The organism is Citrobacter rodentium NBRC 105723 = DSM 16636 (assembly GCF_021278985.1).
GTDB classification, from domain to species: Bacteria; Pseudomonadota; Gammaproteobacteria; order Enterobacterales; family Enterobacteriaceae; genus Citrobacter_A; species Citrobacter_A rodentium.
Genome location: NZ_CP082833.1, coordinates 3,157,211 through 3,272,553, shown reverse-complemented (window position 1 = coordinate 3,272,553; position 115,343 = coordinate 3,157,211). Strand labels below are relative to the sequence as shown.

The window sequence follows — 115,343 nt, the reverse complement described above, 5'->3', positions numbered from 1 at the left end:
GTGAAATCCGCGGCGAGAATTTTCACTGGCAGGGCGACGCGCTGGTGATCGGCATCGGCAACGGTCGTCAGGCGGGCGGCGGGCAGCAGCTCTGCCCTGACGCGTTGATCAATGACGGTCTGCTGCAACTGCGGATTTTTACCGGCGAAGAGATCCTGCCTGCGCTGTTTTCCACCCTGAAGCCGCAGGAAGAAAACCCGAATATTATTGATGGCGCCTCATCCTGGTTTGAGATCCGCGCCCCTCATGACATCACTTTTAATCTGGACGGCGAACCGCTGAGCGGGCAGGCGTTTCATATTAAAATCCTTCCCGGCGCGCTACGCTGTCGGCTGCCGCCGGATTGTCCGCTGTTGCGTTAACGCCTGTCGCCCGATAACGCTACGCTTATCGGGCCTGCGCGCGACCGCACGGCATCACCAGGCCGCCACCTCCCGCGCCATGTCGCGTGAGTATCGCTGGCTGCCGTCGATCAACATTCGGGTGTAGTCGCTCTGTGCCTCACCGTTAACCAGCGCGTCGGTGGTCAACGTTTCGAGGATTTTCCCATGCTGCATCACCGCGACCTTCTGGCAGAGATGGGCGATCACGCCGAGGTCATGGGTCACCATCAGATAGGTCAGCTTTGCCTCCTGTTGGAGTTCCGCCAGCAGGTTAAGGATCTCCGCCTGTACCGACACGTCCAGCGCAGACGTTGGCTCATCAAGCAGCAGCACCTGTGGTTGCAGAATCAGCGCCCTGGCGATGGCCACACGCTGACGCTGACCACCGGAGAGCTGATGCGGATAGCGTTCACGAAACGCCCGGTTCAGCCCCACCTTATCCAGCAGGCCGTTCACTCGCCGATCGCGATCGGCAATGCCGTGGATCAGCAGCGGTTCTTCAAGAATATCGCCGATGGTATGACGCGGATGCAGCGAACCATACGGGTCCTGAAAGACCATCTGCACCCGTCGACAGCGCTCGCGGCCGATCCGGTGTTCCAGCGCGCTGCCATCGATCGTCAACGCCCCCTGCCAGTGGGTAAACAGCCCCGCCAGACACTTCAGCACCGTCGTTTTACCGGAGCCGGACTCGCCCACCAGTCCGTAAATCTCCCCAGGCTGCACGTGAAAGGTCACGTCATACAGCACCTGATTGCGCTTTTCACCCGCGCCAAAGGCCAGATTCAGGTTTTTTACGTCGATCATGTTGGGTTCCTTATTCGCTGAGCCAGCTTGCCTGACGTTGCAGCACCGGCAAAACCGGGCGGCGATGGTGGATATCCGGCAGCGCGCCGATCAGCCCCCGGGTATAAGGGTGCCGGGCATGATGAAGATCGGCTGCGGCGACAGACTCCACCACGCGCCCGGCGTACATCACCAGCACCCGGTCGCAGAAGCTGCGCACCAGGTTGATGTCGTGGCTGATAAAAATCAGCCCCAGCCCGCGCGATTGCACCAGATCGTCCAGCAGCCCCAGCACCTGCAAACGCACCGAGACGTCCAGCGCCGAAGTCGGTTCGTCGGCAATCACCAGCTCCGGGTCGGTGATCAGCATCATGGCGATCATGACGCGCTGCCCCTGTCCGCCGGAAATTTCGTGCGGATAAAGCTGATAAACCCGCTCCGGCTGGCGAATGCGCACCACCTCCAGCATCTCCAGCGTTTTCGCCTTCGCTTCCGCTTTGCGCCCCGGATGGTGCGTAAGCCACGCTTCCGCAATCTGATCGCCCACGCAAATCACCGGATTGAGGGAGTATTTCGGGTCCTGCATGATCATCGAAATACGCTTCCCGCGGATCTGCCGCATCTGCGCTTCGTTCACATTGAGCAGATCCACATCGGCAAACTGCATTTTGTCTGCGGTAATGCGGGTCTTTTTCGGATGCAGGTGCAGCAGCGCGCGCCCGACCGTCGATTTACCGGAGCCGGATTCGCCCACTATCGCCAGCTTTTCCCGGCCAAGCTGAAAGGAGACGCCGCGCACCGCGTGGGTCACCGCGCCGCCGTTGATAAAGTCGACGTGCAGATTACGCACGTCAAGCAGCGGCGCATTATTCGCTGCGAGGATCGAGGATGTCACGTAAGCCATCTCCTAAGAAGTTGAACGCCAGGCTGTTGATCAGAATCGCCAGCCCCGGAATAGTCACCACCCACCAGCACTCCATCATGTAAGTGCGCCCGCTGGAGATCATCGCCCCCCACTCCGGCTCCGGCGGCTGAGCGCCCAGCCCGAGAAAGCCCAGTCCGGCGGCGGTCAGAATGATCCCCGCCATATTCATGGTGATACGGATAATGACCGACGGCAGGCACAGCGGCACGATATGCCGCCACAGTATGCGCAGCGGCGAGGCTCCCTGCAGCCGCACGGCGGAGATAAAATCGGCCTGGCGCAGCGAGAGCGTCTCCGCCCGCGCCAGACGGGCGATGGGCGGCCAGGCGGTAAGCGTAATGGCGATAACCACGTGCTCAAGCCCCGGCCCAAGGGCGGCGACGAACGCCAGCGCCAGCACCAGCCCCGGAAAGGAGATAAAGATGTCGGTGACGCGCATCAGCACCATATCGACCCTGCCGCCAAAATAGCCTGCGCTCACGCCCAGCAGTAGCCCCAGCGGCCCCACGGTCACCGACACCAGCAGCACGATGTACAGCGTGATGCGCGCGCCGTAAACCAGACGACTGAAAATATCGCGGCCAAACTCGTCGGTGCCAAACCAGTGCTGCGCGTTCGGCGCGACCAGCGCGCTGTTCAGATCCTGCACCAGCGGGTTATAGGGCGCGATAAGCGGCGCGAAAATCGCCACCGCCAGCAGCAGGACGATAATTCCGCCGCCGATCGCCGTCAGCGGATTGCGCGCCATTTTGCCCACAAATCCGCCTGCGCGTTGCAGCGCGCGTTTAATCCGCCCCCGCCTTTCGCGGTCGCCGGGCAGCGTACCCAGAGAAACGGTCATGATGTAGTCCTCGGATCAAACAGTTGATAGAGCATGTCGGAGAGCAGATTAAGCATCACGAAAATGATGCCGACTAACAGCACGCAGCCCATGACCGCGTTCATATCGCCAAGCAGCAGACTGCCGGTGAGATAGGAGCCAAAGCCGGGCCAGGAGAAGACGGTTTCAATCAGTACCGCCCCTTCCAGCAGCGAACCGTAGGCCAGCGCCACCACCGTCAGCAGTTGCACGAGAATATTGCGAAAGGCGTGGTTCCAGATCACCTGCCGTTCGCTCAGCCCTTTAACGCGGGCGGTAATAATGAACTCCTGCGACAGCTGCGCCAGCATAAAGCTGCGGGTCATCCGGCTGATATAAGCCAGCGAATGGAAGCCGAGCAGCGACGCGGGCAGCACCAGATGGTTGAGCGCATTACAAAACACCGCTGCATTCCCGGCCAGTAGCGCGTCGATGGTGAGTAAACCGGTACGCCGCGGCACCAGCCCGTCCAGCCCGAGATCCAGCCGCCCGGCGCCGCCGACCCAGTTCAGCCAGGCATAGAACACCAGCAGCCCCATCATCCCGACCCAGAAAATCGGCGTTGAGTAACCGGCGAGGCTGATGATGCGTACCATGTAATCGGCGACGCTGTTGCGCCGCGCCGCGGCCAGCACGCCCAACGGAATACCCAGCCCGGCGCCGACGATTATCGCCATCGTCGCCAGCTCGATGGTCGCCGGAAAGACGCGAATAATATCGTCGATCACCGGTTTGCCGGTCAGTAGCGCATTGCCGAGATCGCCGTGCAGCAGATTGCCGAGGTAGATGGCAAACTGCGCCGCCAGCGATTTATCAAAGCCCAGCTGCTGATAGACCTGCTGGTAAGTGCTCTGATCGGCGTCGGGGCCGACAATCGCCAGCACCGGATCGATCGGCATCACCCGGCCAATAAAAAAGGTCAACAGCAGCAGGCCGAACAGGGTTATCGCCACCTGAATAAACCGACTGGCAACGCGACGGCCGCGGCTACCCGGAGCAAGTATCGTACCGCTCATTGTTCACCTCCGGTTTTGTAGACCTCACGCAGAAAAGTGGTCGCCGACGGATGCGGCTGATAGTTCCGCACCACTTTGCGCACCACCACTGAATCCACCATTTGCGACAGCGGGATCAGCGCCGGGATCAACCGGTCGTAGCGGGTCTGAATCGCCTGATACGCGGCGATCTGTTTTTGCGCATCGCGCTCCAGCAGCGCCTGATCAATCATCTCGTTAAGCTGTTGGTCGTAGAAACCGGTGCGCCAGCCCTGAAAATTGGTCAGCCGCGCCTCATCGCTATTGTCCGGGTTATAAACCAGCGCCCGCAGGCTGGAGTGCGGATGCGGCTCCATGCCGCTGCCGCCGCGCCCGACCAGCATGTCGAACTTCCGTTCGCGCATCGCGCCGTAGATCTGATTACCGGTGCCGGTGATAATTTTGGCGTTGATCCCCGCCTGCATCAGCGTCGACTGCACGGCGATGGCGATATTCTGGAATGGCTGGTCGGCCAGCGCCCGCAGCGTGGTATCGAACCCGTCCGGATAGCCCGCCTCCGCCAGCAGCTTTTTGGCGCGGGGAATATCGAGGCGGTAGCCCGGATCCGCCAGCGTGGCGGGCATACCGGCTTTGATGGGACGCTGATGCAGCACGCCGTAGCCCGGCATCAACGCCTTATTGATCCCCTGATAGTCAATCAGATAGCGCACCGCTTCCCGCACTTTCGGGTTGGCGAAATGCGGCTCCTTCATGCTCATCGCCACGTAGTAGACGGTACCGCGCTGGACCGCGTCCACCGTCAACGCCGGATCGCTGCGCAGCGCGTTGATATCCGATACCGCCATATTGCTGGCGATATCCAGATCGCCCCTGGCAATCATCAGGCGCAGGGTTTGCGACTCCTGAAAATGGCGCAGCACCACCCGGCTCATTTTCGCTTCACCGCGCCAGTAGTGCGGGTTGCGCTTCATCCGTAGAATGTCTTTCGCCTGCCAGGTTTCCAGCATGAAAGGGCCGGAACCGGCTTCGTTGGTGGTCAGCCAACGGTTACCCCAGTCACTGTTTACCGCATGTTGCGTTACGGTTTTACTGTCCAGCACGCCGAGATTGCCGAGCGCGCCCAGCGAATAAATCACCAGTTGCGGATCGTTGGCTTTGGGCAGCGTCAGTTGCACGGTGTGGTCATCCAGCGCGGCGATCTGTCGATCGATATTCTGCCTGCTGAAACCATAGGATTTCCATACCGACGCCTGCGCCAGATTGAGGTGCAGAATGCGCCGCATCGACCAGACGACATCATGCGCGGTGAGCGGATTGCCGGAGTGAAATTTCACGTCGTCGCGCAAATGGAAGGTCAGGGTTGCGCCGTCCGGGCTGATATCCCAGGATTTCGCCAGCGCTGGTTTAACATGGGTCAACTGGCTGGGGTCCAGCTCCACCAATGAGTCATACAGATTGACCACGATGCCGACCACTTCGTTACCGGTCATCGCCGCCGGGTCGAGGGTCAGCAGGTTGTTCATATTCATACCGATGATGAGCTGATCGGGCGGCGTTCTGGCCATCGTCGTCCCGCTCCCCATCATCATGGCAAGCGTGAGTAAACACGCGCCCAGAAAAGGAGTTCGTTTCATGGATATATCGCCTGTAGGGTACACTTTGCCCGACAGCGCCGCTTATCGGGCATGTCTTGTTTTTAGTCAGTCATGGCTGACGGTATGGGCTTCGATATAGGCAAAATTAATGTCCTCACCGAGACCCGGGCGCTGCGGCAGATGGACAAAGCCGTCGGCGTCCATCGGATCCACGATGCGGTTGAGATAAGCGGCCGGTTCATCGTAGTCGAGGAACGGATGCAACAGCCCGCGTTCGTACCAGCGGCAGTTTTTGATCGCGCCGATGACCGCAAGGCTTGCCGCGCCGTTACCGTGAACTTCGCAATCCATACCGAACGACTCCGCCAGATTCGCCACCTTCAGCGTCGGCGAAATACCGCCCACGCCGTTAGCCCCGGCGCGCAGAATGTCGCAGGCGCCCGCCTTCACCCAGTCGGCGCGGCTGTGGTGCTTACCGCCCAGACTTTCCGGACCGATAACCGGAATGGAGAGATTTGCCGCCAGCCAGGCGTAGGAGGCCATGCTCTCCTCCTCCATCGGCTCCTCAAACCAGGCGAAGTTCAGCTTCTCTAATTCCTTGCCGATGTACAGCGCATCGGTACGGCTGTACCAGTGATAGCCGTCAATCATTAGCTCAATATCCGGCCCCACCGCTTCACGCACCGCAGCGCAGGCTTTAACGTCCATTTTCGGGTTCGGCGCGAAAGACACCGGCGGCATCCAGGTATGCAGCTTGATCGCCTTATAGCCGCGCGCGACCAGCTTTTCGGCAAAGGCCGCATACTCCTCCGGCGTTGAAAGCCCACCGGGTAGATCGTCGCCGCACATCGTGCTGCCGTACGCCGGCACCTTGTCGCGATAGCCGCCGAGCAGCTTATACACCGGCATATTGAGCTTGCGGCCAATCAGATCCCACAGCGCCTGCTCAACAAACGACAGCGCCCGTTCGGTGAGCTGATGGGCGCTGCCCCGCTGCCAGTGAACCAGATCCTGCCAGATGCGTTCGCGGTTGAACGGGTCCTGCCCCGTCATCACTTTGCGGAAAAAGGTGTTCACCACGAACGGGCGCACCACTTCCGGCGGCGCGAAGGAATATCCCTGGCTGCCGTCGTCAGCGGTAATGGTGAGCATGGCCATTTTCGCCAGATTTTCGGGACCGGGATGGGAATGTCCGGCGCTGTCGGCGACCCGACGCGTTGGATACTGGAAAACGGTAACGTTGACAGATTCTATTTTCATTGAGAGTCCTTAGCGCAGCTTTGAAATGCTGTTTCGAAATTCAATGTATGTGCAAAAAAGCGTCTTCGCTTCGGACAATTCTCGCTAAGGGGCGGCTATTTTTTGGGCATATGCACGGCAGGAGGTGATACTTTTCACAAAAGAAGAAGGAAATGTGAAGCAGATCGGCAAGGGGGTGCGAATTTACTGAAATGGGGTTTCGAATGAAAATTAACGGCTGCGGCAGCGCGCCGCAGCCCGTTTTTTTACGCGATGGTGACCTTGTTGTCGAGATAAACATCCTGTACGGCGTTGATCAGCTTCACGCCATCGGCCATCGATTTTTTGAAGGCTTTGCGACCGAGAATCAGCCCCATGCCGCCGGCGCGTTTGTTAATCACCGCCGTGCGTACCGCATCGCTTAAATCGGTTTCGCCGCCCGCGGCGCCGCCGGAGTTGATCAGGCCCGCGCGCCCCATATAGCAGTTCGCCAGCTGATAACGCACCAGATCGATGGGATTATCACTGGTCAGCTTGCTGTACACGCGCTCATCGGTATAGCCGAAGTTCACCGCCTTATAGCCGCCGTTGTTTTCCGCCATTTTCTGCTTAACGATATCCGCGCCGATGGTTGCCGCCAGGTGGTTGGCCTGCCCGGTTAAATCGGCGGAGACATGGTAATCCGTGCCATCTTTCTTGAACGCGGAGTTACGCAGATAGGCCCACAGCACGGTGACCATTCCCAGTTCATGGGCGCGTTCAAAGGCGGCGGAAATCTCTTCAATCTGGCGACGTGACTGCTCTGAACCAAAGTAAATCGTGGCGCCTACGGCCACCGCGCCCATATTAAAGGCCTGCTCAACGCTGGCGTACAGCGTCTGGTCGTACTCGGTTGGGTAGCTCAGGGTTTCGTTATGGTTCAGCTTCACCAGGAAGGGAATGCGGTGGGCGTAGCGGCGCGAGACGGAGGCCAGCACGCCGTAAGTGGAGGCCACACAGTTGCAGCCCGCTTCAATCGCCAGCTCAACGATGTTCTTCGGATCGAAATAGAGCGGGTTGGCGGCGAAGGAGGCGCCAGCCGAGTGCTCCACGCCCTGGTCAACCGGCAGAATCGACAGATATCCGGTTCCGGCGAGACGTCCGGTATTATACAGCGTCTGCATATTACGCAGCACCGCTGGCGGACGGTTGTTATCTACCATGACGCGGTCAACGTAGTCGTGACCCGGCAGGTAGAGCTGATCGGATGGAATAGTCATACAACGATGCTGTAAAAGGCTGTCGGCGTCTTTGCCAAGCAACTGCGCAATATCGGTCATAGCTATGCTCCCGTAAGTTCCGAATAATTCGGAATGTGGATTATCCTGACCCGCTTTTGCGGGCAGCAATAAGCCTGGTACTGAGCGGCCATTTTTTCCATTTGCAGGGCATGTTTTCAGTGCTATCTGCTGGCACGATTCACTGACGAAAAAGTGTTACGCCGGTCAATATTTCACCTTAAAGGTATTTGAAAGGTATTATTAAATGGTACTGTCTTAGCGTACCTTACCTGTCATGAAGGATTTAAAGATGAAAACTACAGTGAAACTGTCGTTCATGATGTTCGTCGAGTGGTTTATCTGGGGAGCCTGGTTCGTTCCGCTGTGGCTCTGGCTGAGTAAAAGCGGCTTTACCGCCGGCGAGATCGGCTGGTCCTACGCCTGTACCGCCATTGCCGCTATTCTGTCGCCAATCCTTGTCGGATCGCTCACAGACCGCTTTTTCCCGGCGCAGAAAGTGCTGGCGGTGCTGATGTTCGCTGGCGCCGCGCTGATCTATTTTGCCGCTCAGCAAACCACCTTCGCCAGCTTCTTCCCGCTGCTGCTGGCCTACTCGCTCACCTATATGCCGACTATCGCGCTGACCAACAGTATCGCCTTCGCTAACGTACCGGACGTGGAGCGCGATTTTCCCCGCATCCGCGTGATGGGCATCCTCGGCTGGATCGCCTCCGGGCTCGTCTGCGGCTTCCTGCCGCAGATGCTGGGCTATAGCGACATCTCTCCAACCAATATTCCGCTGCTGATCACCGCCGCCAGCTCCGTCTTACTGGGCGTATTCGCCCTCTTCCTGCCGGATACGCCGCCGAAAAGCACCGGCAAGATGAACCTCAAAGTGATGCTCGGGCTGGACGCGCTGATCCTGCTGCGCGATAAAAACTTCCTCGTCTTTTTCTTCTGCTCGTTCCTGTTCGCCATGCCGCTGGCGTTTTATTACATCTTCGCCAACGGCTATCTGACGGAAGTCGGCATGAAAAACGCCACCGGCTGGATGACGCTCGGTCAGTTCTCCGAAATCTTCTTTATGCTGGCGCTGCCGTTTTTCACCAAACGTTTTGGTATTAAGAAGGTATTATTACTTGGTCTTATCACCGCGGCGATCCGCTACGCGTTCTTTATCTACGGCGGCGCAGAAGAATACTTCACTTATGCCCTGCTGTTCCTTGGCATTTTGCTGCACGGCGTAAGCTACGATTTCTACTACGTGACCGCCTATATCTACGTGGATAAAAAAGCGCCGGTGCATATGCGCACCGCGGCGCAGGGGCTTATCACGCTCTGCTGTCAGGGCTTTGGCAGCCTGCTCGGCTACCGCCTCGGCGGGGTAATGATGGAGAAAATGTTTGCGTATCCGCAGCCGGTCAATGGTCTCACCTTCAACTGGGCAGGGATGTGGACATTCGGCGCGGTAATGATTGCGGTGATTGCCGTGTTATTTATGATTTTCTTTCGCGAATCGGACAGAGAGATTACCGCTATTGAGGTTCGCGATACGGCGTTGACACAAGGGGAAGTAAAATGAAAGCAGAGCGTATTCTCGGTGCTCTTTACGGGCAGGCGTTAGGGGATGCGATGGGAATGCCATCCGAACTGTGGCCACGAAGCCGCGTCAAAGCGCACTTCGGCTGGATCGATCGCTTCCTGCCGGGCCCGCAAGAAAATAGCGCCGCCTGCTATTTTAAGCGGGCGGAGTTTACCGACGATACCTCAATGGCGCTCTGTCTGGCGGATGCACTGCTGGAGCGCGAGGGGGCGATCGACCCGGAACTGATAGGCCGCCATATTCTCGACTGGGCGCTGCGTTTTGACGCCTTCAATAAAAACGTCCTCGGCCCGACGTCGAAAATCGCGCTCAATGCCATACGCGACGGCAGGCCGGTGGCGGAGCTGGAGAACAACGGCGTCACCAACGGCGCGGCGATGCGCGTTTCGCCCTTAGGCTGTCTGCTTCCGGCGCGCGATCTTAACGCCTTTATCGACGACGTGGCGCTGGCCTCCAGCCCGACCCATAAGTCGGATCTCGCCATTGCCGGGGCGGTGGTGGTCGCATGGGCAATCTCACGCGCCGTCGACGGCGAAGCGTGGTCCGATATCGTGGTATCGCTACCGGCTATCGCCCGGCACGCACAGGAGAGACGGATCACCACCTTCAGCGCTTCGCTGGCCGCGCGGCTGGAGATGGCGCTGAAAATCGTGCACCAGGCCGAGGGCGTCGAAACGGCCAGCGAACAGCTGTATCAGGTCGTGGGAACCGGCACCAGCACCCTTGAATCGGTGGCCTGCGCCGTTGCGATGGTTGAACTGGCGCAGACCGATCCTGGCCGCTGCGCGGTGCTGTGCGCCAATCTCGGCGGCGATACCGATACTATCGGCGCGATGGCCACCGCTATTTGCGGCGCGCTGCACGGCATTGACGCCATCGATCCGACGCTGAAACGGGAGCTGGATGCGGCCAACCAGCTTGATTTCGCTCGCTACGCCACGGAACTTGCGCGCCTGCGCCAGCAGCGGGAGGAGGCATGAACGCTTCGCGACTGTACGAACGGCTTAGCGACCTGCACGCCCGTCGGCCAGTTATGGTGGTCGGGGCGGCGGTGATTGATGTGATTGCCGACGCCAGTGCCCTGCCCGGGCGCGGCTGTGATATTGAACTCAAACAGCAAAGCGTTAACGTCGGCGGCTGCGCGCTCAACGTCGCCGTCGCCCTGAAGAGGCTGGGAATAGAGGCCAGCCACGCCCTGCCGCTCGGTCAGGGCGTGTGGGCGGAGATTATCCGCAACCGGATGGCCAAAGAGGGGCTGCACAGCCTCATCGATAACGCCCACGGCGATAACGGCTGGTGTCTGGCGCTGGTTGAGCCGGACGGGGAACGCACCTTTATGTCTTTCAGCGGCGTCGAAAACCAGTGGAGCGCTGAGTGGCTGGCGCAGCTCGCGGTCGCCCGCGGCAGTCTGCTCTATCTTTCCGGCTATCAACTGGCTGCTCCGTGCGGCGAACGGCTGGTCGCCTGGCTGGAAGGGCTGGAGGGCGTTACGCCGTTTATCGATTTCGGCCCGCGTATCGCCGATATCCCTGAACAGCTGATGTCGCGCGTTCTGGCCTGCCGTCCGCTGGTGTCGCTCAACCGGCAGGAAGCTGAAATCGCCGGGGCGCGGTTAGCGCTGAGCAAGGATATGCAGGCGTTTGGCGCTGAGTGGGTGGCGCGGTTCGCCGCGCCGCTGGTGGTGCGTCACGATAAAGAGGGGGCGTGGTATTTTACTGAACGCGACGCGGGTTGCGTGCCCGCCTTCCCGACAACGGTTGTCGATACCATTGGCGCAGGCGACAGCCACGCCGGGGGTATGCTGGCTGGGCTGGCGTCCGGCTGGCCGCAGGCCGACGCGGTGCTGCTCGGCAACGCCGTGGCCTCGTGGGTCGTGGGACATCGCGGCGGCGACTGCGCGCCGTTTCGTGAGGAGCTGCGGGTGGCGCTTAACGCGCAATAGCCGCCTACTCTTCACAAACAAAAACATAGAGGTCGCTGCGGCAATAGCTGATGCTGTACTCAATCGGGCGCTGTTGCTGATCAAGAGCCACCTGTTTGATTACCAGTATCGGGACTTTGCTGTCCAGACGGATATGCGACTGGAACTCCGCATCGGGCATTTTTGCGCTCACCCGCGAACGGGTACGCTGCGGATGAATATGATGGCTGCGGAAATAATCGTACAGCGATACGCCAATCTCATCTGCATCATCAATAAGATGAGCCGGAACCCAGGACTCTTCAATCGAAACCGCGTCCTCGTCGACGTAACGGATGCGCTTCAGTAAAAAGACGTCGCTGCCTGCGGCAATCGCCAGCTGTTGCGCAACCTCATCCGGGCATTTAACGATCCGCTTGTTGACCCACAGGGTGTCCGGCTTTTTCCCACGCAGGACAACCTGCTGCGAAAAGCCGCGCGCCTCTTTCAAAGAGTATTCAAAGATGTTGTTAATCTGGGTGCCGTAACCGCGCGCGCGGGTGACCACCCCCTCGTCCTCCAGCGCCTGCATCGCTTTACGCACCGTGATGCGCGACACGCCGGTTAACTGACTGAGATCCCGCTCGCCGGGTAAAATATTGCCATGCTCCAGCACGCCGCTGCGTACGGCATTCTTTACCGTCTCGGCAAACTTAATATAAAGCGGCGTATTATCCGCCGCTGTGATACGTTCGTTCAGTTGAGCGATAAGCCGGGTATGCGCTTGTTCCATGGGCGTTTTTCCTGACAGCAACACTTTTGCCAGTATATACGCTACCACCACGCATGGAAATGATGTACCGGGCCGATGCCCGCGCCAACCTCCAGCGTGTCCGCCTGAGCCAGCGCCGCGGAGAGCCACGCTTTCGCCTCCTGCACCGTACCGGCCCAGTCGCCGTGCCGCGGGCGCAACGCCGCCAGCGCGGCAGACAGCGTGCAGCCGGTGCCGTGGGTATTTTTGGTATTCACGCGCACAGCGGTGAAGCGCTGTTCGCCTGCCGGGGTAAAGAGCCAGTCCGGGCTTTGGTCATCGTCGAGATGGCCGCCTTTCATCAGCACCGCGCCGCAGCCTGATGCCAGCAGCGCCCGCCCCTGCTCCAGCATCTCTCTCTCGGTACGGGCGTGTGGGCACTCCAGTAGCGCCGCCGCTTCCGGCAGGTTCGGCGTGATCAGCGACACCTGCGGCAGCAGACGCGTGCGCAGCGTGGCTACCGCCGAAGGCGACAACAGCGGATCGCCGCTTTTCGCCAGCATGACGGTGTCCAGCACGACATTCTGTACCTGGTGGCGCTGCAGCCTTTCGGCGACCGCTTCCACGATATCCGTTTCCGCCAGCATCCCAATCTTGGTGGTATCAATGCGGACGTCACTGAACACGGAGTCCAGCTGGGCGGCGACAAAATCCGGCGCAATACGATACACCGACTGTACGCCACGCGTATTCTGCGCCACCAGCGCGGTGATGACGGAGCAGCCGTATGCGCCGAGCGCCGAGAACGTTTTCAGATCGGCCTGAATACCTGCGCCGCCGCTGGGGTCGGTGCCGGCGATCGTTAACGCATTAATCCGTTTCATGCTTCACCTCCGTCCCCAGCAGATAAAGCGCATCAATGAACGCCGGAAGAAAACTGCCCGGCCCCTGACAGCTTTCCGTCGCACGCTGCCCCGCCAGCTTCATCCAGCAACAGGCGGAGGCGATATTCTCGATTTTGTTGCCTGGCAGCGCGCAGGCGGCAGCAACCACCGCCGAAAGCGCGCTGCCGGTGCCAACAACACGGGTCATAAGCGGATCACCGCCCGCTACGGTAAGAACGCGCTCGCCGTCCGTCACGTAGTCCACTTCCCCCGTAACGACGATGATAGCGTCGGTGCGGGCAGCCAGCTGCCGCGCCGCCGGTAACGCGGCTGCGGCGGCATCGGTGGTATCAACGCCCCGACCACCCGCCGTCACGCCAGCCAGGGCCATAATTTCCGAAGCATTGCCGCGAATAGCGGCGGGTTTTAACGCCAGCAGTGCCAGACAAAAGCGACGGCGAAAGTCGAGCGCGCCCACGGCGACCGGGTCAAGCGCCCAGGGCGTATTGACGCTGTTCGCCTGCTCAACCGCGCCTCGCATCGCCATTGCGCGCGCTTCAGTCAGCGTACCTACGTTGATCAGCAGCGCGCTGGCAACCGACGCGAACTGTCGCGCCTCGTCGGGCTCAATAACCATTGCCGGAGAAGCGCCGAGCGCCAGCAGCGTATTTGCCGTAAAGCTCTGCACCACATCATTCGTCATACAGTGGATTAAGGGGGAAAGGGTTCGAAACTGTTGCAAAGTGCGCACGGCAAGCGTGCGATTGAGCAGGTCAGGCTGCATAGTTAAGCTCCTGCCCGCGCGAAGAAGGGACACGGGCAGTGTCTGACTTCCCTACGCTGGCATTATCCAGATCAGGTGGTACGGGTATTTCTCAGCCTTCAATAAAGAAGGGCACCCCGAGTCATTTTGCGGCAGATCAGTGTATGCCGCCGTCACATGGCGATAATACCCCTCCCGGCCCTGATTTGTAACCCTTTTCCCGGCACGCGTTTCTCCCTCTGGCTCACCTTCGGTAAGCCTGCCTGGGGAAACCGGCATCGGATAAGGTCACGCAGGCAGACAATGAGCGGCATTTACATTCTTTACGATTTTCCGGGGAATCTAACAAAGCTCCGCTTGTCAGTTATAATGACTGCCGGAAAAGATACGCGACTATCGTGATAATCCTAACCTGTGGAGAACGTCGAAGTATGAAAAAAAGTTTGCTGATGGGCGCATTACTGCTCGCCTCCAGCGCGGTCTGGGCCGTACCCGCAACAACCGTCGCCGCAAAGGGGATTGATCAATATGAACTCAGCAGTTTCGTGGCTGACTTTACCCACTTCAAACCGGGCGATACCGTCCCGGAACTGTACCGTACCGACGAATACAACATTAAGCAGTGGAAACTGCGCAACCTGCCCGCACCGGATGCCGGTACGCACTGGACCTATATGGGCGGCGCCTACGTGCTGATTAACGATACTGACGGCAAGATTATCAAGGCCTATGACGGTGAGATTTTTTATCATCGCTGACCAGATGCGCACTTTCGGTAAGGAGAGTGCGCGCATTCATATCAGTTGTAAGAAACGACGATTAACGCTTTGGATTGCAAAGCGCCAGCGTGGATTTTTGCCGGATCGATAACATAGTAAGTCGCAAACACAGGTATGGTTTCTACTGAATTTAATACGCTGCCTTTGCTATAGCTCTTAAACTGGCTTTTCAGCGCCGCGCCTCGGTTTATCTTCAGCAGGTTACGATTTGCATCTCTCAGGATAAAACCCACGCCATTATCCGTTTCGGGCCGGAGAACCGACTCATTTTCATCCCACAGCAGATCGCTGCGCAGATGAACGTTTATCTGCCGGGATGCCAGCGCTGCATTGCGTACCTGATTTTTACAGTCCAGAATAATATCTCCCTGTCTGGAAAACTCGCTGACCTCGCCTTTTTTCCGCAGCCTTGCGATGGGAACAGGATCCAGCGTGATGGTGAGATTCTGCGGCGCGCAGGTTGTCTCCTTGCGGTTGTAATTTATCGTTAAGTTAGCCTTATATACGCCCTGACCATTTAATGAAGCCAGCACGCCGGCGATACATTCTCTTTTCCAGTTGCAGCTCAGATATTTCGCCGCAATCAACAACCAGTCAACAAAACTTCTCTGATTCGTTGCGCCCGACATGACTGCTATGTTTTCGATATTCACCGAGTAACCGCCATGTGCTGAAACAGTCACCGCCTCCAGGGAGTTTGTTTCCGAAATAGTGACTTTATACGGAGCTTCAATTATTCCATTTTTATTGCGCATACTAATGGCCGCATCGGACTGCCATTCCACCTTTACTTTTAACCTGACGTTATCGCCTGGCCCCATGCCAATGATATATTCAGAAGTCTCTAATTTAGTCACCACGTCGCTATTCGTACAGTGAGTATCGGTAAACGCATTCGCAATATTAACGACCTCCTCTCCTCCCAGCATTAAACTGTCGGACTGAATAGTATAATCCCTGGTATTGGTTATGGTCGCGCTACATGCCCCATAGCCAGCCTGCGAAAACAGTGACATCAATATTAACAATAACAGTCTTTTCATCGCGCCGCCTGAATATTACCGACAAATATAAACGTTATTCTCATCTATCTGTTTATCAAAAGTGATATGACAGAAAAGCCCTTGCTGTTTATCAGTGGCGACTTTTACCGCTGCGGGTACGTCTTCAGTACGAATAAATACCCGACTGCCCTGTCCCACCAGCCCGACATTATTTCCGTGCTCATCCTCGACTTCATAGCCAAAGGTCAGCGGTTCGCCATTTTGCCGCCGAGCCTGGAAATAAAACGGTTTCCTTTTTTCCGTTTCGAATTCAACCAGCACCACGGCTCCGCGGTAGGGAACGGTGATTTTGCGGTTTCCCAACAGGCCAACGTGGCTGTCGCTATCTGAAACGTCAAGCGAGATAAAATTTTGCCGGTACGGCGTCAGCGCTTCATAGACGGCATACCCTTTGGCGCTGGTGCGCAAATAAGGCCGCCCCTGCACCGTCGCGTCTTTCAGCTGCGGCGCTTTGATAATCGCGATCGTATCATTAAGACGAGGAGCTAAATGCACGCCGTCAGCCCATGCCACCAGACCGCCCTGAATATTTCCGCCCACCTGATGATATTTATCCGACTGACTGTAACTGCCTGCGATCGTCGCCAACGGCGCGTTCCAGGTTATCGTCCCCCCTGCCGTCGTCTGATGCTCCTGCCGTTGGTGGCTCAGGTTAGTATTGTAAGTAAACTGGTCGCGATTGCCGAAGGTGCCGCTCAGGCTGGTGTTATTCGACTCATACCCGTCATCATTAAAGGTCGTGGAATTGGCAAGATGGCTATCGCGGCTTCTCCCGGACGCACTTTCTCCCCATGCTAACGGGAGCGAAAAATAGAGGTTAAGGCGTTTATCATCCCGGTTATCGCTGTCATAGGTTTGGGTCGCCGATAAGGTAATACTCAGGCGCTGCCAGGAGTTGCTGTAACTTAACTGATAGTCTTTGCCGCTCCCGCCACGCCCCCAGTAATCGCGCCACAAGGCGCTGGTAGTAAAAAATCCCCATCCCTCGGCTAATGTCTGATTGATATTGAGAGAAAAGGTATTTTTACGACCAAAGTCGTGTTCATAATAATCAGCAATATCATATATATCATCATCTTCACGATGATAACTATCGCGATTATTTGCCCAGACATGATCGTTAAAGGTGCGATAATTACGGGAGGTGTAGCGATAGGCAGCCAGAGAAAAATGGGTAGCCGATTGCGGCAGATATTTATTCCAGGCAAGCTGATAGCTGTGTCCGTCAAAAACATCGCCATTTTCCTGCTTGCTATGCGATTGTGTACCATCAAACGAAATCGCTCCCACGGGGGTATTCCATCCGGACCCTAAAGTAAAAGAACGATAATCGCTGGCTACCATCGTGCCGCCATATAGCGTCAACAGATTATTCACGCCGTACTGGTAGCTTGTCTGGAAAAAATCGGTTTGCTGCGATGCGCCTTCAATATCGCTTTGTCCAATGACAAACTCATATTTCGCGACGCCCGTTTGTACCATATTGGGCACAGAAGAATAGGGAACGATAAAGCGGGAAACCGCGCCATCCGCCTCCTGAACGCTGACGTCCAGATCGGCGCCACCCCCGGCAAGCTGGAGATCGTCAAATACAAAAGGGCCTGGCGGCACCTCTTTCTGATAGACAATAAAACCATTTTGTTCAATCGTCACCAGCGCGTTACTTTGCGCCACGCCGCGCACAACCGGAGCGAAATTCTGTTTTGAATGCGGCAACATCTGCATATCCCGCCAGAATCGCAGCCCGCGAAAACGGACCGTATCAAACATATCCCCGCTGCTGTACTGCACGCCTGCGCGCAGTGTTCCCAGCACTGCCGGGAAATCCCGCTCCAGGTACAGAGTGTTGCTCCGCCACTTGCCGTTTGAATGCGCGCTTTGCGCAAAATTCGCATTAGAATGTAACTGCCAGCCGAGCAGATTGAGCCCGCTGACAAAATTCGCATAGCTATTACTCTCACTATCGTCGTTTTGATAATGGCTATAATATTCGCTGGCATAGTAAGAGGTATAAAAAGCGTTAATGCCGCGATCCCACGTCTCCGGCGGCGAATAGCCAGCTTCATATTCCGTAACATAGGCCTGGGGTACATTCAGGTAGAGGTTAAAAGTGGCGGTATCGTAAATTACGCTGCCTTCGCGTACTACGTTTTTCAATGGAATACATTGATCGCGCTGTTGTTCTACAGGAGCATGATATTTTATTCCCAGACTGGCAATCAGATCTTCGTTCACGCAGGTATCATCAGGATTTTCCTGTACATCAATTTCCCATGTTCCGCGCCACTCTTTATTGACATAAACATCCATCTCGTAAAGCCCGGCCATCGGTTTGTTGCTATCTATCTGGTAACGGGAAACTTTCTGCCCTTTCAATCCGCCAGTCATAAAATGCGTATCAAACGTTTCCTCTTCAGCTCTGGCTGACGAAATGAGTAATGCGGCAAGAATTGACAACGTGATAGTATTTATCTTTTCCATTATCTGTCCTTAGATTCTCTTCCCGCACTCAATTCGCTGCTGTAAGGCTTTCGCTGATATAGTTGCCTGAATCGTCAATCAGCGTCACGGTATAGTGGCTGACGGCTACCGTTGTGGTTAGCGTTTGTGTCGTCCACGGCGCCAGTAACAGCGTTGCCTTATTCAACTTATGGCCTGCTTTCACTTCCGGTAGCGTGATCCAGTTCGCGGAGTTATTTATTACCGTTACGCCGCCCTGCGTTCGGACTAACTGCAAACGCGTAAAGCTGGTTTTATCCACCTTCGGCACGCCCTGGGGTCGATAAATTAATTTAATCCGGTTTTGCAGGGCAAATTTAATGACGTTTTTATCTTTGCTGCCGTCTGAATTAGGCGGAATATCCAGCACGTTGAGATAGAACAAACTCTCGCGATCGCGGGGTAAGTGATGAGCCAGTTGTTTTATCTTTAACTGCTGGCCGGAGTTTGCCGCAATCTTTATCACCGGCGGCGTCAGAATAAAAGGCACATCAATTTTTTCTGGCGGCAGGCTGGTATCTCCGTCGTCAATCCATGACTGGATAAGCGAGCTGCGCTTATCATCATTCATTAACTGCACGGTAATGTCTTTTTTCTGCGCAGGATAAATAATACGCGTACCGTAAATATATACGCCGCTCCACGCTGGCAACGCGGCGCACGCCAGACATAATGCAATCAGCCTTTTCACAGGAAACACCTCAAAACATGAACGGGCGGCGCAAAGGCTGGCCGCCCAACAAAGGTTCTTAGTCGGTTAATACGGTCATGGTCAGTACAGACTCAACGGCGCCGGCCTTTACATTATTGGCGGCGACCGCATAACGGGCAGAAAATTTCAGGGTATATACGCCATCGACCCCCTCTTCTGGCTTAAGGGCTAAAACTCCCGCCGCATCTGGCGTCACCTGCCTGCCGTTAAGATAAACGGCAAATCCCGCACCATTATCCTCGCTATTGTTTTTGGTAATATTATTTGCCACGAATTGAGAGCTGTTAAAGCTAATACGCGGATTATCATTCTTTGAACATTTTACTTTTAGCATGACTTCTGGACTGGTGTAGCCCGAATAAACTTGCCCGGCAATTAAACCGGCAAACCGATCGACCCCAACCTTTGATAATTCAATGGTGGCGCTTTTATCGCCCTGAAAAGTACAGGAAGTACCAACAATTTCCCCGTTAATTTTTAATTCGCCCATATCTTCATCAGCAGCATACGCTCCTGCGCTCATAAAAATAGCGGACAGCACTGCAGCAGCGATAACAGAATTTTTCATGACTTATCCTTTGTAAAAATATTTCCCGTGTATTCGGCGTGAAACCGATGGAGCGGGAATTTACACGCCTGACACGTTAACGCAATGTGAACGCGTTGTTTTGTTGATTTAAAACAATTTACATCGCGCAATATAATTGCAACAAATAAATAGACCTTAAAGATATTTTTAGAATTAATTAATTAACGTTACTTATCAAAGGACTAATATAAAGATAACGAATGAAAATATATGAATCATTCATTAAAATGATTAATTTTAAGCAGAAGAATTTTCAGAGATGGCGCGCAATAATAATTGATACAATGAATATTTAACGACTTTCAGGAGGGATTATGCGCTTTATATATTCATCGCATTAATATTAAACTAATGCGATGAATCCGTTTCAGCGTTGGCAATCAGTGGTGCTTACACCGCGCGAAAGGCAATCTCGCCAGGGATGACTTCACCCTGCCAGTAGAGCTGCGCGGCAACCCGTCCCGCAAGCGTACGGTACATAGCCGTAAACTCGCTCTCCGGACGGCTGGTTACCGTCGGCGTACCGCGATCGAGATCTTCACGCAGGCTGATGTGCAGCGGCATCTGGCCTAACAGCTGGGTGTGATACTGTTCAGCCAGTTTCTCTGCCCCACCGGTGCCGAAGATTGGCTCATGATGACCACAGTTGCTGCAGATATGCATACTCATGTTCTCGACGATACCCAGCACCGGCACCTCGACTTTTTCGAACATCACAATGCCTTTTTTGGCGTCGATCAGCGCAATATCCTGCGGCGTGGTCACCACCACGGCGCCGGTGACCGGAATGTTCTGCGCCAGCGTCAGTTGAATGTCCCCGGTTCCCGGCGGCATATCCAGCACCAGATAATCCAGATCCGGCCACAGCGTCTCCTGCAGCATCTGCATCAGCGCCTTACTGGCCATCGGGCCGCGCCAGACCATCGCATTATCATCGGTCACCAGATAGCCAATCGAGTTGGTCGCCAGACCGTGTGACATAATCGGCGCCATATGGGTGCCATCCGGCGAGGTAGGACGCTGGTTCTCGGCGCCCAGCATGGTCGGAATCGACGGGCCATAAATATCGGCATCAAGAATCCCGACTTTCGCCCCTTCCGCCGCCAGCGCCAGCGCGAGGTTTACCGCGGTGGAGGACTTGCCGACGCCGCCCTTACCGGAACTGACCGCGATAATGTTCTTCACGCCGTTCACGCCCGGCTGATTTTTCACCCGCTTCAGCGTTGCGATGTTATGCGACAACTTCCAGTCGATCGCTTTCGCGCCGGTGATGCGCAGCAGATCGGCGCTACATTGCTCTTTAAGCTCCTCAAAGGCGCTGTTCCAGACAAACGGCATGACCAGCTCAACGTGCAGCGTATCATCCATCCAGGCGACATGATGCAGCGCCTTCAGGGTGGTGAGGTTATGCTTCAAAGTGGGGTGCTGAAAATTCGCCAGCGTCCCGGCGACCATCGCGCGCAGAGTCTCTGGTGATTTGGCCTGGGATTGTTCGTTCATCCCGACTCCTTTTTGTTGTTCTGAAAAGTACAAGTTTAGCGACCTAGTGTACTCCAGCGGTAATGATTATTCATTTATGGTTTGATGCCCTTAATTCTTGGCGTAGTTATTCCCTTTCAGGTAACATCAAAACCCCCTTTTAACTGAGAAGAAGTAATACCCACTATGACTCAAGTCGCGAAGAAAATTCTGGTAACGTGCGCGCTGCCGTACGCCAACGGCTCAATCCACCTCGGCCATATGCTGGAGCACATCCAGGCTGATGTCTGGGTCCGTTACCAGCGAATGCGCGGCCATGAGGTTAACTTCATCTGCGCCGACGACGCCCACGGCACGCCGATCATGCTGAAGGCGCAGCAGCTTAGCGTTACCCCGGAGCAGATGATTGGCGAGATGAGTCAGGAGCACCAGACCGATTTCGCCGGGTTCAATATCAGCTATGACAACTACCACTCCACGCACAGCGAGGAGAATCGCGAGCTGTCGGCGCTTATCTATAGCCGTCTGAAAGAGAACGGCTTTATTAAAAACCGCACCATCTCTCAGCTTTACGATCCGGAAAAAGGCATGTTCCTGCCGGATCGTTTTGTGAAAGGCACCTGCCCGAAATGTAAATCGGCTGACCAGTACGGCGACAACTGCGAAGTGTGCGGCGCGACCTACAGCCCGACCGAACTGATCGAACCGAAGTCGGTGGTTTCCGGCGCGACGCCGGTGATGCGCGACTCCGAACACTTCTTCTTCGACCTGCCCTCCTTCAGTGAAATGCTGCAGGCGTGGACCCGCAGCGGCGCGTTGCAGGAGCAGGTCGCGAATAAAATGCAGGAGTGGTTTGAGTCCGGCCTGCAACAGTGGGACATCTCCCGCGACGCGCCATACTTTGGTTTCGAAATTCCCGACGCGCCGGGCAAATATTTCTACGTCTGGCTGGATGCGCCGATCGGTTATATGGGTTCTTTCAAGAACCTGTGCGACAAGCGTGGCGACACCGCAAGCTTCGACGAATACTGGAAGAAAGACTCCAGCGCCGAGCTGTATCACTTTATCGGTAAAGACATCGTCTACTTCCACAGCCTGTTCTGGCCGGCCATGCTGGAAGGCAGCAACTTCCGTAAGCCGACCAACCTGTTCGTTCACGGCTACGTGACGGTGAACGGCGCCAAGATGTCCAAGTCTCGCGGCACCTTTATCAAGGCCAGCACCTGGCTGAACCACTTCGACGCGGACAGCCTGCGCTATTACTACACCGCTAAGCTCTCTTCGCGCATCGACGATATTGACCTGAACCTGGAAGATTTTGTCCAGCGCGTTAACGCCGACATCGTCAACAAAGTCGTCAACCTGGCCTCGCGCAACGCCGGGTTTATCAATAAGCGTTTCGACGGCGTGCTGGCGGCTGAGCTGGCTGACCCTGAGCTGTATAAAACCTTCACAGATGCGGCCACGGTCATTGGCGAAGCGTGGGAAAGCCGCGAATTTGGTAAAGCCATTCGCGAAATTATGGCGCTGGCCGACCAGGCGAACCGCTACGTCGATGAGCAGGCGCCGTGGGTAGTGGCGAAACAGGAAGGCCGCGACGCCGACCTGCAGGCGATTTGCTCAATGGGCATCAACCTGTTCCGCGTGCTGATGACTTACCTGAAGCCGGTGCTGCCGACCCTTTCCGAACGCGTGGAGGCTTTCCTCAACGCCGAGCTGCGCTGGGATGCCATTGCGCAACCGCTGCTGGGGCATAAGGTGAACACCTTTAAGGCGCTGTATAACCGCATCGACATGAAGCAGGTCGAGGCGCTGGTTGAAGCGTCGAAAGAGGAAGTGAAAGCGGCGGCAGCGCCGGTTACCGGTCCGCTGGCCGACGATCCGATTCAGGAAACTATCACCTTTGACGATTTCGCCAAAGTCGATCTGCGGGTGGCGCTGATTGAAAACGCCGAATTTGTCGAAGGCTCCGATAAGCTGCTGCGTCTGACGCTGGATCTCGGCGGCGAGAAGCGTAACGTCTTTTCCGGCATTCGTTCCGCCTATCCGGATCCGCAGGCGCTGATTGGCCGCCACACGGTAATGGTGGCAAACCTCGCGCCGCGTAAAATGCGCTTTGGCATCTCAGAAGGGATGGTGATGGCCGCAGGCCCGGGTGGGAAAGATATTTTCCTGTTAACCCCGGACGCAGGCGCGAAGCCGGGCCAGCAGGTGAAGTAAACCGCATAAAAACGCTGCTTCGGCAGCGTTTTTTGTCGGATGGCGCTGCGCTTATCAAACCTACAACGTAACGCTACCCTGTAGGCCGGATAAGGCGTTTACGCCGCCATCCGGCAATTGCCTGCATCGCTTACTTCTTCGCGTGCTCTCTGGTGGTCAGGCCGCGCAAAAAATAACGCATAAACTGATCGCCACACTCACGGTAATTTTTATGATCCGGCGCGCGCATCATGGCGGTGATTTCCGGCATCGAGACGCGGAATTTCTGTTCGGTCATGATGGCCAGAATATCGTCGGTCTTCAACGAAAAGGCGATACGCAGTTTTTTCAGCACCGTGTTGTTGTTCACGCGGCGCTCGAGCGCCAGTTCCGGCGCAGAATCATCTTTGCCGCGCTTATCATAAATAAGACCGTTCAAAAATCCGCTGAGGACAATATCCGGGCAGCGAACGAAACCTTCCTCATCCTCTTTGGTAATCCAGGTATCGAAACCCGCAGAGGTCGATTCCATTCCGGCAAGCGCAAGAATGCGCACCATATCGTTATTATTGGCTTTCAGGGTGTAGCGCAGGCTACGGAGAATATCGTTACTTAGCATAATGCCTTCAGCAGTCGGGGATGCAATGGCGCGCAGTGTACCAGTTTTACAGCCCAATCGCCTCTTTCAAACTTTTCAGATAGCGACGACTCACCGGCACGGTCAGCCCGTTGCGTAAAATCAGCTCCGCCTGGCCGTTATCTTCCAGACGGATCTCCTGCAAATGGGCCATGTTGACCAGATACTGCCGATGGCAGCGCAGCAGCGGCGTGCGGTTTTCCAGCGTTCTGAGGGTCAGTTCGGTAAAGCCTTCTTTGCCCTCGCTGCTGGTCACATAGACGCCGCTCATCCGGCTGCTGACGAACGCGACGTCGTCCATCTGCAACAGGTAGATTCGGCTGTGCCCGCTACAGGGGATAAACTTCAGCGCCTGCTGATTATCCGGCAGCACAGAGACATCCTGCTTACTGCGCTCCTGGCGCAGACGGTTGAGGGTTTTCTCCAGCCGCCCCTCTTCAATAGGCTTCAGCAGATAGTCAAAGGCGTGTTCTTCAAACGCCTTAATTGCGTACTCGTCGAAGGCGGTCAGAAACACAATGTACGGGCGGTGTTCCGGGTCGAGCATCCCGACCATTTCCAGGCCGCTGATGCGCGGCATCTGGATGTCGAGAAACAGCACATCCGGGCGCAGCTTATGCACCGCGCCTATCGCTTCAACGGCGTTGGCGCACTCGCCCACTATCTCTATATCACTTTGTTCCTGTAACAGGATCCGCAGATTTTCCCGCGCCAACGGCTCATCATCCACAATCAGCACTTTAATCATGCGTTCTCCTCCAGAGGAAGTCGTAGGGTTATTCGGGTAAAACGGTCAGGTTCGCAAACCACGCTGATGCCGTAATCGTCGCCAAAGCGTTCACGCAGGCGCTTATCCACCAGGTTCATTCCCAGCCCGCTGGCGCTTGTCGTCGGTTGATACAGCCCGGCGTTATCTTCAATATCCAGCATCAGGTACTGTTCCTGCTGGCGGGCGGTAATCGACACCTCCCCCGTTTCCAGCAGCTGCGAGGTGCCGTGCTTAATGGCGTTTTCCACTATCGGTTGCAGGGTAAACGCTGGCAGCCGCTGATGCGCCAGCGCCTCCGGCACCTGTAAATTCACCTTCAGCCGCGACTGGAAGCGCGCTTTTTCAATTTGCAGATAGGCGTTGACGTGCTCAATCTCGTCGGCGAGCGTCACAATCTCCGACGGGCGTTTCAGGTTTTTACGAAAGAAGGTGGAGAGATACTGCACCAGCTGGCCCGCCTGCTCGCTGTCGCGGCGCACCACCGCCTTAATGGTGTTCAGCGCATTAAACAGAAAGTGCGGATTGACCTGCGCGTGCAGCAGCTTGATTTCCGACTGGGTGAGCAAAGCCTTCTGGCGTTCATACTGCCCGGCGAGGATCTGCGCGGAGAGCAACTGGGCGATCCCCTCGCCTAACGTCCTGTTGATCGAGCTGAACAGACGATTTTTGGCTTCATACAGCTTGATGGTGCCCATCACGCGCTGATTTTCGCCGCGCAGCGGGATCACCAGCGTAGACCCCAGCTTGCACTGCGGATGCAGCGAGCAGCGGTACGGCACTTCATTGCCATCGGCGTAGACCACTTCGCCGGTCTCTATCGCCCGCAGGGTATAGCCCGACGAGATGGGCTTGCCCGGCAGATGGTGATCGTCGCCGATGCCGGTAAAAGCCAGCAGCTTCTCGCGATCGGTAATCGCCACGGCGCCGATATCCAGCTCCTGATACAGCACCTGCGCCACCTTCATGCTGTTCACTTCGTTAAAGCCCTGGCGCAGGATCCCCTCGGTCGAGGCGGCCACCTTCAGCGCGGTGGCGGAAAACGCCGACGTATATTTTTCAAACATTGCCCGCTTGTCGAGCAGGATGCGCATAAACAGCGCCGCCCCGACGGTGTTGGTGACCATCATCGGCGCGGCGATATTGCTGACCAGACGGTAAGCGTCGTCGAACGGTCGGGCAATCATCAGGATGATCAGCATCTGCACCAGCTCCGCGACAAAGGTAATCGCCCCGGCGGTCAGCGGGTTAAAGACTTTATCGGTACGCCCGCGCCGCGTCAGAACGCTGTGCACCAGCCCGCCCAGCAGACCTTCGACGATAGTGGAGATCATACAGCTTAGCGCGGTCATGCCGCCCATCGAGTAGCGGTGCAGGCCGCCGGTTAAACCCACCAGCCCGCCGACCACCGGTCCGCCGAGCAGCCCCCCCATCACCGCGCCGATCGCCCGGGTATTGGCGATGGAGTCATCGATATGCAGACCAAAATAGGTGCCGAGAATACAGAAGATGGAAAAGGTAACGTAGCACAGCAGCTTATGTGGCAGGCGCACGGTAACCTGCATTAAGGGTATGAATAAACGCGTCTTGCTCATCAGCCATGCGATAACCAGAAACACGCACATTTGCTGAAGCAGCAGCAACACCAGATTAAACTCGTACATACCCGCAGACCACACTTCGATTAAAACCGCGTAACATACATCGACTGCGTTTATCTTTCTTTGAACTGTTGCAAAAAAAGATGAAATCGTGAGTGGGATCGCTTAACCGCAGCGCAGATGAGCAGAAATCACCCTTTATTTGATTAAAAAACAGACAAAACTACCTGGTTCGAAAAAGAGCGACTAAAGTTATACTGGGCCTTCGCTAGCAGGGATAAAAAGATGGCGCTTTACACCATAGGTGAAGTGGCTTTGCTTTGTGATATTAACCCTGTCACGCTCCGCGCGTGGCAGCGGCGTTATGGACTGTTGAAACCGCAGCGTACCGACGGCGGTCATCGTCTTTTCAACGATTCGGATATTGACCGCATCCGTGAAATCAAGCGCTGGATCGACAACGGCGTGCAGGTCAGCAAAGTGAAAATGTTGCTGAGCAGCGACAGCGTTGACCCGCAGAACGACTGGCGCCGACATCAGGAAACGCTGCTCCACTATCTGCAAAGCAACAATCTGCATAGCCTGCGCGCCTGGCTTAAGGAGCGCGGCCAGGATTACCCGGCGCAAACGCTGACCACCCATCTGTTTATTCCGCTGCGCCGCCGTTTACAGTACCAGCAGGCAACGCTACAGGCGCTGCTGGGGATCCTCGACGGCGTGCTGATTAATTACATCGCCATCAGCCTGGCTGCAGCCAGAAAGAAACAGGGGAAAGAGGCGCTGGTGGTCGGCTGGAATATCCATGACACCACCCGTTTATGGCTGGAGGCGTGGGTCGCCAGCCAGCAGGGCTGGCGCGTTGACGTGCTGGCGCATTCATTAAGCCAGTTTCGCCCGGAACTCTTTGAAGGCCGGAATTTGCTGGTCTGGTGCGGGGAAAATCAGACCCCGGCGCAGCAGCAGCAGCTCACCGCCTGGCGCGCGCAGGGCCATGCGATTTACCCCCTCGGCATTTAATGTTTCATTAACAGCCGCGCTTCTCTGTATAATATTCAGGTTAACATAAGGAGAACATCATGAGCGCAGCGAAAATCGGGGTCATCACCCTCTTTTTACTTATGGCCATCGGCGGCATCGGCGGCGTGATGCTCGCAGGCTATACGTTTATCCTCCATGCCGGCTAAAGTGCTGCACCAGCCGTTCAAACAGGCGGTCGACGACAATCGCCGCCAGCGCCACCAGTAGCGCCCCCTGAATCACATAGGCGGTATTAAAACCGCTCAGTCCGATAATAATCGGCGTGCCAAGCGTACTCGCTCCTACCGTGGAGGCGATGGTCGCCGTGCCGATATTGATAATCACCGACGTCCGAACGCCCGCCAGGATCACCGGCGCCGCCAGCGGCAGTTCAACCTTACGTAGCTGCTGCCCCCGGCTCATTCCCATCCCGCTGGCGACGTCGCGAACGCTCAACGGGATCGCCCCCAGCCCGGCCAGCGTCGCCTGCAACACCGGCAATATGCCGTAGAGGATCAGCGCGATAATGGCTGGCTGCTGGCCGAAGCCCATCACCGGCACCGCAATCGCCAGTACGGCGACCGGCGGAAAGGTCTGCCCGGCGGCGGCAAGGGTTTCCACCAGCGGACGAAACTCCGCGCCGCCCGGACGCGTGACCGCAATCCCCGCCCCCACGCCGATCAACACGGCAAACAGGCTCGATATTCCCACCAGCCAGAAATGGGCGAGCGCCAGGGCGACAAAACTCTCCTGCTGATAGACCGGACGCGGCAACGCCGGAAACAGGCTGCTGAATATCGCCTGACTGTGCGGCAACCCGACCAGCATCAGCAGGAACAGAGCGATCAGCCACAGCAGCGGATCAGTCAGTCGTTTCATGCGTCAGCGTCTCCGAAAGCAGATCGCGAAAATGCAGCGTACCGCAGGCGACGCCGTGCTGATTCACCACCGGCAGCACCTCACGGTTACGGGCAACAAAAACGGAGAGCGCGTCGCGCAGCGTCATCGCTTCATTCAGCGCATCGCCGTCAAGATGCTCGTCGCGGCGAACGTAATCGGCCACGTTGCGCAGCGACAGCAGGCGCACGCCCAGCTCGCTGCGGCCAAAAAACTGACGCACAAAATCATTTGCCGGCGCGGTCAGCATTTGCAGCGGCGTTCCCTGCTGGATCACCTCTCCGCCGTCCATCAGCACCATGTGTTCGGCCAGCCGTAACGCCTCGTCGATATCATGCGTCACCAGTACAATCGTTCGCCCAAGCAGCCGGTGAATGCGGATCATCTCCTGCTGCAACGCGCCGCGGGTGACCGGATCCAGCGCGCCGAAAGGTTCATCCATTAACAGCACCTGCGGATCGGCGGCCAGCGCGCGCGCCACCCCCACCCGCTGCTGCTGCCCGCCGGAGAGCTGATGCGGGTAGCGCTCACGCAGTCCCGGCTCCAGCCCCAGCAGCGCCATCAGTTCATCCACTCGCGCGTCGCTTTTTTTGCGCGGCCATTTCAGCAGCTGCGGCACGGTGGCGATGTTCTGCGCGACCGTCCAGTGCGGAAACAGACCGATCGACTGAATGGCGTATCCCATACGCCGACGCAGTTCCAGCAGCGGCAGGCTGCGGATCTCCTCTCCGGCGACGCGGATCTGCCCGCTGTCATGCTCCACCAGCCGGTTAATCATTTTCAGAGTAGTGGATTTGCCGGAGCCGGAGGTGCCAATCAGCACCGAAAAACTGCCCTCTTTAAAATGCAGATTAAGATCGTTAACCGCTCTCTGCTGCCCGAAGGTTTTACTCACGTGGTTAAATTCAATCATGGTTCTTCACCTTCAGCAGCGCAATTCCTAAGTCAAACAGCGCATCAATCAGCACCGCCAGCATAATCACCGGAATAACGCCGAGCAGGACCAGATCGACGGCGCTGCTCAGCAGTCCCTGAAACACCAGCGCGCCAAAGCCGCCCGCGCCAATCAGCGCGGCGATGACCGCCATCCCGACGGTTTGCACCATCACCACCCGCAGGCTGCGTAAAAAGACCGGCAGAGCCAGCGGCAGCTGTACGTGCAGGAAACGCTGGACGCCGCTCATGCCCATCGCCCGCGCGCTCTCCTGTACGTCGCGCGGCACCTGGTCCAGCCCCGCCACCACGCCGCGCACCAGCGGCAACAGCGCGTAGAGGACCAGCGCAATCAGCGCAGGCGTCATCCCGGTCCCCGCTACGCCCAGCGAAGCCAGCCACGGGAACGCCTTCACCAGCCCGGCAAGCGGCGCGATCAGCAGACCAAACAGCGCTACAGAAGGGATTGTCTGAATGATATTCAGAACGGTAAACACCGGCCCCTGGCGGGCGGCGGAAAACCAGCACCAGATACCCAGCGGAACGCCGATTGCCAGCGCCGGCAGAACGGTTCCCAGCAGTAGCGTCAGGTGCTGCGCCAGCGCGTCATCAAACACCTCCTGGCGGTTGGCATACTCTTTAAGCAATGAGAGGTGGTCAAAGGCGCCGCTAAACAGCAGTGCCAGCGGCACGATGGCGATCTGCATATGTAAAACCCAGCGCCACAGCGGCTGGGCGGTAATGCGGCGGATAGCGTCGCTACAGGCCAGCAGCCCCAGCGCGAGAGCGAGCCACAGACCGCTCCCCGGGCTGGTCCGCGCCAGCGGCGAACCGGCGTCGGCCAGATGCTTCGCCGCCTCGCCGCCGCTCCACAGCATCAGGATCACCAGCAGTTGCGCCACGGCAAGGGTGAGCGCTGCCCCTTTTCTGCCGGGGACAAAGCACAGCGTAAACAGGGCGCACCCTGCCCCCACCAGCACGGATACCGAACCGGGCCAGATCGCCCAGATTTGCCGCCCCTCGCCGGAGACCAGCCGGTTCGGCGCGTAGTTAACAAACGGTAGCGCCGCGGCGACTGCGGTCAGTATGACCAGCAGCACCAGCACGCGATTGATACTGACTCTTGCCACAACATCCAGCCTTATATGCGTCCCTTTACTTTACCCATCCCTTTTGCTTCAGGTAATCGGCGGCGACTTTTTTCGCATCCAGCCCTTCCACGGCGATGCTGGCGTTCAGCTGTTGCAACGTTTTTTCATCGAGGCTGGCAAACACCGGCTGCAGCCATTCCGCCATCTGCGGGTATGCCTTGAGCACCGCCTCGCGCACGACCGGCGCGGGAGCATAAATCGGCTGCACGCCTTTCGGATCGCTTAAGGTTTGCAGGCCAAGCGCGGCAACCGGACCATCGGTGCCGTAGGCCATCGCCGCATTGACGCCGGAGGTTTGCTGCGCCGCCGCTTTAATCGTCACGGCGGTGTCACCGCCCGCCAGCGAAAGCAACTGATCCTGGCTGAGTTTGAAATCATAGGCTTTTTCGAAGGCCGGAAGGGCATCGGCGCGTTCAATGAATTCCGCCGAAGCGGCCAGTTTGAAGACGCCGCCCTCTTTCAGATAGCGTCCGAGGTCAGCAAGCGAGGTGAGCTTATTTTTTTCCGCGATATCGTTCCGCACCGCGATGGTCCAGGTATTGTTCGCTGGTGCCGGGGTTAACCACACCAGCTTGTTCTGCTCAGCATCGAGTTTTTTGACCTTCTCATAGCCGGCCTGCGCATTCTTCCATGCCGGATCGTTCTCATCTTTGAAGAAGAACGCGCCGTTGCCGGTATATTCCGGATAGATGTCCAGTTCGCCGGAGGTAATCGCCCCACGCACCACCGGCGTGGTGCCAAGCTGCACTTTATTAACCGTTTCGACGCCGTGGCTTTCCAGCACCTGCAAAATGATATTGCCAAGCAGCGCCCCTTCGGTGTCGATTTTCGACCCGACCTTTACCGGTGACGCCGCCAGCAGAGGGAAACTCGCCGCCGCTAACAGCGCCAGCGAGCCCGCCCGGAACGTTGAGATTGTCATTATGCTTTCCTCTTCCTTTTGCCGCCATTTTCAGCGACTTGAGGAAAAAGCATAGTCGAAAAGCGTACTGTTTACCCGAGAATTCAGCTTTTTCGCGGCAGGGTCAGCGGCGCCGTCAGCAGGCTGGCGGCAAAATAGAGTATCGCCATAACCCACAGCGTTCCTTCGACGCCCAGCGGCCCCACGCACACCGTCACGATAAACGGTCCGGCGAAATTGCTCAGGCCCGACCCGAGGTTGAGGCAGGAGATCGCCGCGCCCTTATTCTGCGGCAGCAGCGACGGGATCAGCGCGCTCAGCGGGCCAAAGGCCCCCAGCCCGATGGCGTAAACCGCCAGCGCCAGAAACAGCGCCAGCTGGCTGTGGCCAAACAGCACCGGCGCATAGCACACTGCCAGCGACGCCGCGCCGCACAGCGTGCCGGAGAACCACATCACCGTATTACGCCAGCCGATGGTGTCGCCAAGCCAGCCGAAGAGATAGTTAGCGAAGATATTCACCACGTTAACCAGTCCCCAGACGGTCAGCCATTCGCCGATGCTGAAGCCAAAGCGCGGCAGATAAACCGGCATCAGGATCACCAGCGAAAACTTACCGATGTCATTAATGGTTTTGACCAGCACCGCGAGGCGCATTTTCGGCTCCCGCGCCAACACCACGATCCCCGCCAGCAGCGCCGGACCGAGCGATTGTTGCGCGGCAGTCAGCGGACGATCGCGATTCAGCACCAGCGCGCTCAGCGCGCCGCCGAGTACAAAAACAAAACCGCTCAGCAGGGTGGCGGTTTCGCCAACGCGGGCAATCATCAGGCTGGAATACCACGGCCCGACAATGGTCATCCCCACGCCAAAGGCGATCCAGAACCAGGAGACGGCGCGCCCGAGGATCCGCGTTTCACAGCGCTGGTTAATCCACACCAGAAACGAATAAGCGAACAACGGATACGCCACGCCGCGCAGGGCGTAGGTCGCCACCATCAGCGGATAGTTATTGTGCGGCAGGGCGACAAAAATAAACGGTATGGAGCCAAGGAAGTAAACCGCCGTCGCCGCCCACATCAGTCGGCGCAGCCCCAGCACCCCTGCGCCAATGCCGGAAAACCACGATACCGCGGCAACGCACAGGCCAAAAATGGATGACAGCAGGCTGATATCAAACGGGGAGAATCCCCGCTGTTGCAGGAGCGACGCCAGCCAGGACTGCTCAATGGTTGCCCCGGTAATAAACAGGAAAACGCCGACGAATCCCCAGCACAGTTCGCGGGGCAATCCCATCCGCGCCCACAGCCCTTGTTGTATCACCAGACTCTGTTCAGTCATGTTGTACTCTTTTGTCAGCGGGCGGGCGCCACGGCCCGCCCTGGATTCAGGCATTTTTTAACTGCGCACCCAGCTGCGCTTTCATATGGCGGCGGTTGACGTACCCCACCAGATTGTCGCCCCAGCACTGTTCATAGGGCAGCCCGGTCAGGCTTTCGATCACCGCTTTATTTTCCGCACTGACCGTCGCCTTGCTTTCGCCGCGCTTCAGTCGGGCGACCTCCGCGTTGAGAATGGCGTGCGTGCGGCTGTTGACCTTAAAGCGAAATGCCGACCAGATGCCCCACAGCGTCAGGATCACCGGCAGCACAATCATGATCGCCATGATCATATTGATGGCGGATTCCGGCTGGCTGTTGTGCCCAGAGACAAAACCGGACATTTGCAGCGCGGCGCCGACCAGGAAGATCGACAGCGCCTGGGACGCTTTACGCAGCAGGCTCATAAAGCCGGCGAAAATCCCTTCACGGCGGTTACAGGTGAGGATCTCATCAACGTCAGCGACAAAGGTGTAGTTATTCCACGGAATCGCATAGATACCGCCGCGCGCCAGTCCAGCAACACCGGCCGCCAGATAGAGCAGCGCGACAGAGTGCGATCCGCTTATCCAGGCGAGGGCAAACAGAGCAAAAGCCACCAGCGCCAGCGTGCCCTGGGTGATGAAGGCGCGGGAGGGGGAATAGCGCAGCGTCAGCCAGGTGGCGACGCCAACGCCGAAGAATTGCAGGCCGTTAATCATTCCCAGCAGGTTGGAGGCCATTACCGAGGAGGTCATCAGCGCGAACACCACAAAGTAAGTGAACACCGAGTTGAAGATGTCCTGAGCCACCGAGCCGCCAAGATACATCCCCAGATGCGAGCGGAAGGTCTTAATTTTCAGCGTTGAGACAAAGTCATAGTAGATATTGTAGATACGGGTCGACAGCGGCATCTTCTCCTGCTCATCAACCGTACGCTCGCTCAGGGCGATCTCTTCCAGCGACCGCTCCCAGGTGCCGAAATAGACGAAAAACAGCACCACCATAAACGCCACGGTGAATATTGCTCCGGCGTAGAAAAAGGAGTCGGCGGAATCAGAACCAAAATAGCTCACCAGACGCCCCGGTAAAAAAGCGGCGGCAAAACCGGCCAGTTGCGCAATGTACATCCGCGCGCTGGTAAGCTTAGAGCGCTTATTGAAGTCGGAGGTCATTTCCGCCGACAGCGTGTCGTACGGGATGATAATCATCGAGTAGACCACTTCGAACAGAATATAGGCCAGCAGGTAGATCCAGTAATTAAATCCTTCCACCCACAGCAGGCTATAAACTGATACCAGCGGGATACTTAACAGCAGGAAGAAACGGCGCCGGCCAAAGCGCCGCCCGAGGCGGGTTTTGTGAAAGTTATCGGAAATATACCCCATCAGCGGGCACATGATGACATCGACGATGCGCGCCACGGCGAATAATGAACCCGCTTCGATGGGCGTAAGGCCGCAAAAAGTGGTCAGAAAGAACAGCAGCCAGGCGCTCACCAGCGTGAACGCGCCGGAGCCTATCACGTCGGCAAGCCCATAGCAGACGTAGTTATGCAGCTTTATTTCACGTACTTTTTTTATCATTTTAATCCCCTGTCATCCAGGTCAGGTAAGAGGCGTAATCGCCCTCAGGCGACGCTGTGCGTGTCGGACGGCAGCGCTGGCGTCTTTTCCGGCTCACAGTTGAGCAGCACAATCGGCTGCGTATTCCAGTGAGAAGGCAGTTCGTCCGGACGGTGAATGGTCACTTCCGTCAGCCGCAGACCGCTGATCCCATTGGCATAAATGGCGGGCAGACCGTCCGGGTAGTTCTCCACGCCGTGCGCGCGGCCGGTCTGCGGGTTTACGTGATAGGCGTTATCCCGCCCCATCCCGGTTGGACGCAGCGGATTGCAGGGCGGACGGATGTCGTAACAGCCCTGCTCCGCCGAGTCGCTGAGATGCTGGCGAAAGCTCAGGCCGTTAAAGGTGACGTCGCGGATCTGTCCGGCGCTTTCGCTGTGCAGGTTAATCGCCCCCTCCGCGCTGCCCGTCAGCCCGCTGAACGTCACCTGCTCAATATTGCCGGGAGCGATATCCGGCGCGCGGCGACGCACGGAGATAAATACCGGATCGGCTTTTCCCCAGTGGCACGGATGACCGTGACGACAGTCAAAGAGAATATTGCTGAAGATCAGATGGCGAAAATGGCCGCCGTCGCGGGAAACAAGGCCGATCCCGCGGTTAGACTCGAACAGCGAACAATTGCTGACGATGACGTTTTCGATATCGGCAAAGGTTTCGGTGCCAATCTTGATGGCGCAGCTTTTCGATCGCACCAGACAGTTATTGACCACCACGTTTCGCAAGGGCTGTTGAAGCGCGGCGGGTTTGGCGGTGGTTTTCAGACAGATGCCGTCATCGGCGGCGCTGAAATAGCTGTCGCTAATCTGCACGTTCTGGCAGCTGTCGATATCCAGCGCATCGGTATTCGACAGCGCCAGGTCGTTATCAATGGTGAGATGGCGGATAAACACGTGATTACAGCTCACCAGATGGGCGGTCCACATTGGCGAGTCAAACAGCGTGATATCAAAAATACGGATCTGCTCGCAGCCTTCCAGCACCAGCAGGCGCGGACGCCGGGTGTTGGGCTAGCGATACCCCTGCGCGTCCATTTCCGGCGCAAACCAGTTCGCTGCCCCGCCATCAATTCGCCCTTCTCCGCTCAAGGTGATATGTCGCTGTCCGCGCGCATAGATCAGCGCCATTCGCGACTGCTCGGCCTGGGTGATAGTTTGCGCCGGGGCATAATCCGCGATATCGGCGCTGGCGCGCAGGCAGGCGCCGGCTTCGAGGTGAAGGGTGAAACTGGACGGCAGGATCAGCGTCCCGGTGCAGTAGACGCCCGGCGTCACCACCAGCGTCCCGCCTCCGGCGCGGTCAATCTCGTCGATCAGCTGCTGAAGCTGGCGGGTGACCACCGACTCCCCGCGGCGATCGAGGGAAACGGTATCTAAAGAGAGTTTCATAGCCATACCTGTATTGAATGCAATGACAGGCATTTAACGAAGTTTGCCAAAGCGTGGCGCGAAACGAAACGCGGCTTTTTTATGTAAAAGTGAAGCGCTTCACGTCTGTGATGACGGCGAAAAATGAAGAGTGAGGATTATCACAAAGCGGAGAATTTCAGAGGGAGGCGATATTGCAAAAATGGGCTGTCAATGTTCGTCCGGTTAAATTCTTGCTCATTGCCAGACCCGCCATCAGCGCCCGTAATGGCGGGTGGTCTCTGCGGTGGCTATTCAATGTTGTTGAATCCGCCTTCAATGTACCACTGCTGGGTGAGCAGTTTTGAATACAGGGCGTACTCCCAGGAATCCGGTCTTTTTTCTACCATCCTTAAGCAATTCTCAATTTCCTGCCGGACAGCATTCCAGTCTTTGGTCTTAAGAAATTGTGAGAAGGTATTCTTCATATCCTCTATTTTCACAATGGCATTGGACGCATACAGCTCATCCAGTTTAAGCCTTGAAAAATGGTTCCTTAGCTTTGCCTGTTCCTCCTTGGGCAAATCCGGCTCCGGCTTGCAGATATAATTTATTTCAATGGGATTCTTTTGCGTAAAGATCATTTCAAACCAGCTACCCTGCGAAAAATCATCATAATAAGGATGGATAAATTGCTTCTCAGGACGGTCTGGCATGGTGTTTTTTTTAGCTTCATTGCATCGCGAACAGATGGGAACAAGGTTGTTTGGGTGAACTGAAAAAAAATAATAGGTCTGCTTGGGTAAGTGATGATCCAGGGCAGTCACGGTACTTTCCGAACACATAGGGCATTTCTTACGGCGCGCGGATGCCAGCAGTCTATTATACTCATCCCGGCATATGCCATCTTTGCCGACCACCTGTTCGTGATATAAATTTTTCATCTTACGTTCGGTAAACTTGCCGAAAGGTTCAGAACGTATGATCTCAAAAGTTTTCTTTGTAGTCAGACATTGATGGTAATTTTTATATAACCTCTCGACAACAGATAATACCTCTTTAATATCAGCCTGAGAGAATTCTTCGGGATAGCGTTTAATACATTTCATAAACATGTCGATCCCATCGATAGTGGGTAAAGGCAGGTGTATCATCCCTTACTCCTTATTCTTTGTTTTTATAAGGGTCCGCGCTAAAGCCCTTGCCTCTCCACCAAGTTTATTATTGAAGTAAGAGTCAAGTTTTTCAAAATTGTCGTAGGTTCCGGCGGCGTCATTGATCATCTTATAAAAACCGGTATTGACAACCTCATGACTGAAAACCTCACGCGTCAGCGTGCCGACATTCTCACCAAACGTTTCAATTTCAGGGCGGTCGGCACTGACATATTTACCGGTACGATTTAATATCCATACGCAGTCTGAACGCACCTCTTGCAGTACAACCGGGGAGTGGGTAGCAACGATGGCAACGCCGTTTCTCTCGCTCATAAGATGCGATACCGCGCGGATATAAGCTGAAATGAGCGGGGGATGAAGGTGGGCTTCAGGTTCATCGATCAGCGTCAGGGAGCGATCTTCCGTCACTTCGATTAAGCGGGTGATACTCAGCAGCGTCACCAGGTGACCGGAGCTTAATTTCGTCAGAAACTGACGTACTAACTCCGTCCAGCTATTGGCTTGATCGCCTGCGTTTTCATCATGCGCTTCAGGTTTGAAATCAGCCAGTTTCGAGACGTCTGCCTCACTAAACAGAGGATCGTTTTCAAGTATTTTTAAGCAGTCCTGCCAGCGCTGCTTTCTCGCCCCCACCAGACACTGCGACATGCTCTGACAAAACTCATAATGTAATTCATCAAACGTTTTAGGACGTAATCTGCTTTGAGAAACAGGGTTATGCTCGTCCTTAATCATCAATCCTATATATTGATATTTAACGCCGGACGGTATTTCATTCGCTTCGACAGGGCCAAATCTGTCAAAGGGACTATAGGATAATAAGGTTAATGAGCTAAAATAGGTATGGTTGTTTTTCCACTGGCCGTCCTCATCCGGCACCTGCAGCAATCCTACGTGCTGGGCTTCCATTGCTTTTTGATTAATGATGCCCTTGATCACGCCAGCAAATAATGTGGTCTTCCCGACCCCATTTCGGCCGATAATCGCCTGAATATTACTCGCAGGGATATTTCCTGGCGTCACATTGAACGTCAGCCGGATTTCATCGTCATTATAGTCCGCTAACGGAAACAGGTAAGAAAAATGGAACGCTTTATTAAATTCCAGGCCATAGGCTAACTCATGCCAGGCATCCACTACCGTTCGGTGACTTACGCTTCTTAACAGAGACTCCATCATTGCCGGATGGTTTTGATAAGTGTCATAGATACTACGATTAAACGCGCAATCCCGAATCCCTTCAAGAATATCTCGCTTATCTGCTTCCGGCAGCGCATTCAGGGTTTCATAATAGTTTTCACTTTGTCCTAACGAGAAGAAATCCTGATTCAGAGAGGGAAAACTGTCCGGGATCTCCGGCTGACACGCTGAGGATTTCTCATCCGGCGTACAATCTGACTCCTTTTTCATTCGTCTTTCTGCAATCTTTAACTCCCCTATTTTATGCAGCATACAATCGGCATCACTATAAAACATAGTGAAACGCGTTTCCCAAAAGAACCAGTCATTCCAGTTATCTTTCAGAAGATAAACCGTTTTGGGATTCGCTTGGGCCGGGACGTTTTTAACGTTTCTGAATTCCATATCCCCTCCAGGCAATAATAATATGAAAAGATATTATTCATATTGTTATTAATAAAAAGCACATTTGCAGGTTCGCAGTGAATACTGTTCAGAAATTTATATCAGAATAATAGCAATAATCGCTACCTGTTTATCGCAGCGCTGGCGCGAGGAGAGAGATTATATTTGATAAGCTGATGGGGCAGCCTCTGTCTGAACGGCAAACAGAACCTGCCCCATCTGACTAAACGGCGTTACAGCAGTTCAAATTCACTCTGCTTCACGCGCGCGGAGTCCAGGCCAATAAAGACGTTGAACTTGCCCGGCTCGGCAGCGAATTTCATCTGCTGATTCCAGAACTTCAGCGCCCCGATATCGATCGGGAAGCTGACGGTCTGCGTTTCGCCTGGCTTCAGGTTAATCTTTTTAAACCCCTTCAGCTCTTTTACCGGACGACTCATGGACGCCGTCACGTCCTGTAAATACATCTGGACTACCGTCGCGCCTTCGCGTTTGCCGGTATTGGTTACCTCTACGCTCGCGGTCACGCTACCGTCACGTTTCATGGTCGCAGAAGAGAGCTTCACGTCGGAAACGGTGAAGGTGGTGTAGCTCAGACCGTAGCCAAACGGATACAGCGGGCCGTTAGCTTCGTCAAAATAGCGCGAAGTGTATTTATTCGGCTTGTCGGCGTTATAGGGACGACCGGTATTGAGGTGGCTGTAATAGACCGGAATCTGCCCCACCGAACGCGGGAAGGACATCGGCAGTTTGCCCGACGGGTTGTAGTCGCCAAACAGCACGTCAGCGATCGCGTTGCCGCCCTCGGTGCCGGCAAACCAGGTTTCCAGAATCGCATCGGCCTGCTGATCTTCCTTCACCAGCGCCAGCGGGCGGCCGTTCATCAGCACCAGCACCAGCGGCTTGCCGGTCGCTTTCAGAGCGGCAATCAGATCGCGCTGGCTTTGCGGCAGGGTGATATCGGTGCGGCTGGAGGCTTCATGCGCCATACCCTGCGCTTCACCGACCACCGCGACAATCACGTCAGACTGCTTCGCCGCGTTGACCGCCTCGTCGATCATCTCCTGCGCCGGGCGCGGATCGACCTTCACCGCATCCTCATACTGATTGAGGAAGGCCACGATATCTTTGTCGTTGGTGACGTTCGCCCCTTTGGCGTAAATCACCTTCGCCTTATCGCCTGCCGCGTTTTGAATGCCGGTCAGCACGGTGACGGACTGGTCAACCACCCCCGCCGCGGACCAGCTTCCCATCACGTCGCGCTTGCTGTCTGCCAGCGGCCCCACCACCGCAATGGTGCCCGATTTTTTCAGCGGCAGGGTGTCGAGACGATTCTTCAGCAGCACCATGCTTTCGCGCGCCACTTCCCGCGCCTCTTTACGATGCAGGCGGCTTTCGGCGTTAGTGTCAACCGGATCAGACTCTTTTGACCCCAGATGGCTGTACGGATCGTTAAACAGCCCCATGTCATATTTGACGTTCAGCACATGACGCGCCGCGTCGTCCAGCTCCGCCATCGTCACTTTGCCGGACTTAATCAGCCCCGGCAGGTATTTGCTGTAATACTCATCGCTCATGCTCATGTTGATGCCGGACTTGAGCGCCACGCGCACCGCGTCTTCCGGGTCGGCGGCGGTGCCGTGCTTAATCAACTCTTTGATTGCGCCGTGATCGGAGACGGTAATGCCTTTAAAGCCCCATTTATCGCGCAGAATCTCTTTCAGCAGCCAGGCGTCGGAGGTCGCTGGCGTGCCGTTCAGCGAGTTCAGCGCCACCATCACCGCGCCGCTGCCCGCATCCAGACCGGCTTTATATGGCGGCATATAGTGATTAAACAGACGCTGGGGACTCATATCGACGGTGTTGTACTCTTTCCCGCCCTCCACCGCGCCGTAGGCGGCGAAGTGCTTAACGCTGGTCATCACCGAATAGCGGTCCGCCGGGCTTTTGCCCTGCATCGCTTCCACCATCGTTTTGCCCATGATGGCGGTCAGGTAAGTGTCTTCGCCAAAGCCTTCCGAGACGCGCCCCCAGCGCGGATCGCGGGAGACATCGACCATCGGCGCCCAGGTCATGTTCAGCCCGTCATCGGCGGCTTCATACGCCGAGACGCGTCCAACGGTTTTCACCGCATCAAGATTGAACGATGAAGCCAGCCCGAGGCTGATCGGGAAAACGGTACGCTGGCCGTGCAGCACGTCAAAGGCGAAAAAGAGAGGGATCTTCAGGCGGCTCAGCGCCATAACCTGATCCTGCATTGCGCGGATATCCTGGCGGGTGACGGTATTAAAGATCGCCCCGACCTGGCCGTTCTTAATCATCTCGCGGATGGCTTCTTTCGGGTTATCCGGACCAACGCTGATTAAACGCAGCTGACCTATCTTTTCGTCGACGGTCATTTTGGTCAGCAGCTCGGTGACAAACGCATCCCGCGCCTGCGGCGTCAGCGGATGGTCGCCAAACAGATCTTCCGCCAGCGCTGGCTGCAGCGCCAGACTCACCGCAATACCTACAGAACATAGCCATTTCATCTTGATTTTCTTTTCCTCATTAGCCCGACGTAGCTGCGAAAATATAACAAAAACCGCACGTTGCTATAAGCCTAATCGGCAGAGGTACAGAAAGCGAAGGTTATTCGCTTAATTTTCACCACCGCCCTGTAGGCAAACGCATTCTGCTTACGAATGCGTGAAGCTGATGCGCAGACAAGCTGAACGAGAAAGCGTATCGTCATACAAAGCGCTATGCTTGTTTCTGAGATTTTTGTCCCACCACAAGGAGTGGAAATGTCTTCCATAACAACGACTGATAACAAAACGTTTCTGAATGAGCTTGCCCGTCTGGTGGGCCATTCACACCTGCTGACTGAACCTGCAAAAACCGCCCGCTATCGCAAGGGCTTTCGATCCGGCCAGGGCGACGCGCTGGCGGTCGTTTTTCCCGGTACGCTGCTCGAACTGTGGCGCGTGCTCAGCGCCTGCGTGCAGGCCGATAAAATTATTCTGATGCAGGCCGCTAACACCGGTCTGACCGAAGGCTCGACGCCAAACGGCAATGACTACGATCGCGACATCGTGATCGTCAGCACCCTGCGTCTCGATAAGCTGCATATTCTCGGCAAAGGCGAACAGGTGCTGGCGTATCCTGGCACCACCCTCTATTCGCTGGAAAAAGCGCTCAAGCCGCTGGGACGCGAACCGCACTCGGTGATTGGCTCATCGTGCATCGGCGCGTCGGTAATCGGCGGCATCTGTAACAATTCCGGCGGCTCGCTGGTGCAGCGCGGTCCCGCCTACACCGAAATGTCGCTTTTCGCTCGCATTGATGAAAACGGCAAGCTACAGCTGGTGAACCATCTGGGGATCGATCTCGGGCAGACCCCGGAGCAGATCCTCAGCCAGCTTGACGATGAGCGGATTAAAGAAGAAAACGTGCGCCACGACGGACGTCACGCGCACGATCACGACTATGTCACCCGCGTGCGCGATATTGAAGCCGACACCCCGGCACGCTATAACGCCGACCCGGACCGCCTGTTCGAATCTTCCGGCTGCGCCGGGAAGCTGGCGGTCTTCGCCGTGCGCCTCGATACCTTCGAAGCGGAAAAAAACCAGCAGGTATTTTATATCGGCACCAATCAGCCCGACGTCCTGACCGAAATTCGCCGCCATATTCTGGCGAACTTTACGAATCTGCCGGTCGCTGGCGAGTATATGCATCGTGACATTTATGACATCGCGGAGCAGTACGGAAAAGATACCTTCCTGATGATCGACAAGCTCGGCACCGACAAAATGCCATTCTTCTTCACCCTGAAGGGGCGCACCGATGCGATGCTGGAGAAAGTGAAGTTCTTCCGTCCGCACTTTACCGACCGCGCGATGCAGAAATTTGGTCATCTCTTCCCCAGCCACCTGCCGCCGCGGATGAAGAACTGGCGCGATAAGTACGAGCACCATCTGCTGCTGAAAATGGCGGGCGACGGGGTTGCCGAAGCGCAAAACTGGCTCAGCGAATTCTTTAAAACGGCGGAAGGCGACTTCTTTGCCTGTACGCCGGAGGAAGGCAGCAAAGCGTTCCTCCATCGCTTCGCGGCGGCGGGCGCGGCGATTCGCTATCAGGCGGTGCACTCTGAAGAGGTCGAAGATATTCTGGCGCTTGATATCGCACTAAAGCGCAATGATACCGAATGGTATGAACACCTGCCGGCGGAAATCGACAGCCAGCTGGTGCATAAGCTCTATTACGGCCACTTCATGTGCTACGTGTTCCATCAGGATTACATCGTCAAAAAAGGCGTCGACGCCCATGCGCTGAAGGAGCAGATGCTTGAACTGCTGCGCCAGCGCGGAGCGCAGTACCCGGCGGAACATAACGTGGGGCATCTGTACAAAGCGCCGGAGGCGCTGGCCCGTTTTTATCGCGAAAATGACCCGACCAACAGCATGAACCCCGGTATTGGCAAAACCAGTAAGAAGAAATTCTGGAAAGAGCCAGATTCTGCGCCAAACCCGTAACCGGCGCCCTGACGCAGGCTGGATCTGCGTGAAATATCATGCAAAAGTAAAGACATGTGCCGGAGTTATTACTCCGGCTTTTTCTCTCAAAGGTGAGAACCATGTCTGCTGCCGATTCGCTTTCTGAAAGTGACATTGTGGTGCGTAACGCCCTGCCCGGCGACGTAGAGGCCATCTCTGCGCTGTATGCCTGGCATGTGCTAAATGGTCGCGCCTCTTTTGAAGAGATCCCCCCGACGGTTGAAGAGATGCGTCAGCGGATGCGCAAGGTCGCGCAGTATGAACTGCCGTGGCTGGTGGCGCTGTATCGCGGCGTAGTCGTGGGCTATTGCTATGCCACGCAGTATCGCCCCCGCCCTGCCTACCGTTACACTCTGGAAGAGTCGATTTACGTGGATACCAGCATGACCGGACAAGGCATAGGCAGCCTGCTGATGCATACCTTAATCAGCCGCTGCGAAGAGGGACCGTGGCGGCAAATGGTGGCGGTGATCGGCGACGGATATAACAACCCTGGGTCGCTGCGTCTGCATAAGAAACATGGATTTGAGATTGCCGGACAGCTGCGCAGCGTCGGATATAAGAAAGGAGACTGGCGGGACACGTTGATTATGCAGCGCCCGCTCAATGAAGGCGACTGGACGCTGCCGGAATAGTGCGGACAGTGCCGGATGGCGGCGAAAACGCCCTATCCGGCTTACAAAAACAGCAGTTAAGCGATAGAGTATTATTTATTATTCAATAAGTTATATAAAATAAATTGCTTCAATATTTTTGAACAGGTGCTGTATTAATTGATCAAATATACGGGGCGTTAAAATAAGGAAAAAAGGACTCCTGTGGAGTCCCTTTTCTAAAAAATTATTATAATTAGAACGCAGATTAGTCCAACTAACCACATTGCCGCTTCAATTTTAAACCCTAAAGTCATCTTCGTAGATAACTCTTTAATGAATAAATATTCTATGTCCCTTTCTTTTATTGTAGTTTTTTTAAAAAAAATCATTTTCCACAAAGGCAACACTATTTCAACATAAGACAAGAAGAATATGGATTGATTTAAATAATTCTCCATAATTGTTAGTGGTAGTTTGTATTTCGAGGTAAATAATCGGTTTATTTTCTTTGCTTGTTTTTTGTTATATATTCTCATTAATAGTAGTATACTATAGGATACGAACATAAAAAAAACAGCCATTGTTTTTATTTGACTAATATCATTTATCAAAAAGTTTTTCATATATTACTTCACCATATGTCTTACCAGCATCTTCGCCTGGTATTTCCACCACTTTTGAACCAGCAATACCTGTAGAAATTCCTGTAACAAGGCATAGCGCCGCTCCAATCCCACCAACTTCTTCGGTTAATATTCCTAATACCCACATACAAGCCCTGCGACCTGCGATCCCAGCTAAAGGACCAACAATGTTTCCAGCCAATTGTTTCCCTCCAAATTTACTATATTCAATTATTGCAGTTTTGTAGCATGCATCTTCTCTACCTTTAGAACATGCTTCATAAACATTTTCAGAATATCCAGCAAAATCAAGCCCTACACCAATATAACCTACTTTTTTCATTAATTGCATGATTTTTGCTGATTTTTCAACGTATGAGGCGTATCCCTCTATGGCCCCTATGCCCGCCTGGTCCCATTTGTGAGTAATAGAATGCGTTGATAAACCCAGTGCTTTTTTAAGAGATTCATATTGTGGTAATCCTAACTGAGATTTACTAAATCGGTTCAATACCGAATCTAGCTGTTCAAATAGCATTTTTCTTTTTCCAAAGAATTCCTCTCCTGATATACGACCATTATTTTGTGAGTATGTTTTTTGATATAGCTCTTCAATTTCCTCAAGTATTTTATTAATTTCAGTGTAATATTTACCTCCTACTTCCTTAATATATCCCATAACATCTCCTGATGTACTCAGTGCATCACTATGTAATTGAGATGAAAATATATCTATTGCTGTTCTATTATCGTGTAATAATCTTGCTTCATCATTTGATAATGGTTCAAGTGCTTTATCAATTTTGTCTCTTGCGGCTTCCAGAATTTCAATTTGCTTTACGTCCTTTTTCTCTGGATCGGCAATTATTAATATTGAACCTGGTTTTTTATTTTTATGTGGATTTAATTGGTGGAATAACTCACGAGTTCCGGCAGGAGGGGTTATAAAGAACCAGTGATCATATGATGTTGGTGTTGCTCCATAGGGTAGTACACAAAATCCGGCATCTACAATCTCACGTGGCGATTTAACTGAATCAATTCGATTAGAAGGGCCAGGAGCCAGATTAGAAAGATCTGTTGCGTTTTGAGGCGCTGTAGCTATCAGCTTGTTCGTGTTTGCTATAGATTTTGGTGCAGAGAGGGAGTTACTTTCATATCCGTATATGCAGTCGCAAACCGAGCTAATAAAATGGCATTTACAAGAGCATGTCCCTGTACTATGTGCCGTTCCTGCTGCTTGTACACCGTGTATATAATAATTTGGCTGCCCTCCTGCTATATGGTAAATTTGTTTATCTTTACCACATATATATTTATCTCCATTTCTCGCCGTGGCTTGACCATGTATGCTATGTCCATCAGCTCCAGTGAGTATGCTTCCCCCACAAGTAGTTTTATCACCTTTCACCAGAAAATATCCAGTTCCCATATTCAATTCTCTTATCAAATTATAAATAATTCATTTGGATTAGAATATATCCACTCATTTTCCCACACGGATATAAATATACGCGCTGAGGATATATTATTAGCATCAGACAACTTCATAAGATACTGGGATTGATACCTGTATCAGATGATAGTTTAATGCTATAACTTCCCTATCTTTATTAGCCCAACCCCTGTATTTAAAATTAATTAATATCTATATTTTTGTTAACTCTTTAAAATTTTGCATCATATCTTTGATGTTAAACGTATCTAACGGATATACTCCCATTTCTCGTTATGCTTTATTTCCAAATGGCGAGCATATAACTCTACTTCCACTAATAAAAAATTGATATTCCTCCGATATCTTCATCATACCCTCTCCACAATAGTTCAGGCCATTTTTTGAGCATGTACTTCTGTCATATATATTTCTTACTCTACCAGTTGCCCATAGTTCATATTTATATAAATATTGTAGTGTCTTTTTCTCTTGAACAAAGTACATTTCACTCATCATTCTTACTTTGAAATTAAAATAACACTTTATTTCTTTGATAAATGCTGAGATATACTTCACAAAAAACGCAAAAAAAAGCTGATTCATTACTTTTTTATTCAGGCTAAAAATACCACTATAAAAACTATATAAATTCCAAATGTGTTATAACGTTTCTTTTTTGTCGATAATACTATTAATTCCATCCAGACTTTTATTTGATAGAAGTATATGGATCTCTCTTTTCCATTTTAAGGTAGTCTCTCTTCTCAAGAATATAATCATAACATTTCTTCTCATTGCCTGTAGCTAACCCTCATTTGATTAGTTGGTCAAGAAGTAACTTATATTTATTAACTGTGCTCCTGTGTCCTTCACGCTCTTTATATGTAATGTATGGACTAAATAACTCTTTCAACGTTCCATAACGCATTTTTTTACGAAAATATCAGTTCGTAATGTATGCGTCATTGCTGCTAATTCTGCATAGCGCTGGCTGGCCTGCTCGAGTGTAAAGTGAGGCCAATCTGCTGGAGTTTTGAATTTACGTTTTCCATCTTTCTGGAACCTATGTAGGCCTTATCCGGCCTACAAATCATAATTTATCAACCTTGCCGAATGGCGGGTATTAGTCGTTTTGCGCGGTTTGCTGCGCCATCTGCGCGGCTTTTTGCTTTTTATAGCTTAACGCCGCTGCCGGAACCGGCATCACCTTACCGGTTTCAATCCAGGTGCGTAAACGGCTGGCATCGGCAAAATGGGTATATTTGCCAAAGGCGTCCATCACCACCAGCGCGACCGGTTTGTTATTGATCAGCGTGCGCATCACCAGACAGTGGCCCGCCGCGTTGGTAAAGCCGGTTTTGGTCAGCTGGATATTCCAGTTATCGCGATACACCAGGTGGTTGGTATTGCGAAACGGCAGCGTATACGCCGGGTTCGAGAAAGTTGCCATATCTTCACGCGTGGTGCTTAACTGGCCGATCAGCGGATATTGCTTGCTGGCGATCAGTAACCGGGTGAGATCCCGCGCGGTGGAGACGTTGTGAATGGACAGCCCCGTCGGTTCGACAAAGCGGGTATGGCTCATACCGAGCGCCTTCGCCTTCGCGTTCATCGCCTTAATAAAGGCGTTATAGCCGCCCGGATAGTGATGCGCTAGGCTTGCCGCCGCCCGGTTTTCCGAGGACATCAGCGCCAGCAGCAGCATATTTTTACGACTGATTTCACTGTTCAGACGCACGCGGGAGTAGATGCCTTTCATCTCCGGCGTCTGGCTGATATCAACCTTCAGCTTTTCGTCCAGCGGCAGTCGCGCATCAAGCACCACCATCGCCGTCATTAATTTGGTTATCGAGGCAATCGGACGCACCAGATCCGGATGGTTAGCGTAGATCACCTTATTGGTGTTCAGATCGACGATCATCGCGCTACCGGAGGCGATCTCAGGTTGCGAGGCCACTGTCGTCGCTGTCGCTTTCACCGCTGCCTGCGGCGCAAAAGGCACCGCCAGCATCAGCGCTAGGCTCAGAATAGAAACTCGGAATTTCAGCATGATGAGACTTCAGAAAATGGTTCACGCGTGGGGAAACACGCACCGCTGGAGCAGGAATTTACTCAAGCTAGCGAAAGAATCATAGCGAGCGAATGACTGCGTCGCCATAAAAGAATCGTCAGCAAATGCTGCATTGCTGGCTTTTACGCCAACAATGCAGCGTGTCGATTAAAATACCCGATATCCGTATCCCCACAGGATGACGGTAAGCGCCAGTAAAATCTCCAGCACCAGCACGCCAATGGCCAGCGTCGAGCTGGAAAAACTCAACCCCTCTTCTTTATTAATATTCAGAAAAGTTGGAATACCCAGATAGAGTAAATAACCGGTGTAGAACAGCGCGATGGTTCCCACCAGCGCGCACAGCCACACCAGCGGATAGAGCGCCACGATGCCGCTCAGGAACAGCGGCGTGGCGACGTATCCGGCAAAGACCATGCAGTGCGTCAGCGACGGGCGCTGCGGATAACTCCGCGCCATCCACCAGATAACACGCCCCATGACCGCCACGCCGGCCAGCATCACGGCGTAGAAAAGAATCGCCAGCGCAAATCCGGTAAGCAGAGAGAGTTTCAGCACGTTGCCGTCGCCGAAATTCCAGCCGATTTGCGTGGTGCCAATAAACGCGCAGATTACCGGGATCGCCGCCATCAACAGCACATGATGGGTGTAATGATGCGAAACCGTTTCGTTTTCACGCCTGATAACCTGCATTTCACGATCGGGATGGGAAAACAGCCCCCAGACATGGTTCATACCGCCCCCTTGTTATCCGTTCCGGACCTTAACACCTCAAGTATAATGCGCTTTTTGATTATTTTATGTACAGACAAGGAAGATTACCGCGAGTCATTCCCCGCCCTTTTCCGGCAACAAAATTTCGCAAGGTGTATGCTTAAGCGTGCGGAGGTCATTCAGACGTATGGATATAAACGCTCTTATTGCGCAATACGGTTACGCCGCGCTGGTTATCGGCAGCATGGCGGAAGGTGAAACCATTACCCTGCTTGGCGGCGTCGCCGCGCATCAGGGATTACTGACGTTCCCGCTGGTGGTGATAGCCGTCGCCCTGGGCGGCATGATTGGCGATCAGGTGCTGTATCTGCTGGGACGTTGCTACGGCGGCAGGCTTCTGCGCCGCTTTTCACGCCATCGCGATAAAATCCGCCGGGCGCAGAAGATGATCCAGCGTCGCCCCTATTTATTCGTTATCGGCACCCGCTTTATGTACGGCTTTCGCATCATTGGCCCTCTGCTGATTGGCGCAAGCCATCTGCCGCCGAAAATTTTCCTGCCGCTGAATATCCTCGGCGCGCTGGTCTGGGCATCTATCTTCACCACCCTCGGCTATATGGGTGGCGAAGTGATTGCCCCATGGCTGCACAGTCTCGATCAGCATCTTAAACACTGGATCTGGCTGATACTGGCGATCGTACTGGTGATCGGCGTGCGCTGGTGGCTGAAGCGACGCAGCCGCCGCCGGGCCGATTAAGGGGTATTCCGTCCTGGTTTATTCCGGCTTAAACTGCGGGTTGGCGAGCATAAAGCCGCCGTCGACAATCAGCGACTGGCCGGTAGTGTAGCTCGCCCCGTCCGAACACAGCCAGCCGACCATGCCGGCAATCTCCCGCGTTAACCCCGGTCGACCCAGCGGAATGGTGGGTTCAGAGCCGGGCTTAACGTCGCTGTCATCCATATCGTTCATCGGCGTGGCGATAGCGCCCGGCGCCACGGCGTTCACCAGTATGTTGTGTTTAACCAGCTCCAGCGCCATAGCTTTGGTAAGACCGCCGAGGGCGTGTTTGGCGGCGGTGTAGGCGCTGGCCTCCGGCAGCGGCGTGTGCTCATGCACCGAGGTGATATTGATAATTCGCCCACCCTGCCCCTGTTTAACCATCTGGCGAGCGGCCAGCTGCGAGCAGAGAAACGCCCCGTCGACGTCCACCGTAAAGATCTGCCGCCAGTCGGCAAAGGGCAGCTCCAGAAACCCGGCTTTGCTCATTGTACCGGCGTTATTCACCAGCACATCTATCCGCCCCAGCCGGGTAATAAGCTGTTCGAGAGCCTGCGCGCCTTCGGGCAGCACGCTGAGATCTAGCTGAATGGTCTCGGCGCGCACGCCGTGCTTCATCACCTCTTGCGCCGTCTTCCGCGCCCCCTGCTCATCCGAGTGCCAGGTGATCCCAATATCAAATCCCTGCTGCGCCAGCTGTAGCGCGCACGCCTTACCAATACCTGAATCAGAAGCGGTGACTATCGCCACTTTTGTCATAACATCCTCCGGTTATATCAAACTGAACCCTAAGTATAGAAATTCAGTCTGAGACAAGCGGAAAAATCACGACTGATGATAGCCGCCGCCGAGCGCGCTGGTCAGCTGAACGGAGGCGTCCAGCCACTGGCCCTGTAAAATAAGGCCGTTGCCCTGCTCGCGTAGCGCCGGAATTTTCGCCTGACTGACGCGGGAACCGGCAACGATCCCGGCCTTAAACCGCGCTTCCGCCAGATTCACCACCCGCCTGGCGTCGTGCTCAATTTGCTGCTGATGCTGATTTTTTTGCGCCAGCGTCCCGACCTGACTGGCGGCGCGGGCCACTTCGTTCACCGCATCCACCACCGCTTTGTTGTAGCTGGCGACGGACAAATTGCTCCGGGTGCGGGCGATATCCAGACTGGCGTTCAGCCTGCCGCTGTCGAAAATGGGCAGCGTCAGCCCGGCGGTGACGCCCGTTTGCTGCGCGGAGCTGCGAAACAGATCGCTCAGATGCAGCGCATCCTGTTGCAGAAAAGCCATGACGTTAATATCCGGATAAAACGCCGCTTTCGCCGCCTCCACGCTGCTGAGGGACGACTCGATATACCAGTGCGCCGCCTGTAAATCCGCTCTGCGCGCCAGCAGATCGTAGCCCAGCTTCGCGGGCAACCGCCCCTCCACTTCCGGCAGGTTTACCTGATGCAGCGCCACCGACGACGCCTGGGCGTTAGTCAGCGCGCTCAGCCGCGCCTCAATCACCTTCATTTTTCCGGCGACGTCATTCAGCTGCTGCTGCGTTTTGCTGACGTCGATATCCGTTTCGACCCCCTCGACGGAAGAGGTAATACCGTTCTCATACAGCTGGCGATCGGTATTGATAATATTGCGCTGCTCCTGCGCTATCTGGCGCAGCACATTGCCGAGCGCGGCCTCGGTCTGCCACTCCCAGTACAGTCGCGTCACGCTGCTGGCGAGCAGCTGGCGGGTCTGTTCACGCTCGGCCTCCCGCGCTTTCACCGCCCCGATCCGCGCTGTCACCTCCGCGCGATTTTTTCCCCATAAATCGAGATCCCAGCCGCCGGTTAAGCCGAACGTCCCGTTGGTGTACCACGGCCCGGTGGTGCCCGCAGCGGGATCGGTGATTGCAAACGGCCCCATTAAGCCTTCCGCCGACATTTTCTGTCGTTCAATATCCCCTGAGAAATCCAGCTGCGGGCCGTCCTGCGCCTCCGTTGCTTTCGCCTGCGCTTCCGCCAGCTGAATGCGCTGCTCAGCGACCTGCATATCCGGCGAGTTTTTCAGCGCGCGGGCAATTAAGTCATTCAGTTGCGGATCGTGCCAGGCCAGCCACCATTGACTGTCCGGCCAGCCCTGTTGCAGCGCAGCCGGTAAGGAAGTGTCCACATGTGAGGCGGGTAGCTGCTGAGTCAACGCAGGCTTAACGTCGTGCATGGGAGCACACCCCGCCAGCAGAATAGCCAGCGGCAAGCACGCTTTCATCGCGTGTAAAGAGTAATGATTCATTAAGACAGACTGATAAGAAATGGTGCGCGGAGCTTACCCGTTGTTACGGGGCGTTTTTTAGTTACGCGTGGCAAAACATCTTTGGCAAATAACCGTCATATCCGGCAATGTATTTTCAATATAAATACCAACACCACCATTAATTCAGTGGATGTATATGCTCACGCATTAGCGGACAAAATCCCGGCGGCAGGTTGCTGAAGTTTTCCTATACTTAATCTGAACTTACCAATAAGGGAACGCCAATGAAGATTTTACTGTGGGTTATTTTGATTATTTTTCTGATTGGATTGTTGGTGGTGACCGGCGTGTTTAAGATGATTTTCTGATGGCTGTGCCGGGTGGCGACGCTCACCCGGCCTGTCATCAGGCGATATCTATCGCCTGGATTGCCCGGGCGATGTCCGGAGAGTGATTTAATGCGCGAATCTGCTGAAATAGCGCCGTCGCCTCGTCATATTCTTTACGTAAATAACCCAGCCACTGCTTAATGCGCGCCACGTGATACAGTCCGGTGTCGCCCTGATTTTCCAGGCGGGTATATTTTTGCAGCAGCGCCACCACTTCCGGCCACGGCATCCGCGGCTGGTTGTACTTCACCACCCGGCTGAGGTTGGGAATATTCAGCGCGCCGCGGCCAATCATGACCGCATCGCAGCCGGTCGCCGCCAGGCACTCCTAGGCGCTTTGCCAGTCCCGGATCTCACCGTTGGCGATAACCGGGATGGACAGGCGCTGACGAATTTCGCCAATTGCCTGCCAGTTGATGTGTTCAGCTTTGTAGCCCTGCTCTTTGGTCCGGCCATGCACCACCAGCTCCGTGGCGCCCGCCTGTTGCACGGCGTCGGCGATTTCGAATTTTCTGTCGCCGCTGTCCCAGCCGAGACGCACTTTTACCGTTACCGGCAGATGCGCAGGCACCGCCTCGCGCATGGCTTTCGCGCCCTGATAGATAAGTTCAGGGTCTTTCAGCAGCGTCGCCCCGCCGCCGCTGCCGTTAACCATTTTCGACGGACAGCCGCAGTTTAAATCGACGCCATAAGAGCCCAGCTCAACGGCGCGGGCAGCGTTTTCCGCCAGCCATTGCGGATATTGCCCCAGCAGCTGAACGCGCACGAGGGTGCCGGAGGGTGTACGGCTGCCGTTTTTCAGTTCCGGGCAGAGTCGATGAAACACTTTCACCGGCAGAAGTTGATCCACCACGCGCACGAATTCGCTGATGCATAAATCGTAGTCATTCACTTCCGTCAGAAGTTCGCGTACCAGGGAGTCAAGTACGCCTTCCATCGGCGCCAGTAAAACACGCATATCGTTACCCGCAGAAAAAGAGGCGCTATCATAGCGCCTCTCTGCGTTGAGCAAAACCTTTTGCCGGATGGCGGCGTAACGCCTTATCCGGCCTACGGTGAAACACTGTTCCAGGCCGGGCGGGCCAAATACTAGCGCGGCAGCAGGCAGTTATCTTCTTTCCAGCCGTACAGCCATTCCATCGCGCGGTAAAACTCCGCCTGTGATTTGCCTTTCCACAACAGGTTACGTACCTGACGCTCGACGCCTGCGGCGTGATACACGCGGCCCATTTCGCGGGTGGACCAGACAATGCGCGCGGTGCGCGGGATACGCACCGACTCATACAGCGCGAACGCTTTTTCCGCATCGCCATCGCATTTTTCCAGCGCTTTACCCAGCGTGACCGCATCTTCCAGCGCCATACACGCCCCCTGCGCCATATACTGCGCCACCGGATGCGCGGCGTCGCCCACCAGGGTAATCCGCCCGGTGCCCCACTTTGCCACCGGCTCGCGATCGGCGGTGGACCAGCGACGCCATGAGGTCGGCTTATCCAGCATCTGACGCGGACGCGGGTGGATACCGGCAAAATAGGAGAGCACTTCTTCTTTACTGCCGTCCTTCACGCCCCACTCCTCCTGCTGGCGGCTGTGGAAGGTGACCACCAGATTGTACTGTCTGCCGCCGCGCAGCGGATAGTGAACGAGGTGGCAGTGCGGCCCGGCCCAGAGTACCGGCGCATTGATGCGCAGGTCTTCCGGCATATCGTTGCAGTCAATCACCGCCCGATAGACCACGTGACCGGTGACGCGCGGCGAGTCGCCGAGCAGGCTCTGGCGCACCACCGACTTCACCCCGTCGCAGCCAACCAGAATATCCGCCGTCCAGCTGTTGCCCTGCTCGTCAAAAACCGTGACCTCATCCGGCGTTTCACGGATATCGACCACGTTAGTGGAGGTCCGGTATTCAACGTCAGGGTGAGTCAGCACCGCTTCCCACACCGAAGCGTGAATATCAACCCGGTGAATCACCGCGTAAGGTCCGCCAAAATGGTCGCGAAAGGCCTGGCCGGTTTCAATATGCACCACTTCTTCAGCATTGACCGCATCCATCATGGTGATGTGGTCGGTAAACACCGCCCGCTGGCGCGCGACTTCGCCGACGCCGAGGCTGTCCAGCGCCGAGAAGGCGTTGGGACCAAGCTGGATACCGGCGCCGATTTCACCGATCTCATGCGCTTTTTCCAGCAGCATGACTTTGATGCCCTGCCGCGCCAGCGAAAGCGCGGTAGCCGCGCCACCGATTCCGCCGCCGACGATAATTGCGCTCGTCACGTTAGCCATTATGTTTCTCCTTCTCAGGCCGAAAGTTTGTCTTGTTGATTTTCGGGTGCGGCGGCGATAAACGCTGGCAGCTGCATACAGGCGTCATACACCGCTTTACAACGCGGATACGCATGTAAATCACACCCCATGCGCAACGCGTTCGCCCACTGCGGGATCAGGCAACAGTCGGCAAGCGTTGGGCGATTTCCGACGCAGTACGGCGACGTCTGGCTCTTGCGCAGCAGCTGTTCGACCGCGCTCAGCCCCTGCTGGATCCAGTGCGCGTACCAGCGTTTTACCTCCCCTTCGCTGACCTTCAGCTCTTCGCTGAGGTAGCGCAGCACCCGCAGGTTATTCACCGGATGGATATCGCAGGCGATGGCATAGACGATTTCCAGGACCTGGCTGCGCGCCGGATCGCTGGCGGGCAGCAGTGGCGACTGCGGGAAGTGCCGGTCCAGCCAGTCAATAATCGCCAGCGACTGGCCGAGCGCTTCGCCATCATCGGATACCAGCGTCGGCACCAGCCCGACCGGGTTCATCCGCCGGTAGGCCAGCTCGTTTTGCTGCCCGGCGCGGATATTGACGCCAACCGTCTGGTAGCCGATGCCTTTCAGCGCCAGCGCAATACGTACGCGGTATGACGCCGAACTGTTAAAAAAACTGTACAGTTTCATGGGCCACCTCAGACAATCTTCACGGCGATGGGCGTTAACCCGTCCACGTTGCCGGTGATGACATCGCCTTTTACCACCGCGCCGACGCCTTCCGGCGTGCCGGTGAAAATCAAATCGCCCGGCTGCAGCTCAAAGAAGCCGGACAGGTAGCTGATGGTTTCGTTAACCGACCAGATCAGGTGACGAATGTCGCTGCGCTGATGATCCTCGCCGTTGACCTGTAGCCAGATCGGCGCAGTATTCACCTCCGCCGCGTCGCTGACTGGGTGCAGCGGCGCGATGGGCGCGGAGAGGTCAAACGCTTTGCCAATCTCCCAGGGACGTCCCATCTGGCGCATCTCCATCTGGCGGTCGCGGCGGGTCATATCCAGCCCGGTGGCGTAGCCCCAGATATATTCATGGGCCTTTTCTACGGGAATATCGCTACCCTTTTTACCAATAGCCACCACCAGCTCTATTTCATAGTGGTAGTTATCGGTCTGCGCCGGATACGGCAGCGCGAGCGTTTCACCCGCCGCAACCGGCACCACCGCATCGGCAGGCTTGCAGAAGAAGAACGGCGGCTCACGATCCGGATCGAAGCCCATTTCACGGGCATGGGCGGCATAGTTGCGCCCGACGCAATACACGCGGCGCACCGGAAATTGTTTATCGCTGCCGACAACAGGGACGCTTACTGGCGCCTGTGGTGCAAATACATACTGAGTCATCATTCTCTCCCTTATTAATAGCGGGCTTCGCGGAACAGCCCGAGCGCTTCCTGTACCGGCCGGTCAGAAAAGCTGAATAACACGGTGTCATCGGTGGATTTAAACGACACGCCGTGCCAGGTCGGCGCGACAAAAATATCTTTGGCGACAAAGGTGAACGTCTCGTTGCCGATGGTCACTTCGCCCGCGCCCTCCACCACGTGGTAAATAGTGCTGTCGGTGGTACGCGCCACGCGCGAGACAAAGCCTTTTGGCAGCAGTTGCAGGAAGGTGGCCATCGACGGCATCGGATAGCCGCCGGTCACCGGATTGACGTAGCGTAATTTATAGCCGTCCCACTCGTCGGCGTCGCCAAAGCGGGTCAGATCGTGCAGCGCCTCGCGGCTGCGGTCATAGCGATAGTTGAAGATTGGCGATGAGTTACCCTTTTGCTGGCGCAGCGGCAGCATATTGGCGGCATAGCGCGGCAGATAATCGCCCTCTTTACGCGTCACCGGCTGCTGATCTTCCGGATAATCCTCCGCAAAGCCGCAGCCGAGAATATTCACCAGCGGCAGATCCAGACCGTCCAGCCAGATAACCGGCTCAGCGCCCGGATTTCCGTGATCGTGCCACTGCCACTGCGGCGTCAGAATAAAATCACCGGCGTGCATTTGCGTCCTCTCGCCGTCCACGGCGGTAAACGCCCCTTTCCCCTCCACGATAAAACGCAGCGCCGACTGGTTATGACGGTGGCTCGGCGCGACCTCGCCCGGCATGATCAGTTGCAGCCCGGCATAGAGCGTGGAGGTGATTGAGGACTGACCGCGCAGCATCGGATTTTCCAGCACCAGCACGCGGCGTACCGCCTCTTTCGCGCCGATCAGGTTGCCGCTTTCCAGCAGCAGCGGGCGAATTTCCTGATAGTTCCAGTAGGCAGGCGCGCAGTTGGCGTTCGGCGTCTGCGGCACCAGATGGTGCAGCGACTCCCACAGCGGGGTCAGGTTTTGCCCGGAAATATGCTGGTAAAACTGCTGGCGGTTGTTTTTAACATCCTGATTATGTTCAGACATAGGGATTCTCCTTATTCGTTCACCATACCGCCGGAATGCGGCAGGGACTCAGGGACAGAGGCTGGTCGGCGGACGACCACAATCAGCAGGGTTAACATCACCGCGCTAATCGCCGCCGGGACAGCGATAATGAAAAACAGCGTGTCGAATGAGAAATTCATCGCCATCATCACGCCGCCGGAAAGCGAGCCGACAATCGCCCCGCAGCGACCCACCGCGTTCGACCAGCTGACGCCCGTCGCGCGGCTTTGGGTGGGATAGAGGGTGGCGGTTAACGCATTGAGGCCGACCTGCGATCCGCTGATCCCCACCCCGGTGCCAAAAATCGCCAGCGCCATCAGCCACAGGCCGTTTTCGCTCAGCCCAATCATGACGATGCACACCGCGCCCAGCGCATAGCTGAGGGCCAGCACCCGAAACGGATTGTGTTTGTCCATCAGTACCCCCAGCGCCAGCGCGCCCAGCGTCCCGCCAACCTGGAAAGCTGCCGTCACCCACGAGGCCTGCTGCAGGTTAATTCCGCGGTGGTTAAGCAGCGTCGGTAGCCAGCTGGAGAGCAGATAGATAATCAGCAGGCTCATAAAGAACACCACCCATAGCATCAGGGTAATGGGCAACTGGCGGCCAACAAAAAGCTGACGGATGCTGCCTGTTGCCGTTGCGGCGGTTTCATTAAGAAAGAAATGGGTGTCGTCGTAGCGCTCGCTGGTGATCGCGCTGACCGTCCGGGCGATGGTCGTCTGCGGCAGTTGGCGACGTACCTGCCAGCGCGGCGACTCCGGCAGAACAAATAACAGCGCGACGAACAGGATCAGCGGCAGCACGCCGCCCAGCACCAAAATGCCGTGCCAGCCGATAACCGCTACCAGCTGCGCGCTGACAATGCCGCCCAGCGCCGAACCGAGCGTAAAACCGCAGAACATCAGGGTCACCAGCGCGCCGCGCCGCCGCGCGGGCAGGTATTCCGAGGTCATGGTGATGGTGTTCGGCATCGCGCCGCCAAGCCCCAGTCCGGTAAGGAAGCGCAAAATCACCAGCGTTTGCAGATCCGGCGAGAAGGCTGACAGCAGGCTCAGCGCGCCAAACAGCAGTACGCAGAGCTCGATCACGCGCTTACGGCCAAACCGGTCAGAGAGCGGCCCGCACAGCAGCGCGCCGGCGGTGAGTCCGAGCAGCCCCGCGCCAAACAGCGGCGCAAGTTCTCCGGCGGTCAATTGCCACTGCAGACGAATATCGGGAGCGATAAAACCAATGGCCGCCGTATCAAAGCCGTCAAGCATCACCACCAGGAAGCAGCAGATGATCACCCGCCACTGGGTTTTGCCGACCGGCGCGGCGTCGATCAGGGCCTGTAGTTCGCGTCGTTGAGTCATAGTGAATGCCTCGGTGCAGGTAGGGTAAGTCGTTCTTTTGTTTTTGATATGTTACGAGTTTGTAGACTCGCCGATAAAATGTACAATGGGTTTTCAGGCAGAGACATAACCTGGGGGTTATCGCAGATGGCAAACTGGGCGCAAAAACTGAAGCTTCACCACCTGCAAACGCTGGTGGCGCTGGGCGAGCAGGGAAATCTCACCCAGGTGGCGCGGATGATGAATATCACTCAGCCAGCGCTGTCAAAATGGCTGTCGCAGCTTGAAGATGAGATCGGACTCACGCTTTTTGAGCGTCACAGTAAGGGGCTTCGCCCCTCTGAAGGCGGCAAACTGCTGCTGCAACATGCCCAACGGCTGATCAACGATATGGAGCGCTCGCAGTATGAAATTGCCCGCTTCAAGGCGGGCGGACTGGTAGGCAGTCTGAAAATCGGCTGTTCGCCGGTGGCGACCGACTGCGTTTCCCAGGCCATCCTCAGTCTGATCGGCGAGATGCCGACGCTGCATCTGAATATCGAAGAAAAGGTGATGACCCCGCTGCTTCACGATCTGCTGGCCGGTTCGGTGGATGTGGTGGTCGGTCGCGTCGGCGGCCGGGCGCTACAGCTTCCTCTCAATTACCAGGTGCTGTACACCGAACCCGTCTGTTTCGTCGCCCGTCCCCATCATCCCCTCGCCCGCTACGCCAGCCTCAGCTGGAGCGATCTGGCCGACTGGCGCTGGATAGTCTGGCCGACGGGAACACCCATCCGCATCAGTATTGACAACGCGCTGGTCGATAACGGCGTGATGCTGCCGGAAAATACCATTGAGTCGGCGTCGATGAACGTCAGCACTAACCTGCTGCAAAGCAGCGACATGATCTCCATTCTTTCGCTACGGCTGGCGCAGCGCTATGCCAGCCAGGGACAACTGGTGATCCTCAACCTGCCGAAAATTGAACAGAAAGGCAGCGTCGGGGTATTCTGGCGAAAAAATGAGACGCCCTCCGCCGCGTTAAGCCGCTTTCTGCATTTTCTGGCTCAGGTTTAAGCGGTGAGACGGGAGCTGCGCCCGGTGTTCCCGCTGTCTATCTTTAGTATGCTAAGAATTCATGATGTGATCGGTAGCACGTTTTAACGTTTAATTGTATGATGAATCCATCTCATTTAAGGCGTATCCCATGCGTAAGACACTGAATATCATCTGGCAATATTTACGCGCGTTCGTGCTGATCTATGCCTGCCTGTATGCGGGCATTTTTATTGCGACCCTGCTTCCCGTCGCCATTTCCGGCAGCATCATCGGTATGCTGATCCTGTTTGTTCTGCTGGCACTGCAAATCATCCCCGCCAAATGGGTTAACCCCGGCTGCTACCTATTGATTCGCTATATGGCGCTGCTGTTCGTACCGATTGGCGTCGGCGTGATGCAGTATTTTGATCTGCTGCGCGCGCAGTTCGGTCCGGTGGTGGTCTCCTGCGCCATCAGTACGCTGGTGGTTTTTCTGGTGGTCAGCTGGAGCTCGCACCTGGTTCACGGCGAACGCAAAGTGGTTGGACAGAAAGGATCGAAAAAATGATGGCGTATATCTGGTGGTCTTTGCCGCTGACCTTAGCGGTCTTCTTTGCCGCGCGAAAGCTGGCGGCGCGCTTTAAGTTTCCTTTACTGAACCCGCTGCTGGTGGCGATGGTGGTGATCATTCCGCTATTGATGCTGACCGGGACGCCTTATGAACACTATTTCAAAGGCAGTAAAGTGTTAAACGATCTGCTGCAACCGGCGGTGGTGGCGCTGGCCTATCCATTGTATGAACAGTTGCACCAGATCCGCGCCCGCTGGAAATCCATCATTACCATCTGTTTTGTCGGCAGCGTGGTGGCGATGGTCACCGGCACCTCGGTCGCGCTGCTGATGGGCGCCACGCCGGAGATCGCCGCCTCGGTCCTGCCGAAATCGGTCACTACCCCGATTGCGATGGCGGTTGGCGGCACTATCGGCGGCATCCCGGCGGTGAGCGCGGTATGCGTGATTTTCGTCGGCATTCTCGGCGCCGTTTTCGGTCATACCCTGTTAAACGCGATGCGTATCCGTACCAAAGCCGCACGCGGTCTGGCGATGGGAACCGCCTCGCACGCCCTCGGCACCGCCCGCTGTGCGGAGCTGGATTATCAGGAGGGGGCATTCAGCTCGCTGGCGCTGGTGATCTGCGGGATCATTACCTCTCTCGTCGCACCGTTCCTGTTTCCGATTATTCTTTCATTATTGGGCTAAAATTTGCGATGCGTCGCGCATTTTTAATTTAAGTTTCATAAGTTGCAGTGGTAATGAGATATAAATCACATATAAAGCTCTGACAGGCCCGTACACTACGATCCCATTACATTATTTTGAGGCAACGCCATGCACCCACGTTTTCAAACTGCTTTTGGCCAACTTGCGGATAATTTGCAGTCAGCGCTGTCGCCGATTCTGGCGGATACGCATTTCCCCGCCTTGCTGACCGGTGAGCAGGTTTCTGCATTGAAAACCGCAACGGGGCTTGATGAAGACGCGCTGGCATTCGCGCTGCTGCCGCTGGCGGCGGCCTGCGCCTGTACTCCCCTCTCCCATTTTAACGTCGGCGCCATTGCCCGCGGCGTTAGCGGGACGTGGTACTTTGGCGGCAATATGGAGTTTCTCGGCGCCACCATGCAGCAAACCGTCCATGCCGAGCAGAGCGCCATCAGCCACGCCTGGCTGCGCGGTGAAAAAGGGCTGGCGGCAATCACCGTCAACTACACTCCCTGCGGCCACTGCCGCCAGTTTATGAATGAACTGAACAGCGGGCTGGATCTGCGCATTCATCTGCCGGGACGCGAACCGCTTACCCTGCGCGACTATTTGCCGGACGCCTTTGGCCCGAGAGATCTGCAGATTAAATCGCTGCTGATGGACGAACAGGATCATGGCTTCGCAGCGCAAGGCGACGCGCTGGCGCAGGCGGCGATTGCCGCAGCGAACCGCAGCCATATGCCATACAGCCAGTCGCCGAGCGGCGTCGCGCTGGAGTGCAAAGACGGGAAAATCTTCAGCGGCAGCTATGCCGAAAACGCCGCCTTTAACCCGACCCTGCCGCCGCTGCAGGGGGCGCTCAATCTGCTGAACCTGAACGGCTATGCTTTTGCCGATATTCAGCGGGCGGTGCTGGCGGAAAAAGCCGATGCCGCGCTGATTCAGTGGGACGCCACCGCCGCCACGCTGAAAGCGTTAGGCTGCAACACTATCGGGCGCCTGTTGTTAGCGTAATCGCGCTATTCCCCGGTGAGGACATTGCTGAAAATCCCCCCAATCAGACTGCTGTTTCTTGCGCTTCGCAGGCGGGTACAGTAGCCTGATTGAAATTTCATCCCGTTACCGAGTTTTCCTCATGTTTAAGCGCGTGTTTTACAGCCTGTTGGTCCTGATCGGCTTGCTGCTGTTGATCGTGCTTGGTCTTGACCGCTGGATGAGCTGGAAAACCGCGCCCTACATTTATGATGAATTGCAGGATCTGCCCTACCGCCAGGTCGGCGTGGTGCTTGGCACCGCGAAATATTATCGCGCCGGGGTGATTAATCAGTATTACCGCTACCGCATTCAGGGGGCGCTCAACGCCTATAACAGCGGTAAGGTGAACTATCTGCTGCTGAGCGGCGACAACGCGATGCAGAGCTACAACGAACCGATGACCATGCGTAAGGATCTGATTGCCGCAGGCGTCGATCCTGCCGATATCGTGCTGGATTATGCCGGTTTCCGCACGCTTGATTCGATTGTGCGCACCCGTAAGGTGTTCGATACCAACGATTTCATTATTATCACCCAGCGTTTTCACTGCGAGCGCGCGCTGTTTATCGCCCTGCATATGGGCATTCAGGCGCAGTGCTACGCCGTACCGTCGCCAAAAGATATGCTGTCGGTGCGGATACGCGAATTCGGCGCCCGCTTCGGCGCGCTGGCCGATCTTTATCTGTTCAAACGCGAACCGCGCTTTCTCGGCCCGTTAGTGCCGATCCCGGCCCTGCACCCGATCCCGGACGATGCGCAGGGCTACCCGGCGGTCACGCCGGAACAGCTTTTAGAGCTGCAAAAAAAACAGGGAAAATAAACGGCAGGAGCCACTAAACAGAATGGAAAATAAGATTATTTTATTTGCCATAGCGATATGGAGCGCCGGACTCTGGTTTATCTTTGATACCTGGCAGGAGTGGAAAAAGGGGAAAACCCATATTCGCTCCCTTCACTTTTTTAGCCGTCGCCGTTGGGATGCGGTTTATCGCAGTGACGAGCCCATCGTCTTCCTTCTCATTTTATCTGGACGACTCGCGCTCATACTGCTGATGATGGTGTCGGTGCTCTGGTACACGATCCGCTGGTATTTATACGAACGCATTTAATGACAGGATATAACATATGGAAGACAAAGCGCTGTTTATCGTTATTGGCGTGCTGATGGTCGTCGGCTGGACCTTTCGCGAAGGGGTGAAAGCGCTGCGCTCTGGTACGGTTGAGAAAACGGTAAAAGGGTCGCAGGAGCCGCTCATCATCCCGCGCCACGCAAACCCTGGCGTCTACTGGAGCTACGTCACCGCTTATTTTGGCGTTGCCGTTGGCGCGCTAATTGTCGGCATCTGGCTACTCTTTGTGAAATAAAAAACCGGCGCATACTGTCCGCGCCGGTTTTTTACGACAGCCTTACTTCTTACGCGCGTACTTCAGCGAGTCCAGCGCCACGGCGAAGATGATAATCCCGCCTTTAATGATGTACTGCCAGTACGGGTTGACGCCGATATAGGTCAGGCCGTAGTTGATAACGGTAAAGATAATCACCCCGGTCACCACGCCTAATACCGTACCAACCCCGCCGCTGAACGATACGCCGCCGACCACGCACGCCGCAATGGCATCCAGCTCATACATAAAGCCGAGGTTGTTGGTGGCGGAACCGATGCGTCCCGCTTCCAGCAAACCGCCGAACGCGTAGAACACGCCGGAGAGCGCATAGATCATCAGCAGGTTCAGCGCCACGTTGACGCCGGAAACTTTCGCCGCTTCCGGGTTACCGCCGATGGCGAAAATGTTTTTGCCAAAGCGGGTTTTGTTCCACAGCACCCAGACGAAAGCGACGGCGATGAGCGCATAGAAGGTAATGTAGGAGAGCCGGAAGCTGCCCAGCGCGATAAAGCCCTGGGCGAAGGACGAGAAGCCGCTGTCGAAGCCCGAAATCGGCGATGCGCCGACAAAGTCGTAATAGAGAGAGTTGATGCCGTAAACGATAATCATCGTGCCGAGCGTGGTGATAAACGGCGTCACGTTCAGGTAAGCGATGATAATACCGTTGATAAGCCCAATCACCGCGCCAATCGCGCAGACAATCAGGATCACCAGCGCAATCGGCATGGTGGCCATTTCCGGGAACACCTTATTGGCGTTCTCCATCGACTGCAGCAGCGTTGCCGCCACCACCGCCGCCAGCCCGACCTGACGCCCCGCCGACAGGTCAGTGCCCTGGGTGACAATCAGCCCCGCCACCCCCAGCGCGATAATAATACGCACTGAGGATTGCGTCAGAATATTACTTAAGTTAAGCAGGCTTAAGAACGTGGGATCCTGGAAAATAATAATCGCCAGCAAGACTAAAAGAACGACGTAAATACCGCCCTCTTTCAGATAAGTAAGAAAACTTTTCTTATTTAACGCACTCATGAGGAGCCCCTGATCTTAAAGGTGCAAAGACGCAAGACGCAGAATTTCGTTTTGCGTGGTGGTTTTAGTATCAACAATTCCGGAAACGAATCCGTTGCTCATCACCAGAATACGATCGGTTATCCCTAACAGTTCCGGCATTTCGGAAGAGATAATAATGATCCCTTTCCCTTTTTTCGCCAGTTCCGCAATTAACTGATAAATTTCAAACTTGGCGCCGACGTCAATCCCACGGGTAGGTTCGTCGAGCATTAAAATTTCCGGTTGGGTCAGCAGCCAGCGACCAATAATCACCTTCTGCTGGTTTCCCCCGGAAAGCGAACCAATTTGCGTCCGATGGCCCGGCGTTTTTACCCGCATGGCGTCGATAACCCATTGGGTATCGCTTTTCATGCGCGAATTATCCAGCAGGCCGACCTTGTTTTTATAATTGTGAATATTGGAAATTAACGAGTTAAAACCAATGTCCAGATAAGCATAAATGCCGGTGGAGCGGCGCTCTTCGGTGACCAGCGCAAAGCCGTGGTTAATAGCTTCGTTCGCCGTATGGTTATTAATTTTTTTGCCGTGCAGGGTAATGGTGCCGGAAGATTTCTCGCGAATGCCAAACAGCGTCTCCACGATATCGGTACGTTTTGCCCCCACCAGACCGGCAATGCCGAGAATTTCCCCTTTATGGAGATCGAAGGAAACGTCGCGAATTGAAGGCTGGCGCAAAGAGGTCAGGTTACGCACTTCCAGGATCACTTCGCCAGGTTTGTTCTCTTTGTCCGGAAAGCGCTGGTTCAGGGAGCGGCCGACCATCATGGCGATGATCTTGTCCATATCCAGTCCTTCCAGCGGCTGGGTGGCAATCCACTGGCCGTCACGGAGAACCGTAATCTCATCGCATAGCTGGAAAATCTCTTCCATTTTATGCGAAATATAGACAATGCCGCAGCCGCGATCTTTCAGCTTGCGGATAATGGTAAACAGATGATTAACCTCTTTCTCGGTTAACGAGGAAGTGGGCTCATCCATAATCACGATTTTTGCGTTATAGGAAAAGGCTTTGGCGATCTCGATCATCTGCATTTGCGAAACGGATAGCGTCCCTACCCGCGCACGCGGATCGATATCAATATCCAGCTCGTCAAATATCGCTTTGGTGTCACGATACATTTTATCCTGATCGACAAACATGCCTTTAGTGGGATAACGCCCCAGCCACATGTTGTCCATTACCGACCGCTGTAATACCAGATTTAATTCCTGGTGCACCATCGAAATACCATTTTCGAGCGCCTCTTTCGCCGAATGGAAGTCGATTTCTTTGCCCTGAAATATTATGCTGCCAGAATCTTTCTGATAGATGCCAAAAAGACATTTTAATAGTGTCGACTTACCCGCGCCATTTTCCCCCATTAATGCATGAATAGAATGCGGACGAACGCTTAAATTAACATTATCAAGTGCCTTCACGCCGGGAAAAGACTTGTTGATGCCGCGCATTTCCAACAAGTATTCGCCTGGCGATGGTGTAGTTGTGCTGACCATATTTATACCTTGTCGGCCTCGCAGGGTGCGTGATTAAAGGGCGCGATAGCGCTCGCGCCCGTCAGACTTACTTTTTGGAGAACTCGGCCAGGTTATCTTTATCAACGCCAACGTAAGGCACGCGGACGATTTTATTGTCGATTTTCCAGCTGGTGCCGTCAGCCGGTCCTTTACCGTCGGCGAGATTTTTCGCCAGATCGAAGGTCGCTTTCGCCTGGTTGTTAGCGTCGTTCAGCACCGTACCGGCCATTGCGCCGGATTTGACCAGCGCCAGCGCTTCTGGCAGCGCATCGACGCCAAACACCGGAATACTGGTTTTGTTATGCGCCTTCAGCGCTTCGACGGCGCCCATCGCCATTGCGTCGTTGTTCGCGATCACCACTTCGATTTTGTTGGCGTTCGGACCGGAAAGCCACGCGTCCATCTTATCTTTCGCCTGGGCGGTATCCCACATGGCGGTATCTAACTGCAACTGTTCGGTTTTAATGCCTTTGTCGTTCAGCTCTTTCACCACGTAGGTGGTGCGCGCTTCGGCATCCGGATGGCCCGGTTCGCCTTTCAGCAGAACGTACTGAATCTGACCGTCTTTGTTCAGGTCCCAGCCCGAATTGGCCGCCCAGTGCTTGGCGATCAGATCGCCCTGGATAATCCCGGACTCTTTGGAATCCGTACCGACATAATATGCTTTGTCATAGCTATCCAGCGCTTTACGGGAAGGTTCTTTGTTGAAAAAGACCACCGGCACGTTCTGACCGCGCGCTTTTTCAATCACCGTGCCCGCTGCCGCCGGGTCGACCAGGTTAATGGCCAGCGCTTTGACGCCTTTCGCCAGCAGGACGTCGATCTGGTCGTTTTGTTTGGACTGGTCATTTTGCGAGTCGTTCATCAGCAGCTGCACGTCCGGCGCCGCTTTCGCGTCAGCTTCGATAGCCTTACGCACCACGGACATAAAGTTATCGTCATATTTATAGATTGTCACACCGATGCGCGTATCAGCAGCGTGCGCAGCCGCGCCGAATAACATGCCCGCCATTACAGCAGAAAGGGTCAACACCTTCTTATTCATGGTAACTCCGGTTTTATTATGCAGGGTAGTGCTTCAGAGAAATGCCCGGCGGGACGTAACGTTATTGAAGTGTTAAGATTGCGCCGAGGCTCATTTTTAAAAAAAACGATCTTCCTTGCCCGGTAACGCTCCAGAAACAGGTATAAATTTCGTTTAAGGCCTGTTTACCTCGATGAAAGTGATTAATCACGATTACATCGTAGTTACACTGCCTCAAGCGGTGCCATCATAGCGACGCCAATGTTAATATACTGTGAATTTACTCACAGATTGAAAACGGTTACATCCACCGCTTCATAAGTTAGCGATCGCCGCCGCATTCTGCCGGGCGGAGACCGAATGACGCCGCACCAGCGTCGGCATAAAACAGTGGGTGGCGCAAGGGTCGAGGGTGTCTGCCGCCCCCTGTAACGCCAGCTCCGTCGCCAGCTTTGCCATCGAGGCAATCGGATAGCGCACCGTCGTCAGCTGCGGGTCGGTATAACGGGCAATGGGAATATCATCGAAACCAATCATCGAAAGATGCAGCGGAACAGAAATGCCGTTGTCCTTCAGCGCCGTCAGCGCGCCGGCTGCCATGCTGTCGTTATAGGCGAACACGGCGGTCAGTTGCAGGTTGCGTCCCAGCAGCTCGACCATTGCCGACTCGCCGCCCTGCATATCCGGCGTACCAACCCCAACCCAGCTTTCAGGCGGCGTAATTCCCTGTTCACTCAACGCGCTTGTCCACCCTTCCCGGCGCATATCGTCATCTTCAATACGATGGCTGGAGGCGAGATAGCCAATGCGCTGATGGCCGTTATTCAGCAGCATTCTGGTCGCCATTTTCGCGCCGCTGACGTTATCAAGGCAGACGCAGCGGTGAGCATAGCCGGCAACAATACGATTGATCAGCACCATGCCGGGGATCTGATCCATAAACGCGCCCAGCTCGTCGTCGCTGAGCGCTTTCGAATGCACGATCAGCGCATTACAGCGCTGGCGAATCAGAACTTCGATCGCATGGCGCTCTTTTTCCGCCTCATGGTAGCTGTTGCCAATCAGAACATATTTCTGATGCTGCTGGGCAACCATATCGACCGCTTTTACCAGCGCGCCAAAAAAGGCGTCCGACACATCCATTACCACCACGCCGATGGTTTCGCTGACCTGCGTGGCCAGCGCCTGCGCATTGGCATTTGGGCGGTAGCCCAGCAGCGATACCGCCTTCATTACCGCCTCGCGCGTATCGGGACTGACCAGCGCGCTGTTATTTAAAACGCGGGAAACCGTCGCCACGGATACGCCTGCCTGACGCGCCACATCACGAATGGTGATCATATTCACGACCCTGTTTACAATTGCAGTAGCTCACTGCATGACTGGCGGCTATTTTGTCAGCGGCGGAAGAAGGACTACGTGAGTGAGATCACAGGGATGAAAGCGCTTACATCCATTTTGTTAATGATTGTGATCCAGATCGTTATCCGGATGTATGGGAAGCAGATTGTCCTGCGGCACGCAGGGTCAACTGACGCCACAGCCACTCCACGGGCCCCTGCCGGAAATAGCGCAGCCAGATAACGGAGAAAAGCAGGTTCGCCAGCCAGACGGGGAAAACAAACAGCAGCAGTTCCAGCCGATCAAATTGCATAAATAAACCAAGCTGATAAAACAGCGTGGTACAGATGAGCGTTTGTAACAGGTAGTTCGTCAGCGCCATCCGTCCCACGCAGGCGACGGCAAAAACGATTTTCAGGCGGCAGAGCTGCGGCCAGTAGCCGAACATCAGCGCGGTATAGCCAAGCGTCTGAAACGGCGCGCTCAGCTCGCGCGGCGCCTGCAGCAGAAACGCGCACCAGCGATAGCTCCACGCCAGCTGCCACTGGGCGATTACCGCCGGAAAATTGATCAGCAGGCCGATAGCGATCAGGAGAAAACCGCTGCGCCGGTAGTGCGCCAGGCTGAACCGCCCCTGTAGCCAACCGCTGCGCATCAGCGCCGCGCCAAGCAGCATCATTCCCGCCAGCTGCCAGCCGTACTGCGCGCCCAGCGCCAGCAGGCTGTTTGACAGCGCCTCGACCCGATTGCCGATCGCCTCAACGCCGCCGTTGACCTTCCAGTACTTTTCATACAGCAGGGCCGAATCGTCCGGAGTCCAGGCGCGGCTGGTCTGGCTGTCGGAAATGGCGCCGAGCAACAGCAGCACGCCAATGCCGACCAGATAAAGCAATACGCCGGTATTGAACAGACTTTTCATCGAAGGCGCGTCGCGCACCAGCCGCCAGCAGATAAGTCCGACCAGGCCGTAGGCCAGCAGAATATCGCCGTCCCAGAACAGCAGCGCATGCATAAAGCCGAGTAATGCCAGCAGCGTCAGCCGCGCCTGAATCCAGCGTTTTCCGCGCGGCAGCAGCATTTGCAGACCTGCGCCGAACAGCAGCGCAAAGAGGGTGAGGAATTTGACCTGGGCAAACAGATCGAGGATGGCCCATGTCCAGCCATCCTGCGGCGTGATATCACCGTACCAGGCCGGATTGAGATAGGCCGCCTTTGGCAGGGCAAAGGCGCTGATATTGAGAAGCAGGATGCCAAGGATGGCGACGCCACGAACAAAATCCAGCGTGACATTGCGCTCCATAGCCCCTGCCTTACTCAGTTGTGATGACGTACGGCGCGCAAAAATTCCTGACGCGTGTTCTGGCTCGATTTAAACAGCCCGCCGAGCGAGGTGGTGGTGGTGGCGCTGGTCGCATCGCGGATGCCGCGCGCTTTCACGCAGTAGTGCACCGCGTCAATGGATACCGCCACGTTATTGGTGCCGAGCAGCGTTTGCAGCGCGGTAAGGATCTGCTGCGTTAAGCGCTCCTGCACCTGCGGACGCTGGGCGAAGAACTGCACGATACGATTGATTTTTGACAGGCCAATCACCGCATCTTTCGGGATATAGGCCACCGTCGCCTTGCCGTCGATGGTGACAAAATGGTGTTCGCAGGTGCTGGTGAGGGTGATGTCGCGCACGGTCACCATCTCATCGACCTTCATTTTGTTTTCAATGACGGTGATTTTCGGGAAATTCGCGTAATCAAGGCCGGAGAAAATCTCATCGACATACATTTTGGCGATGCGATGCGGCGTCTCCATCAGGCTGTCATCGCTCAGGTCGAGATTAAGCAGTTGCATGATCTCGGTCATATGGCCTGAGATAAGACGTTTGCGCGTTTCGTTATCCATCTCATGCACGGGGGGACGCAGCGGCGTTTCCAGCCCTCGCGCAACCAGCGCTTCGTGTACCAGAGCCGCTTCTTTACTGAGTGATGACATCTATTTTTCTCCTGCAGGTGTGGCGCCTCTGCCCTGCGTGGGGCAAAGTTTGTCGGCTGTTTAACAGCCCGATTATTGTGCGTGAGGCCGCGCACATAATCCAGTATTCACAACGATAATTATTGAAATCGCCGCTGCCTTTCATCGCCGAAAGCGGTTAAAACGGCGGCAGGTGTTAATTAAACGTTGTGCTGATGATGAAGCAAGTTTGCTTAATGCGAAAGTGAAAGTTACTCACAGCGCCCTGAATTCTCTGTATTATGGGGAAATCGCGAACATTTTGATCCAATACAATAAGGAACCACGCATGGAAATGCTTGAGGAGCACCGCTGTTTTGAAGGCTGGCAGCAACGCTGGCGACACGACTCCGCCACGCTGAACTGCGCGATGACGTTCAGCATTTTTCTTCCGCCTCCCCGCAAAACCACGCCGCCTCCGGTCCTGTACTGGCTTTCGGGCCTCACCTGCAATGATGAGAATTTTACGACGAAAGCGGGCGCCCAGCGGATAGCCGCCGAACTGGGAATAGTGTTGGTCATGCCCGATACCAGCCCGCGCGGCGAAAGCGTCGCTAACGATGAGGGCTACGATCTGGGCCAGGGCGCCGGTTTTTACCTTAACGCCACGCAGCAGCCCTGGGCCGCGCATTACAGAATGTATGATTACATCCGCGATGAACTTCCGGCGTTAATCCGGTCGCAGTTTAACGTCAGCGAGCGCTGCGCGATTAGCGGCCACTCGATGGGCGGTCACGGCGCGCTGGTAATGGCGCTGAAAAACCCCGGTAAATACACCAGCGTTTCCGCCTTCGCGCCAATTGTTAACCCATGCCGCGTGCCCTGGGGAGAAAAGGCCTTTTCCGCCTATCTGGGCGAGGATAAATCCGCGTGGGCCGAATGGGACAGCTGCGCGCTGATGTATGCCAGTAAGCCGGAAGAGGCGATTCCGACGCTGATCGATCAGGGCGACAGCGATCAGTTTCTCGCCGACCAGCTACAGCCCGCCGTGCTGGCGGAAGCCGCCCGCCAGACCGCATGGCCGATGACGCTGCGCATCCAGCCGGGCTACGACCACAGCTATTTCTTTATCGCCTCCTTTATCGAGGATCATCTGCGGTTTCATGCAGAGTATTTGCTGAAAGGATGATTTTCTTTTTCAGGCCCGGTAAGCGTCACCGGGCGCCGGGCCGTTTTATCCAGCCCGGCAGATTTCCCCTCTCCTTTTCTCCTTAACTTCTCCATTTTTTCTTCATCTTTGCTTCATATTTACGTTTACGTATCTCTTTGACTTTGCTTATTTTTCTTAAAAAATCAGATAAAAACAAATGATTTCAATTATCATTTGTTTTTACAAACATTGATTATTTTGTACAATTCTTCCGCTTCTTTACCGCAAAGAGTTCTTAAAAGACAAATACATACAGTTGTCATGGCTTTCTTATGGCACGCGGTTTTTTACTCGTTTAATGGAATGACAAAATGACCATACCTCACGTTAAGGCTCTGGCCGTCGCAGTCGGCGCGGCGTGCCTCCCGACGCTCGTCCAGGCAGCCGATCAGGATACCGTCGTGGTGACGGCCACCGGGTTTGAACAGAAAATCCAGAACGCCCCCGCCTCCATTTCGGTTATCACCAAACAACAGCTCGAAGATAAAGCCTACCGCGATGTCACCGACGCGCTGAAGGACGTGCCCGGCGTCGTCGTCACCGGCGGCGGCAGCAAAAGCGATATCAGCATTCGTGGCATGGCGTCGCAGTACACCCTCTTCCTGGTCAACGGTAAGCGCATCAGCACGCGCGGCACCCGCCCGAACAGCGATAACGCCGGGATTGAGCAGGGCTGGCTGCCGCCGCTGGAATCTATCGAACGTATCGAAGTGATTCGCGGCCCGATGTCGTCGCTGTATGGCTCCGATGCGATGGGCGGCGTGATTAACGTGATCACCAAAAAAGTCTCTAATACCAAAGGCTGGACCGGCTCGCTGCACGGCGACGCCACCTTCCAGGAAAACAGCGATTCCGGCGATCTGTTCCAGACTAACGCTTACGCCTCCGGCCCGCTGATCGACGGCCTGCTTGGGGCGAAAGTTACCGGCCTGCTGTCGCGCCGGGCGGAAGATAAGATTGAGAACGGCTATAACGAACAGCGCCTGCGTAACGGCGCCCTGACGCTTAACTTCACGCCGGATGAGAAAAACGACTTCGACCTTGATATCGCCCGCGAATTGCAGGATCGCAACAGCACCCCTGGCGAATCAATGGCGGCAGAGTCCTGCCGCAACGGCGTCTGTAAGCCAAACAGCAAAAGCGAAAGCCGCTATGAGCACACCACCTACTCGCTGACCCACAGCGGCTACTACGAAGATTTCAACAGCACCAGCTACATCCAGCAGGAAGAGACGAACAACCCTGGCCGTGAGATGAAGTCTTACAACACCATCTTCAACAACCAGAACCAGATCTTCCTCGGGGCGCATACCCTTACCGTCGGCGGCCAGTACCGCTATGAAAAACTGCGCGATAACGGCAACCAGCTGGAAGCCGCGGACGGTCTGAGCAAGCTGACCCGCTGGAGCTGGGCGCTGTTTGCGGAAGACGAATGGGCGATGACCGACAGCTTCGCGCTGACCGGCGGCATCCGGATGGATAAAGACGAAAACTACGGCGACAACTGGACGCCGCGCGGCTACGGCGTCTGGCATCTGAACGATCAATGGACGCTCAAAGGCGGCGTCTCCGCGGGCTACCGCGCGCCGGATCTGCGTCAGTCCTCGGCAAGCTGGGGCCAGGTCACCGGCGGCGGCAGCCGCAACGGGATCATTGTCGGCAACCCGGATCTGAAACCGGAAAAAAGCCTGAGCGAAGAGCTGGCGCTGCTGTGGGACAACGGTGAGAACCTGAATGCGGGCATCACCCTGTTCAACACCGATTTCAAAGATAAGATTACTGAAGTACGCCGCTGTAACAGCAGTGCCGATCCGTCCTGCACCATCGGCAGAACCACCTACGATTTTGTCAGCGATCGCGTCAACGTTGATGAAGCCAATATGCGCGGCGTGGAGTCCACCTTCGGCTGGAAAATCACCCGCGATCTCAACTGGACGGCGAACTACACCTATACCGAATCTGAGCAAAAGAGCGGCCAGTTCTCCGGTAAGCCGTTAAACAAGATGCCAAAGCATATGTTTAATACCACCCTGGACTGGCAGGCGACAGAGGATGTGGGCCTGTGGAGCCGCGTCAACTTCCGAGGAAAAACCTCTGAGTATTTGAGTCGCACGGATATAGCGCAAGGGACGCCCTCCTATACCCAGGTTGATGTCGGTCTGCGCTATAACGCCAACAAAAACCTGCAGGTCACCGCTGGCGTCTATAACGCGCTCGACAAACAGATTGATTATGACACTTACGACACGGTGCTCGACGGTCGCCGCTATACCGTTGGCCTGACCTACAATTTCTGATCGACAGGCAGCAAAAAGCCCGCTAAAAAGCTAATGCCGTTCACTTAAGCGGTGCGGCATTGCGTTTCACCGGATAACGGGTTTTTGATATCTTAACCGCCCTCGGCCTTGATGGTCGGGGGCGTTTTGTTATGAACACCGCTTCCAGAGCCCCCCGCAGATGCTCCAGCCGTTTCGGGATGGTCCCCGGTGACACCGTATTTCCCAGCACTATCATTTCTGTGGCGATAAACTGGAACGCGAACTTAAAGCTGATTTCCGACGCCGCTTTTTTGTGTTTCTCCGTTGCTTTTGTTGCCTCACGCCGTATCAGATTATAAGCCAGCAACATGCCCCACACCTCCTGTTCCAGCAACTCAACCTTCCGGCTTCTCAGTACCAGAGCGTTATTCAGCAGGCTGCTTTTCAGGTTTCTGAACCCGACTTCGATTTCCCATCTTGAGTGATAAAGCTCTGCCACCTCTCTGGCCTTATAACGGTCTGCCTGAAGTGACGTCAGGACCGTTTTTTCCACTCCGTTCAGTTCATAAGTTACCGCCCGCGCATACCAGTATTCCGGCAGCGAAGGATTCTTTTTCCTTGCCTGTGGTGACACTTTCAGTTTCAGAAGCCGGTCTCCGGGACCGTAACTTTCTTCCGTTTCTGCTGCGATATTCTTCCAGGCGGGCAGCAGCCAGTGGCGGTTACAACCCTGCCGGTTCAGCGACAGCAACAGGTCTGCGCTGTAGAACAGCTTGTCAAACAGCGTAATGGAGTTATCCGGAATGGTGACGAGCATTGAGTGGGCCAGCAGGGTTTCGCTCCGTCGGTAAGGCGCGGTCGCGGCATCCAGCAGAATGTGACTACCCAGGTTCATTAAAGCCACCAGACGCATTACCGGGTATGCGCTTTGCCGCTCAGTGGATGTGTTGGCAGAGCCATAATGTTCACGCAGCTCAGGTTCATCAGGTGTCCTGAACTGTGCGCCATCGATGGCAAAAAGTTGCAGGCCATGCCAGTCATCTTTCTGGTAACGCTCAGTTCCCCATGTCTGCGCGGTCTGGCGGAAAAGCCATTCCACCGGTGCAGCACCCACGCGCTGACGCGCCTGGGTGACAGCGCTGCGGGCCAGCAGGTTCATCCCCGCTTCACCATCCGCGCTCAGGTTCAGACGACGAACCACATCGGTAATCGACTCATTACGGAAGAAGGCCATAGCCACGACCATCCAGATAACCATGTCGCCAGGTAAACGACGGCGGCGAACGGTCGCATGTGCAGAAAGAGTCAGGCAGTGTTGTATCCATTCGACGGGAAGATGCTGAGCAAACAGTTGTGCAGAAGGGGGCGGCATCAGCGGATGGTCGCTGAAATCGAGCAGGTCATTGAGAAGTGGCATAAGAAAACGGCTCCCTGTTGTGGAAGCCGTTATAGTGCCGCAGATTAAGGATCGGTCAACCGATCCTTAACTGATCGGCATTACAACGCGTTGGGGCTTTTTTCATATGCCGGATGACGAGGTAAACGTTTTATCCGGCCTGCAAGTCACATTCACTATTTCTTCAGACGCTCAGGAAAGCGCATCTCGCTGTAGCGAACGAAGTGGGTCCCCTTCACCAGCTTGTAGCCAAACCAGATAACCAGGAACAGCGGAATACCGATATAGGTTGCCGCCACGCCGCCCCAGTCGATAGTGTCTTTCAGAAACGCTTCGTAGTTCTGACCGAGCGTAATGATCAGGCACAGCACAAAGGCGAAGATCGGCCCCAGCGGGAAGAAGCCCGAGCGGTACGGCAGATCGTTAACATCGTTGCCCTGCAACACATAGCCGCGACGGAAACGATAGTGGCTAATCGCAATGCCCAGCCAGGCGATAAAGCCGGTCATCCCGGAGGTATTGAGCAGCCACAGATAGACCGTCTGATTGCCGAACATGGAGGTCAGGAAGCACAGACCGGCAATCACGGTGGTGGCGTATAGCGCGTTACGCGGTACGCCGCCGCGGGACAGCTTCGCGAAAATACGCGGCGCTTTGCCGTCGCAGGCCAGGGTGTACAGCATACGCGTTGAGGCGTACATCCCGGAGTTGCCCGCCGACAGCACCGCCGTCAGGATCACCGCGTTCATGACCGCCGCCGCCGAGAGCAGACCAGCATGCTGGAATACCAGGGTGAACGGACTGACGCTGATGTCTTTCACATCGTTGCGCAGCAGGCTCGGATCGGTATACGGAATGATCAGGCTGATGATCAGAATCGCAAACACATAGAACAGCAGGATTCGCCAGAACACCTGGCGCACCGCGCGCGGAATGTTCTTCTCCGGGTTTTCAGACTCCCCGGCGGCGATACCGATAAGCTCGGTCCCCTGAAAGGAGAAACCAACAATCATCGCCACGCCGATCATCGCCGCAAAGCCGCCGGCAAACGGCGCGTCGCCGGTTGTCCAGTTACTCCAGCCCACCGGCTGTACGCCTTTAAAGATGCCGACAATCATCATAATGCCGACGATGATGAAGATAATGACGGTCGCCACTTTGATCAGCGAGAACCAGTATTCCGCTTCGCCAAAGCCGCGCACCGAGATGTAGTTCAGCAGGAAGATCACGCCGAGGAACAGCGCGCTCCAGATCCAGCCCGGCGTATCCGGGAACCACCAGTTCATCACCAGCTGTGCGGCCACCAGGTCGACGGCGATAGTCACCGCCCAGTTATACCAGTAGTTCCAGCCCAGCGCGAAGCCGAAGCCTTCTTCGACATAGTTCTGACCGTAGGTGGCAAACGAACCGGATACCGGCATAAATGCCGCCAGTTCGCCGAGACTGGTCATCAGGAAGTAGACCATCAGGCCAATCAGAATATAGGAAAACAGCGCGCCGCCTGGACCCGCCGCGGAAATGGTTGCACCGGATGCAACGAAAAGACCCGTACCGATGGAGCCGCCGATGGCGATCATCGTCAGGTGACGCGCCTTCAGTTCGCGACGTAGCGCGGGCGCTTCTGTGGTTTTAGTTTCAGAAACCATGTGAAAATGCTGTCCATCCAAAAAATGAGGCGCGATTGTAGCAGACGAAACGCTAACCTTCCGGCACAAATGCGCAGTTATAAGAGACCTTCATGACTGGCCGCGGATTATAAGTAAAGTGTAGGTCGGAGAAGGCATTTTAGCGTCGCCACCCGGCTAAAGTGGAAAGATAAAGCCGGATGGCGGTCAAGGGTTATTCGCAGTAGCGCAAAAAACGTTGCAAGGCGCTGGAGAGATGTTTCTGCCGATGACGAATGCGCCACAGGGTACGTACCAGCCGCGGCAGCGGCGCCGCAACCTCACTTAATGTCCCTGCCTGTAGCTGTTCCTCTATAACCCGCCGCGACAGGCAGCTGATGCCCAGCCCGTGGCGCACGGCGTGTTTAATGGCTTCGGAATTGCCCAACTCCATCGCCATCTCGAATTTTGGTAAATGCGACAGCAGCAGGTAATCAACGATTTCCCGCGTGCCGGAGCCGCGCTCGCGCAGGATCCAGGGGGCGGCGGCAAGCTGCTCTAGGGTCACCGGCCCTTGCGTCAGCGGCGAGAAGGGGGCGGCGAATACCACCAGTTCATCTTCCAGCCAGGGTTCAGACACGATCTCCGTATTGTGGCATGGGCCTTCGATCAAGCCGATATCGACGCGAAAATCCAGCACCGCGGTAATCACGTCCTGACTGTTGCCGACGCTCAGTTCCAGCGGTAAATCGGGGAAGTCCCGCCGGTAGCGGGCAATCACCGCCGGCAGAATATAATTGCCGATAGTGCTGCTGGCATAAACGCGAAGCGCGCCGTTCTCTTCACGAAACAGCTGCTCAATTTCCGTGGCCTGTTCCAGCAGCGCCAGCGCGCGCGGGTAAAGCAGGCGTCCATGTTCATTCACCACCAGACGCTTGCCCACGCGATCAAAGAGCTGAACGCCAAGCTGTCCCTCCAGATCGGTCAGCGCAGCGCTGACCGCCGACTGAGACAACGCCAGCATAACCGACGCCTGGGTCGTCGAGCCGCTTTTTAACACTTCGGTGAATACTTCCAGCTGTCGCAGGGTGATGTGCATGGTCGCTTACCACTTATAAAGATTAATTATAAATATATAATCAATTTTATTTTTAAACCAGTACGCCGTAACCTTTTGTCCATCAAGAGGAGAAGGTTATGACAGAACTCACCTTAACGCATCATCGACGTACAGCGTGGCATTTTATTCCGGGGCTTGCCCTGAGCGCAGTAATTACCGGATTCGCCCTCTGGGGGGGTTCCATTCCCGCCGTGGGGGGGGCCGGGTTCAGCGCCCTCACCTTAGCGATTCTGATCGGCATGGTGATTGGCAATACCGTCTATCCGCATATCTGGAAAAGCTGTGACGGCGGCGTACTGTTCGCCAAACAACATTTATTGCGTCTGGGGATCATCCTTTACGGCTTTCGCCTGACTTTCGCCCAGATTGCCGATGTCGGGGTTAGCGGGATCGTCATTGATATCCTGACGCTCTCCAGCACCTTTATGCTGGCCTGCTTTCTGGGACAAAAAGTGTTTGGCCTGGATCGCCATACCAGCTGGCTGATTGGCGCAGGCAGCAGTATCTGCGGCGCGGCGGCGGTGCTGGCGACCGAACCGGTGGTAAAAGCGGAAGCAAGCAAAGTGACGGTGGCGGTCGCAACGGTCGTTATCTTCGGTACGCTGGCGATCTTCCTCTATCCGGCGATGTATCCGCTGCTGGCGCACTGGTTCAGCCCGGAAACCTACGGCATTTATATTGGTTCCACCATGCATGAAGTGGCGCAGGTGGTCGCTGCCGGTCATGCCATTAATCCGGATGCGGAAAACGCGGCGGTAATTGCCAAAATGCTGCGCGTAATGATGCTGGCGCCGTTCCTGATTATTCTGGCGGCCCGCGTTAAACAGCTTTCACCGGTAAGCGGCGCGGAAAAAAGCAAAATCACCATTCCGTGGTTTGCAGTTCTGTTTATTGTGGTAGCGATTTTTAACTCGTTCCATCTGCTGCCGAAAGCCGCTGTGGAGATGCTGGTCACCCTGGATACGGTCCTGCTGGCGATGGCGATGGCGGCGCTCGGACTGACCACCCACGTCAGCGCGCTGAAAAAAGCGGGTGCCAAACCGCTGCTGATGGCGCTGGTGCTGTTCATCTGGCTGATTGTCGGCGGCGGCATGATTAATCTGTTTATACACAGCGTTATAATGTAATGGATTGATTTTAAAATATTAATTTAATCTGAAAAGTAAAAATCTTCCTTTCGGGACACAGCAGAGACAGATCGTCTCTGCTGTATTGTTCGTTCTGAATGACCTGAAAAGGAAAAGAGAGCGATGAGTACAACTCAGCGCGAGCGACGCAAAGTTATTCTCAATATGGAATTCTATAGTACCGGTAAAGATCTCATTTTCTGGAGGTGGATGGATCATGCGTTACGATAAATTCCTTTCCGCGCTGCTTATCATCGCTTCACCATTGCTGGCAAATACTCAGTTGGCCGATTCCCCGACGGCGGTGCGTCTGCGTGCGGAAGCAACGCTTGAGCATCGCCTCCGCTTCTGCCGTCAATTTGAAAAGCATCAATTGAACGAAGTAAACTGGTTTGATTTCTGGCTCCAGTCGCAGTCAGTTGACGTCAGAAAAAAGGCGCTCCAGGATTTATATACGAAAGCCAATGAACGATGCTACGGCGCAGAGCGTGACGCTTACTCAATAGCGCTCATTAAATACACTGCCATTACGGGAGACAAAACGCTCCTTGATGAATGGATTCGTTTCTACTCCGAACCTCCGACGAGGGATATCCCGCTATCCATTCCTGAAGCCGAATATGAGAATCAACTCGACCGGCTTTCGCAGCTTCCGGCGTTTTACATGCCGTTTGCTCCGCTCCCGGCACTGGATGCTATTGCCCCCGACCAGGAGTTAATGCTGGAATACGCCGTTCAACAAGCGTTCGAACGCAATCCTTATATAGAAGGGCTTATCATTAACGGATTGCACATCCAGTAACGTAAAACCCCTGTAAATCCGTTATCATGCCGTTTTCCATGGCGGATTAAACAGGAGTCCTCAATGAAGTATATCGGAGCACACCTCAGCGCCGCTGGCGGTCTGGCAAACGCCGCGATTCGCGCCGCTGAAATCGACGCGACGGCCTTCGCGCTCTTTACCAAAAACCAGCGCCAGTGGCGTGCGGCCCCGCTTACCGCGCAAATCATTGATGACTTCAACGCCGCCTGCGAGAAGTACCATTACACCGCCGCGCAAATCCTGCCGCACGACAGCTATCTGATTAACCTCGGCCATCCGGTCAGCGAGGCGCTGGAAAAATCCCGCGATGCGTTTATTGATGAAATGCAGCGCTGCGAGCAGCTCGGTTTGTCGCTGCTGAACTTTCATCCGGGCAGCCACCTTCAGCAAATTCCCGAAGACGAATGTCTGGCGAAAATTGCCGAGTCGATCAATATTGCCCTCTCCCGCACGCAGGGGGTCACGGCGGTCATAGAAAATACCGCCGGACAGGGCAGCAATCTTGGTTTCAAGTTTGAACAGCTCGCGGCGATCATCGACGGCGTGGAAGATAAATCCCGCGTCGGAGTCTGCATTGATACCTGTCACGCCTTCGCGGCGGGCTACGATTTACGTTCTGCTGAACAGTGTGAAAAAACGTTTGCCGAATTTGAACGTATCGTCGGCTTTCAGTATCTGCGTGGAATGCACCTTAACGATGCCAAAAGCACATTCGGCAGCCGCGTTGACCGCTATCACAGCCTGGGGGAAGGCAATATTGGTCATGAGGCGTTCCGCTGGATTATGCAGGACCCGCGTTTCGACGGCATTCCGCTGATCCTCGAAACCATCAATCCCGATATCTGGGCGGAAGAGATCGCCTGGCTGAAAGCGCAGCAGACCGAATCGGCGGAAGCGTTACCATGAACGACAGGGAAAAACAGATCCTCAAAATCCTGCGTCGCAACCCGCTGATCCAGCAAAACGAAATTGCCGATATTTTGCAGATCAGCCGTTCACGCGTCGCCGCGCATATTATGGATTTAATGCGTAAAGGGATGATTAAAGGCAAAGGTTACATCCTCACCGAACAGGCCTATTGCGTGGTGGTGGGCGCGATTAATATGGATATTCGCGGCGTGGCGGATATCCATTATCCGCAGGCGGCGTCGAACCCCGGCACCATCCAGTGCTCTGCGGGCGGCGTCGGGCGTAATATCGCCCATAACCTCGCCCTGCTGGGTCGCGACGTGCATCTGATATCCGCTGTCGGCAGCGATTTTTACGGCGAAACCCTGCTGGAACAGACGCGACAGGCAGGGGTGAATATCTCCAGCTGTATCCGGCTGCACGGGCATAACACCGCCACCTATCTCTCCATCGCCAGCCAGCAGGAAGAAACGGTACTGGCAATCAACGATACCCATATCCTGCAACAGCTGACGCCGCAGCTGCTGAACAGCTCCCGCGATTTGATCCGTCATGCCGGCGTGGTGCTGGCCGACTGCAATCTGACGCCAGAAGCCATTGAGTGGGTCTTTACGGTTGCCGATGATATTCCGGTGTTTATCGATACGGTTTCCGAGTTCAAGGCCAGCAAGGTGAAAAGCTGGCTTTCGCGCATCCATACCCTGAAACCGACGCAAAAAGAGCTGGAAATTTTATGGGGCCATCCTGTTCACAGCGAAGCGGAGCGGGTCGCCGCCGTTAACGCCCTGCATCAGCAGGGCGTACAGCAGATTTTTGTCTGTCTGGAAGATGAGTCGGTATTTTGCAGCGCCAAAGGCGGCGAACAGTTCCTGCTCACTCCGCCTGCGCATACGGTGGTGGACAGCTTCGGCGCCGACGACGGCTTTATGGCAGGGCTTATATACAGCTTCCTCGAAGGCAGCGATTTTCGGGAAAGCGCCAGGTTCGCGATGGCCTGCGCGGCGTTATCCCGCGCCAGCGTCAGCATCAACAACCCCACCCTTTCCGCCGATAACGCCGTTTATCTCTTAACGCACAGCGCCTGAGCGCGCTGTGCTCTCAGGCCGGATACGACGCGAAGCGTCGCTATCCGGCACTGTCCGCTACGCCAACCCGATAAAGAACCCGGCGATTGTCGCGCTCATCAGGTTAGAGAGCGTGGCTGCCGCCAGCGCCCGCATCCCTAACTGCGCAATTTCCGGCGCGCGTCGGGGAGAAATTGCCGAGAACGCCCCGACGACCACGCCAATAGAGCCAAAGTTAGCGAACCCACAGAGCGCAAAGGAGATGATGGCGATAGTTTTTACATCCAGCGTGCTACCGGCCTGTAACCAGGGTGAGAAGTTCAGATAGGCGACAAACTCATTAATCGCCAGCTTCTGGCCGATCAGGCTTCCGGCCAGGGTCGCATCGCTCCAGTCAACGCCCATAATCCACGCCAGCGGCGCGAGAATGTAACCAAAAATGCCTTCAAGCGTGGCTTCCCCGTAGCCAAACCAACCGCCAATTCCGCCGATAATGCCGTTAATCAGCGCGATGATCGCCACAAACGCCATCACCACCGTCGCCACGCCGGCTGCGATCTTCAGTCCGGTCATCGCGCCGCTGGCCGCCGCTTCAATAATGCTTTTGGGCGGCGTTTCGGTGAACGACAAATTATCAAAGGTGACCTGTGATTCTTCCGTCGCCGGACTCAGTATCCGGGCAAACAGGATGCCGCCCGGAATGGCCATTAACGATGCGGCCAGCAGATAGTCGATCGGTACGCCCATGCCGGCATAGCCAATCATCATCGATCCGGCAATGGAGGCCATCCCGCTGCAAATGGCGGTAAACAGTTCATTACGGTTGAGACGGTCAATAAACGGCTTCACAATCGCCGGGATCTCGTTCTGGCCGAGGAAAATGGTGGTGACCGCCACGAACGATTCGATTTTGCTGATATTCAGCGCTTTCTGGAAAATGCCGCCGAGGATACGGATCAGCAGCCCCATCACGCCGATGTAGTAAAGCAGGCTGATTAGCGCCGTAACAAAGATAATGGCGGGCAGCACCCGAAAGGCGAAAATAAATCCTGCGCCGTCAAACAGGACATCCATTTTGGGGCCGACCAGCGAGCCAAAAATAAATGCGCTGCCCGCGTCGCTGTAGGACATCACTTTATGTACGCCCAGCGCGGCCTGCTCCACCAGCCATTTTCCCGGTGGAAAATAGAGCATAATCCCGCCGATGGCGATTTGCAGAACCAGCGCCGCCCCCACGGTGCGCAGGCTTATCCGCTTTTTGTTGACTGACAATAACCAGGCGATCGCCAGCAATACCACCATCCCCACAAGACTTCTCATTATGTCCATAATGATTTCCCTTCATGCCAGGAAACCCGGCGCCAGGCCGGGTTCAGGTAAGTTCGGGCGACCGCACCCTGCCCGTGCGTGTTTATCAGACGAGACGCTGGTACTCTTTCGCAATCTCGCAGGCCAGTACGGCATTGTTGAACACCAGCTGGATGTTTGACTTCAGGCTGTCGCCGCCCGTCAGCTCCGCCACGCGCGCCAGCAGGAACGGCGTACTCTCTTTACCCACCACGCCCTGCTCTTCGGCTTCCCTGACCGCCTGGTCAATAGCGGCGTTGATTTCTTCTTCCGCCATCGCATACGCTTGCGGAATGGGATTCGCCACCACCAGACCGCCGTTCAGACCGGTCTGCCACTTCACCGCCATCGCCCGGGCAATCTCCTGCGCGCTGTCGAGACGAATACTGACCTCAAACGGGCTGCTACGGCAGAAAAATGCCGGCAGCGCTTTGGTCTGATAGCCAATTAACGGCACGCCGAAGGTTTCTAAATATTCGGTGGTTAAACCGAGATCGAGAATGGATTTCGCACCCGCGCAAACCACCGCCACACTGGTATGCGCCAGCTCCTGTAAATCGGCGGAAATATCAAACGTGCGTTCAGCGCCACGATGTACGCCGCCAATTCCGCCGGTAGCAAAGACTTTAATTCCGGCCAGCGCGGCAATAATCATTGTCGATGCGACGGTCGTTGCGCCATTTTTTCCGGCGGCCACCACAAACGGTAAATCACGGCGGCTCACCTTCGCGACGTTATGCCCTTCGCGTCCTAATAATTCAATTTCGTCTTTGCTCAGGCCTACTTTCATCACGCCGTTAATAATGGCGATAGTTGCCGGAACCGCGCCATGCTGACGAATAGTTTCTTCAACTTCGATTGCCGTTTGCGCATTTTGTGGGAAAGGCATACCGTGAGAAATTATCGTCGACTCCAGCGCCACCACAGGCTGGTTATTATTTAAAGCTTCCTGTACTTCTGGAGAAATATGGAATAGTTGCGGTGAAAGCGTTAATTCAGACATTCAGTGTTCTCCACTAGCGTTTTAACGTTCGTAACGGATAATTCAGGGTTATTGGTATATTCACTGGCTAACGCCATCGACGAACACCCTTGGGCAAAGCGAATGGCATCCACAAACGGCATTCCCTCCACCCAGCAGGCGGCAAGTCCGGCCATCATGGCATCGCCCGCGCCGGTGACGTTGACTACCCGGGTTTTTATCGGCGGCGACCAGCCGCTCTCGCCCTGTTTTTCGCTGTAATACACCCCGTCGCCACCCATGCTGAGCACCAGCCGGTTCAGCCCATGCTCATGAAACCAGGCCGCCACCTTCGCGACGTCCTCACGTCCGGCGAGCGCAATGCCGCTGAGGGTTTCCGCCTCCAGACGATTGGGTTTGAGGGTGTGGATCTGCGATAAACGGTGGCGAATTTTGCCGCATTTCCATGCCGATACCGGGTCAACAAACACCGGCGCATCGCCTGCATTCTCCAGCAGCCACTCAAGCGCCTGCTCGCTAATATTGCAGTCCGCAACAATGACCTTCGCGCCGCGGATAAAGTCAGTGTGCTGCGCAAGAAAGGCGGCGGATATATGTTCGGTAATACTCATATCATTAATCGCCACCAGCATTTCGCCGGTATTATCGAGAAGCGATAAATAACTTGAGGTACTCTCTCCCGGAACGATTAAACACTTGTCAACCTGCACCCCGGACTGATGAGTTTGCGCTAACAGCGAGCGGCCATAAAAATCATCGCCCACGGCGGTCATCAGCCAGCAATGCTTTCCCAGTAAAGCGAGATTATGCGCAATATTGCGCCCCACGCCGCCCGGCGTGAATTTTATTTTTCCCGGATTAGAATCCGCATAATTTAGTGAAGCCAGCGAATATCCGGCAACATCCATATTCGCTGAACCAATGGTAATGATATATTCCTTTTCGCGCATAGCACGCCCTCTGGTAAAGAAATACCATAACAATGAGAGTACAAAGAGTGCCGCAAGCTCCGGTAAAAAAATTATTAGAGCATATGTTTAATATCAAACACGTGTTTATGGTAAACCTGTTTTTATGAAAGTAAACGGGCTGACAAGCGCAAAAACTGGCAGTTATGAACAAAGTCACAATTTTTAATAGCTCGCGTATGCAGGAATGATGAAGAGTGAGAGAAGGGACACAAAACGGCGCAAAAAAAGGGCAGAGAAGACTCTGCCCTGACAGGAAAGGTAAAATCAGGCCGCTTTCGCAGCGATCTCTGCTTCCGGACGTTTCAGGAAGGCATAGGCCAGACCGGCCACCAGCGTACCGGCGACAATCGCCAGCAGATAGCCCAGCACCGGGCTAATCGCGCCGGGGATCAGCAGAACAAACAGACCGCCGTGCGGCGCCATCAGCTTCGCGCCTACCGCCATAGAGATTGCCCCCGTCAGCGCGCCGCCGACGATACAGCAAGGCAGAACGCGCATCGGATCGCGGGCGGCAAACGGAATCGCCCCTTCGGTGATAAAACAGAGGCCGAGAACCAGCGCCGCTTTTCCGCCTTCCTGCTGCGCCTTATCGAATTTACGTCGCGCAACGATCGTCGCCAGGCCCAGCGCCAGCGGCGGCACCATGCCGGCGGCCATAATCGCCGCCATCGGCGCGTAGGTTTGCGTACTGAGCAGACCGACGCCAAAGGCGTATGCCGCTTTGTTGACCGGGCCGCCCATGTCGGTGCACATCATCCCGCCGAGAATTGCGCCCAGCAGCACCGCGTTGGCGGTTCCCATGGTTTGCAGCCAGTGGGTCAGACCAGCAAGGATCCCGGCAACTGGTTTACCGATGAGATAGATCATCGCCAGACCCACCACCAGGCTGGAGATCAGCGGAATGATCAGAATGGGCTTCAGCGCTTCCATACTCTGCGGCAGTTTCAGCTGCGTACTGATGCCTTTTGCCACGTACCCGGCAAGGAAGCCGGCGATGATGCCGCCAATAAAGCCGGAACCGGTGCTGACAGCCAGCATCCCGCCAATCAGACCCGGCGTCAGGCCAGGGCGATCGGCAATCGAAAACGCGATGTAACCCGCCAGTACCGGCACCATCAGCGCGAACGCGGAGTCGCCGCCAATCTTCATCAGCGCCGCCGCCAGCGTACCTTCCACTTTGAAGGCTTCAATACCAAAGACAAATGAAAGCGCGATGCACAGGCCGCCCGCCACCACCATCGGCAGCATGTAGGAGACGCCCGTGAGCAGGTGACGATAGGCGCCAGCGCTCTCTTTTTTCCCTTCCGCAGCAGCACTCTGCGCTTTTGCGGCGGGCTGATACGGCGTTGCTTCCGCCACCGCTTTATCCAGCTCCTGAGCGGTTTTCTTCAGCGCCAGGCCGGTAGAGGTGCGGTACATCGGCTTACCGGCAAACTTTGCCAGATCCACTTCAATGTCTGCCGCGACGATCACCAGATCGGCCTGCGCCACCTCTTCCGGCGTAATGGCATTGCCTGCGCCAACGGAACCACGGGTTTCAACCTTTACCCACCAGCCGCGTTTTTTCGCTTCGGTTTCAATGGCTTCTGCCGCCATAAAGGTATGCGCGACGCCGGTCGGACAGGCCGTTACCGCCACCACGCGTTTTGGACCGCTGGAGGACGCGACCGCTGTCGCTGCAACCGGCGCGCTGTACGGTTTAGCGTGCCCTTTGGCTTCACTGAGAAACAGTTCAGGGTGGGCGACCGCGCGGGCAATATCGCCCAGCCACACCTTTTTGCCGTTCAGCGCGCTGTCCTGCGGAATCTGGTCGCCCAGCACGATCGCCAGCTCAGCGTCGTTCGGGTTATCGATAATCTCCAGATGTGCTTTTTGTGCCGCCGCGCCAAGCAGGGTTTTCGCCATATAAGCGCGGGCCTGCCCGAGGTTAGCGTCAATAATCAGCAGCGTTTTCATTGTGCCTCTCCTGCTGTCAGTTAAACGGTTGTAAGTCGACGCGCGCCATCATTGCGGCCAACTGAGGACGATCGGTAATGCCCACATTGCTCTGACTGACCGCCAGCGCGGCAACGGCAGTCGCCAGACGCAGCGTATGTTCACTGGATTCACGCATCAGCAGGCCATAAATCAGGCCGCCGACCATCGAGTCGCCTGCGCCCACGGTGCTCACAACATCCACCGCTGGCGGTCTGGCAATCCACTCGCCTGACGCATTCACCCACAGCGCGCCTTCCTCGCCAAGAGAGATCACCACGTGGGCGATGCCCTGTTCACGCAGCGCGTGCGCCGCTTCGATAACGTCTTTCATTTCCGGCAGCTTACGACCCGCCCAGATTTCCAGCTCGCGGCGGTTGGGTTTCACCAGCCACGGCGCGGCCTTCAGGCCTGCGACCAGCGCTTCGCGGCTACTGTCAAAGATAATGCAAGGACACTGGCTGCGCAGGCGCGTCATCCAGTCGGTGAAGGCTTCCGGCGTAACGCCAGCCGGCAGGCTACCGCTGACGCAGACCATGTCGAACTGACCGAGCCAGCTCAGGGAATCATTAACAAAGCGATCCCAGTCGGCGGGGGTGACGTCAAAGCCGGAGAAATTGAAGTCGGTAACTTCGCCGTCTTTTTCCGTCAGCTTCACGTTGATACGGGTACGCCCCTGCACCACCTGAAAACGGTTGGCGATGCCCAGCTCGCTGAACAGCTGCTGAAAACCGTCCTGGTTATCTTTGCCGAGGAAGCCGCCCACGGTGACGTCAATGCCGAGATCTTTCAGCACTTTGGCAACGTTGATGCCCTTGCCCGCCGCGTGCAGGCCGGTGGTTTTCACCAGGTTAACCTCACCGCGCTCAATTTCCGGGCAGAAGCCCACCAGATCGTAGGCCGGGTTCAGGGTGATAGTGGCAACACGTCTGCTCATTATGCGCCCTCCCCAAGACCGGCGGCGATGGCGTCGCCGATCGCTTTCAGCGCCTGTTCAGCATCTGCGCCCTGTGCGGTAAAGCGCAGGCGATGTCCTTTCTTCACCCCTAACGCCACAACTTTCATCAGGCTACGGCCATTAGCCGGTTTGCCGGTTCCATCAAGGTTTGTCACGGTAATTTCACTGTTAAATTGTTTAATCGTATTGACCAGCATGGTCCCCGGACGGGCATGTAAACCATGCTCGTTGCGCACGACAAATTCAGCGCTCAGCAGCGAATCGGTCAGCGCGTCATCGCTGGTCAGCAGAGCCAGCAGGGTCGCGGCATCGGCGTTCAGCAAACGGTCAGCTTTATTGTCGAGCAGCAGATCGCCCAGACGCTTCAGCACGGCCACTGGCCGATCGTCAGCCATCGCCACGGTCAGCAGTAGCGCCGCTTTTTCGCCTTCCACCTCAAACGCGTTCGCGGCCCGGCTAACGGCAATCGCGCTGCGCAGGTTGCCTTCGGCGCTGTCGCTCAGCCAGACGCCCTGCCCCAGATTCATCGGCTGCTCGTTAATCGCTTTTGCAACGAACGCGGCATCCACCGCCCCCGCTTCTTTCAGACGCGCGGCGTTCAGCGCCTGTAGCGTCACCAGGGAACTGGCCGCCACATCCAGCGTCAGCGTGTCGTTGTCCAGCTTCAGCTGTTCGCTCTGCTTTTCGCCCATCAGCAGCGCCCGCAGCTCTTCAGCAGTAGCGGCGGTTTTCAGCTGTTCAGCAACGGAATCATCGCTTAACACATGCGTCAGCTGACGCAGCAGCCCGAGATGCTCATCGGAGCTGGCGGCGATGCCAATCGCCACATAAGCCACCTGGCCTTCCCCCCAGGTTACGCCCTGCGGAAACTGAAAGACCTGTACGCCGGTTTTCAGCACCTGGTCGCGCGTGTCGGTGGTGCCGTGGGGGATCGCAATCCCGTTGCCGAGAAAAGTGGAGGTTTGCTGCTCGCGCGCGAGCATACCGTCAACATAGCCTTCAGCCACGTTGCCCGCCTGCACTAAGGCCATCGCAACCTGACGAATAGCCTCCTGTTTGTCTCCGGCCTGCTCGCCGGGATGGATGTCCTGAACGGATAACTGGAACATGGTTCTCCTCTCCTGCCAAATTGAAACGATTCAGCTTATATGAGAAAAAAGGCGCGTACCGGCTTCATTCACGGAAACAAGGCAGCGCTGAAACGTTTCAAGAAGTCTTGCGCTTTACGCTCCAGCACGCAAGTAATGGGTGGTTTTTGATCGCAAAAATTAGATCTGCTGCACAGATTCGCGCCATTGCTTACATGCTGCTGAAGACAGCAGCGCATCGTTTCGTCTAGGCTTCAGCAGCGTCAGCAAAATGAAAAACGGAATGAAATGCCATTTTGATTTTTCGTGTCGAATTTGATTCAGGCATCTGTTTATTTGTCGTCAGGCGGCGTAAACTCCGCGTCTCGTCACATCATTGATACTGAACCATGCATAACACCCCCGCTGCCGCCACGCCAAAAGCGTTCGACCTGACGTCTACGGCCTTCCTTATTGTCGCCTTTCTCACCGGCATCGCTGGTGCGCTCCAGACCCCGACGCTGAGCCTTTTTCTCACCGATGAAGTTCATGCGCGTCCGGCCATGGTGGGGTTCTTTTTTACCGGCAGCGCCGTGATCGGCATTCTGGTGAGCCAGTTTCTGGCGGGTCGTTCAGATAAAAAAGGCGATCGTAAAAAGCTGATCGTCTTCTGCTGCGTGCTGGGGATGCTGGCCTGCGTGTTATTCGCCTGGAACCGCAACTACTTTATCCTGCTGTTCGTTGGGGTGTTTCTCAGCAGCTTCGGCTCAACCGCCAACCCGCAGATGTTTGCGCTGGCCCGCGAGCACGCCGACCGCACCGGGCGCGAAGCGGTGATGTTCAGCTCTATTCTGCGCGCGCAGGTATCGCTGGCCTGGGTAATTGGTCCGCCGCTGGCCTACGCGCTGGCGATGGGCTTTAGCTTCACGGTGATGTATCTGAGCGCGGCGGTAGCGTTCGTCGTCTGCGGCATGATGGTTTGGTTCTTTTTGCCGTCGATGCGCAAAGAGTCCACGCTGGCGACCGGCACGCTGGAAGCGCCCCGCCGCAACCGCCGCGATACGCTGCTGCTGTTTGCGATCTGCACTTTAATGTGGGGCACCAATAGCCTGTACATCATTAATATGCCGCTGTTTATCATTAATGAACTACATCTTCCGGAGAAGCTGGCGGGCGTAATGATGGGCACCGCCGCCGGGCTGGAAATCCCAACTATGCTGATCGCGGGCTACTTCGCCAGACGTCTCGGTAAACGACTGCTGATGTGCATCGCCGTCGCCGCTGGCTTTTGCTTCTATGGGGGGATGCTGCTCGCCCACTCGCCGATAGTGCTGCTGGGCTTACAGCTGCTGAACGCCATTTATATCGGCATTCTCGGCGGTATCGGCATGCTCTATTTTCAGGATTTGATGCCCGGCCAGGCGGGTTCCGCCACCACCCTTTATACCAATACCATCCGCGTGGGCTGGATTATCGCCGGTTCGCTGGCGGGGATTGCCGCCGAGCTCTGGAACTACCACGCCGTATTCTGGTTTGCGCTGGTGATGATTATCGCCACGATGGCGTGCCTGGCGCGGATTAAGGACGCTTAAGGCGCGGTCAGCGCTTCCAGTTCGATAAGCCAGGTCATCGCCTGTTCTGCCGATGCGCCACACATTTCGGCACTCGGCTGTAGCCCCGCGCAGACTTTCGGGCGCAGCGGCGAGCCGAAAATTTTACACCGCTGACGTTCGTCAAGCTGAACGCATGGCGTGTTGGCAGGCTTGCCGTTGGGCATTCCGGGGATGGGGCTGGAAATGGATGGGGCGGTGCAACACGCTCCGCAATCCGGACGGCATTCCATACAGACTCTCTTTTATGACCTGAAGTATGACGGATATGTCATCCGGAAAGGGACAGTATCACCTTTTATCCACCGGTAAAAGCGTGAATTCCGCTTGCCTGAATGGCCCGGCGCGAGTAGTTTGACGCGATAATTTTAGCTAATCTCCACAACAGGATCTTTTCGATGCCAAGAGCGAACGAAATCAAAAAAGGTATGGTACTGAACTACAACGGCAAGCTGCTGATTGTGAAAGATATTGATATTCAGTCCCCCACCGCCCGCGGCGCTGCCACGCTGTATAAAATGCGCTTTTCCGACGTCCGCACCGGGCTGAAGGTTGAAGAGCGTTTTAAAGGCGATGACATCGTTGATACCGTCACCCTGAACCGTCGTGGCGTCGATTTCTCTTATATCGATGGCAATGAATATGTGTTCATGGATAAAGAAGACTACACCCCGTATACCTTCACCAAAGATCAGATTGAAGATGAGCTGCTGTTTATGCCGGAAGGCGGTATGCCGGATATGCAGGTTCTGCTCTGGGACGGCCAGCTGCTGGCGCTTGAACTGCCGCAGACGGTGGATCTGGAAATCGTGGAAACCGCGCCGGGCATTAAAGGCGCTTCAGCCAGCGCGCGCAACAAGCCCGCTACGCTGAGCACGGGTCTGGTGATTCAGGTGCCGGAATACCTGAGCGCCGGAGAGAAAATCCGTATCCATATCGAAGAGCGTCGTTATATGGGGCGCGCGGACTAATCCGGGAAAGTGCCGGATGGCGGCGTAAACGCCTTATCCGTATATGGACACCTCCCGTTATGCAAGCCACTAATCATGTTTTGTGTAACGGGAGTAAGATGCTTTCGTATATCCGGCCTTTCTTTCGGCACCGTCGTGCCCGGCCATGATGTTATCTGCACACCTGGTTCCATTCGGCCTGACGGCTTTGCTTCGCAGGGAGCCTTCGGATAAACCGGAGTTTTCAGGTGTCGGTCTTACCTGTTACACATTTGTGCTTAATGACTCTGCAATCTCACGACAGGATTATTCTTTTCTCTCACTCTTACCGTTTCGTTCTACATCACGCGATATTCTTCTTCCCGACTCAGCACGGCCCACGCGATACGGGCATTTTTGTTCGCCATGGCGACCGTTGCGACATTCCTGTTACGTCTTTCTGCCACTGACTGCAGCCACTGGCTTCGACGGTCTTCCTTGTTACCGCAGGCATTCAGTACTGCACGCGCTCCGTGGATCAGCAGCGTTCGCAGGTAGCTGTCACCCCGCTTACTGATGTGACCCAGCCGGTTTTTTCCGCCGCTTGAGTGCTGCCCGGGAACCAGCCCCAGCCAGGCCGCCATTTCACGTCCGTTTTTAAACTGTCTTGCATTACCCACTGCTGCAACCAGCGCGCTGGCGGTTACCGGGCCAATCCCGCTGATCTCCTGAAGCCGCCTGATACGGTCATCGTCCTGCGCCAGCTGTTTAAGCCGCCGGTCATAACGCGCCAGTCGGTCATCCAGTATCTGCAATTCCTCCGCTAACTCGCACAGCAGACGGATAAAGCGGTTATCCCATTGTTCCTGCTGAGAAAGTATCTCCGGCAGTGCTCGTCTGAGCGCGGCAAGCCCGACAGGAAGCACAAGGCCAAACTCGCCCAGCATGCCGCGTATCTCGTTGCTGAGCGCCGTTCTGTCGCGAAGCAGGCGGGCACGAACCCGGTGCTCTGCCTGCATGCTCTGTTGCGCTTCAGATTTAACGGCAACATAGCGCATACCGGGCCTGCTGACGGCCTCGCAGATAGCTTCGGCATCATTGGCATCGTTTTTGTTGCCCTTCAGATAAGGCTTAACGAACCGGGGCGGGATAATACGGACAGAGTGCCCGAGTCGGGTCAACTCTCTGGCCCAGTAATGCGAGGAGCCGCAGGCTTCGATACCAATAAGACAGGGCTCAAGCCGGGCGAAAAAGACAAGCATCTGTGAACGGCGCAGTGTTTTACGGAGAACAACGCGTTCATGGTGATCAACGCCATGAAGCTGAAAAACCAGCTTTGCGAGATCGAGGCCAATACGTTTAATATTCATGTGGACACCTCCCCCTGGGAACTGAAGTTAACACCTCAGTCTGGCACTAATGATGCCGTAAGGTGGGAGGTGTCCATCACATCGGCCTGCATACTTGTCAAAACACTGCCGGATGGCGGCGTAAACGCCTTATCCGGCCTACGTACTTGCCAAAACACTGCCGGATGGCGGCGCAAATGCCTTATCCGGCCTACGTACTTGCCAAAACATTGCCGGATGGCGGCATAAACGCCTTATCCGGCCTACGTACTTGCCAAAACATTGCCGGATGGCGGCGTAAACGCCTTATCCAGCCTACATACTCGTCAAAACATTGCCGGATGGCGGCATAAATGCCTTATCCGGCCTACGTACTTGTCAAAACACTGCCGGATGGCGGCATAAACGCCTTATCCGGCCTACGTAATTGCCAAAACATGCCGGATGGCGCGGCCTACGTTTTCGCTGTAGATACTGTTATCGCCTGCAAGCTTTTTTATTTTCCGCCTTACCGGATTGCAGGCATACCAGTCACAGCGCCGTCAGGCGCTGTTTTTTCATCCCTTCCACCATATTTTACGCTGCTACCGGATTATGCCGGGACGCATCGAACGGCACGCCTGACTTCAGAACACCGTACGCCACCTGCGCCAGCTTGCGCATCATCGCACCGATTATCACTTTCCCTTTTTTACCGTTCCCTGCCAGACGGTCACGGAACGCTCTTCCCCATTCCGTTTTACTTACCGCCACCATCGCAGGCATATACAGCGCCCTGCGAAGCGACGCATGTCCGGCTTTACTCATCCGGCTGGCCCTGTTCACACTGCTGCCTGATTCATACCGCCGCGGCGTCAGACCCGCAAAAGCGGCGAACTGCCTGGCATGGGTGAAGCGCTCCTTCAGACCGGTATAAGCCAGTAATACCGCGGACGTTTTCTCCCCGATGCCCGGGATACTTTCCAGCAGCTTCCTGCGGTGCTTCATATCCGGGTCATCATCCGTCAGGTCCTTTATCTGCTTTTCGATGCGCTTAAGTTCGGCATGAAGCCACAGCAGATGGGCGTCTATACTCGGACGCTGCACCTCACGCGCTGTCTCCAGGCGGTTCAGCTCCTGCGTGTGCATGTCCGTCAGCGACTGATGGCGCAGCACCAGAGCCCGCAGGGCCCGTTCAACCGGATGCGGGGCTTCCCACGCCGGAGGGCGCTTCTGACGACAGAACTCTGCCAGCATACGGGCATCCACTGCATCGGTTTTGCTGCGCAGACCTTCACTCTGTGCAAAGGCTTTACCCAGGGCGGGGTTGATGACGGAGACGGTGTAACCGGCATCACTGAGATGAGCGGCAACGTCTTCCATATACGTACTGGTGGCTTCCATGCAGATATGTGCCGGTGCCACGCGATGACCGCTGAGCCAGCGGAGAAGTTCGTCGTGGCCCTTCGGGGTGTTGGCAAATTTTTTGCTGCGGTGACGGCCATCAGGCCGCAACACATCGACATCCAGCTTAGCTTTAGAGACATCGATACCGATAAAATGAAGTTCCTGTTCCATAGTGAGACCAGCCTTGTGAATGCGGATTACCGGGAAAACCGGTCCATGATACTGTCCGGTTTGTCACTTGTGGAGAACGGCGGTCCGCTGCATAAATCTACGTCACAGGTTATTAGCCTGAGGCCTGATACGGCATGCGGACCGCATGGCAGAGAGAACTGGCCGGTTCTCCCTGCACTGAAGGGATAATACAAGGCCTGATAAGCGCAGCGCCATCAGGCAAACTTACGCGCTATTACAGCAGGTCGGGGAAGCGGATCTTCTTCAGCGCCAGCTCAACGCCGCGCACTTCCGCCAGGCCTTTCAGACGACCGATCGCGGAATATCCCGGATTGGTTTTCTTATGCAAATCGTCCAGCATCTGATGTCCATGGTCAGGACGCATCGGAATCGGGCGTAAATCTCCCGCCTTCTTCCTGCGCTGCTCCTCGCTCAGAATCGCCGTCACTACGGCGACCATGTCGACATCCCCTTGCAGGTGCGCGCCTTCGTGGAAGGTTTTCGGATTCTCTTCACGGCAGGTGGCGCGCAGGTGCGTAAAGTGAATGCGATCGCCAAAGGTTTCAATCATCTTAACCAGATCATTATCCGCGCGCACGCCGTAGGAACCGGTGCACATGGTGAATCCGTTGTTAATGCTGTCGACCGTCTCTTTCAGCCACTGCATATCTTCAATGGTTGAAACAATGCGCGGCAGGCCGAGGATCGGACGCGGCGGATCGTCCGGATGAACGGCCAGACGCACGCCCACCTCTTCCGCCACCGGCACAATCGCGCGCAGGAATACCGCCATGTTTTCACGCAGATCGTCTTTGCTGATGCCGTCGTACTCCGCCAGGCGCGCACGGAACTGATCGAGGGTATAGCCCTCTTCCGCCCCCGGCAGGCCGGCAATAATATTACGGGTCAGCTTTTCGATATCCGCTTCGCTCATGGCGTTGAAATAGTCCAGCGCCTGACGCCGTTCCTCTTCACTGTAATCCGCTTCTGCGCCTGCTCGTTGCAGGATATGCAGCTCGAAGGCGGCAAAGGCGATCTGGTCGAAACGCAGCGCTTTTGAGCCGTCCGGCAACTGGTATTCCAGATCGGTACGCGTCCAGTCGAGGATCGGCATAAAGTTGTAGCAAACGGTATCAATGCCGCAGGCCGCCAGATTACGGATGCTCTGCTGGTAGTTGGCAATCCAGGTCTGATACTGTCCGGAGCGGGTTTTAATCTCTTCATGCACAGGAATGCTTTCGACCACGGACCAGGTGAGCCCTTTTTCAGCCAGCATCGCCTGACGCTTTTTGATCTCTTCAACCGGCCATACTTCGCCGTTTGGAATATGGTGCAATGCGGTCACAACGCCCGTTGCGCCAGCCTGACGCACATCATCAAGCGATACCGGATCGTTTGGACCGTACCAACGCCAGGTTTGTTCCATTGTTCACCTCACAAGTTGTTATACCAAAACAGGGTCATTTAATGACGACTACCATACAGGCTTCTGCCTGCCGATCAATCCGGGGCGCATCATTGATTGATCCAGCTCACATTCCCCGGAATAATTCGGCTTACCAATTTAATTTGTTGTCATATAACTTTACACTGACACTGTTAATTTACGGTTAATCAGGTGTTTATTAAATGACAACAATTGCTTCAGCAACCCTGCCGGATGGCGTCCGCACGCCGCACTATGACCGCAGCCAGCTAAAATCGCGTATCGTGCATTTTGGCTTTGGCGCTTTTCACCGCGCCCACCAGGCGCTGCTGACTGACCGGGTGCTGAATACGCAAGGCGGCGACTGGGGCATTTGCGAGATCAGTTTATTCAGCGGCGATGTCCTTATGCGCCAGCTCCGCGCACAGGATCATTTATATACCGTGCTGGAAAAAGGGGCGGACGGCAATCAGGCGATTATCATCGGCGCGGTCAACGAATGTCTGAACGCGAAGCTGGATTCGCTTGCCGCCATTATTGAAAAATTCTGCGAACCGCAGGTGGCGATCGTCTCGCTGACCATCACCGAAAAAGGTTACTGTATCGACCCGGCGACGGGCGCCCTCGATCTGAATAATGAGCGCATTATTCACGATCTCAACTCGCCAGAGTCCCCGCACTCCGCGCCCGGTATTCTGGTTGAAGCGCTGGCCCGTCGCCGGGAACGGGGTTTAGCGCCTTTCTCCGTCCTCTCCTGCGATAACATCCCTGACAACGGCCACGTGGTCAAAAACGCCGTACTGGGAATGGCGGAAAAGCGCTCTCCTGAGCTGGCCGCATGGATTCGCGAACGCATCAGCTTTCCCGGCACGATGGTTGACCGGATAGTACCCGCCGCGACGGATGAATCGCTGGCGGAAATTACCGACCAGCTGGGCGTTGCCGACCCGTGCGCCATCAGCTGCGAGCCGTTTATCCAGTGGGTGGTTGAAGATAACTTTGTCGCCGGACGTCCGGCCTGGGAAAGCGCGGGCGTGCAGATGGTCGACGACGTGCAGCCTTGGGAAGAGATGAAGCTGCGGATGCTGAACGGCAGCCACTCGTTCCTCGCCTGGCTCGGCTATCTTTCCGGCTTCCGGCATATTAATGAATGTATGCAGGACAGCGCCTTCCGCGAAGCCGCATTTCGCCTGATGATGGACGAACAGGCGCCGACGCTGCGTATTACCGACGTGGATCTCACCGGCTATGCCGAAAGTTTAATCGCCCGTTTCGCCAATCCGGCGCTGAAGCATAAAACCTGGCAAATCGCGATGGACGGCAGCCAGAAGCTGCCGCAGCGAATGCTGGCGGGCATCCGCATCCATTTGCAGCGCGGCAGCGTGTGGCCGCTGCTGGCGCTGGGCGTCGCCGGATGGATGCGCTACGTCAGCGGTACGGATGACGCTGGCGAACAAATTGACGTTCGCGATCCGCTGATCGATAAAATCCGCGCCCGGGTCGCAGGTAGCGAGGAGCATGAGCGGGTGGCGAGCCTGCTGACGTTGCAGGAAATTTTCGGCGACGATCTCCCCAAAAACCCAACATTTGTTACGGCTATTGAAACAGCCTGGCAGCAGATCGCGCTGCACTGCGCGCATCAGGCGGTAATCAATACGTTAAAAAATTAACAATTTCTGCCATTAAGGCGAACGAACGTCCTCTTCGTTCGCCCCGACCTTCTCTTTTCCGCTATTCTTCGCCAGGATTAAGGCATATCGTTACGACATATGATTGTGGAGCAGGCGTGACTAAAACTAACCTCATCACCGGTTTCCTCGGCAGCGGAAAAACCACTTCTATCCTTCATTTATTAGCGCACAAGCCTCCCGCGGAAAAATGGGCGGTGCTGGTCAATGAGTTCGGCGAGGTCGGCATCGACGGCGCGCTGCTGGCGGATAGCGGCGCATTGCTGAAAGAGATCCCCGGCGGTTGTATGTGCTGCGTCAACGGCCTGCCGATGCAGGTTGGCCTGAATACCCTGCTGCGGCAGGGAAAGCCGGATCGCCTGCTGATCGAACCGACCGGGCTGGGTCACCCGAAACAGATCCTCGACCTGCTTACCGCCCCGGTATACGAGCCGTGGATCGACCTTCGAGCCACCCTGTGCATTCTCGATCCGCGCCTGCTGCTGGATGAAAGCAGCCGGAATAATGACAATTTCCGCGACCAGCTGGCGGCGGCGGACATCATCGTGGCAAATAAAACCGACCGCGCGACCGCCGAAAGTGAAAGCGCGCTGCGCGCCTGGTGGCAGCAAAACGGCGGCGATCGCCAGCTCGTCCAGGCCGATCACGGGCAGATTGACGGCCAGCTGCTGGATTTGCCGCGTCGAAACCTGCGGGAACTCCCTGCCAGCGCGGCGCACGCGCACAGCCATCAGGAAAAAAGAGGACTGGCGGCGCTGAGTCTGCCCGCGCAGCAGCGCTGGCGACGCAGCCTGAACAGCGGCCAGGGACATCAGGCCTGCGGCTGGATTTTCGACGCCGATACCATTTTCGATACCATCGGCTTACTGGAGTGGGCGCGTCTGGCGCCGGTCGGGCGGGTAAAGGGGGTGATGCGCATCCCGGAAGGTCTGGTACGGATTAACCGCCAGGGCGAGGATCTCCATATTGAAACGCAGAACGTGGCGCCGCCGGACAGTCGCATTGAGCTTATTTCAGCCAGCGAAGCCGACTGGAACGGACTACAAAGCGCGTTGTTGAAGCTTCGTTTAACTGAGCAGGCGTAATGTTCCGCACTTTGTTAAAAAAATGAAAGATGTAAATATGAAAACCCGGTTGTCACAGATACTTTTGCTGAACGTTGCAGGCCTGACCTTATTCATGAGCTGGTATCTTCCCGCGAATCATGGCTTCTGGTTCCCGCTGGACTCCGGTATTTTCCACTTCTTTAATCAACAACTGGTGGAAAGCCGGGCCTTTCTCTGGCTGATCGCGCTGACGAACAACCGCGCGTTTGACGCCTGTTCCCTGCTGGCAATGGGCTGTCTGATGCTCAGCTTCTGGCTGAAAGAGACGCCAGCGGGACGGCGTCGCATTGTGATTATCGGAGTGGTCATGCTGCTTACCGCCGTGATCCTTAACCAGCTGGGCCAGGCGCTGCTGCCGGTAAAACGCGCAAGTCCGACGCTAAGCTTTGGGGACATTTATCGGGTGAGCGAACTGCTGCACATTCCGACCAAGGATGCTTCAAAAGACAGCTTCCCCGGCGATCACGGAATGATGCTGCTTATTTTCGCGGCCTTTATGCTGCGCTATTTTGGTAAAAAAGCGGGCTTTATCGGCCTTATTATTGCTGTGGTTTTTGCCTTTCCGCGCGTAATGATTGGCGCACACTGGCTTACCGATATCGTAGTGGGTTCGCTGACCGTGGTATTGATTGGCCTGCCCTGGTGCCTGATGACGCCATTAAGCGATCGGCTTATCGTCCTTTTCGAAAATTATCTTCCCGGTCACAATAAACATAATTTAAACAAATAATTTAATTTTATTAACATCATCAGAGCAGGATCGTAAACCCTGATGATGTATAATGACATTGATCAATTTTCATTCATTACCCCGCTAACAATTTCCGTTATCAATGAACGGGTTGCCCGCTTTCTGTACGGTTTGCGCTTAATTTAACCAATGCCGTTTATTCACTTTTTGTATCACAATTTCTTATAAGAAATCAGATAAAATCGCTCGCAATGCCAGCTGCGTTCGGGTAACCTCAAACTCGTTTTGCCTCGCTATGGAATTATTCTCACCGCGAATAAATTTGTGCGTTCCGCCACAGTTTTGCGCTTAAAGAATTGTCTCAAAGTGCTCAGGTAATTAGTCTCGTCACGTTTGGCATTTTTATAACGATATTTATCGTTAAGGACTTCAAGGGAAAACAGACAAAATGGTCAAATCTCAACCAATTTTGAGATATATCCTGCGCGGAATCCCCGCCATAGCAGTAGCGGTACTGCTTTCTGCATGTAGCACAACCAATACCGCAAAGAATATGCATCCTGAGATGCCTGGTGTGAGCCAGGAAACTTCATCACTACAAGCCTCTCAGGATGAATTTGAGAACATGGTGCGTAACCTCGATGTCAAATCGCGGCTTATGGATCAGTATGCGGCCTGGAAAGGCGTCCGCTATCGTCTTGGCGGCACCTCTAAAAAAGGCATTGATTGTTCCAGCTTTGTACAGCGTACATTCCGTGAACAGTTTGGCTTAGAACTTCCGCGTTCGACCTACGAACAACAGGAAATGGGTAAATCCGTTTCGCGCAGTAATCTGCGTACTGGCGATCTGGTGCTGTTTCGTGCCGGGTCAACGGGGCGTCACGTTGGGATCTACATCGGCAACAACCAGTTTGTCCATGCCTCTACCAGCAGCGGCGTCATTATCTCCAGCATGAACGAACCGTACTGGAATAAACGCTACAACGAAGCGCGCAGGGTACTCACCAACAGCTAATCGTTTGGTTGCTCTCCCTTGGCTATCCTGACGAAACTGATATAAAGCACCGCTCCGACGGTGCTTTTTTTACAATACCCTGCCGAGGCTGTGGAAAAGCATGACGCGCCGAACCATTCCAGGCTATAGTCCTGTAATTAAATCACTTTAGTCGCTGTCGGCACTCTCAGGTCAACCAGATATCATGTTCACTCGCGTCTTAACGTCCGGCCGTAAAATCGTGCTGACCAGCCTGGTGACCGGGATCATCGTTGCCATTCTCACCAGCAGTCTGCAATTTTTAATGACCTGGCACAGCCGTGAAGTCAAATACGACACCCTGATATCCGACATTCAGCACTATCTTGACCGCTATTTTGCCGATCTAAAAAGCACCACCGATATTCTTCAGCCGCTGACCATAAGCTCCTGCCAGCACGTTGGCGCCGAACTCACCTCCCGCGCCGCCTTTAGCCTGAACGTCCGCGCCTTTTTACTGATTAAAGAAAAAAAAGCGTTTTGCTCATCGGCCACCGGCGCCATGGATAGCCTGATCACCGATCTGGTGCCCAATATCGATATCCGGAAAGCTATCGATATGGTGATCCTGCCCGGTACGCCAATGATGCCCAATAAACCTGCGATGGTGATTTGGTATCGCAACCCGTTGCTGGTGCACAGCGGCGTACTCACCTCGCTGAACGTCAATCTCACGCCCTATCTGCTGTATACCGCACGACAGGAGGAGTTTGATGGGGTGGCGATCGTTATCGGTAAAAACGTACTATCAACCTTTTCCGACCGCCTGCTGACCGTTGACGAGCTGGTCGCCGACCCCATACGGGAAGCGAAGATTGAAGGCGTTCCGGTGACGATCCGCCTTTATGCGAAAAGATGGCCGCTGGCGGAACTGTGGTATGCCCTGCTGCTCGGCGGGATGATGGGTAGCATTGCGGGACTGCTTTGCTATTACATTATGAGCATCCGCTTGCGACACGGAAAAGAGATCCTTATCGGCATCAAGCGCGATCAGTTCTATGTGGTTTACCAGCCGGTGGTTGATACCGAAACCCTCAACGTGACGGGGCTTGAGGCGCTGCTGCGCTGGAAGCACCCGACGGCCGGGGAGATCCCGCCCGATGCCTTCATTAATTATGCAGAAGCGCAGCAGATGATTGTCCCGCTGACCCAGCATCTTTTTAAGCTGATCGTCCGCGACGCACCTGCGTTACAAAACGTCCTGCCCGTCGGCGCGAAATTCGGCATTAACATCGCCCCGGCGCATCTGCATAGCAGCAGTTTTAAAGAGGACGTGCGCCAGCTGGCCGCCGCCCTGCCGCCTAATCATTTCCAGTTTGTGCTGGAAATTACCGAACGCGATATGCTCAGACAGCATGAGGCCCAGCAGCTCTTTGAGTGGCTGCATGACGCCGGTTTTGAAATCGCCATTGATGACTTTGGCACCGGTCACAGCGCGCTCATCTATCTTGAACAATATACCCTCGATTATCTGAAAATCGATCGCGGGTTTATTCATGCTATCGGTACGGAGACGGTCACCTCGCCGGTGCTCGACGCGGTGCTGACGCTGGCGAAACGCCTCAATATGATGACAGTTGCTGAAGGCGTTGAAACGCCGGAACAGGCGAAATGGCTGCATGAGAGAGGAGTTCGCTTTCTTCAGGGATACTGGATCAGCCGTCCCCTGTCGGTGGATGAATTTGTCCGCTGGGTGTCCGAACCGCGCACGCTGAGGTGGTAACGCGCCAGTACATGGATTCACAATACGCCCCGTCTGCCCTATTATTCAGTCATATCGCGTTGCCTGCGCGGGCAGGTATTCAACATAAGGGATCCCATTACAAATGATTGTTCGCGTAATGCTGCTGTTGATGCTGTCAGTGAGCGTTGGCGCCCAGGCGCAGCAAATTAAAGAGAGCTACGCCTTTTCGGTGCTGGGCGAACCGCGGTACGCCTTTAACTTCGATCATTTTGATTACGCTAACCCGGCGGCGCCGAAAGGGGGACAGATTACCCTTTCCGCCATTGGCACCTTCGATAACTTCAACCGCTACGCCATGCGCGGCAACCCCGGCGCGCGTACCGAGCAGCTCTACGATACCCTGTTTACCACCTCTGACGATGAGCCAGCCAGTTATTATCCGCTGATCGCCGAGAGCGCCCGCTACGCAGAGGATTATTCGTGGGTGGAGGTTACGATGAATCCCCACGCCCGCTTCCACGACGGTAGCCCGATTATGGCGAAAGATGTCGCCTTCACCTTTCATAAGTTTATGACCGAAGGCGTCCCGCAGTTCCGCCTGGTTTATAAAGGCACCACCGTTAAAGCTATCGCGCCGCTGACCGTACGCTTCGAATTAGCGAAGCCCGGCAAAGAGGATATGCTGAGCCTGTTCTCATTGCCGGTGATGCCGGAGTCCTACTGGAAAGATCATAAGCTTAGCGACCCGCTCTCAACGCCGCCGCTGAGCAGCGGTCCCTATCGCATCAGCAGCTGGAAAATGGGCCAGTACATTGTCTATACGCGGGTGAAGGATTACTGGGCGGCGAATCTGCCGGTGAACCGCGGACGCTGGAATTTTGATACCATCCGCTATGACTATTATCTCGACGACAACGTGGCTTTCGAAGCGTTCAAAGCCGGGGCGTTTGACCTGCGGCTGGAAGGCGATGCGAAAAACTGGGCGACGCGCTATGTCGGGAAAAACTTTAAGCATCAGTACATCATCAAAGATGAACAGAAAAATGAATCGGCGCAGGATACGCGCTGGCTGGCGTTTAATATCCAGCGCCCGGTGTTCAGCGACCGCCGCGTGCGCGAAGCCATCACCCTCGCCTTTGATTTTGAATGGATGAACAAAGCGCTGTTTTATAATGCCTTCAGCCGGGCCAACAGCTATTTTCAGAATACGGAATATGCCGCCAGGGATTATCCGGATGCCGCCGAACTGGTGCTGCTGGCGCCAATGAAAAAGGATCTGCCGCCGGAACTCTTTAGCCAGATTTATCAGCCGCCCGTTTCAAAAGGCGATGGTTTCGATCGCGATAACCTGCTGAAGGCCGATAACCTGCTGAAAGAGGCTGGTTGGGAACTGCAAGGCCAGCAGCGGGTTAACGCCGCCACCGGCAAACAGCTCACCTTCGAACTGCTCATCCCGGCAGGCGGCAACAATCAGTGGGTATTGCCGTTCCGGCACAATCTGCAACGCCTGGGCATTACGATGAATATTCGTCAGGTCGATAATTCGCAAATCACCAACCGTATGCGCAGCCGCGATTACGACATGATGCCGAGGTTATGGCGGGCAATGCCCTGGCCAAGTTCCGATCTGCAAATCTCATGGGCCTCCGAATACATCAATTCAAGCTATAACGCGCCGGGCGTAAAAAGCCCGGTAATCGATAAGCTGATTGCGCAAATCATCGCCGCGCAGGGGAATAAAGAAAAATTAATTCCGCTCGGTCGCGCGCTGGACAGGGTGCTGACCTGGAACTATTACATGCTGCCAATGTGGTATATGGCCGAAGACAGGCTGGCCTGGTGGGATAAATTTTCCCGCCCGGCCACGCGTCCCGTATATTCCCTCGGACTGGATACCTGGTGGTATGACGTCAACCGGGCAGCCAGATTACCTGCCGCCAGACGCCAGGGAGAATAAATGGCCGCCTATCTGATTCGCCGTTTGCTGCTGGTGATCCCGACGCTGTGGGCGATCATCACCATTAACTTTTTTATCGTGCAAATTGCCCCCGGTGGCCCCGTCGATCAGGCGATTGCCGCCATCGAGTTTGGTCAGGCGGGGGCGTTGCCCGGCGCGGGAAGCGAGGGCGTGCGCGCCAGCCACGCCCAGACCGGCGTCGGCAATATCAGCGACAGCCACTACCGCGGCGGGCGCGGGCTTGACCCGGAGGTGATTGCCGAAATCACCAAACGCTATGGGTTTGATAAGCCGCTGCATGAGCGTTACTTCGCGATGCTCTGGAATTACATCCGCTTTGATTTTGGTGACAGCCTGTTTCGCAGCGCGTCGGTGCTGACGCTGATTAAAGACAGCCTGCCGGTATCAATCACCCTTGGGCTGTGGAGCACCTTAATCATCTACCTGGTCTCTATCCCGTTAGGGATCCGTAAAGCTGTGTACAACGGCAGCCGCTTCGACGTCTGGAGCAGCGTCTTTATTATTATCGGTTACGCCATTCCGGCGTTTCTGTTCGCTATTTTACTGATTGTCTTTTTTGCCGGCGGCAGCTACTACGATCTGTTTCCGCTGCGCGGTCTGGTGTCGGCGAATTTTGACGCCCTGCCCTGGTATCAGAAGGTGACCGACTATCTCTGGCACATTACCCTGCCGGTGCTGGCGACTGTGATTGGCGGTTTTGCCGCGCTCACCATGCTGACCAAAAATTCTTTTCTCGATGAAGTGCGCAAACAGTACGTGGTGACCGCGCGGGCAAAAGGGGTAAGCGAAAAAAATATTCTCTGGAAACACGTTTTTCGCAACGCCATGCTGCTGGTGATCGCCGGCTTCCCCGCCACCTTTATCAGCATGTTTTTCACCGGCTCGCTGCTGATCGAAGTGATGTTTTCACTGAACGGTCTGGGGCTGCTGGGCTATGAAGCCACGGTATCCCGCGACTATCCGGTGATGTTTGGCACGTTATACATCTTCACCCTGATTGGCCTGCTGCTGAATATTCTCAGCGATATCAGCTATACGCTGGTCGATCCGCGTATCGATTTTGAGGGACGTTAATGGCGCGTTTAAGCCCCGTCAATCAGGCCCGCTGGGCGCGTTTTCGCCACAATCGCCGTGGTTACTGGTCGTTATGGATCTTTTTACTGCTGTTTGCGCTGAGCCTGTGCTCTGAGCTGGTGGCTAACGATAAACCCCTGCTGGTGCGCTATAACGAAAGCTGGTATTTTCCGCTGGTGAAAAATTACAGCGAAAGCGATTTTGGCGGTCCGCTGGCGACCAGAGCGGACTTTCAGGATCCGTGGCTGAAGCAGCAGCTGGAAAATCACGGCTGGATCCTCTGGGCGCCGGTGCGCTTTGGCGCCAACAGCATTAACTTCTCTACCGACCGCCCTTTCCCTTCGCCGCCTTCGGCGCAGAACTGGCTGGGCACCGACGCCAACGGCGGCGACGTGCTGGCGCGAATTCTCTACGGCACCCGCATCTCCATCCTCTTCGGCCTGATGCTGACCCTGTGTTCCAGCGTAATGGGTGTGCTGGCCGGCGCGCTTCAGGGCTATTACGGCGGTAAAGTGGATTTATGGGGTCAGCGGTTTATCGAAGTCTGGTCAGGTATGCCGACGCTCTTTTTGATCATCCTGCTGTCAAGCGTGGTGCAGCCGAACTTCTGGTGGCTGCTGGCGATAACGGTGCTGTTTGGCTGGATGAGTCTGGTGGGCGTGGTGCGCGCGGAGTTTTTACGCACCCGCAACTTCGACTACATCCGCGCCGCCCAGGCGCTGGGCGTCAGCGACCGCAGCATTATTTTTCGCCATATGCTGCCGAACGCGATGGTCGCTACGCTGACCTTCCTGCCGTTTATTTTATGCAGTTCCATCACCACCCTGACGTCGCTGGATTTCCTCGGCTTCGGTCTGCCGTTAGGTTCCCCTTCGCTGGGCGAACTGCTATTGCAGGGGAAAAACAACCTTCAGGCGCCGTGGCTAGGCATCGCCGCATTTTTATCGGTAGCGATTTTACTCTCGCTGCTCATTTTCATCGGCGAAGCCGTCCGCGACGCCTTCGATCCGAATAAGGCGGTGTAAGATGACGCAACCGTTACTGTCGATAGACCAGCTCACCCTCGGCTTTCGCCGGCAAGGGCACGTTCGCACGGTAGTGAACGACATTACGCTGACGGTCAACGCTGGCGAAACGCTGGCGCTGGTCGGCGAATCGGGTTCCGGCAAAAGCGTCACGGCGCTGTCGATCCTGCGGCTGTTGCCCTCCCCGCCGGCAGTTTACCTTGCCGGCGATATCCGCTTTCACGGCGAGTCGCTGCTTCACGCCAGTGAACAGACGCTTCGCGGCGTGCGCGGCGACAAAATCGCCATGATCTTCCAGGAACCGATGGTTTCGCTTAATCCGCTCCACAATCTGGAAAAACAGCTTTATGAGGTGCTTTCGCTGCACCGGGGAATGCGGCGGGAAGCGGCCCGCGCCGAGATCGTAAGCTGCCTCGATCGCGTCGGCATTCGCCAGGCGGCGAAACGGCTGGGTGATTATCCGCATCAGCTGTCCGGGGGCGAACGCCAGCGCGTCATGATTGCGATGGCGCTTCTGACGCGACCGGAGCTGCTGATTGCCGATGAGCCGACCACCGCGCTGGACGTTTCCGTCCAGGCGCAGATCCTGCAACTGCTGCGTGAACTTCAGCGCGAGCTGAACATGGGAATGCTGTTTATTACCCATAACCTGAGTATCGTGAGAAAGCTGGCCGACAGCGTGGCGGTGATGCAAAACGGTCGCTGCGTCGAGCAAAACCGCGCAGACAGACTTCTTCATGCCCCCGCCCACCCTTACAGCCAGAAATTGCTTAACAGCGAACCTGCGGGCGATCCCGTACCGCTCTCCTCCGACCGCCCACCGCTGCTCAGGGTGGAAAATCTGCGCGTCGCCTTCCCGATTCGTAAAGGGATCCTCAAGCGGGTGGTGGCGAATAACGAAGTGGTTAAAGGGATCAGCTTCAGTCTGCGCCCCGGTGAAACGCTTGGGCTGGTAGGCGAGTCAGGTTCCGGCAAAAGTACCACCGGGCTTGCGCTGCTGCGCCTGATCTCATCGCAGGGCGGCATTGAATTTGACGGACAGCAGTTACAGCATCTCAGACGCCGTCAACTGTTGCCGGTGCGCCATCGCATTCAGGTAGTGTTTCAGGACCCGAACTCGTCGCTGAATCCCCGTCTGAGCGTGCTGCAAATCATTGAGGAAGGGCTGCGCGTGCACCAACCGTCCCTTACCGCCGAACAGCGTGAGCAGCAGGTGATGGCAGTGATGGCTGAGGTGGGGCTGGATGCAGAGACGCGACACCGCTATCCGGCGGAGTTTTCCGGCGGCCAGCGCCAGCGCATCGCAATTGCCCGCGCGCTGATCCTGAAGCCGTCACTGATTATTCTTGATGAGCCAACCTCGTCTCTCGACCGTACCGTGCAGGCGCAAATACTTGCGCTGCTGAAATCGCTACAGGCAAAGCATCAGCTGGCCTATATTTTCATAAGCCACGATCTGCACGTCGTACGCGCGTTATGCCATCAGGTGATTGTGCTGAGACAAGGAGAGGTCGTTGAGCAGGGACAGTGCGAGCATGTGTTTAACGCGCCGCAGCAGGCGTACACGCGTCAGCTTCTCGCGCTAAGCTGACGCTTAAAATGGGTTATTGACGGCAAACGGTTCGGCAATGGCCACACCGAAGTTTTTCAGCCGACAGGTCGCGGCGAACTCATCCTGGCGATTCACAAACAGGCACGGTTCGCCCTCACACTCCAGCACCGAGCACGGCACTTCGATATCACTGAGCGCCTGGCTGAGCTTATGCATCACCGGCCATGCGCTGTCGCCGTCCGGACTCAGCAGCTTAAGCGCCACGAGGCTGTTCTCTGCGCCCTGACCATTTTGCGGAATCGGTTCAACTTTCGAACCTGCGAAACCGGCTGACCAGCGATAGGTCTGCGGCAGGCGGTGTACGATTGAGAGCTGTAATGTTGTCACTTTTCTTTCCCCGGAAGCACAAAATACTTCACAATTATTTTACATCCATTTTAACACATCATTGACAATCCGTCCTTAAACAGATGGGCAACGTTGCGATCCTCGTCCCGCGTGACCTGTATGGCCTTTTTTAAAGAGATTTTTACTGTCGGGACCCCTTCCACGGGCTATATGTACCCGTTTCTGCGATCTAACTCAACCTTTTTAACTACAATGATGTGACTTTTTACATAAATTGATTTTACATAAAATAAACATATATCGGGGAAATGATGAAGTGCTGGTTGATATACATCAACAAAGGAAGCCGCCTGGCTTCCATGTTGTGCTATCGATCACCGTTTTTTCGGACGGCTTGCATAGAGGTAAAACAAAATTGAGCAGGTCGCACAGAATGCAATGGACCAGATCATCGGCCAGGCAGAGTTAAAGGTCGCCAGCGACAGTAACGCCCCGACTACCGCGCCAATGCCAAAACGGAAGGTTCCCGCCAGCGACGACGCCGTACCCGCCATATGCGGGAACTCGTCAAGGATCACCGCCATCGCGTTAGATGAGATCATCGACACGCAGCCGACAAACACGGCGACGCCCAGCACCAGCGCCCAGAAGCCAACGCCAAAGAGCGCGCTGGCTACCATCCATACTGCCATCGCCAGCTGGATCCACAATCCGGTACGAAACATCTTCAGCGCGCCAATGCGGCGTACGAAGCGGCTGTTGAAAATCGTCATAATGAACAAAAAGACGATATTCAGCGCAAAGTAGTAGCCGAAGTGCTGCGGCGGAACGTGGTTAATTTCGATATAAACGAAAGGACCGGCGCTGAGAAACGAGAACATCCCGGCGAAGCTAAAGCCGCTCGCCAGCATATAGCTCAGCACCCGCTTATGCCGGAACAGCGAGGCGAAGTTGCCTATCGTGGTGCGGATATGGAACGGCTGGCGGCGCTCGACCGGCAGGGTTTCGTTGATCAGCATGGCAATCATTACCGACGCCAGCACCGCCGCGACCGCAAGGATCCAGAAAATCCAGTGCCAGCTGAGCCACACCAGCACCCAACCGCCGATAATCGGCGCCATCAGCGGCGCGATGGTGGTGACCAGCATGACAAACGACATCATGCGCGAGAACTCTTCCTTCGGATACATATCACGCATCAGCGCATTGATCACCACGCTGGCGGCCGCTGCCGCGAGGCCGTGGAAGAAACGCATTACGATAAGCTGGTCGATAGTTTGTGCCAGCGCGCAGGCCACCGCGGCGGCGGCGAAAACCAGCGTCCCGCCGATGATCACCGGCTTACGCCCGAGGCTGTCCGCCATCGGCCCGTACAGCAACTGCCCGAGCGCAAAGCCCAGGATATAGGTGCTGAGGGTCATCTGCGCGCTGCCCGCCGGGACGGCGAACTGTTCAGCGATCACCGGCAGCGCCGGAAGATACATATCAATCGACAGCGGCATCAGCATCGCCAGCAGGCCGAGAATAAAGACAATGGCAAAAGACGAACGCTGCCGGGTGGTCACAAATGAGCTCCTGAATATATCAACGCGTGGCTTAACCCACGCTGGCAATTTCTTCTTCAGTCAAGGGGCGATATTCGCCCGGCGCAAGGTCAGCATCAAGGGCGATGGCGCCGATCCGCTCACGGTGCAGCGCCACCACGTGGTTGCCAACCGCCGCGAACATACGTTTCACCTGATGGTAACGCCCTTCGCTGATGGTCAGGCGCACCTGGGTAGGAGTAATCACCTCCAGTTCCGCCGGTCTGGTGAGATCTTTCTCATTATGCAACTGCACGCCTTTGGCGAACTGCTCCGCGGTATCGTCGGCGACAGGCGATTCCAGGGTGACGAGATAGGTTTTTTCGCAATGGTGGCGCGGAGAGGTAATGCGGTGCGACCACTGTCCGTCGTCGGTCATCAGCACCAGGCCAGTGGTGTCAATATCCAGACGTCCTGCGGCATGGAGCTTCCAGGCCACCGGCTCATCGAGAAAATAGAGCACCGTCGGGTGATCCGGGTCGTCCGTCGAACAAACGTAACCCTGCGGTTTATTGAGCATAAAGTAACGGGGGCCATGTTGCTGAACCAGCGTGTTGCCGTCATATTCGACGGCGTGCTCCGGCAGGAGTTTGAACGCCGCATTGCGGACAATCTCGCCATCCACGGTAACACGGCTGGCGCGGATCTCACGCCCGGCAATAGCGCGGCTGACGCCGAGTTGCTGAGCGATAAATTTATCAAGTCGCATGAGTTTGATTTTGCCTGTAAAAATACGGGAATCGGGCAGCGAGCCCGAAAGTGGAGCCGTTATTTGCCCAGTATAGCGGGCTAACAACATCCCTCAAGGGAAAACGATTCGTGGCATACTATACCTGAGTTCGTTACGCATTGTGAGACCATGATTTTTACACTTCGCCCCTATCAGCAGGAAGCCGTGGACGCCACGCTTAACCATTTTCGCCGCCATCGCACGCCCGCGGTGATTGTCCTGCCCACCGGGGCGGGCAAAAGCCTGGTGATCGCCGAACTGGCGCGCGTCGCTAAAGGGCGCGTGCTGGTGCTGGCGCACGTGAAAGAACTGGTGGCGCAGAATCATGCCAAATATTGCGCGCTGGGGCTGGAAGCCGACATTTTCGCCGCCGGGCTTAAGCGTAAAGAGAGCCACGGCAAAGTGGTGTTTGGCAGCGTACAGTCGGTGGCGCGCAACCTGGACGCTTTTCAGCATGAATTTTCCCTGCTGATTGTCGATGAATGTCACCGCATCGGCGACGACGATGAAAGCCAGTATCAGCAAATCCTCACCCAGCTGACGAAGGTGAACCCTCACCTGCGCCTGCTGGGGCTGACCGCTACCCCCTTTCGGCTGGGCAAAGGCTGGATCTACCATTTTCATTATCATGGCATGGTGCGCGGCGACGAAAAAGCGCTGTTTCGCGACTGCATCTATGAGCTGCCTTTGCGCTATATGATTAAGCACGGCTACCTCACACCGCCGGAACGGCTTGATATGCCGGTAGTGCAGTACGACTTCAGCCGCCTGCAGGCGCAGAGCAACGGTCTGTTCAGCGAGGCCGATCTTAACCGGGAGCTGAAAAAACAGCGGCGCATCACGCCGCATATCGTCAGCCAGATCGTCGAATTTGCTCAGAATCGCAAAGGGGTGATGATTTTTGCCGCCACCGTAGAACACGCCAAAGAGATCGTCGGACTGCTGCCCGCCACCGACGCCGCGCTGATTACCGGCGATACGCCGGGCGCCGCGCGCGACGAGCTAATCGAGGCCTTTAAAGAACAGCGTTTCCGCTATCTGGTCAATGTCTCCGTCTTAACCACCGGTTTTGACGCGCCGCATGTCGATCTGATCGCCATACTTCGCCCCACCGAGTCGGTCAGTCTGTATCAGCAGATCGTCGGACGCGGCCTGCGTCTCGCACCGGGAAAAACCGACTGTCTGATTCTGGATTACGCCGGGAACCCGCACGATCTCTATTCGCCAGAGGTCGGCAGCCCGAAAGGGAAAAGTGACAACGTACCCGTGCAGGTCTTCTGTCCGGCCTGCGGGTTTGCCAACACCTTCTGGGGGAAAACCACCGCGGACGGCACGCTGATCGAGCACTTCGGCCGCCGCTGCCAGGGCTGGTTCGAAGATGATGACGGACACCGCGAACAGTGCGACTTCCGCTTTCGCTTTAAAAACTGCCCGCAGTGCAACGCCGAAAACGACATCGCCGCCCGCCGCTGTCGCCAGTGCGACACGATCCTGGTCGATCCCGATGATATGCTGAAGGCGGCGCTGAAGCTGAAAGACGCGCTGGTGCTGCGCTGTAGCGGTATGGCTTTACAGCACGGTCATGATGAGAAAGGCGAATGGCTGAAAATCACCTACTACGATGAGGACGGCGCGGACGTCAGCGAGCGATTTCGCTTACAGACGCCCGCCCAGCGTACCGCCTTTGAGCAGCTGTTTATTCGTCCGCATACCCGCACGCCGGGCGTTCCGCTGCGCTGGATCACCGCCGCGGATATCCTCGCGCAACAGCCGCTGCTGCGCCATCCTGATTTTGTGGTCGCGCGGATGAAAGGCCAGTACTGGCAGGTGCGGGAAAAAGTATTCGATTACGAAGGCCGCTTCCGCCGGGCGCACGAATTACGCGGTTAATCGTAGTTTTGATTGATGTGTCCGGCGTTTGAGTATAGAATCTCGCCCGCTTTTGCATACGCAAAGCAGATCGCTTACCTGTTGCTGGGTCGCCTGTAGCAGGAATTATTAAAGAGAGATTTAAATGTTTACTATCAACGCTGAAGTACGTAAAGAGCAGGGTAAGGGTGCGAGCCGCCGCCTGCGTGCCGCTAACAAGTTCCCGGCGATCATCTACGGTGGCAAAGAAGCCCCGATCGCTATCGAACTGGATCACGACCAGGTTATGAACATGCAGGTTAAGCCTGAGTTCTACAGCGAAGTGCTGACCATCGTGGTTGACGGTAAAGAAGTAAAAGTTAAAGCTCAGGCTGTACAGCGTCACGCGTTCAAGCCGAAGCTGACTCACATCGACTTCGTTCGCGCGTAATCGCCAACCTGTCGTAGAGAACCCCGCCGCGGCGGGGTTTTTTTATGGCCGTTAATTCCCGCCTGAGGTGCGACGCTGCAGCTGATCGCGCAGGTTCGGCGGCGTGCCTTTGATGGTCAGCGTATCGGTGGCCGGATCCCAGAAAATACGCTCGCCTAACAGCATCGCGTCGAAGTTAATGGTTAACCCGCCGCCGCTGCCGGCATATTTGGTCAACTGGCGCAGGGTGCTGCGATCCGCCGGGAAGCTCTCTTCCAGCTCGTAGCCTTTTTCAGCGGTAAACTCGCTGAAGCTCACTTCACTGACGCCGGCAAGCTCTTTCGACAGCGACGCCAGCTCAATCTCTTCTCCGGCCTGGAGCTGCTCGTTGCAGTAGCTGTAAACCTGCTGGCGCACGTTCTGGCGCTCAGATTTATCAAGCTGCGCTTCGGCGGTGAAGTCATCAACGGCCTGCAACAGCCCCCGGTTTTGCGCTTTGGCGTTCAGCCCCTCGCTGGCGCCGAGGAAATCCATAAAGAAGTCGGCAACCTTACGCCCTACCCGCCCTTTCAGGAAGGTCAGATAACGGGTGGACTCCGGGTTGGTCTCCCATTCGGTCAGATCGATACGCGCCACAATATCCGCATGGTTGATATCCAGATAGTGCGTCGGGTTGATGTCGAGATTTTCATTGACGCGCATACTGCTTAAGTTATTCAGTACCGTCACCAGCAGGTACTCGACCGCCAGATAGCGGTAGTGGCAGAACAGCACGATACCGCCATCGGCAAAGGGATACTTCGCTAACTCGTCGCGTAAACGGCCGGTCGCCGCGCGGCTAAAGGCAAGAAAGTCTTCCTCACCCTGACGCTGCAACCGCAGCGCCTGCGCCAGTTCACTCTCTTCGCTGAACAGGCCGTATGCTTTATTTTTCGCGCTGTAGACCCGATGCAGTTCGGCCACCATCTCCACAACGGTGTTTGTCGGTTCCAGTAATGAATCGCGCAGCACCAGTTCAAGATTTTGCTCATCGCGCTTGATGAGCTGATGCAGGGCAATCTGGTTGATATCCAGACTCATGATAAACTCTCCTTTAAGACCGGGCGGTATTCAACCATCCCCCGCGAAGCGACGCAACAGAAGATGCCGCGACGTTTTGTCTGTAGCACGGTAATACGAATTATTTGCGGATAAAAATGCGGAAAAAAAACTGCTGCTACGGTAATATGTTGCCCTTTCATAAACAAACTGATTTCGATTTATGCCACAAATTTCCCGCTATAGTGACGAACACGTTGAACAACTGCTCACCGAGATGCTCAACGTACTGGAAAAACATAAGGCGCCGACTGACCTTTCCCTGATGGTGCTGGGAAACATGGTCACTAACCTTATCAATACCAGCATTGCCCCGGCTCAGCGCCAGGCGATCGCCGACTCCTTTGCCCGCGCATTGCAGTCTTCGGTTAACGACGACAAAGCGCACTAAAAGCCGACCCGGAGAAACGAACGACAAGTTATGGTAACTCATCGTCAGCGCTACCGTGAAAAAGTCTCCCAGATGGTTAGCTGGGGACACTGGTTTGCACTGTTCAACATTCTGCTGGCTATCGTGCTCGGCAGCCGTTACCTGTTTGTCGCCGACTGGCCGACGACGCTGACCGGTCGCGTTTACTCCTACCTGAGCATTGTCGGACACTTCAGCTTTCTGGTGTTTGCCGCCTATTTGCTGATTCTGTTCCCGCTGACGTTTATCGTCATGTCCCAGCGGCTGATGCGATTCCTGTCGGCGATTCTGGCGACGGCCGGGATGACGCTGTTGCTCATCGACAGCGAAGTGTTCACCCGTTTCCACCTGCATCTCAACCCCATCGTCTGGGAACTGGTGATTAACCCGGATCAGAACGAAATGGCGCGCGACTGGCAGCTGATGTTTATCAGCGTGCCGGTGATCCTGCTGATAGAAATGCTGTTTGCGACCTGGAGCTGGCAGAAACTGCGCAGCCTGACGCGTCGCCGCCATTTTGCCAGGCCGCTGGCCGTTTTCTTCTTTGTATCATTTATTGCCTCGCACGTGGTCTATATCTGGGCCGACGCCAATTTCTATCGCCCGATTACCATGCAGCGCGCCAACCTGCCTCTCTCTTATCCGATGACGGCGCGCCGTTTTCTGGAGAAACACGGCCTGCTGGACGCGCAGGAGTATCAGCGTCGGCTGGTTGAACAGGGGAATCCGGAAGCGGTTTCCGTGCAGTACCCGTTAAGCGAGCTGCGCTATCGCGACATGGGCACCGGGCAAAATGTCCTGCTGATCACCGTGGATGGCCTGAACTACTCCCGTTATGAAAAGCAGATGCCTGCCCTCGCCGATTTTGCCGGACAGAGCATTGCCTTCACCCGTCATATGAGTTCCGGCAACACCACCGACAACGGTATCTTTGGCCTGTTCTACGGCGTGTCGCCGAGCTATATGGACGGCATTTTATCTACCCGAACGCCCGCCGCGCTGATCTCAGCCTTAAACCAGCAGGGCTACCAGCTGGGGCTGTTCTCCTCCGACGGCTTCACCAGCCCGCTGTATCGCCAGGCGCTGCTATCGGACTTCTCGATGCCGAGCGTACGCACTCAGTCCGATGAGCAAACCGCCAGCCAGTGGATTAACTGGTTAGGCCGTTACGCCCAGGAAGATAACCGCTGGTTCTCATGGGTGTCGTTTAACGGCACAAACGTTGATGACGGCAATCAGAAAAACTTTGCCCGCCGTTACGCCCGCGCCGCCGCAGATGTCGATAAGCAGATAAGCCGCGTGCTTGGCGCGCTGCGCGACTCCGGCAAGCTGGATAAAACGGTGGTGATCGTTACTGCTGGTCGCGGCATACCGTTAACCGAGGCGGAGAAACGCTTCAACTGGTCGCGCGGACACCTGCAGGTTCCGTTAATCATTCACTGGCCTGGCACGCCTGCCCAGCGGATTAACAGCCTGACCGATCATACGGATGTGATGACCACCCTGATGCAGCGGCTGCTCCACGTCAGCACGCCTGCCAACGAATATTCGCAGGGACAGGATCTGTTTAACGCTAACCGTCGTCACTACTGGGTGACCGCCGCAGATGGCAACACGCTGGCGATCACCACGCCAGAGATGACGCTGGTGCTGAGCAGCAACGGCAAGTATCAGAGCTATGATTTACGCGGCGAGAAGATTGACGATCAGAAACCGCAGCTCAGTTTGCTGTTGCAGGTGCTGACCGACGAGAAACGCTTTATCGCTAATTGATTTATAATTAATCAGTTAGCCTGTCGTCCCCTTGCATTCGTTGTGGAAAGCGGTAGTATTAGCACCCACGAGTCGGCACGTAGCGCAGCCTGGTAGCGCACCGTCATGGGGTGTCGGGGGTCGGAGGTTCAAATCCTCTCGTGCCGACCAAATTATCCCCGGAAAAACCAGCCTGTTATGGCTGGTTTTTTTATGCCCTGAGTGGGTGAATGCGCATCTGTTCACACGCTGACATTTTCACACATTCATTAACATGTTTCCCATGTTAAAATTAAACACCGCCATACAACCGTGAGCACACATTCAGATGGACGCTGAAAAGAGCACTAATTCC

101 protein-coding genes, 1 tRNA gene, 2 pseudogenes and 1 riboswitch (2 of these 105 running past the window's edge) are annotated in these 115,343 nt (G+C 55.5%); of the genes and pseudogenes, 42 read left to right on the top strand and 62 right to left on the bottom strand.

All coding sequences use genetic code 11. From position 1 onward, the window contains the following. Positions 1–362, top strand: partial view of a lipid kinase YegS gene (yegS, locus tag K7R23_RS15365; protein ID WP_012906418.1) — the final stretch only. It extends 538 nt beyond the left edge of the window; the window shows 362 of its 900 coding nt (coding positions 539–900); its start codon lies off the left edge, out of view; its stop codon occupies positions 360–362. 54 nt (positions 363–416) lie between these two features. Here the strand turns inward: yegS and K7R23_RS15360 are convergent, their stop codons facing one another. The 7 genes from K7R23_RS15360 to fbaB all read right to left on the bottom strand — a co-directional run bounded on the left by K7R23_RS15360 (position 417) and on the right by fbaB (position 8,101). Continuing rightward, on the bottom strand, positions 417–1,190 hold the full coding sequence (locus K7R23_RS15360) for an ABC transporter ATP-binding protein (protein ID WP_012906419.1): 774 nt from the start codon (positions 1,188–1,190) through the stop codon (positions 417–419). Between the two features lie 10 nt (positions 1,191–1,200). Next, positions 1,201–2,064, bottom strand: coding sequence for an ABC transporter ATP-binding protein (locus K7R23_RS15355; RefSeq protein WP_042622964.1), 864 nt, complete (start codon positions 2,062–2,064; stop codon positions 1,201–1,203). Next, the gene (locus K7R23_RS15350) at positions 2,036–2,935 is read right to left on the bottom strand and encodes an ABC transporter permease (RefSeq protein ID WP_012906421.1); all 900 of its coding nucleotides are present in this window, start codon (positions 2,933–2,935) and stop codon (positions 2,036–2,038) included. Before K7R23_RS15350 ends, K7R23_RS15355 begins: the two co-directional genes overlap by 29 nt. Beyond that, positions 2,932–3,969 carry an ABC transporter permease gene (locus tag K7R23_RS15345; RefSeq protein WP_012906422.1) on the bottom strand — a complete coding sequence of 346 codons (1,038 nt, stop codon included), beginning with the start codon at positions 3,967–3,969 and terminating at the stop codon, positions 2,932–2,934. Before K7R23_RS15345 ends, K7R23_RS15350 begins: the two co-directional genes overlap by 4 nt. Further along, positions 3,966–5,582, bottom strand: a complete 1,617-nt coding sequence (locus K7R23_RS15340) for an ABC transporter substrate-binding protein (RefSeq protein ID WP_012906423.1) — start codon at positions 5,580–5,582, stop codon at positions 3,966–3,968. Before K7R23_RS15340 ends, K7R23_RS15345 begins: the two co-directional genes overlap by 4 nt. 66 nt (positions 5,583–5,648) lie before the next feature. After that, on the bottom strand, positions 5,649–6,803 hold the full coding sequence (locus tag K7R23_RS15335; protein WP_012906424.1) for a mandelate racemase family protein: 1,155 nt from the start codon (positions 6,801–6,803) through the stop codon (positions 5,649–5,651). Positions 6,804–7,048: 245 nt separating this feature from the next. Then, positions 7,049–8,101: a class I fructose-bisphosphate aldolase gene (gene fbaB, locus K7R23_RS15330; RefSeq protein WP_012906425.1), complete on the bottom strand. Its 1,053-nt coding sequence runs from the start codon at positions 8,099–8,101 to the stop codon at positions 7,049–7,051. A 250-nt stretch (positions 8,102–8,351) separates the two neighbouring features. Here fbaB and K7R23_RS15325 point away from each other — a divergent pair, with 250 nt between their 5' ends. Genes K7R23_RS15325 through K7R23_RS15315 form a run of 3 tightly spaced genes read left to right on the top strand, consistent with a single transcriptional unit; the run spans position 8,352 to position 11,586 of the window. After that, positions 8,352–9,623: a nucleoside permease gene (locus K7R23_RS15325; RefSeq protein WP_012906426.1), complete on the top strand. Its 1,272-nt coding sequence runs from the start codon at positions 8,352–8,354 to the stop codon at positions 9,621–9,623. Continuing rightward, entirely contained in the window at positions 9,620–10,624 is a 1,005-nt protein-coding gene (locus K7R23_RS15320) for an ADP-ribosylglycohydrolase family protein (RefSeq protein ID WP_012906427.1), read from the top strand. Before K7R23_RS15325 ends, K7R23_RS15320 begins: the two co-directional genes overlap by 4 nt. Then, complete coding sequence (locus tag K7R23_RS15315; protein ID WP_012906428.1) at positions 10,621–11,586, top strand: PfkB family carbohydrate kinase; 966 nt, start codon at positions 10,621–10,623, stop codon at positions 11,584–11,586. The genes K7R23_RS15320 and K7R23_RS15315 overlap by 4 nt, the downstream gene beginning before the upstream one ends. A 4-nt stretch (positions 11,587–11,590) precedes the next feature. On the opposite strand, the gene K7R23_RS15310 is transcribed toward K7R23_RS15315, so the two are convergent. The 3 genes from K7R23_RS15310 to thiM are packed head-to-tail and all read right to left on the bottom strand — an operon-like array spanning position 11,591 to position 13,963. Then, a complete protein-coding gene (locus K7R23_RS15310) occupies positions 11,591–12,337 on the bottom strand; it encodes a GntR family transcriptional regulator (RefSeq protein ID WP_012906429.1) in 747 nt (248 codons plus the stop codon). Between the two features lie 41 nt (positions 12,338–12,378). After that, positions 12,379–13,179, bottom strand: a complete 801-nt coding sequence (thiD, locus tag K7R23_RS15305) for a bifunctional hydroxymethylpyrimidine kinase/phosphomethylpyrimidine kinase (protein WP_012906430.1) — start codon at positions 13,177–13,179, stop codon at positions 12,379–12,381. Next, on the bottom strand, positions 13,166–13,963 hold the full coding sequence (gene thiM / locus K7R23_RS15300) for a hydroxyethylthiazole kinase (RefSeq protein ID WP_024132747.1): 798 nt from the start codon (positions 13,961–13,963) through the stop codon (positions 13,166–13,168). Before thiM ends, thiD begins: the two co-directional genes overlap by 14 nt. Positions 13,964–13,994: 31 nt before the next feature. Beyond that, positions 13,995–14,092: riboswitch (TPP riboswitch) on the bottom strand. Positions 14,093–14,373: 281 nt separating this feature from the next. Here thiM and K7R23_RS15295 point away from each other — a divergent pair. Further along, positions 14,374–14,700 carry an RcnB family protein gene (locus K7R23_RS15295; protein WP_012906432.1) on the top strand — a complete coding sequence of 109 codons (327 nt, stop codon included), beginning with the start codon at positions 14,374–14,376 and terminating at the stop codon, positions 14,698–14,700. Between the two features lie 41 nt (positions 14,701–14,741). Here the strand turns inward: K7R23_RS15295 and K7R23_RS15290 are convergent, their stop codons facing one another. From K7R23_RS15290 to apbC, 5 genes are all read right to left on the bottom strand, one after another. Beyond that, on the bottom strand, positions 14,742–15,764 hold the full coding sequence (locus K7R23_RS15290) for a fimbrial protein (RefSeq protein WP_012906433.1): 1,023 nt from the start codon (positions 15,762–15,764) through the stop codon (positions 14,742–14,744). A gap of 15 nt (positions 15,765–15,779) precedes the next feature. Next, entirely contained in the window at positions 15,780–18,266 is a 2,487-nt protein-coding gene (locus tag K7R23_RS15285) for a fimbrial biogenesis outer membrane usher protein (RefSeq protein ID WP_012906434.1), read from the bottom strand. 28 nt (positions 18,267–18,294) lie between these two features. Next, positions 18,295–18,975: a fimbrial assembly chaperone gene (locus tag K7R23_RS15280; RefSeq protein WP_012906435.1), complete on the bottom strand. Its 681-nt coding sequence runs from the start codon at positions 18,973–18,975 to the stop codon at positions 18,295–18,297. A gap of 58 nt (positions 18,976–19,033) precedes the next feature. Further along, entirely contained in the window at positions 19,034–19,564 is a 531-nt protein-coding gene (gene yehD / locus K7R23_RS15275; RefSeq protein ID WP_012906436.1) for a fimbrial protein YehD, read from the bottom strand. A gap of 411 nt (positions 19,565–19,975) precedes the next feature. Beyond that, positions 19,976–21,085, bottom strand: coding sequence for an iron-sulfur cluster carrier protein ApbC (gene apbC / locus K7R23_RS15270; protein WP_012906437.1), 1,110 nt, complete (start codon positions 21,083–21,085; stop codon positions 19,976–19,978). Between the two features lie 165 nt (positions 21,086–21,250). Between apbC and metG the strand changes: the two genes are divergently transcribed. Then, on the top strand, positions 21,251–23,284 hold the full coding sequence (metG, locus tag K7R23_RS15265) for a methionine--tRNA ligase (RefSeq protein ID WP_012906438.1): 2,034 nt from the start codon (positions 21,251–21,253) through the stop codon (positions 23,282–23,284). Positions 23,285–23,414: 130 nt separating this feature from the next. On the opposite strand, the gene K7R23_RS15260 is transcribed toward metG, so the two are convergent. Genes K7R23_RS15260 through K7R23_RS15250 form a run of 3 tightly spaced genes read right to left on the bottom strand, consistent with a single transcriptional unit; the run spans position 23,415 to position 26,330 of the window. Continuing rightward, complete coding sequence (locus K7R23_RS15260; protein WP_024132748.1) at positions 23,415–23,882, bottom strand: YehS family protein; 468 nt, start codon at positions 23,880–23,882, stop codon at positions 23,415–23,417. A gap of 46 nt (positions 23,883–23,928) precedes the next feature. Beyond that, positions 23,929–24,648, bottom strand: coding sequence for a two-component system response regulator BtsR (btsR, locus tag K7R23_RS15255; RefSeq protein ID WP_012906440.1), 720 nt, complete (start codon positions 24,646–24,648; stop codon positions 23,929–23,931). Continuing rightward, positions 24,645–26,330 (bottom strand): sensor histidine kinase, encoded by a 1,686-nt coding sequence (locus K7R23_RS15250; protein WP_012906441.1) that lies wholly within the window; start codon positions 26,328–26,330, stop codon positions 24,645–24,647. The genes btsR and K7R23_RS15250 overlap by 4 nt, the downstream gene beginning before the upstream one ends. A gap of 222 nt (positions 26,331–26,552) precedes the next feature. Between K7R23_RS15250 and mlrA the strand changes: the two genes are divergently transcribed. After that, complete coding sequence (mlrA, locus tag K7R23_RS15245; protein WP_012906442.1) at positions 26,553–27,284, top strand: HTH-type transcriptional regulator MlrA; 732 nt, start codon at positions 26,553–26,555, stop codon at positions 27,282–27,284. Between the two features lie 59 nt (positions 27,285–27,343). Continuing rightward, complete coding sequence (locus tag K7R23_RS15240) at positions 27,344–27,451, top strand: protein YohO (protein ID WP_012906443.1); 108 nt, start codon at positions 27,344–27,346, stop codon at positions 27,449–27,451. On the opposite strand, the gene K7R23_RS15235 is transcribed toward K7R23_RS15240, so the two are convergent. The 10 genes and pseudogenes from K7R23_RS15235 to bglX form a co-directional block, all read right to left on the bottom strand. Then, complete coding sequence (locus tag K7R23_RS15235) at positions 27,432–28,163, bottom strand: ABC transporter permease (RefSeq protein ID WP_012906444.1); 732 nt, start codon at positions 28,161–28,163, stop codon at positions 27,432–27,434. The genes K7R23_RS15240 and K7R23_RS15235 overlap by 20 nt on opposite strands. Then, a complete protein-coding gene (locus tag K7R23_RS15230) occupies positions 28,147–29,094 on the bottom strand; it encodes an ABC transporter ATP-binding protein (RefSeq protein WP_012906445.1) in 948 nt (315 codons plus the stop codon). The genes K7R23_RS15235 and K7R23_RS15230 overlap by 17 nt, the downstream gene beginning before the upstream one ends. Next, positions 29,087–30,253: an ABC transporter permease gene (locus tag K7R23_RS15225; protein WP_024132749.1), complete on the bottom strand. Its 1,167-nt coding sequence runs from the start codon at positions 30,251–30,253 to the stop codon at positions 29,087–29,089. The genes K7R23_RS15230 and K7R23_RS15225 overlap by 8 nt, the downstream gene beginning before the upstream one ends. Before the next feature lie 16 nt (positions 30,254–30,269). Continuing rightward, positions 30,270–31,187, bottom strand: a complete 918-nt coding sequence (osmF, locus tag K7R23_RS15220; RefSeq protein WP_012906447.1) for a glycine betaine ABC transporter substrate-binding protein OsmF — start codon at positions 31,185–31,187, stop codon at positions 30,270–30,272. An 83-nt stretch (positions 31,188–31,270) separates the two neighbouring features. Then, positions 31,271–32,560, bottom strand: a complete 1,290-nt coding sequence (locus K7R23_RS15215; protein ID WP_232796078.1) for an MFS transporter — start codon at positions 32,558–32,560, stop codon at positions 31,271–31,273. Next, a complete protein-coding gene (locus K7R23_RS15210) occupies positions 32,553–34,109 on the bottom strand; it encodes an MFS transporter (protein ID WP_012906449.1) in 1,557 nt (518 codons plus the stop codon). The genes K7R23_RS15215 and K7R23_RS15210 overlap by 8 nt, the downstream gene beginning before the upstream one ends. Positions 34,110–34,153: 44 nt before the next feature. After that, positions 34,154–35,536 (bottom strand): annotated as a pseudogene (locus K7R23_RS15205) (glycoside hydrolase family 28 protein). A 269-nt stretch (positions 35,537–35,805) separates the two neighbouring features. Then, a complete protein-coding gene (locus tag K7R23_RS15200) occupies positions 35,806–36,648 on the bottom strand; it encodes a hypothetical protein (RefSeq protein WP_012906450.1) in 843 nt (280 codons plus the stop codon). A gap of 3 nt (positions 36,649–36,651) precedes the next feature. Next, a complete protein-coding gene (locus K7R23_RS15195) occupies positions 36,652–38,256 on the bottom strand; it encodes an AAA family ATPase (protein ID WP_012906451.1) in 1,605 nt (534 codons plus the stop codon). Between the two features lie 233 nt (positions 38,257–38,489). Continuing rightward, entirely contained in the window at positions 38,490–40,787 is a 2,298-nt protein-coding gene (gene bglX / locus K7R23_RS15190) for a beta-glucosidase BglX (protein WP_012906452.1), read from the bottom strand. A gap of 255 nt (positions 40,788–41,042) precedes the next feature. On the opposite strand from bglX, the gene dld reads away from it, so the two are divergent. Continuing rightward, the gene (dld, locus tag K7R23_RS15185) at positions 41,043–42,773 is read left to right on the top strand and encodes a D-lactate dehydrogenase (protein ID WP_012906453.1); all 1,731 of its coding nucleotides are present in this window, start codon (positions 41,043–41,045) and stop codon (positions 42,771–42,773) included. A 101-nt stretch (positions 42,774–42,874) separates the two neighbouring features. Further along, positions 42,875–43,429, top strand: a complete 555-nt coding sequence (locus K7R23_RS15180) for a GNAT family N-acetyltransferase (protein WP_012906454.1) — start codon at positions 42,875–42,877, stop codon at positions 43,427–43,429. Between the two features lie 561 nt (positions 43,430–43,990). Here the strand turns inward: K7R23_RS15180 and K7R23_RS15175 are convergent. From K7R23_RS15175 to K7R23_RS15165, 3 genes are all read right to left on the bottom strand, one after another. Continuing rightward, the gene (locus tag K7R23_RS15175) at positions 43,991–45,445 is read right to left on the bottom strand and encodes a PAAR domain-containing protein (protein WP_012906456.1); all 1,455 of its coding nucleotides are present in this window, start codon (positions 45,443–45,445) and stop codon (positions 43,991–43,993) included. 1,129 nt (positions 45,446–46,574) lie between these two features. Continuing rightward, the gene (gene pbpG / locus K7R23_RS15170; protein ID WP_012906458.1) at positions 46,575–47,501 is read right to left on the bottom strand and encodes a D-alanyl-D-alanine endopeptidase; all 927 of its coding nucleotides are present in this window, start codon (positions 47,499–47,501) and stop codon (positions 46,575–46,577) included. A gap of 168 nt (positions 47,502–47,669) precedes the next feature. Beyond that, a complete protein-coding gene (locus K7R23_RS15165; RefSeq protein ID WP_012906459.1) occupies positions 47,670–48,257 on the bottom strand; it encodes a Yip1 family protein in 588 nt (195 codons plus the stop codon). 166 nt (positions 48,258–48,423) lie between these two features. Here K7R23_RS15165 and K7R23_RS15160 point away from each other — a divergent pair, with 166 nt between their 5' ends. Continuing rightward, on the top strand, positions 48,424–48,993 hold the full coding sequence (locus K7R23_RS15160) for a DedA family protein (RefSeq protein WP_024132750.1): 570 nt from the start codon (positions 48,424–48,426) through the stop codon (positions 48,991–48,993). A gap of 18 nt (positions 48,994–49,011) precedes the next feature. Here the strand turns inward: K7R23_RS15160 and K7R23_RS15155 are convergent, their stop codons facing one another. Both K7R23_RS15155 and mdtQ read right to left on the bottom strand, forming a co-directional pair. After that, entirely contained in the window at positions 49,012–49,773 is a 762-nt protein-coding gene (locus tag K7R23_RS15155; RefSeq protein ID WP_012906461.1) for an SDR family oxidoreductase, read from the bottom strand. Between the two features lie 66 nt (positions 49,774–49,839). Beyond that, positions 49,840–51,279 carry a multidrug resistance outer membrane protein MdtQ gene (gene mdtQ, locus K7R23_RS15150; RefSeq protein WP_012906462.1) on the bottom strand — a complete coding sequence of 480 codons (1,440 nt, stop codon included), beginning with the start codon at positions 51,277–51,279 and terminating at the stop codon, positions 49,840–49,842. 245 nt (positions 51,280–51,524) lie between these two features. Between mdtQ and yohP the strand changes: the two genes are divergently transcribed. Beyond that, complete coding sequence (gene yohP / locus K7R23_RS26050) at positions 51,525–51,608, top strand: small membrane protein YohP (protein WP_015572324.1); 84 nt, start codon at positions 51,525–51,527, stop codon at positions 51,606–51,608. A gap of 37 nt (positions 51,609–51,645) precedes the next feature. Here the strand turns inward: yohP and dusC are convergent. The 6 genes and pseudogenes from dusC to mhbT all read right to left on the bottom strand — a co-directional run bounded on the left by dusC (position 51,646) and on the right by mhbT (position 57,706). Beyond that, a pseudogene (gene dusC / locus K7R23_RS15145) lies at positions 51,646–52,587 on the bottom strand (tRNA dihydrouridine(16) synthase DusC). Between the two features lie 131 nt (positions 52,588–52,718). After that, the gene (locus K7R23_RS15140; RefSeq protein ID WP_012906463.1) at positions 52,719–53,912 is read right to left on the bottom strand and encodes a 3-hydroxybenzoate 6-monooxygenase; all 1,194 of its coding nucleotides are present in this window, start codon (positions 53,910–53,912) and stop codon (positions 52,719–52,721) included. Positions 53,913–53,926: 14 nt separating this feature from the next. Next, positions 53,927–54,571, bottom strand: coding sequence for a maleylacetoacetate isomerase (gene maiA, locus K7R23_RS15135; RefSeq protein ID WP_012906464.1), 645 nt, complete (start codon positions 54,569–54,571; stop codon positions 53,927–53,929). Positions 54,572–54,579: 8 nt separating this feature from the next. Continuing rightward, entirely contained in the window at positions 54,580–55,281 is a 702-nt protein-coding gene (locus K7R23_RS15130) for a fumarylacetoacetate hydrolase family protein (RefSeq protein ID WP_012906465.1), read from the bottom strand. A gap of 14 nt (positions 55,282–55,295) precedes the next feature. Next, entirely contained in the window at positions 55,296–56,333 is a 1,038-nt protein-coding gene (gtdA, locus tag K7R23_RS15125) for a gentisate 1,2-dioxygenase (RefSeq protein WP_012906466.1), read from the bottom strand. A gap of 11 nt (positions 56,334–56,344) precedes the next feature. After that, positions 56,345–57,706: a 3-hydroxybenzoate transporter MhbT gene (gene mhbT, locus K7R23_RS15120; protein ID WP_012906467.1), complete on the bottom strand. Its 1,362-nt coding sequence runs from the start codon at positions 57,704–57,706 to the stop codon at positions 56,345–56,347. Between the two features lie 126 nt (positions 57,707–57,832). On the opposite strand from mhbT, the gene K7R23_RS15115 reads away from it, so the two are divergent. From K7R23_RS15115 to K7R23_RS15085, 7 genes are all read left to right on the top strand, one after another. Further along, complete coding sequence (locus tag K7R23_RS15115; protein WP_012906468.1) at positions 57,833–58,741, top strand: LysR family transcriptional regulator; 909 nt, start codon at positions 57,833–57,835, stop codon at positions 58,739–58,741. A gap of 130 nt (positions 58,742–58,871) precedes the next feature. Continuing rightward, entirely contained in the window at positions 58,872–59,270 is a 399-nt protein-coding gene (locus K7R23_RS15110; protein ID WP_012906469.1) for a CidA/LrgA family protein, read from the top strand. Beyond that, positions 59,267–59,962 (top strand): CidB/LrgB family autolysis modulator, encoded by a 696-nt coding sequence (locus K7R23_RS15105; protein WP_012906470.1) that lies wholly within the window; start codon positions 59,267–59,269, stop codon positions 59,960–59,962. The genes K7R23_RS15110 and K7R23_RS15105 overlap by 4 nt, the downstream gene beginning before the upstream one ends. 129 nt (positions 59,963–60,091) lie before the next feature. Beyond that, positions 60,092–60,976, top strand: coding sequence for a cytidine deaminase (gene cdd / locus K7R23_RS15100; protein WP_012906471.1), 885 nt, complete (start codon positions 60,092–60,094; stop codon positions 60,974–60,976). 121 nt (positions 60,977–61,097) lie between these two features. Beyond that, positions 61,098–61,817 carry an outer membrane permeability protein SanA gene (gene sanA / locus K7R23_RS15095; RefSeq protein WP_012906472.1) on the top strand — a complete coding sequence of 240 codons (720 nt, stop codon included), beginning with the start codon at positions 61,098–61,100 and terminating at the stop codon, positions 61,815–61,817. A gap of 22 nt (positions 61,818–61,839) precedes the next feature. Beyond that, the gene (locus K7R23_RS15090; protein ID WP_012906473.1) at positions 61,840–62,106 is read left to right on the top strand and encodes a hypothetical protein; all 267 of its coding nucleotides are present in this window, start codon (positions 61,840–61,842) and stop codon (positions 62,104–62,106) included. Positions 62,107–62,122: 16 nt separating this feature from the next. Beyond that, positions 62,123–62,362, top strand: a complete 240-nt coding sequence (locus K7R23_RS15085) for a DUF2542 family protein (protein WP_012906474.1) — start codon at positions 62,123–62,125, stop codon at positions 62,360–62,362. Positions 62,363–62,404: 42 nt separating this feature from the next. On the opposite strand, the gene mglC is transcribed toward K7R23_RS15085, so the two are convergent. From mglC to folE, 6 genes are all read right to left on the bottom strand, one after another. Continuing rightward, complete coding sequence (gene mglC / locus K7R23_RS15080) at positions 62,405–63,415, bottom strand: galactose/methyl galactoside ABC transporter permease MglC (RefSeq protein ID WP_012906475.1); 1,011 nt, start codon at positions 63,413–63,415, stop codon at positions 62,405–62,407. Between the two features lie 15 nt (positions 63,416–63,430). Beyond that, on the bottom strand, positions 63,431–64,951 hold the full coding sequence (mglA, locus tag K7R23_RS15075) for a galactose/methyl galactoside ABC transporter ATP-binding protein MglA (RefSeq protein WP_012906476.1): 1,521 nt from the start codon (positions 64,949–64,951) through the stop codon (positions 63,431–63,433). A 67-nt stretch (positions 64,952–65,018) separates the two neighbouring features. After that, positions 65,019–66,017 carry a galactose/glucose ABC transporter substrate-binding protein MglB gene (gene mglB / locus K7R23_RS15070; RefSeq protein WP_012906477.1) on the bottom strand — a complete coding sequence of 333 codons (999 nt, stop codon included), beginning with the start codon at positions 66,015–66,017 and terminating at the stop codon, positions 65,019–65,021. Positions 66,018–66,311: 294 nt separating this feature from the next. Further along, a complete protein-coding gene (galS, locus tag K7R23_RS15065; RefSeq protein ID WP_012906479.1) occupies positions 66,312–67,337 on the bottom strand; it encodes an HTH-type transcriptional regulator GalS in 1,026 nt (341 codons plus the stop codon). A gap of 142 nt (positions 67,338–67,479) precedes the next feature. Further along, on the bottom strand, positions 67,480–68,637 hold the full coding sequence (gene yeiB, locus K7R23_RS15060) for a DUF418 domain-containing protein YeiB (protein ID WP_012906480.1): 1,158 nt from the start codon (positions 68,635–68,637) through the stop codon (positions 67,480–67,482). 14 nt (positions 68,638–68,651) lie between these two features. Beyond that, positions 68,652–69,320: a GTP cyclohydrolase I FolE gene (gene folE, locus K7R23_RS15055; RefSeq protein WP_012906481.1), complete on the bottom strand. Its 669-nt coding sequence runs from the start codon at positions 69,318–69,320 to the stop codon at positions 68,652–68,654. 307 nt (positions 69,321–69,627) lie between these two features. Here folE and fghA point away from each other — a divergent pair, with 307 nt between their 5' ends. Beyond that, positions 69,628–70,467, top strand: a complete 840-nt coding sequence (gene fghA / locus K7R23_RS15050; protein ID WP_012906482.1) for an S-formylglutathione hydrolase — start codon at positions 69,628–69,630, stop codon at positions 70,465–70,467. 332 nt (positions 70,468–70,799) lie between these two features. Continuing rightward, entirely contained in the window at positions 70,800–72,785 is a 1,986-nt protein-coding gene (locus K7R23_RS15045; protein WP_012906483.1) for a ligand-gated channel protein, read from the top strand. A 40-nt stretch (positions 72,786–72,825) separates the two neighbouring features. Here the strand turns inward: K7R23_RS15045 and K7R23_RS15040 are convergent, their stop codons facing one another. The 3 genes from K7R23_RS15040 to yieE form a co-directional block, all read right to left on the bottom strand. Further along, a complete protein-coding gene (locus K7R23_RS15040; RefSeq protein ID WP_012904641.1) occupies positions 72,826–74,163 on the bottom strand; it encodes an IS4-like element ISCro3 family transposase in 1,338 nt (445 codons plus the stop codon). Positions 74,164–74,318: 155 nt separating this feature from the next. After that, the gene (lysP, locus tag K7R23_RS15035) at positions 74,319–75,788 is read right to left on the bottom strand and encodes a lysine-specific permease (protein ID WP_012906484.1); all 1,470 of its coding nucleotides are present in this window, start codon (positions 75,786–75,788) and stop codon (positions 74,319–74,321) included. Between the two features lie 193 nt (positions 75,789–75,981). Further along, complete coding sequence (yieE, locus tag K7R23_RS15030) at positions 75,982–76,845, bottom strand: DNA-binding transcriptional regulator YeiE (RefSeq protein ID WP_012906485.1); 864 nt, start codon at positions 76,843–76,845, stop codon at positions 75,982–75,984. 98 nt (positions 76,846–76,943) lie between these two features. Here yieE and K7R23_RS15025 point away from each other — a divergent pair, with 98 nt between their 5' ends. The 4 genes from K7R23_RS15025 (at position 76,944) to K7R23_RS15010 (ending at position 80,810) form a co-directional block, all read left to right on the top strand. After that, on the top strand, positions 76,944–77,993 hold the full coding sequence (locus K7R23_RS15025) for a YeiH family protein (RefSeq protein ID WP_012906486.1): 1,050 nt from the start codon (positions 76,944–76,946) through the stop codon (positions 77,991–77,993). A gap of 217 nt (positions 77,994–78,210) precedes the next feature. Further along, entirely contained in the window at positions 78,211–78,795 is a 585-nt protein-coding gene (locus tag K7R23_RS15020) for a hypothetical protein (RefSeq protein WP_012906487.1), read from the top strand. A gap of 63 nt (positions 78,796–78,858) precedes the next feature. Then, positions 78,859–79,722, top strand: coding sequence for a deoxyribonuclease IV (nfo, locus tag K7R23_RS15015; protein WP_012906488.1), 864 nt, complete (start codon positions 78,859–78,861; stop codon positions 79,720–79,722). Further along, a complete protein-coding gene (locus K7R23_RS15010; RefSeq protein WP_012906489.1) occupies positions 79,719–80,810 on the top strand; it encodes a sugar kinase in 1,092 nt (363 codons plus the stop codon). The genes nfo and K7R23_RS15010 overlap by 4 nt, the downstream gene beginning before the upstream one ends. A gap of 57 nt (positions 80,811–80,867) precedes the next feature. Here K7R23_RS15010 and K7R23_RS15005 read toward each other — a convergent pair whose 3' ends face one another. From K7R23_RS15005 to fruB, 6 genes are all read right to left on the bottom strand, one after another. Continuing rightward, positions 80,868–82,118 (bottom strand): NupC/NupG family nucleoside CNT transporter, encoded by a 1,251-nt coding sequence (locus K7R23_RS15005; protein ID WP_012906490.1) that lies wholly within the window; start codon positions 82,116–82,118, stop codon positions 80,868–80,870. Positions 82,119–82,203: 85 nt separating this feature from the next. After that, positions 82,204–83,139 (bottom strand): pseudouridine-5'-phosphate glycosidase, encoded by a 936-nt coding sequence (locus K7R23_RS15000; RefSeq protein ID WP_012906491.1) that lies wholly within the window; start codon positions 83,137–83,139, stop codon positions 82,204–82,206. Continuing rightward, positions 83,127–84,068: a pseudouridine kinase gene (locus K7R23_RS14995; protein ID WP_012906492.1), complete on the bottom strand. Its 942-nt coding sequence runs from the start codon at positions 84,066–84,068 to the stop codon at positions 83,127–83,129. Before K7R23_RS14995 ends, K7R23_RS15000 begins: the two co-directional genes overlap by 13 nt. A gap of 285 nt (positions 84,069–84,353) precedes the next feature. Next, positions 84,354–86,045 carry a PTS fructose transporter subunit IIBC gene (gene fruA, locus K7R23_RS14990; protein WP_012906493.1) on the bottom strand — a complete coding sequence of 564 codons (1,692 nt, stop codon included), beginning with the start codon at positions 86,043–86,045 and terminating at the stop codon, positions 84,354–84,356. A gap of 16 nt (positions 86,046–86,061) precedes the next feature. After that, complete coding sequence (fruK, locus tag K7R23_RS14985; RefSeq protein ID WP_012906494.1) at positions 86,062–87,000, bottom strand: 1-phosphofructokinase; 939 nt, start codon at positions 86,998–87,000, stop codon at positions 86,062–86,064. After that, positions 87,000–88,130, bottom strand: a complete 1,131-nt coding sequence (fruB, locus tag K7R23_RS14980; RefSeq protein WP_012906495.1) for a fused PTS fructose transporter subunit IIA/HPr protein — start codon at positions 88,128–88,130, stop codon at positions 87,000–87,002. The genes fruK and fruB overlap by 1 nt, the downstream gene beginning before the upstream one ends. Positions 88,131–88,498: 368 nt before the next feature. On the opposite strand from fruB, the gene setB reads away from it, so the two are divergent. Further along, positions 88,499–89,680, top strand: a complete 1,182-nt coding sequence (setB, locus tag K7R23_RS14975) for a sugar efflux transporter SetB (RefSeq protein WP_012906496.1) — start codon at positions 88,499–88,501, stop codon at positions 89,678–89,680. Here setB and K7R23_RS14970 read toward each other — a convergent pair. Further along, complete coding sequence (locus tag K7R23_RS14970) at positions 89,677–89,931, bottom strand: YkgJ family cysteine cluster protein (protein WP_012906497.1); 255 nt, start codon at positions 89,929–89,931, stop codon at positions 89,677–89,679. The two genes, setB and K7R23_RS14970, sit on opposite strands and share 4 nt — an antisense overlap. 165 nt (positions 89,932–90,096) lie before the next feature. Between K7R23_RS14970 and yeiP the strand changes: the two genes are divergently transcribed. Next, positions 90,097–90,669: an elongation factor P-like protein YeiP gene (gene yeiP / locus K7R23_RS14965; RefSeq protein ID WP_012906498.1), complete on the top strand. Its 573-nt coding sequence runs from the start codon at positions 90,097–90,099 to the stop codon at positions 90,667–90,669. Between the two features lie 317 nt (positions 90,670–90,986). On the opposite strand, the gene K7R23_RS14960 is transcribed toward yeiP, so the two are convergent. The 3 genes from K7R23_RS14960 to uxuA form a co-directional block, all read right to left on the bottom strand. Then, a complete protein-coding gene (locus tag K7R23_RS14960) occupies positions 90,987–91,997 on the bottom strand; it encodes an IS110-like element ISCro5 family transposase (protein WP_012904517.1) in 1,011 nt (336 codons plus the stop codon). Positions 91,998–92,552: 555 nt separating this feature from the next. Next, positions 92,553–93,533, bottom strand: a complete 981-nt coding sequence (locus K7R23_RS14955; protein ID WP_012904434.1) for an IS110-like element ISCro4 family transposase — start codon at positions 93,531–93,533, stop codon at positions 92,553–92,555. Positions 93,534–93,768: 235 nt separating this feature from the next. Continuing rightward, positions 93,769–94,959 (bottom strand): mannonate dehydratase, encoded by a 1,191-nt coding sequence (uxuA, locus tag K7R23_RS14950; RefSeq protein ID WP_012906499.1) that lies wholly within the window; start codon positions 94,957–94,959, stop codon positions 93,769–93,771. A 203-nt stretch (positions 94,960–95,162) separates the two neighbouring features. Here uxuA and K7R23_RS14945 point away from each other — a divergent pair, with 203 nt between their 5' ends. The 9 genes from K7R23_RS14945 (at position 95,163) to yejF (ending at position 106,829) form a co-directional block, all read left to right on the top strand. Next, positions 95,163–96,629, top strand: coding sequence for a mannitol dehydrogenase family protein (locus tag K7R23_RS14945; RefSeq protein ID WP_012906500.1), 1,467 nt, complete (start codon positions 95,163–95,165; stop codon positions 96,627–96,629). A gap of 116 nt (positions 96,630–96,745) precedes the next feature. Then, entirely contained in the window at positions 96,746–97,732 is a 987-nt protein-coding gene (locus K7R23_RS14940; RefSeq protein ID WP_012906501.1) for a CobW family GTP-binding protein, read from the top strand. 22 nt (positions 97,733–97,754) lie between these two features. Continuing rightward, on the top strand, positions 97,755–98,483 hold the full coding sequence (locus K7R23_RS14935; RefSeq protein WP_081442309.1) for a phosphatase PAP2 family protein: 729 nt from the start codon (positions 97,755–97,757) through the stop codon (positions 98,481–98,483). Between the two features lie 409 nt (positions 98,484–98,892). Beyond that, on the top strand, positions 98,893–99,459 hold the full coding sequence (mepS, locus tag K7R23_RS14930) for a bifunctional murein DD-endopeptidase/murein LD-carboxypeptidase (RefSeq protein ID WP_012906503.1): 567 nt from the start codon (positions 98,893–98,895) through the stop codon (positions 99,457–99,459). A gap of 184 nt (positions 99,460–99,643) precedes the next feature. Further along, positions 99,644–101,200: a cyclic di-GMP phosphodiesterase gene (locus tag K7R23_RS14925; protein WP_012906504.1), complete on the top strand. Its 1,557-nt coding sequence runs from the start codon at positions 99,644–99,646 to the stop codon at positions 101,198–101,200. Between the two features lie 103 nt (positions 101,201–101,303). After that, positions 101,304–103,118: an extracellular solute-binding protein gene (locus K7R23_RS14920; RefSeq protein ID WP_012906505.1), complete on the top strand. Its 1,815-nt coding sequence runs from the start codon at positions 101,304–101,306 to the stop codon at positions 103,116–103,118. Continuing rightward, positions 103,119–104,213 (top strand): microcin C ABC transporter permease YejB, encoded by a 1,095-nt coding sequence (locus K7R23_RS14915; RefSeq protein WP_012906506.1) that lies wholly within the window; start codon positions 103,119–103,121, stop codon positions 104,211–104,213. Continuing rightward, entirely contained in the window at positions 104,213–105,238 is a 1,026-nt protein-coding gene (locus K7R23_RS14910; RefSeq protein WP_012906507.1) for an ABC transporter permease, read from the top strand. The genes K7R23_RS14915 and K7R23_RS14910 overlap by 1 nt, the downstream gene beginning before the upstream one ends. A 1-nt stretch (position 105,239) precedes the next feature. Then, positions 105,240–106,829, top strand: coding sequence for a microcin C ABC transporter ATP-binding protein YejF (gene yejF / locus K7R23_RS14905; protein WP_012906508.1), 1,590 nt, complete (start codon positions 105,240–105,242; stop codon positions 106,827–106,829). A gap of 3 nt (positions 106,830–106,832) precedes the next feature. Here yejF and K7R23_RS14900 read toward each other — a convergent pair whose 3' ends face one another. The 3 genes from K7R23_RS14900 to rsuA all read right to left on the bottom strand — a co-directional run bounded on the left by K7R23_RS14900 (position 106,833) and on the right by rsuA (position 109,430). Then, positions 106,833–107,177 carry a YejG family protein gene (locus tag K7R23_RS14900; protein WP_012906509.1) on the bottom strand — a complete coding sequence of 115 codons (345 nt, stop codon included), beginning with the start codon at positions 107,175–107,177 and terminating at the stop codon, positions 106,833–106,835. A gap of 335 nt (positions 107,178–107,512) precedes the next feature. Continuing rightward, positions 107,513–108,703, bottom strand: coding sequence for a Bcr/CflA family multidrug efflux MFS transporter (locus tag K7R23_RS14895; protein WP_012906510.1), 1,191 nt, complete (start codon positions 108,701–108,703; stop codon positions 107,513–107,515). Between the two features lie 31 nt (positions 108,704–108,734). Next, complete coding sequence (gene rsuA / locus K7R23_RS14890) at positions 108,735–109,430, bottom strand: 16S rRNA pseudouridine(516) synthase RsuA (RefSeq protein ID WP_012906511.1); 696 nt, start codon at positions 109,428–109,430, stop codon at positions 108,735–108,737. 150 nt (positions 109,431–109,580) lie between these two features. Here rsuA and radD point away from each other — a divergent pair, with 150 nt between their 5' ends. Then, positions 109,581–111,341, top strand: coding sequence for a DNA repair helicase RadD (gene radD / locus K7R23_RS14885; protein WP_012906512.1), 1,761 nt, complete (start codon positions 109,581–109,583; stop codon positions 111,339–111,341). A gap of 124 nt (positions 111,342–111,465) precedes the next feature. Further along, positions 111,466–111,750 carry a 50S ribosomal protein L25 gene (gene rplY / locus K7R23_RS14880; RefSeq protein ID WP_012906513.1) on the top strand — a complete coding sequence of 95 codons (285 nt, stop codon included), beginning with the start codon at positions 111,466–111,468 and terminating at the stop codon, positions 111,748–111,750. A 51-nt stretch (positions 111,751–111,801) separates the two neighbouring features. On the opposite strand, the gene yejK is transcribed toward rplY, so the two are convergent. Beyond that, the gene (yejK, locus tag K7R23_RS14875) at positions 111,802–112,809 is read right to left on the bottom strand and encodes a nucleoid-associated protein YejK (protein WP_012906514.1); all 1,008 of its coding nucleotides are present in this window, start codon (positions 112,807–112,809) and stop codon (positions 111,802–111,804) included. 181 nt (positions 112,810–112,990) lie between these two features. Between yejK and K7R23_RS14870 the strand changes: the two genes are divergently transcribed. The 4 genes from K7R23_RS14870 to K7R23_RS14855 form a co-directional block, all read left to right on the top strand. Next, positions 112,991–113,218, top strand: coding sequence for a YejL family protein (locus tag K7R23_RS14870; protein ID WP_012906516.1), 228 nt, complete (start codon positions 112,991–112,993; stop codon positions 113,216–113,218). 30 nt (positions 113,219–113,248) lie between these two features. Then, entirely contained in the window at positions 113,249–115,009 is a 1,761-nt protein-coding gene (yejM, locus tag K7R23_RS14865; protein WP_012906517.1) for an LPS biosynthesis-modulating metalloenzyme YejM, read from the top strand. 73 nt (positions 115,010–115,082) lie between these two features. Next, a tRNA-Pro gene (locus K7R23_RS14860) sits at positions 115,083–115,159 on the top strand. 157 nt (positions 115,160–115,316) lie between these two features. After that, positions 115,317–115,343 carry the start of a glycosyltransferase family 2 protein gene (locus tag K7R23_RS14855; protein WP_012906518.1) on the top strand. 972 nt of this gene lie beyond the right edge of the window, so only the first 27 of its 999 coding nucleotides appear in the window; it begins with the start codon at positions 115,317–115,319; its stop codon lies beyond the right edge, outside the window.

What these genes read in the sequence shown, in the direction of transcription:
- K7R23_RS15360 (WP_012906419.1), bottom strand. Translation starts at nt 1,190, where the DNA reads ATGATCGACGTAAAAAACCTGAATCTGGCCTTTGGCGCGGGTGAAAAG.
- K7R23_RS15350 (WP_012906421.1), bottom strand. Translation starts at nt 2,935, where the DNA reads ATGACCGTTTCTCTGGGTACGCTGCCCGGCGACCGCGAAAGGCGGGGG.
- K7R23_RS15345 (WP_012906422.1), bottom strand. Translation starts at nt 3,969, where the DNA reads ATGAGCGGTACGATACTTGCTCCGGGTAGCCGCGGCCGTCGCGTTGCC.
- K7R23_RS15340 (WP_012906423.1), bottom strand. Translation starts at nt 5,582, where the DNA reads ATGAAACGAACTCCTTTTCTGGGCGCGTGTTTACTCACGCTTGCCATG.
- K7R23_RS15335 (WP_012906424.1), bottom strand. Translation starts at nt 6,803, where the DNA reads ATGAAAATAGAATCTGTCAACGTTACCGTTTTCCAGTATCCAACGCGT.
- fbaB (WP_012906425.1), bottom strand. Translation starts at nt 8,101, where the DNA reads ATGACCGATATTGCGCAGTTGCTTGGCAAAGACGCCGACAGCCTTTTA.
- K7R23_RS15325 (WP_012906426.1), top strand. Translation starts at nt 8,352, where the DNA reads ATGAAAACTACAGTGAAACTGTCGTTCATGATGTTCGTCGAGTGGTTT.
- K7R23_RS15320 (WP_012906427.1), top strand. Translation starts at nt 9,620, where the DNA reads ATGAAAGCAGAGCGTATTCTCGGTGCTCTTTACGGGCAGGCGTTAGGG.
- K7R23_RS15315 (WP_012906428.1), top strand. Translation starts at nt 10,621, where the DNA reads ATGAACGCTTCGCGACTGTACGAACGGCTTAGCGACCTGCACGCCCGT.
- K7R23_RS15310 (WP_012906429.1), bottom strand. Translation starts at nt 12,337, where the DNA reads ATGGAACAAGCGCATACCCGGCTTATCGCTCAACTGAACGAACGTATC.
- thiD (WP_012906430.1), bottom strand. Translation starts at nt 13,179, where the DNA reads ATGAAACGGATTAATGCGTTAACGATCGCCGGCACCGACCCCAGCGGC.
- thiM (WP_024132747.1), bottom strand. Translation starts at nt 13,963, where the DNA reads ATGCAGCCTGACCTGCTCAATCGCACGCTTGCCGTGCGCACTTTGCAA.
- K7R23_RS15295 (WP_012906432.1), top strand. Translation starts at nt 14,374, where the DNA reads ATGAAAAAAAGTTTGCTGATGGGCGCATTACTGCTCGCCTCCAGCGCG.
- K7R23_RS15290 (WP_012906433.1), bottom strand. Translation starts at nt 15,764, where the DNA reads ATGAAAAGACTGTTATTGTTAATATTGATGTCACTGTTTTCGCAGGCT.
- K7R23_RS15285 (WP_012906434.1), bottom strand. Translation starts at nt 18,266, where the DNA reads ATGGAAAAGATAAATACTATCACGTTGTCAATTCTTGCCGCATTACTC.
- yehD (WP_012906436.1), bottom strand. Translation starts at nt 19,564, where the DNA reads ATGAAAAATTCTGTTATCGCTGCTGCAGTGCTGTCCGCTATTTTTATG.
- apbC (WP_012906437.1), bottom strand. Translation starts at nt 21,085, where the DNA reads ATGAACGAACAATCCCAGGCCAAATCACCAGAGACTCTGCGCGCGATG.
- metG (WP_012906438.1), top strand. Translation starts at nt 21,251, where the DNA reads ATGACTCAAGTCGCGAAGAAAATTCTGGTAACGTGCGCGCTGCCGTAC.
- K7R23_RS15260 (WP_024132748.1), bottom strand. Translation starts at nt 23,882, where the DNA reads ATGCTAAGTAACGATATTCTCCGTAGCCTGCGCTACACCCTGAAAGCC.
- btsR (WP_012906440.1), bottom strand. Translation starts at nt 24,648, where the DNA reads ATGATTAAAGTGCTGATTGTGGATGATGAGCCGTTGGCGCGGGAAAAT.
- K7R23_RS15250 (WP_012906441.1), bottom strand. Translation starts at nt 26,330, where the DNA reads ATGTACGAGTTTAATCTGGTGTTGCTGCTGCTTCAGCAAATGTGCGTG.
- mlrA (WP_012906442.1), top strand. Translation starts at nt 26,553, where the DNA reads ATGGCGCTTTACACCATAGGTGAAGTGGCTTTGCTTTGTGATATTAAC.
- K7R23_RS15240 (WP_012906443.1), top strand. Translation starts at nt 27,344, where the DNA reads ATGAGCGCAGCGAAAATCGGGGTCATCACCCTCTTTTTACTTATGGCC.
- K7R23_RS15235 (WP_012906444.1), bottom strand. Translation starts at nt 28,163, where the DNA reads ATGAAACGACTGACTGATCCGCTGCTGTGGCTGATCGCTCTGTTCCTG.
- K7R23_RS15230 (WP_012906445.1), bottom strand. Translation starts at nt 29,094, where the DNA reads ATGATTGAATTTAACCACGTGAGTAAAACCTTCGGGCAGCAGAGAGCG.
- osmF (WP_012906447.1), bottom strand. Translation starts at nt 31,187, where the DNA reads ATGACAATCTCAACGTTCCGGGCGGGCTCGCTGGCGCTGTTAGCGGCG.
- K7R23_RS15215 (WP_232796078.1), bottom strand. Translation starts at nt 32,560, where the DNA reads ATGCCTGAATCCAGGGCGGGCCGTGGCGCCCGCCCGCTGACAAAAGAG.
- K7R23_RS15210 (WP_012906449.1), bottom strand. Translation starts at nt 34,109, where the DNA reads ATGATAAAAAAAGTACGTGAAATAAAGCTGCATAACTACGTCTGCTAT.
- K7R23_RS15200 (WP_012906450.1), bottom strand. Translation starts at nt 36,648, where the DNA reads ATGATACACCTGCCTTTACCCACTATCGATGGGATCGACATGTTTATG.
- K7R23_RS15195 (WP_012906451.1), bottom strand. Translation starts at nt 38,256, where the DNA reads ATGGAATTCAGAAACGTTAAAAACGTCCCGGCCCAAGCGAATCCCAAA.
- bglX (WP_012906452.1), bottom strand. Translation starts at nt 40,787, where the DNA reads ATGAAATGGCTATGTTCTGTAGGTATTGCGGTGAGTCTGGCGCTGCAG.
- dld (WP_012906453.1), top strand. Translation starts at nt 41,043, where the DNA reads ATGTCTTCCATAACAACGACTGATAACAAAACGTTTCTGAATGAGCTT.
- K7R23_RS15180 (WP_012906454.1), top strand. Translation starts at nt 42,875, where the DNA reads ATGTCTGCTGCCGATTCGCTTTCTGAAAGTGACATTGTGGTGCGTAAC.
- K7R23_RS15175 (WP_012906456.1), bottom strand. Translation starts at nt 45,445, where the DNA reads ATGGGAACTGGATATTTTCTGGTGAAAGGTGATAAAACTACTTGTGGG.
- pbpG (WP_012906458.1), bottom strand. Translation starts at nt 47,501, where the DNA reads ATGCTGAAATTCCGAGTTTCTATTCTGAGCCTAGCGCTGATGCTGGCG.
- K7R23_RS15165 (WP_012906459.1), bottom strand. Translation starts at nt 48,257, where the DNA reads ATGAACCATGTCTGGGGGCTGTTTTCCCATCCCGATCGTGAAATGCAG.
- K7R23_RS15160 (WP_024132750.1), top strand. Translation starts at nt 48,424, where the DNA reads ATGGATATAAACGCTCTTATTGCGCAATACGGTTACGCCGCGCTGGTT.
- K7R23_RS15155 (WP_012906461.1), bottom strand. Translation starts at nt 49,773, where the DNA reads ATGACAAAAGTGGCGATAGTCACCGCTTCTGATTCAGGTATTGGTAAG.
- mdtQ (WP_012906462.1), bottom strand. Translation starts at nt 51,279, where the DNA reads ATGAATCATTACTCTTTACACGCGATGAAAGCGTGCTTGCCGCTGGCT.
- yohP (WP_015572324.1), top strand. Translation starts at nt 51,525, where the DNA reads ATGAAGATTTTACTGTGGGTTATTTTGATTATTTTTCTGATTGGATTG.
- K7R23_RS15140 (WP_012906463.1), bottom strand. Translation starts at nt 53,912, where the DNA reads ATGGCTAACGTGACGAGCGCAATTATCGTCGGCGGCGGAATCGGTGGC.
- maiA (WP_012906464.1), bottom strand. Translation starts at nt 54,571, where the DNA reads ATGAAACTGTACAGTTTTTTTAACAGTTCGGCGTCATACCGCGTACGT.
- K7R23_RS15130 (WP_012906465.1), bottom strand. Translation starts at nt 55,281, where the DNA reads ATGACTCAGTATGTATTTGCACCACAGGCGCCAGTAAGCGTCCCTGTT.
- gtdA (WP_012906466.1), bottom strand. Translation starts at nt 56,333, where the DNA reads ATGTCTGAACATAATCAGGATGTTAAAAACAACCGCCAGCAGTTTTAC.
- mhbT (WP_012906467.1), bottom strand. Translation starts at nt 57,706, where the DNA reads ATGACTCAACGACGCGAACTACAGGCCCTGATCGACGCCGCGCCGGTC.
- K7R23_RS15115 (WP_012906468.1), top strand. Translation starts at nt 57,833, where the DNA reads ATGGCAAACTGGGCGCAAAAACTGAAGCTTCACCACCTGCAAACGCTG.
- K7R23_RS15110 (WP_012906469.1), top strand. Translation starts at nt 58,872, where the DNA reads ATGCGTAAGACACTGAATATCATCTGGCAATATTTACGCGCGTTCGTG.
- K7R23_RS15105 (WP_012906470.1), top strand. Translation starts at nt 59,267, where the DNA reads ATGATGGCGTATATCTGGTGGTCTTTGCCGCTGACCTTAGCGGTCTTC.
- cdd (WP_012906471.1), top strand. Translation starts at nt 60,092, where the DNA reads ATGCACCCACGTTTTCAAACTGCTTTTGGCCAACTTGCGGATAATTTG.
- sanA (WP_012906472.1), top strand. Translation starts at nt 61,098, where the DNA reads ATGTTTAAGCGCGTGTTTTACAGCCTGTTGGTCCTGATCGGCTTGCTG.
- K7R23_RS15090 (WP_012906473.1), top strand. Translation starts at nt 61,840, where the DNA reads ATGGAAAATAAGATTATTTTATTTGCCATAGCGATATGGAGCGCCGGA.
- K7R23_RS15085 (WP_012906474.1), top strand. Translation starts at nt 62,123, where the DNA reads ATGGAAGACAAAGCGCTGTTTATCGTTATTGGCGTGCTGATGGTCGTC.
- mglC (WP_012906475.1), bottom strand. Translation starts at nt 63,415, where the DNA reads ATGAGTGCGTTAAATAAGAAAAGTTTTCTTACTTATCTGAAAGAGGGC.
- mglA (WP_012906476.1), bottom strand. Translation starts at nt 64,951, where the DNA reads ATGGTCAGCACAACTACACCATCGCCAGGCGAATACTTGTTGGAAATG.
- mglB (WP_012906477.1), bottom strand. Translation starts at nt 66,017, where the DNA reads ATGAATAAGAAGGTGTTGACCCTTTCTGCTGTAATGGCGGGCATGTTA.
- galS (WP_012906479.1), bottom strand. Translation starts at nt 67,337, where the DNA reads ATGATCACCATTCGTGATGTGGCGCGTCAGGCAGGCGTATCCGTGGCG.
- yeiB (WP_012906480.1), bottom strand. Translation starts at nt 68,637, where the DNA reads ATGGAGCGCAATGTCACGCTGGATTTTGTTCGTGGCGTCGCCATCCTT.
- folE (WP_012906481.1), bottom strand. Translation starts at nt 69,320, where the DNA reads ATGTCATCACTCAGTAAAGAAGCGGCTCTGGTACACGAAGCGCTGGTT.
- fghA (WP_012906482.1), top strand. Translation starts at nt 69,628, where the DNA reads ATGGAAATGCTTGAGGAGCACCGCTGTTTTGAAGGCTGGCAGCAACGC.
- K7R23_RS15045 (WP_012906483.1), top strand. Translation starts at nt 70,800, where the DNA reads ATGACCATACCTCACGTTAAGGCTCTGGCCGTCGCAGTCGGCGCGGCG.
- K7R23_RS15040 (WP_012904641.1), bottom strand. Translation starts at nt 74,163, where the DNA reads ATGCCACTTCTCAATGACCTGCTCGATTTCAGCGACCATCCGCTGATG.
- lysP (WP_012906484.1), bottom strand. Translation starts at nt 75,788, where the DNA reads ATGGTTTCTGAAACTAAAACCACAGAAGCGCCCGCGCTACGTCGCGAA.
- yieE (WP_012906485.1), bottom strand. Translation starts at nt 76,845, where the DNA reads ATGCACATCACCCTGCGACAGCTGGAAGTATTCACCGAAGTGTTAAAA.
- K7R23_RS15025 (WP_012906486.1), top strand. Translation starts at nt 76,944, where the DNA reads ATGACAGAACTCACCTTAACGCATCATCGACGTACAGCGTGGCATTTT.
- K7R23_RS15020 (WP_012906487.1), top strand. Translation starts at nt 78,211, where the DNA reads ATGCGTTACGATAAATTCCTTTCCGCGCTGCTTATCATCGCTTCACCA.
- nfo (WP_012906488.1), top strand. Translation starts at nt 78,859, where the DNA reads ATGAAGTATATCGGAGCACACCTCAGCGCCGCTGGCGGTCTGGCAAAC.
- K7R23_RS15010 (WP_012906489.1), top strand. Translation starts at nt 79,719, where the DNA reads ATGAACGACAGGGAAAAACAGATCCTCAAAATCCTGCGTCGCAACCCG.
- K7R23_RS15005 (WP_012906490.1), bottom strand. Translation starts at nt 82,118, where the DNA reads ATGGACATAATGAGAAGTCTTGTGGGGATGGTGGTATTGCTGGCGATC.
- K7R23_RS15000 (WP_012906491.1), bottom strand. Translation starts at nt 83,139, where the DNA reads ATGTCTGAATTAACGCTTTCACCGCAACTATTCCATATTTCTCCAGAA.
- K7R23_RS14995 (WP_012906492.1), bottom strand. Translation starts at nt 84,068, where the DNA reads ATGCGCGAAAAGGAATATATCATTACCATTGGTTCAGCGAATATGGAT.
- fruA (WP_012906493.1), bottom strand. Translation starts at nt 86,045, where the DNA reads ATGAAAACGCTGCTGATTATTGACGCTAACCTCGGGCAGGCCCGCGCT.
- fruK (WP_012906494.1), bottom strand. Translation starts at nt 87,000, where the DNA reads ATGAGCAGACGTGTTGCCACTATCACCCTGAACCCGGCCTACGATCTG.
- fruB (WP_012906495.1), bottom strand. Translation starts at nt 88,130, where the DNA reads ATGTTCCAGTTATCCGTTCAGGACATCCATCCCGGCGAGCAGGCCGGA.
- setB (WP_012906496.1), top strand. Translation starts at nt 88,499, where the DNA reads ATGCATAACACCCCCGCTGCCGCCACGCCAAAAGCGTTCGACCTGACG.
- K7R23_RS14970 (WP_012906497.1), bottom strand. Translation starts at nt 89,931, where the DNA reads ATGGAATGCCGTCCGGATTGCGGAGCGTGTTGCACCGCCCCATCCATT.
- yeiP (WP_012906498.1), top strand. Translation starts at nt 90,097, where the DNA reads ATGCCAAGAGCGAACGAAATCAAAAAAGGTATGGTACTGAACTACAAC.
- K7R23_RS14960 (WP_012904517.1), bottom strand. Translation starts at nt 91,997, where the DNA reads ATGAATATTAAACGTATTGGCCTCGATCTCGCAAAGCTGGTTTTTCAG.
- K7R23_RS14955 (WP_012904434.1), bottom strand. Translation starts at nt 93,533, where the DNA reads ATGGAACAGGAACTTCATTTTATCGGTATCGATGTCTCTAAAGCTAAG.
- uxuA (WP_012906499.1), bottom strand. Translation starts at nt 94,959, where the DNA reads ATGGAACAAACCTGGCGTTGGTACGGTCCAAACGATCCGGTATCGCTT.
- K7R23_RS14945 (WP_012906500.1), top strand. Translation starts at nt 95,163, where the DNA reads ATGACAACAATTGCTTCAGCAACCCTGCCGGATGGCGTCCGCACGCCG.
- K7R23_RS14935 (WP_081442309.1), top strand. Translation starts at nt 97,755, where the DNA reads ATGAAAGATGTAAATATGAAAACCCGGTTGTCACAGATACTTTTGCTG.
- mepS (WP_012906503.1), top strand. Translation starts at nt 98,893, where the DNA reads ATGGTCAAATCTCAACCAATTTTGAGATATATCCTGCGCGGAATCCCC.
- K7R23_RS14925 (WP_012906504.1), top strand. Translation starts at nt 99,644, where the DNA reads ATGTTCACTCGCGTCTTAACGTCCGGCCGTAAAATCGTGCTGACCAGC.
- K7R23_RS14920 (WP_012906505.1), top strand. Translation starts at nt 101,304, where the DNA reads ATGATTGTTCGCGTAATGCTGCTGTTGATGCTGTCAGTGAGCGTTGGC.
- K7R23_RS14915 (WP_012906506.1), top strand. Translation starts at nt 103,119, where the DNA reads ATGGCCGCCTATCTGATTCGCCGTTTGCTGCTGGTGATCCCGACGCTG.
- K7R23_RS14910 (WP_012906507.1), top strand. Translation starts at nt 104,213, where the DNA reads ATGGCGCGTTTAAGCCCCGTCAATCAGGCCCGCTGGGCGCGTTTTCGC.
- yejF (WP_012906508.1), top strand. Translation starts at nt 105,240, where the DNA reads ATGACGCAACCGTTACTGTCGATAGACCAGCTCACCCTCGGCTTTCGC.
- rsuA (WP_012906511.1), bottom strand. Translation starts at nt 109,430, where the DNA reads ATGCGACTTGATAAATTTATCGCTCAGCAACTCGGCGTCAGCCGCGCT.
- radD (WP_012906512.1), top strand. Translation starts at nt 109,581, where the DNA reads ATGATTTTTACACTTCGCCCCTATCAGCAGGAAGCCGTGGACGCCACG.
- rplY (WP_012906513.1), top strand. Translation starts at nt 111,466, where the DNA reads ATGTTTACTATCAACGCTGAAGTACGTAAAGAGCAGGGTAAGGGTGCG.
- yejK (WP_012906514.1), bottom strand. Translation starts at nt 112,809, where the DNA reads ATGAGTCTGGATATCAACCAGATTGCCCTGCATCAGCTCATCAAGCGC.
- K7R23_RS14870 (WP_012906516.1), top strand. Translation starts at nt 112,991, where the DNA reads ATGCCACAAATTTCCCGCTATAGTGACGAACACGTTGAACAACTGCTC.
- yejM (WP_012906517.1), top strand. Translation starts at nt 113,249, where the DNA reads ATGGTAACTCATCGTCAGCGCTACCGTGAAAAAGTCTCCCAGATGGTT.